The following is a 111,638-nucleotide window of genomic DNA, read 5'->3' as shown; positions in this document are numbered from 1 at the left end:
TGTGGTCGCGGGCCTGCGAATCGACCGATATCAGCGTGAGCCGGCAGACCTATCGCGCAGGTTCGGGCAGCAAGAACACCTATCTGTTGCACGCTTCGCCGCGGCTGAAGGATCTGCCGCTGGTGGAAGCCAGGCTGCGCATGCTGATGAACGAATCCAAGCTGCTGGGCACGTTGACGGCAGTCCACCATTGATGGCCGCAGCCGTGCGACCGCGAATGCACAACAGAGGCTATCCATGAGCTATGACATCGGCATCGGCCTGTGCGCCGGCATCGAAGGCGCCAACATCCTCGTCAAACTGGACAGTGCGGTGGTCAGCAAGTTGATTCCGAAGCAGCCCTGGCGCAAATCGGGTACCAGCTTGCTGCAGTTCAAGAGCGACCTGTGCAGCCCGAGGCGTCCGCCGGCCGTGGGCAGCGAGGTCTATCTCGACAGCGCCGCATTGGCGAAGAATGCGCCGGCGTCGCTGGACCTGGCGGGCAACGGCGTGCTGACGCGCGTCGACCTGCGCGCGCTGATGAGCAATCTCAATCCGATGCCCGCGCCGAGCGCTGCGGCGAAGGGCCGCTCGGCGCGTTGGTGAAGTTCGCGTGCGGCCGGCGATCAGCGACCGCCGCCGCCGCCTCCGCCGCCGCCGCCGCCGGACGAGCCGCCGCCGCCGGAACCCGATGAACTGCCGGGCGGCGTCGAAGACGAAGCGATCTGCGAACTCAGGCTGTTGCCGACCGCATTGGCCAGGCTGCCCAGGTCGGATGCGCTGCCGCCGTGGTACCAGGCGATCGCCGAAGTCGTTGCAGCCGCGGCTGCAGCGCCGACCGCCAGCGTGAACTTTTCGGTCCAGGCATCCTCGACTTCCAGCGCCACCGCGTACGGCAACAGGCTTTCGTAGCGTTTGGCGTCGAGCACGGGCGGCGCGTCCGGGCCGGGCACGCGGGCCAACTCGTCGCGCTCGGCGACGCCCAGGTAGCGCTTGAGCCCTTCTATCTCGTCGAGGAGGTCGCGTCCCGCCGGCGTCGGCGCCTTCACCAGCACCGCAAACACGGCAAGGGTCGCCAGCATCAGCACCATCGCGGCGACGATCAGCAGCACGCCCGCGCCGCCGCTGATGGCGAACGCCAATGCCGTGCTGGCGATCACGATGGCGAACGCGATAGCGATACTGCCGCCGTTGAGCTTGAAGAAACCCGGCTGGTAGCGCGCCTTCAGCGCCTTGTCGTGCGCGGACTGCGCGCCGGCGACGGTGGTCGCGTTCTTTTTCTTCAATTCCAGCGAGCCGTGTTCGGAGAACAGTTTCGACAGCAAGGCGGTTTGCGGATCGGTCAGGCTCGCGCCGTCGTTGCGACGTTGGCGCTGCAATCGCCAGTCGTCCTTGAGAAAGCCCTTGTCGCGGTGGATGCTGAGTTGTCCGTCGACCGCCATGGCCAGCAGGTCGGACGAGAAGCAACGCGCGTCGTAGCCCATGCGTTTCACGTAACGAAGACCCGCGGGGGAATGGCCTTGCGGCGGTTCGTAGCGCACGATGATGGTGCCGGGGCGCGGATCGCGGCCGATGCTGCGCCAGCGGCCGATGCAGAACACGAGCAATCCGAGCAGGCCCGCCAAAGCCGCCCACACGCCGCGATTGTCGTTCAGCAGCCACAGCAAACGCTGCATGCGCGTCGGCTGCGGCACGAGGCCTTTGGGGAACGACAGCACGATCGTGAAGCCTTCCTGCGGCGACAGCGGCCGCGCCAGGCGCCAACGCGCGACGCCCGGCGACGGCGTTTCGGCCGTGTAGTCGCTGCCCTTGGCGCCTTGCGCGCCGGTGTAGCCTTCCGCACGCAAGCGGTCGACGGGCACCGGTTGCGGCAGGCGCACTTCGACGCTGCCGCTTTCGATGGCGAACGCCCAGCCGGTACCGATCGCGTTCCAGTACAGCTCGTCGTGGTCCGCAAAGAAGCCCAGTTGGCGCGTGGTGCGGTAGCGCAGCGTGTAGGCGTATTCCGCGGGAACCGGAAGGAAGTCGTCGTTGCCGGTATTGACCCGCACGCCGTTGCTCACGTTCTCGGTGAACCAGGGTTCGGGCTTGCCGTCGCGCAGCACTTCCAGTACTTCGAAGCCGACCACGACGCGGTTGCCCTGGCGGTCCTTGTAGCGCGTGGGATAGTCGCGGTAGATGCCGCGGCGGATCTGGCTGCCTTCGGCGCGCACCACGATGCGTTCGGTGACGTCCAGGCTGCCGTCGGCGCGGATGTCGACTTCGCTGTCGTAGGACAGGATTCTTTCCTGCGCGAACAGCGGCGCCGAAACCAGCAGCAGCAAGGCGAACAGGAAGCGGCTCATCGCACCATCTCCACCCGCACCGCGGCGCGGCTTTCGTCTTCGGCCTGGAAGAACTCGGCCTCGCGGAAGCCGAAGCCTCGAGCGATCAGGACGTCGGGCACGCGCTGGATGCCGTCGCGGTAGTCGCGCACGGCGCCGTTGTAGAAGCGTCGCGCGTATTGCAGTTGTTCTTCAGTATCGACCAGGTCGCGCTGCAACTGCGCGAAATTCTCATTGGCCTTCAGGTCGGGATAGGCTTCCTTCAGCGCGAGCAGGTTGCCGAGCGCCTGTTCCAGCGAAGATTCGACTTCGCCCAGGCGTGCCCGGCCCTTTTGCGCCACGGCTTGCGCACGCAACTGCGTGACCGCCTGCAGCACTGCGCTTTCGTGGCCGGCATACGCCTTGACCGCGGCGACCAGCGCCGGCACCAGGTCGTGCCGGCGCGTGAGCTGCACGTCGATGTCGGCCCAGGCGGTGTTCACCTGGTTGCGCAACCGCACGAGCCGGTTGAAAACCCATGCGCCCCAGCCCAGCAACAGGGCGAGCAAGCCTATGCAGATCAGCGCCATCGTCATCGCGGTTTACCCCTGGTCATGCCGGCCGATGCGGCCACTAGCTAATGCGAACGCAATCGCTTCGGTATTCAGGCCGCGCCATGCACGTCGATATCGACGTCGTCCAGCGACACGCGTTGCCCCGCGCGTATCTTGCAGGTCTTGCGGAGCTCCACGGCGCCGTCCACCCGCACCGCGCCGCTAGCGACCAGCGCCTTGCCCGCGCCGCCGCTGTCGCAGAGCCCGGTCAGTTTCAATAACTGGTTCAGTTCGACGTAGTCGTGGTCGAGCGTGAAGTCGATCTGCGGCATCGGCGCCATCCTGAAGCGTGGTGCGCAGAGTCGCAGCCGAAGGTTCGCCGCGCAAGCCGGCTTGATGCCGGCCGGCCGGATCATCGCCTTTTCCGCGGGTTCCGCCGCTCGGCCGAAAGTGGGATCGGAGCCTACGCGGCACTGCCGAATTTTGTCGTAGACTGCGGCTCCTGTGCTTGGACCCCCGGAAAAGGTAGACAAAGATGAATAATCGCAAGCTCCTCCTGGCCGCATCCCTGCTGGCCTGTGTCGGCACCGCCGCAGCGCAACAGCCGCAGGCGCAGCCGGCTCGTCCGGCCGCTCCGGCAGCGCGTCCTGCGCAGCCCGCGCAACAGCAACAGGCGCAGCCGACGCTCACGCCGCAGCAGCGCGCTGCGCTGGCCAAGCAGGACGCGGACACCACGCAGGCCGCGACCCAGGTGCTCGGCCTGGTCGACGCCAATCGCATCGCCGAAGTGTGGGAAGGCGCATCGCCCACGATGAAGCGGCTGGTGACCAAGGACGAATTCATCAAGCAGGTCACGATCGACCGCAATCGCCTGGGCGCGCCGGCGTCGCGCGGCAAGGCCGTGGTCAGCCGTTCGCAGTTCAATGCAGGCGGGCAGGTGCCGGCCGGCCTGTACATCAACGTCAATTTCCCGACCAAGTTCGCCAAGGCGCCGCAGCCGGTGCGCGAGCTGGTGTCGTTCCGGCTGGATGAGGACAAGGTCTGGCGCGTGTCGGGCTACAGCCTGCGCTGAGCCGGCCGCATAGCGTCGAAAAAGAAAGAGCCGGCATTGCCGGCTCTTTCTTTTTTGTAAAGCCGAGCTCGCTCGACCCCACAGAGCTGCGGCCGCTTATTCCTTCTCGAACCGCGCGATCTCATCGAGAATCCGCTGGCTGCGCCGGATGCCGTCGGCGCCATCCGCCATGCACGCCTCGTCTTCCGAAGATGCGTTCGCGGGCTTGCGGCGTCGCCAAGACATGAAGCCTATCGTGGCCAGCAGACCCGCCACGCCGACGGCAAGGCTGATCCAGATCCATACCGGCGTGGCGACCTGCGACTGGACCTCGCCCAATCCTGAGAACGCGACGACCACCAGCACCCACATGATCCACCACGGCAGGCCGCAGACGTTGGCGTTGACGTTGTAGAAGCGCAGCAGCAGCGCCATCTGCCTCTGGATCTTAAGCACCGGTGCGGAGTAGTCGATCGTCCCCATCAGTCCCAAGGTGATGCAGGCCGCGACGACGGTGACCACGCCGAAGGCATGGACGATGATGCCGGTCGCCAGCAGGCCGGCGATGTCGGTATTGCGGGTCCAGCAGGCGACGCCGAGCAGGATCAGGCCGACGCCCAGCAGCGCTTGCAGCAGCTGGCCCCAGAACAGGCCGCGCAGGTTGCTGCGCGCCCTCTCCAGCTTGCGTTCCTTGAACAGCGCCAGGTTGATGTCGTTGTGCTGTTGCAGCCGGCGATCCAGGGTCTGCCAGGCGGCTTTGAGTTCGTCGAGTTCCATGATGTTGTCCATGTCGGGTCCGGTTAGATTTCGGTGCGGATGCGTTGCTTGAGGCGGCTGATCTTGGTAGTGGCGTTGGTCTCGGTGATGCCCAGGATGTCGGCCATTTCGCGATAGCTGCGGTCCTCCAGGTACAGCAGCATCAGCGCGCGGTTGAGGCCGTCCAGCTGCGAAATGAAGCGGTGCAGGGCGCGCACGCGCTGGTCCGCTTCGTGGTCGGCGCCGTTCTCGTCGGCGACGTCGTGCAGGGTTTCGTCCAGCGGGACCGAATGCGCCCCGCGCTGGACGCTGCTGCGGACCTGCGATATCGCCACGTTCAACGCGATCCGGTACATCCAGGTCGAGAACGCGCGCTCGGGGTCGTAACGCGGATAGGCCCGCCACAGCTGCGCTGCGATTTCCTGCGCCAGGTCGGCGCGGTCGTCGGCGTTGCGCGCATAGGTATTGGCGACCTTGAACACGATGCCGCGATGCTTTTCCAGCAGAGCGCCGAATTGTTCGCGGTTGTCGATCGCCATGGTCGCGGTCTGTTCCATCGTCTGCCGGTCGCCGAGCCGATTGTGCTCGTTTGCAGGCGTGATTCGCGCGAGCGGGGCGTTTGTCACAGCCCGGAGCGCCGCCGGTTTGCCAATGAGAATGGCTCTCGATAAAATGGCCGCAGCCCGCGGTCTTACGCCAGCCGACTCGCCACCAGCGTGGCACTGCGTCTTCTCGACCCGGGACTCCATGGCTATCCCCAGACCCTTGCCGGTTCAATCCGTGCGCGCGAAGCGGCGCGGCGTGCCCGCGTGGACGGCCGCCTCGCGCGTGCTCGCCGCATTGCTGGCCGGTTATTGGGTCGCCTGGGGCAGCACCGCCTTCCTCACGCTCGCGCTGCCGATGTCGCGCGCCAACCGGGTCACCACGGCCAGCCTGCTGTGCTTCGCGGTGTGGACGGCGGCGGCGATGTACGCCTTCGCCGCGCGCAGCAGTTGGCGCGCATGGTGGGTGCTGCTGCTCGCGGGCGGCATCCCGTATGCGATCGCGCTGCTCTGCGGCGATTGGGCGATGCGGCCATGAAGAACAGCTTCTCGCAAAGCATGGCCTGGCTGCATACCTGGGCCGGGTTGATCGTCGGTTGGATGCTGTTCGTGATCTTCGTCGGCGGCACCATCGCCTGTTTCGACACCGAGCTCGATCGTTGGATGCGCCCCGGCATGTCCGCGCAAGCGCCGGAACGGCCGGCGGTAGAACAGGTGCTGGACGCGCTGCAGATGGAACAGGCTGGCGCCCACGCCTGGTACGTCTATCTGCCGACGCAACGTTTCCCGGCATTGAAAGGCGGCGCCTACCACGACGACGGCCGTTACGAAGTGCATGCCTACGACGCCGCGACCGGCGCGAGGCTGCAGGACACGGCCGGCGGCGAGTTCTTCTTCACCCTGCATTACAACCTGCATGCCGGCGATATCGGCATGTACCTGGTCGGGTTGGCCGGAATGATGCTGCTGGTGGCCATCGTCACCGGTGTGGTCATCCACAAGCGCATCTTCAAGGATTTCTTCCTGTTCCGTTTCCGCGCGGGCGGGCAGCGCGCGTGGCTGGACGGCCACAACCTCACCGGCGTGCTCGGATTGCCGTTCCATCTGATGATCGCCTACACGGGCGTGGCGATCTTCGTCTCTTCGTACATGTTGGCCGGCCTGCAGGTGGGCTACCGCTGGGACGCGGAACAGTTCTACAAGGAAGTCGCGCCGTCGCCGCATCGCGAACAAGTGAACAAGCCGCCGCCGGCGCGCGCGCCGCTGTGGCCGATGATCGAAGACGCGCGCAAGCGCATCGGCGGCGAGCCTTGGTTGGTGAGCATCGAGCATCCGGCGGACGCATCGACCATCGTCGGCGTCGGCCTGGATCACAGCCGGCACGTGGCCTGGAACTGGCGCACGGCTTATTACGACGGCGTCACCGGGGCATCGCTGGGCCAACAAGCGTCGCCGGGCGCCGCTTATCACACCTACAACTTCCTTGGCGGCCTGCACATGGTGCAGTTCGGCGGCGCCATGTTCCGCTGGATCTACTTCGTGCTAGGGCTGTCGGGTTGCGTGATGCTGGCCTGCGGCATGCAGGTGTGGGTGCAGAAACGCGCCAAGCAAGTCGCCGCTGCAGGCGTGCGTTCGGGTTATGGCCTGGTGCGCGCGCTCAATGCCGGTGTCGTCGCTGGCATGCCGTTGGCGGCGGTGTCGATGCTATGGGCCAACCGGTTGTTGCCGCCGGATCTGGCATCGCGCGCCAGTTGGGAAATGCGGCTGTTCTGCATCGTCTGGGCGATCGCGGCATTGTGGGCGGCGCTGCGTCTGGCGCGCGGCAAACCGTGGCGCGACCTGTTCGCCGTTACCGCTGCGTTGACGATCGGTTTGCCGCTGCTGTCGCATCTGGTCGCGCCGCAGGCCGCGCTTGCGCGGACGTGGCGGGACGGCGACTGGGCGATGGCATCCGTCGATCTCGTCTTGCTGGCGCTCGGGAGCGGCTTCGCCTGGCTGGCGCGTCGTGCCGCGCATGCGCGCGCGGACGACCCTGTCGCCATCGCCGAAGGCGCCCGCGCATGACGCCCTGGCTGCTGGTCGCAGGCCTGACGATCTCCGGCTGGGCTGCGCTGTCGCATGCCTTGCCGCGCCATCACCAGGAAGCGTTCGGTTCGGCGGGCAGTCCGTTGCGGCGGAGCCTGCACCGCATTGCCGGTTCGATAGGCCTGTTGCTGGCTTTCGTCGTGAGCATCGCGAGCCTGGGTTGGGAATTCGGCCCGGTGCTCTGGAGCGTGCTGCTGTGCGCCGGCGCCATCGTCTGGGTGCTGTGCCGCAATGCCGATCCGCGAGGCGCACGCTGGCTGGGGTGGCTGGCGCCGCTGCCGGGGTTGATCCTGCTATGGGTCTGAAAACAGGGCCGGGTTAGGCGAGAGAGCGGGTCAGGGCGCACAATAACGCTTTGGTTTGCCTGGCCTTTTCGATGTCGACGCCTCCCGATGCCCCCGTTCTTGCACGTTTCGCCGACCTCGGCCTGTCCGACGCCGTAATGGCCACGGTGGCCGACGTCGGCTACGAGTCGCCGTCGCCGATCCAGGCCGCCACCATTCCGGCGCTGCTGTCCGGCCGCGACGTGCTCGGCCAGGCCCAGACCGGCACCGGCAAGACCGCCGCGTTCGCGCTGCCGATCCTGTCCAACCTCGACCTGTCCAAAGCCAAGCCGCAGGCCATCGTGCTGGCGCCGACCCGCGAGCTGGCGATCCAGGTGGCCGAGGCGTTCCAGCGCTACGCGGCGAAAATCCCCGGCTTCCATGTATTGCCGATCTACGGCGGACAGAGCTACGGCCCGCAACTGGCCGCGTTGCGCCGCGGCGTGCATGTGGTGGTCGGCACGCCGGGCCGCGTGATCGATCATCTGCAGCGCGGCTCGCTCGACCTGTCCGAGCTCACCTGGCTGGTGCTGGACGAGGCCGACGAGATGCTGCGCATGGGTTTCATCGACGACGTCGAAACCGTGCTGAAGAAAACGCCGGAGTCGCGCCAGGTGGCGCTGTTCTCGGCGACGATGCCGTCGCAGATCCGGCGCATCGCGCAGACCTATCTGCGCGATCCGGCCGAAGTCACCATCGCGGCCAAGACCACCACCGCCACCAACATCCGCCAGCGCTATTGGTTCGTCAGCGGCCTGCACAAGCTCGATGCGCTGACCCGGATCCTGGAGGCCGAGCCGTTCGACGCGATGATCGTGTTCGCGCGCACCAAATCCGGCACCGAGGAGCTCGCCGAAAAACTGCAGGCACGCGGCCTGGCCGCCGCGGCGATCAACGGCGACATCCAGCAGGCGCAGCGCGAGCGCACCATCCAGCAGCTCAAGGACGGCCAGCTCGACGTGCTGGTCGCCACCGACGTCGCCGCGCGCGGTTTGGACGTGGAACGGATCAGCCACGTGCTGAACTACGACATCCCGTACGACACCGAAAGCTACGTGCACCGCATCGGCCGCACCGGCCGCGCCGGGCGCAGCGGCGAGGCAATCCTGTTCGTGACGCCGCGCGAGAAGGGCATGCTGCGCGCGATCGAGCGCGCCACGCGCCAGCCGATCCAGGAAATGCAGTTGCCCAGCGTGGAAGCGGTCAACGACCAGCGCGTGGCCAAATTCCTCGGACGGATCACCGACACGCTGGCGGCGGGCGATCTGGATATGTTCCGCGATCTCGTGCAGCGCTACGAAACCGAACACGATGTGCCGGTGATCGAAGTCGCCGCCGCGCTGGCAAAACTGCTGCAAGGCAAGACTCCGCTGCTGTTGGCGCCGGAGCGCGCTCGCGAAACGCGCGAGCCCGCCTTCGAACGGCCGGCGCGCGCCGAACGCGTGCCGCGAGGCGGGCGGCCCGCACGCGACGATTTCGCACCGCGCGCAGCGCGTCCCCACAGCGAAAAACCCCCGCGCGGCGCGCCCGAGCCGGGCATGGAGACTTTTCGGATCGAAGTCGGCCACGCGCATGGCGTCAAGCCGGGCAATATCGTCGGCGCGATCGCCAACGAAGCGGACCTGGATGCGAAGTTCATCGGCCGCATCGACATCCACGATGAATATTCGGTGCTCGACCTGCCCGAAGGCATGCCGCGCGATCTGCTGATGATGCTGAAGAAGGTGCGCGTGGCCGGACAGCCGTTGCGCATCCACCGGCTCGGCGATGCCGACGACGGCCCGTCGCCGCCGCCGCACGGCAAGCCGCGTCCGCCGAAGCCGGGCCATCGCAAGGGGCCGGGATCGGCTGCGCCGCGCACGTTCAAGCCGAAACCGAAATCCAAACGCTGAGCGGACCTTTTCCGCCGCACTGACGGATGCGACCACGCATGAAAAAAATCCTGCCGATCCTGCTCGTACTCGCCAGCGCGCCCGCCATGGCGGCCCAGCCGCTGCGGGAGTGCGATCTTGCGCAATGGCGGCACGTCTATACCAGCGATCCGCAAGGCGCCGATGCGGGCGGAAATCGCCAGCACCTGATCGACGCGTTGCGCCGAGGCAGTCCGTTGCGCGTCGGCTGGGGCGAGGCCGACGCCGGCGGAAAGTGGGCCGTGGAAGAGTTCGCCGATGCCGAGTTCACCAATCTGATGAACGGCCGCGATGTGGTCGCGCAATTGGGCAGCGCGATGATCCAGACGAACTACACAGATGCGGCCAAGGCCGGTTTGCGCGATCCGGCCATGAGCTGGCATGCGCTGGCCTCGACCGACGGCCGCCTGGAAGCGCTGATGGTGGACACGGCCACCGGCAAGGTGACGCGCAAGCTGGTGCAGCGGACGCATTTCCATTGGTACGCGCTCGGGCCGGATCCCATGTGCGATTCGCGGCCGGCGGTCAATAGCGCGCCGCGCGGGCGGATGAACGAAGTGATTTTCGATAGCCGAGAAGCCAAAAAACCCTCGAAATAGCCGCTTTTTAAGCCGTCATTCCCGCGAAGCGGGAATCCAGTGACTTTAGCGTCTCCAGAAAGCGACGAAGCAACCTGCCGTCCTGCGCGCCCTCACCCAACCCTCTCCCGCAAGCGGGAGAGGGCTAAAGCGATAACTCACTGGATTCCCGCCTTCGCGGGAATGACGGCTTAAAGCAAGAGCTTCAAGCGAAACTCACCGCACGCTGACCGCAATAGCCTCCGGCCGGTACAACTGCGGAAACTGCTGCTTCAAAGCCACCACTTTCGGCGCATCGTTGTAGACGATGTACGGATCGTTCGGATGCAGCCGCGCGTAATCCTGGTGATACGCCTCGGCCGGATAGAACTTCTGCAGCGGCGCGAGCTGAGTGACGATCGGCGCCGGAAATGCCCTGGCCGCCCCGAGCTGCGCCATATAGGCATGCGCGATCTTCTTCTGTTCCGCATCGCCGTAAAAAATCGCCGAACGGTATTGCGTGCCGCGATCCGGGCCCTGGCGGTTCAGCTGGGTCGGATCGTGCGCCACCGAAAAGAACACTTTCAGCAATTGGCCATAGCTGATCTGCGACGGGTCGTAGATCACCTTGACCGATTCGGCATGGCCCGTGCCGCCGGCGCTGACCTCGTCGTATCGAGCGGTCGTCGCCGTGCCGCCGGCATAGCCGGACGAGACCTGCTTGACGCCCTTCACATGCTCGAACACGGCTTCCACGCCCCAGAAGCAGCCGCCGGCGAACACCGCCGTCGCGCTGCCTTTCGCCGCGGTCAGAGGCATGTCTGTTTTCGGATCGGGCAACGCGACCGGCTTGCTGCTGGCGACGCCGGCATTGCAGGCCAGCAGGCCGGCGGCGAGCGCGGCGGCCAGCGATGCGCGCATAAGGACATTCGAAGCGAGGTTCATGACGCGACTCCGTGAGGGGTACGATTGTTTCAGGCGGCCTTCGCGAACTTCAGCGCGACCGAATTCATGCAATAACGCAGGCCAGTCGGTTTGGGGCCGTCGTCGAACACATGGCCCAGATGCGCATCGCAACGCGCGCAGTTCACCGCGGTGCGCACCATGCCGAACGTGCGGTCTTCGTGTTCGCGGACGTTCTCCTTGGCGATGGGCTGCCAGAAACTGGGCCAGCCGGTGCCGGATTCGAATTTGGTCGCAGAATCGAACAGGGCCGTATCGCAACAGATGCAGCGGAACACGCCCTTGTCGTGCACGTTCAGTAGCGAACCGGTGAAGGCGCGCTCGGTGCCGTCGCGGCGGGTGACGACGAACGCATCGGGCGAAAGCCGCTTGCGCCACTCGGCCTCGGTCTTGACCACTTTGGGAGCAGTGACGCTGCGCAGGCGTTTGCCGTCGTTGGAGAATTCGACCAGCGTCACCGGCTTGGACGGATCCGCTGCCGGCGCCGCCGCTGCAGGCGACTGCCGGCCGCATCCGAATACGAAGCCGGCGGTGGCCAGCGTGGAGGCGACGACGAAACTGCGGCGCAGCGGCGAGACGGGCGAGGAGGGTTTCATGGACTGGCTCATGCAGGCTCCGAGAGGTGGCGTTCTGCGCAGGACATCCTGCGGTACCCGTCAGCTACGTCGACCGCGTCGAAAGGGATGCAGTTCCGCCAAGCGCCAGGATGCTCCATTCCATAGAGGCAGGCCATCATCAAATGGGTGCGGTTTCGGATGAAATCCAGGGCCGCCGGCGTCATCTGCGGTTCATGCCGGCGGAACGGCAAGCGCCCCGGCAGCGAGGTGCGGATGGGTTCTCCGGCCCGGATCTACGAAGGTGAATGCGGCGGGTGTAGGCTTGGGTCATGGCCCTGCAGACGCTATTCCGCAACGATTCGGTGGCCGTGCTGGATTACCGCTGCACGGCCGGGCCCCAAGATCGGCCGTACGTCGAAGTGCACGGCAGCCATTCGGTGTCGTACGTGCGCAAGGGCAGCTTCGGGCTGCGCAGCCGCGGCCGTGCGCACGAGCTGGTCGCGGGCGCGATTCTGGTGGGCCATCCGGGCGACGAATTCATGTGCACGCACGAGCATCACCTGTGCGGCGACGAGTGTTTGTCTTTCCACCTGTCGCCGGCGCTGGCCGAAAGCTTGGGCGATCGCGGCGACAGCTGGCGCCTGGGCTGCCTGCCGCCGCTGCCCGAATTGGTGGTGTGGGGCGAGCTGGCGCAGGCAGCCGTGGCCGGCGACAACGACCTCGGCCTGGACGAAGTGGCGCTGGCTTTTGCCGCACGCTTCATCGACATCGCTTCCGGACAGCGCCGCGAGCATTGGCGCGGCCGTCCCCCGCAGGCGAAGGCCCGCGACCGCGGGCGTGCGGTCGAGGCCGCCTTGTGGCTGGAAGAGAACTGCGCCGAAAACATCGACCTGGCGCAGACCGCAGCCACGGCCGAGCTCAGCCCGTTCCATTTCCTGCGTTTGTTCGCCGACGTCACCGGCGTCACGCCGCACCAATACCTGATCCGTTCGCGGCTGCGCCGCGCGGCCCGGCTGCTGGCGGCCGAAGAGCGCGCGATCACTGACGTGGCCTTCGACGCGGGTTTCGGCGACGTCTCCAACTTCGTCCGCACCTTCCACCGCGCCGCGGGTGCTTCCCCGCGCCGGTTCCGGCAGGCTGCGCGCGGGGACCGCAAGATTCTCCAAGAAAGGCTGGCCGTCGCCGCGCGACGATAGAACCTCCCGACTGGAGGCATGCCATGTACGACCATATCGGCCTGAAAGTGAAGGATGCCAAGGCCAGCCTCCGTTTCTATTCCGCAGCATTGAAGCCGCTGGGACACGCGATCGACGACTCCGGCACCGGCTTCGGCCCGCCCGGCGCGCCCGCGCTGTGGCTGTACGAAGGCGCCAAATCCCGGGCCGGCGTGCATCTCGCATTCGCCGCGCCGGATCGCGCTGCCGTGGATGCCTTCTACAAGGCGGGCTTGAAGGCGGGCGGCAGCGACAACGGCAAGCCGGGTTTGCGCACCGATTACGCGCCCAACTATTACGCCGCCTTCCTGACCGATCCCGACGGCAACAATGTGGAAGCGGTCTGCATGGAGTGAGTCCCGGCGAGGTTTCATGAAAGCAGATCCGTCGCTGCGTTCGGATGACAGGGAAAGAAGCGGATGACAGGAGGAAGCCATGTCCCATACGCCCAGCACGCGGTTGGAACACGAATACCTGATGACGCTGCACGCGCCCGTCGCCGAAGCGCCGCAGCAGGTGGACGGATCGCTGACCATTTTCCACAGCGACCGGGGTTGGGCGAAAGGCCCCAGGATCGACGCCGCCATCGTCGCGCCCACCGGCGACTGGCTGCGCACCTTGCCCGACGGCACGTTGCGCGTAGACGCTCGTATGACCTTGCGCACCGGCGACGGGGCGGTCATCCACGTCGTTTACGGCGGCGTGATCCGCATATCGCCGCAACAGTTCCAGGCGATGGGCGCTGGCGCCATGCTGACGTCCGACGACATCTATTTCGTCACCGCGCCGGTATTCCAGACCGCCCACCCAGACTATGCGTGGCTGAACCAGGTGCAGGCCGTCGGCAAGGTCGCGGCGCTGAAAGGCGGCGAGGGCGGCTATGTGGCCTACGACATCTTCGGCATCCGCTGACGCGCCAGAGGCTTGCATGCGGCGTTGACGCCGCTGCCCGTACGCTGATGGCCGATACGGCGGCAGGACGAAGGACGATGCGCCATAAATCCTTGAGGTTCGGGAAAGGCTTCCGCACGGCTTTCGCGGTGCGGAAGATGCAGGCTGCGGAGATGGTGCTGGCGCCGGGCGACAGCGAAGGCGATGCCGACAATCGACATCGCGGCGCGGACCAGTGGCTGTACGTCGTCTCGGGCCGCGGCGTGGCTATCGTCGAAGGCGAACGCGTGCCGCTGAAGGCCGGCACCCTGCTGGTCGTCGAAAAGCGCGAGCGGCACGAAATCCGCAATACCGGACGCACGCTGCTGAAGACGCTCAACTTTTACTATCCGCCGGCCTTCGGCAGCCGGGGCGATCCCATAGGGCCGGGCCGCCAACGGTAGCCGCGCATCACTTGGCTGCGCCTTTGGCCTCCGAGGTCGCCAGCACTTCCGGATGTTCCAGTTTCTTGGGCCTGCCCATCAGCGGATAGACCAGCACGGCGGCCAGGATGATGGCCACGCCCAAGTAGAACTGCGGCGTCAGTTCGCGCTGCTCGTTGAGCAGCAGGATCGCCAGGACGATGGCGTAGACCGGTTCCAGGTTCACGGCCAGTTGCGCTGCGAAAGCGCTCATATGCCGCAGCGCGACCAGCGACAGCGCGAACGGCAGCAACGTGCAAGCTAGGGCGAGCGCGAGCAGGTAGCCGGCGTCGCGCAGGCTCGGCATCACCAGCAGATCGCCGGCGAAAGCGGGGAATAGCAGCGGCATCAATGGCGCGAGTACGGTCAGCAACAGCGCGCCGGCGCCCAGTTCGAGCGCGGTCACGGTCAGCGGGTCGCCATGTTCCACCATGCGTTTGTTGAGCGACCCGAACAGCGCGACCATCAAAGCCGATATCGCGCCGATCGCGATCCCGAGCCGCATGTCCGCCGGCACGCCGCCGACCACGAGCACCACCCCGGGCAGCACCGCGATGCCGAGCAGGACGTCTCGCACCGAAAAAGGCCTGCGTGCGAGCCACGGTTCGAGCAGGGCGGTCATCGGCGTGGCCAATGCGATGCAGGTCGCGCCGACCGAGGCGTTGGACAGCTTGATCGAACCGTAGAACGTGAGCCAATGCAGGGCGACCAGCGCGCCGATACCGCAGTAGGCCAATGCCAATCGCGGCGACATCGCGCGCAGGCCCCGCCAGACCCGCGGCACCAGCGCCAGCGCCACGACCACCAGCAGCATGCGCCACCACACCAGCGGCAGTGCCGGCAGCGTGATCAGCTTGCCGAGAATAGCGGTGAAGCCCCATAGCAGCACGCAGGCATGGATCTGCAGTTGGGCTTTGGCGGCGGGCGTCATCGGCATGGGCCCATTATGATGGCGCAGACACCGGCAGGGATGGGCCAATGCGCGCAGCGGGCGAGGAAAGGGACGGACAGGCATGGCTCGCGGCGCTGGTCGCCGCAGTCGCCGTCGCAGCGTTGATGCTGCAGTACGCGATCCTGATGCGGTCGACGCTGGAAACGATCGGTCTCGCCTACGCCACGCTCAGGTTCTTCAGCTACTTCACCGTGCTCAGCAACCTGCTGGTGGCGTGCGTTGCGGTCGGCGCCTTGTCCAGCCCGGGTGCCGGCTTCGCGCGCTTTTTCAGCCGGCCTGCGGTGAAGGGCGGCGTCGCGCTCTACATCGGCGTGACCGGAACGATCTATTTCCTGATCCTGCGCCACCTATGGCAGCCGCAGGGCGCGCAATGGTGGGCCGACACGGGCCTGCACTACGCGTCGCCGGTGTTGTACCTGGCATGGTGGCTGCTCGGCGTGCGCCACGGGATGCTGCGTTGGAGCGCGATCCTGCGCTGGCTGGCGTTTCCGCTGGGTTATTTGCTGTGGGCTTTCCTGCGTGGCGCGTGGGTGCACGAATACCCGTATCCGTTCATCGATGTGGGCCAATTAGGCTGGGCGACGGTGTTCCGGAATGCCGTGGGCATACTGGCTGCGTTTGTCGGTCTGGGCGTGTTGCTGGTTGCGGTCGATCGTCTGCTGGGAAAGTTTAGAGCCTTGTAGAGCGGGGCTTGCCCCGCAGCTTCGGCTCTTCGTAGGTGCGAATTCATTCGCACGCTCCTGGCATCAAGAGCGTGCGAATGAATTCGCACCTACGAAAGGAGGGCTGGACGAAGCGCGGGGAAAAATGCGATGTTCCGCGCGGCAAGAGGCGGCGGGCCTCGCCAATGAGACGACGTGAATGAGCGCAATCGATGCCATCGCCGCCGGCCGGCAACGCCCCTTCGATCGCGGCGACGCCAAGACGCTGGCGTTGTCGGCGCTGGGCGGCGCGCTGGAGTTCTACGATTTCGTCGTCTTCGTGTTCTTCACCAAGATCCTGGGCGTGCTGTTCTTTCCGCCGGACACCGCGCCGTGGCTGGCGCAGTTGCAGGTATACGGGATCTTCGCCGCCGGTTATCTGGCGCGGCCGCTCGGCGGCATCGTGATGGCGCACTTCGGCGACCTGGTCGGCCGCAAGCGCATGTTCACGCTCAGTGTATTCCTGATGTCGGTGCCGACGCTGCTGATCGGCCTGTTGCCTACGTACGCGCAGATCGGCCTGTTGGCGCCGCTGCTGCTGCTGTTGCTGCGCGTGGTGCAGGGCATCGCCGTCGGCGGCGAAGTGCCCGGCGCATGGGTATTCGTGGCCGAGCACGTGCCGCGCGGACGGGTCGGTTTCGCGTGCGCCAGCCTCACCTCGGGGCTGACCGCGGGCATCCTGATCGGCTCGCTGCTGGCGGCGTGGATCAACACCCATTTCTCGCCCGAAGACGTCGCCGGCTATGCGTGGCGCATTCCGTTCCTGATCGGCGGCGTATTCGGCTTCGTCGCGGTCTATCTGCGCCGCTGGCTCGAGGAGACGCCGGTATTCGCCGAAATGCGCGAACGCAAGCTGTTGGCCCGCGGCTTGCCGGTGAAGCAGGTGCTGGCGCACCACGGCGGCAGCGTGGCGCTGTCGATGCTGGCGACGTGGATGCTGACCGCGGCGATCGTGGTGGTGATCCTGATGACGCCGACGCTGGTGCAGACCTCGTTCCAGTTGCCGGCGGCGTTGGCTTTCCACGGCAACAGCGTCGCTACGCTGGCGTTGGTGATCGGCTGCCTCGTCGCGGGGCTCGCCGTCGATAGGTTCGGCGCCGCGGTCGCGTTGTTGGTCGGTTCGCTCGGGCTGGCGGCCAGCACGTACGCGCTGTATTCGCATTTGTCGGCCGGTGCGTCGGCGCATTTCGTCGCTTGGTACGCGCTCGCAGGTTTCTTTACCGGCGTCGTCGCGGTGGTGCCGGCGGTGATGGTGGCGGCATTTCCGGCGCCGATCCGTTTTTCGGGCCTATCGTTCTCGTACAACGTGGCCTATGCCGTTTTCGGCGGTCTCACGCCGCCGCTGATCGGCTATCTGTCCCAATCGATCGGCGGCCTGGCCCCGGCGCATTACGTCGCGATGACCTGCGTCATCGGCATCGGTGTTGCGGTCTATCTGATCAAGCGTCCTCTGCCGCCGCTGTAGGGCGGGCCTTGGCCCAACATCGCGACCTCAAACGTTCGCGGCGGAAATGGCACTCGCGACCGTGGGCCAAGGCCTATCCTACGGGTCCGTCGGATGGGTCATGCGCCGGTGCATGCGTGCCAGCGCGGCGCCATTGAAGGCCCAAACCAAGGCGATCACGGCACCGAGCAGCGCAGCGATCGCCGGCTGCTGCGCCAGCATGTCCACGCCGGCCTTCACCCATGCGCTGACCGCGTCGGCGCCGCGATAGACTACGGTATCGACGAAGTTTTTCGCTTTGTACTTGGCCTGCGGCGCAACCGCGGTCCACAGCATTTCCCGTCCCGGCCGAACGAAGGCGTATTCGCCTGCGCGCCGCGCCACCATCACGATCGCCAGCACCGCGAACGTGGGCGCGAAGGCCAGCCACAGGAAGCCGAACATCGCCACTACCGGCACCGCCACCAGCAATACGCCGATGCCGAGCCGCTGCGCCAACCGGCCGGTGAGGAACAGCTGCGACAGGATGGCCAGGCTTTGGACGATGGTATCGATCGTGCCGAATACCTGCGTTTGATCCTTCTTGTCCGGGAAAGCGGCTTCCACCAGCCGCGCCTGTTCGAAGTAGAGGAAGGTGGTCGCGCTGGCCAACAACAATACGAAGATCGCGATGCCGATCATGAAAGGCGAGCGCAGCACTTCCGTTGCGCCGGCGAAAGGGCTTCCGCCCAGAGGGCGTTGCCGGTGCAGCGTCTCTTCGGCGGACAGCGGATGCGCATCGCGCCAGCGCTGCACCTGGCGCGCGGCGAACGCCGCTGCGAGGAGGAAAATCGCGGAGAGCAACAGCAATCCGGCGTGGCCGATCGGTTCCACCAGATACACGGCCAGGACCGGTCCGGTCAGGCCGCCGAGGCTGGCGCCGGCCGCCATCAGCCCGAACAGGCGCTTGGCCTGTGCGACCGCGAACAGGTCGACCAGCACGCTCCAGGCCACCGAAATCGCGATCAGGTTGAATACGGACAGCCATATGTAGAAAGTCCGCGCCAACCAGACGTTGTCCGGCTGCGTCAGGAAACCGAGCGCGAAGCCGGCCAGGTTGATCGCGAAAAACCCGAACACCCAGTACAGGATGCGACGGCGCTGCACGCGCGCCGCGACCCAGCCGAACAGCGGCATCGCCGCCAGCGTGGCCACGAAGGTGCCGGTGAACAGCCATTGCAGGTTGTCGACGCCGCCGGTGATGCCCATCGTCTCGCGCACCGGGCGCAGCATGAAATAGCCGGAGAACAACAGGAAGAACAGGACGAAGCCGGACGTCACCGCGCCGGTTTCGTCCTTCTCGAGGTTGAATAGGCGGGCTAACCAACGTTGCAGCATGCGGCCTCCTCGGGCACTTTCTCTCGGCTATCGTCGCGGTGGCGTGAGCGGGTTGCGGCGAGCATCATGCGTGCGCATGGGCTCAAGCACGCCGCCGAGGGCGGCCGCAGGGAGTTCATTGCTTACCCGTGTCCTTCGGCCGGTTGCTGGCGATCTTGTTCGCGATCTTCCATTCGTCGCCGATCTTCAGCAGCAGGAAATAGTCCGTGAACACGAGCTTCGGATAATCGAGCGTCACCTTGGCGATCGCGGTGTTGTTCGACACGTCCACGAAGTCGATGCTCCGCACTCGCGAGCTTTCGTCGGCAGCAGGCGTCCCCTTGAAGAGGGCGCAGTACTCGTCGAGCGTCCACGAGGTGAACTTGCCGTCGCGAATGATTTCGACGTGGGCGGTCGGGAGGAAAGCCTTGCGGAAATGGGACGGGTCGCCGGTGGCGTGGCCTTGGAAATAATGCTGGATCGTGGCGCGGATGCCGGCGCGGGCCGACTCGTCCTGCTGCGATGTTCCGTTGCTTTGGCCGGGAATCGTTTGCGCGGCCGCCGGAGCGGCGCAGGCGATGGCGGCCGCTACGCTCAGGCCCCACGCGAGCAGGATCTTCGAAAAACGTGCGTTCATGGTGTTTTTCTCCTCGTCGAGACGAGTGGATGGAGGGAGTGTTTCCCACGGCGGCTTCGCCGCGCATGTGCCGATGGTGGTGCTGCGCCACTCGGGAGGCGCGAGGCGGCGGGAGGTCTAGCCGATGGCGGCCACCAGCGCGGCGCGCTGCTCGGCGCTCATGAGCCTGCCGAAGCCCGCCTTGAGGTTGTCGGCCTGGTTCTTCGGCTTGGACGTGGCGGGGATCACCGCTGTCACGGCCGGTTCGCTGATCACGAACTTGAGGAACAACTGGGCCCAGGAATCCGCATCGACCTCCTTGGCCCAGTCCGGCAAGGGCTTGCCCTTGACCTGCCCGAAAAGTTTGCCGTCCTCGAAGGTGCGGTTGGCGATCACCGCGATGCCCAAGTCCTTCGCCAGCGGGAAGATCCGCCGCTCGGCACCGCGCGACACGGGCGAATAGTTGATCTGCACGAAATCGGGCTTGAGCTTCTGCATGGCGTCCGCCATCCGGTCCTGGGCCTCGCTGTTGGAGTGGGTCAGGCCGACGTACTTCACCAGGCCTCTTTGCTTGAGCTCGCGCGTCAGCGCGAACTGCGTGTCCAGATCGCGCATGTCGTGCACTTGCAGCAGCTCTACCTTGTCGGTCTTCAAGCGGCGCAGGGAGGCTTGGAACTGCGCCAAGCCCTCATCGCGGCCCGTGACGCGAGTCAGCTTGGTCGCCAGGAACAACTTGTCGCGGACGCCGAAATCGGCGATCAAATCGCCGAGGATGATTTCGCCGTCGCCGTAGAGCGGCGCGGTATCGACCACCGTGCAGCCGGCATCGACGAAGAGCCTGAATACCTCGCGCAGCGCGACCCTGTCGGGAGGCGGCGCGCCGGCTTCGAACACGCCGAAGGTGCCGGAGGAACCGATGCCCATCACCGGTATCCGTTCGCCGGTGGACGGAATCGCGCGCTTGATCAAGGTTCCGGAGGGCGGTCGTCCGGTGGATCCGGCCGACTGGCCGTGCGAATCGAAAGGCATCAGGGCCACGGCCGCGGCCGATGCGGCGCCGGCGATGAAATCGCGACGGGTGATCATGGAAGGGTCCTTTGTCCTTGGCTCGAAGGAGGCATCAGCTTGGCGAGCGGACCGCTCCGAGACAATGCCGTTCGCCGCGGATTTCGCACGTGTCGGCGCATCCGCAAACACCGCACCGCACTACATGCCGGGCGTCAGCTCACTTGAACAAAGCGAGGCGATCGCGATAGCTGCGGGAGAGCTTGAGTTCCTGCCCGCAGTCGAGCGTGAGGAAATATTCGCCGTTGAGGTGCGAGCGCAGCGATTTGACCCGCTCCGCATTGATCAGCGCCGAGCGGTGGATGCGCGGGAAACGCGCAGGATCCAGGCGCTTCTCGAGCTGTCCCAGCGTCGCCCGCAGCACGTAGGTTTCGGCGTCGGTATGGATGCATATGTAGTCGCCCGCGGCGTCGACCCAGCGCAGGCTGTGCGGCGGAATGCGTACAGTGCGCGCGCCGTCGCGGATCGCCAGCGGCGCGTCCGGAGCGCGCAAGCGCGACGTGTCGTCCGCCTGCAGCGCTTCGTCCAGCGTCAGCGCAGGCCGGCCGCTGAGCGCGCCGAGCAGTCCCAGCAGTTTGCCGCGATGCTCGCTGGCTTGGCGCCGGTCCAGCGCCTCGCGCACGCGGAACAAGGCCTGGTGCAGGCGGCTGTCGTCCACCGGCTTGAGCAGGTAGTCCACCGCATTCGCCTCGAAGGCGTTGATCGCGTAATGGTCGTAAGCGGTGACGAACACCACCAGCGGCATCTGCTGCGCCGGGATGGCGCGCAAGGTCGCGAAGCCGTCCAGTCCAGGCATCTGCACATCCAGGAACAACAGGTCGGGAGTGTGCTCGGACACCGCGCGGATCGCCGCAGCGCCGTCGCCGACCTGGCCGACGATGCGGATGTCGCGCTCCCCGGCCAGGCGCAGCTCCAGCCCGCGCCGCGCCAGCGGCTCGTCGTCGGCGATCAGTACGCGGATCGTTTTGTCTCGGGCTTTCGTCATTCTCGCGGCGCGCCTCCGGTCTCGAACGGCAGCGTCAAGGTCACCATGAAACCGCCTTCGTCGCGATTGCGCACCTCGAAACTCTGGTGCTCGCCGTAGAGCACACGCAGCCGGTCGCGGGCGTTGGCCAGGCCGACGCTGTTGCCGTGCGGGCCCTTGTCCGGCGGAACGCCGCCATTTTCGAGCGCCGGCCAGCCCGGGCCGTCGTCGATCACGGAAAGCCGCAGGCGATCGCCTTCGCGCGACGCATGCAGGCCCAACGTGCCGCCTTCGACGCGCTTGGCCACGGCGTACTTGATCGCGTTCTCCACCAACGGCTGCAACAGCAAGCTCGGCATCAGCGCGGACCAGCAGGACGGCTCGACATCGACGCTGACCCGCAGGCGTTCGGCGAAACGCGTCTTCTCGATCTCCAAATACAGCCAGATCGCGTCGATCTCCTGCTTCAGCGTCACCCGTTGCATCGGATCGGCGTCCAACGAATGGCGCAAGAAGGCGCTGAGCCCCTGCACCATGCGATTGGCGGTGGCGTTGTCGCGGTCGAGGATCAAGGTGGAGATCGCGTTCAGGGTATTGAACAGGAAATGCGGATTCAGCTGGTAGCGCAGCATCTTCAATTGCGCCTGATGGGCCATCGCGTTCGCCGCCAGCGCCGCTTCGGTCTGCATGCGCAGCTTGCGCCAAGTGGTGATGACCAGGTACAGGGCGGCCCAGCCCACCACCACGTTCATCTGGCTCGCCACATAGGTGTAATAACCCCACCCCGAAAACGGCTTGCACCTGCTGCACCATCCCAGCGCCGTGACGGCCGAATAGGTCAGGCCCGTCGCCGCACCGACCAGCAGGGCCGGCGCGATCATCAGCAGTGCGACGCGCAGCGGCGGCATATCGCTGCAGGCGCGGAGCAGATAGCGCAGGCCGAGCGTGCCGATGAAGCCGGTCACGGAGACGGCCAACAACACCGTCCAGTACTCGGCTGGCTTGCCGTTCGCGAGCGCGGACAGATAGTTGACCAGGAATAAGCCGCCCCAGCCGCCGATATGCAGCCACCAGAACAGGGTTCCCGCAGGCAACTCCTTCGGGCGCAATGCGCCGGAGGGCAGGTCCCCGGGCCTGCGGATGGAAATCGGATCCGATGTCATGGCGCGCGCGCGATAGCCTGGCGAACAGCATAAACGGACGCGCTTCGTCCCGCGGCCGGTACCGCTCGGCTCGGCGCGCTTTGCGCACGTTTCGGCGCGCGCCGTCCGCGGCCGGCGCGCGGGTACGGCACTAAGCCAGCGCCGAGATCAAGGCCGATCGCTGGCGTTCGCCCATCAGATTCCCGACGCCGGCCTTGAGGTTGTCGGTCTGGTTCTTCGGCTTCGACGTGGCCGGGATCACCACGGTCACCTCCGGCTGGCTGATGACGAATTTCAGGAACAACTGCGCCCACGAGTCGGCGCCGACTTCCTTGGCCCAATCCGGTACCGGCTTGCCTTTGACCTGCGCGAACAGTTTCCCGTCCTCGAAAGCGCGATTGATCATCACCGCAATGCCCAGGTCCTTCGCCAGCGGAAAAATACGCTGCTCCGCGCCGCGCGACACAGGCGAATAGTTGATCTGCACGAAGTCCGGCTTGAGTTTCCGCATCGCGTCGGCCAGTTCGGCCTGCGCGCTCTCCACGTAGTGGGTCAGGCCGACGTACTTCACCTTGCCCTGCTGCTTCAGTTCGCGCGCAAGGGCGAGCTGGGTTTCGGTGTCGCGCAGGTTGTGCACCTGCAGCAGTTCCACCTTGTCGGTTTTGAGCCGGCGAAGCGATTCGTCGAACTGCGCCAGGCCTTCGTCGCGTCCGCTGACGCCGGACAGCTTGGTGGCCAGGAAGAGTTTGCTGCGCACGCTGGCCTCGGAAACGAGCGCGCCCAGCACATCTTCGGCGGTGCCGTACGTGGGGGCGGTGTCGATCACCGTCGCGCCCGCGGCGACGAAACGCTTCAGCACTTCGCGCAGCGGATCGCGTTCTGCCGCGCTGTCGCCCACTTCGAAGCTGCCGGAAGTGCCCATGCCGATCACCGGGATCCGCTCGCCGCTGACGGGTATCGCGCGCTCGATCAGGGTGCCCGAGAACGGCGTTTCGGCCGTCGCGGCGAGCGGCGTCGAGGTGGGGTTGGCGGCGGGCGTCGTTTCCTGGCTGCAGGCGCTCAACGGCATCAGCGCGATCGCGGTGGCGGACAGGGCTGTACTGGCGAGGAAGTCGCGGCGGGAAGGCATGGCTGGCTCCTGTGCGAGGTCGGCCGATCGTGCGTCAATCTCCGATAAGGCCGCGTGAGCCGACAGTGCCGAACGGCATGCGGCTCTAGGGGCGGAATGCCTCGGCCGGGGCCAGTCCGAGCTCGCGGAGCAGCGCCATCGCCGCGGCGGGATTGCGCTCTTTGGCGGCGCTGATGAAATAGAGGAACACGTCGCGCCGCTGCGCGGGCGCCTGGGCGGGCTGCGCGATCCTGGTCAAGTCGTCCGGCTCGCCGCCGCCGGCCCAAAGCTGCGCGCGCGCGGCCCAGCGCTGCAGTTCCTTTTGCGGATAGCCGGTGGCGACGTCCGAGCGCGTGCGCATCAATCGGGCATAGACGAAATCGGCGGTGATATCGGCGAACGAAGGATAGTCGCCGGAATCGGTGAAGACCGTCGCCATGCCGTGCCGCCGCGCCAAGGCGAGGAAGCCGGCATCGACGAAGTCCGGATCGCGCACGTCCAGGACATGCCGCAGTGCGCGGCCGTTCGCGGTTTTTTTCGGGAGCAGCCCGAGGAATGCGGCGAAGTCGTCCGCGTCGATCTTGCGGCCCTGTTCGAACTGCCAGACCAGCGGGCCGAGCTTGTCGCCCAGTTCGGCGATGCCGCCGACGAAGTCGTCGATCTGCGGGCCGGTCTTGGCCAGCACACGCGTGCCCATGATGCGTTTGGGCGCCTTGGCCGAGAACAGGAAACCTGCGGGCGTTTCGTCGCGCCATTTCGCGTAAGTGGCCGGCTTCTGCGTGCCGTAGTAGGTGCCGTTTATCTCGATGGCGGTGACATGGCGGCTGGCGAATTCCAGCTCGCGCCGCTGCACCAGGCCGGCAGGATAGAAGTTGTTGCGCCACGGCACGTAAGTCCAGCCGCCGATACCGATGCGGATGCCGTGGTTTGATCTCATGGAGGCGATCCTACACCTCAATTTGTCGCCCCACACCTTACGTCGTCATCCCGAGCGGAGCGAGGGATCTGCTCGCCCGTCGGCGCGTGAGAACAGATCCCTCGCTCCGCTCGGGATGACAGCAGAACTTGGTTATTGCGGTTTGCGAATGGAGCCGAGCACACGTTTCGGCGCCTTTACGCGCCACGCCTCGGCCAGCAGTGCTTCCACCATCGCCGGTTTCGCTCTATCGAGCGTGATCCGCAGTCCGACGACCTTCTTGCCCCAATGCAGCTTTTCTATCCAGCCCGGCTCGAGCGCGAGCGCCCGTTCGCGCTGCTCCTCTTCGACGAAGACGTGGATATGCGTACCCTCGGGCGGAACGGTGGCGAAGATCTTGCCGGCGACCTGGAACGACGCGTAGTTGAAATGCGGCGCCTCCGTCGTTTCCGGCAGCGACAGCGCGGTCTTGCGGACGTCGGCGAGTTTCATGCGCGGTTACGCCTTCCAGGGGTCGTAACTGCCGAACCACCAGATATGCCCTTCCGGATCGCGGCAGGAATAACCGCGGCCGCCGTAGTCCTGGTCGGCGATGTCGATCAGGATCTCGGCGCCGGCGGCCTTGGCCCGAGCGTAGTGAGCGTCGGCATCGACGACGATGACGCAGGCACTCTGCGTTTCGCGGCCGCCGATTTCGTCGGGCTGGGCGATACGCCGGCCCCATTCGCTGGCGTTGTCGGCCGAGCCGAGCATGACCATGCCGCTGCCGAATACCAACTGCGCGTGGTGGACGGTGTCGCCATCGGCGTAGACCGCATGCTTTTCAAAACCGAATGCCTGGCCCAGCCAGTCGATCGCGGCCAGTGCGTTGCGGTAGCGCAGGCAAGGGATGACGGTGGAACGGGTGTCTGCGGCGAGATTCATGGTGCGCTCCTGCAAGGGTGGTGGCGGACAAGCGCAAGTTACGCCGCCGGCCCGGCCGGGTCTTGTAGATTTCGGCGCCTATCCGAGCGGAACGTGGTTGCGCCAGGGACCTTGCCGCGACAGGTAGGCAGTGGGCGTAAGGCCCGAAAACGCGCGGAATTCGCGGACCAAGTGGGGCTGGTCGTGAAAGCCGCAGTCGGCGGCCACGTCGGCCCAGTCGACGCTGCGTTGCCGGTGCGCGAGCCCCACCACGCGATGGAAGCGCTGCAGCCGCGCGTAGCGTTTCGGCGCCAGGCCGACTTCCTCGTTGAACAGCGCATTCAGGCGCCGCGGCGACAAGCCGCAATCGCGCGCCAGGCGGTCGATGCGCTGCACTTGCGGCGTACGGTCGAGCAGGGCGAGCGCGTGGATCAGCGTACCAGTGCGCGGCGCGGCGCCTTGCGCGCGCGCCTGCAGCCACGCGTGCAGCGTGCGCAGCCGCGAGGCGGCATCGCCGGCCTCGAGCAGGCGTTCGCGCAGCCGCCCGGCATCGGCGCCGATGAAATCTTCCATATCGGTGCAGCCGTTGCGCAGGCGATCGAACCGTTCGCGGAAGAAAGGCGCGGCCGCGCCGGGGTGGAAGACCACGCCCATCACGGCGACCTGCTCGGCGGTATCGATCACGCTGCAGCGGTCGGCAGGCCCGTCGAGCGTGAAGGCCGAATGCCGGGTGCACTGCAAGGTGTCGGGATCGTAGGTGCGGGTCTCGTTTTCGGCCAGGTTGACGATCAGCCCGGCCTTGGCCACCGGCATGATGCGTTCCAGGGCCTGCGGCTGCGAGCGCGCATCGCAATCCCAGATCGACTCGATCAGGTGCGACAAGGCAGGCGCCGGCGTGATCGCAATGAAGCCCATGGGCGAAGGGTAGCGCACCGCGCCCCAACCGATGGCATAGGTGGCCGCCGCCACGGCCCCTACAATGCGGCCTTCGCCCTCCGACCCGGGAATAACGCATGCGAGCCGCTCCGACCCTGCTGCGCCGACTCTGCCTGATGCTGCTGTCCGCGGCCGCCTGCTTCACGGCGTTCGCGCAGGCGCCCGCGCCGGAGCTGCCGGAACAACTGCGGGATTTCGACGCCTACGTCGAAAGCGTGCGCAAGCAGTTCGACGTGCCGGGCATCTCGGTGGCCATCGTCAAGGACGGCCGGATCGTGCTCGAGCGCGGCTACGGCGTGCGCAAATTGGGCGAAAGCGCGCCGGTCGATGCGCACACGCTGTTCGCCATCGCTTCCAACACGAAAGCCTTCACCGCGGCATCGCTGTCGATCCTGGCCGACGAGAAGAAGCTGAGCCTGGACGATCGCGTCATCGACCATCTGCCTTGGTTCCAGATGTCCGATCCTTACGTGACCCGAGAAATGCGCATCCGCGACCTGCTGGTGCACCGCAGCGGCCTGAGCCTGGGCGCCGGCGACCTGCTGTTCTGGCCGGCGACCACCTACACCACGCGCGAGATCGCCGAGCGCCTGCGCAACGTGCCGCTGACCGGCAATTTCCGCAGCCAGTACGCGTACGACAACATCCTGTACGGCGTGGCGCAATTGGTGATCGAGAAGGCCAGCGGGCAGAGCTACGAGGCATTCCTGCGCAAGCGCATCTTCGAGCCGCTGGGCATGGACGAGACGCGCTTCAATAGCGATTCGATCAAGCCCGGCGACAACGTCGCCACCGGCCACGCCAAGTCCGATTTCAAGGACCTCAAGCCGGTGCCGATGATGTCCTGGTCCAACGTCGCCGCGGCCGGCGGCATCTACTCGAGCGCGCACGATCTGACCAAATGGATGAACGTGCAACTCGCCGGCGGCGCGATTTCCGGCGAGGGCGACAAGGCCAAGCGCCTGTTCAGCGCCAAGCGCCAAAAGGAAATGTGGTCGATCGTCACGCCGATCCCGATCGGCGAACCTTCCGTTCCCGAACTCGCGGCCGCCATGCCGAATTTCCTCGGCTATGGCGAAGGCTGGAACCTGTCCGACTACCGCGGCCAGAAGCTGGTCTGGCACACCGGCGGCTGGCCGGGCATGGTGTCGCGGCTGACCCTGGTTCCGGGCAAGAAGGTCGGCGTGATCGTGCTGACCAGCCAGGAAGTCGGCGCAGCTTTCAACGCGGTCACCTTGCGCGCGCTGGATGCGATGCTCGACGCGCCCAAGACCGACTGGGTGGACGCCTATGCCAAGGCGGTCGCCAAAGCGCAGGGCAAGGCCGACGACGACTGGAAGAAGCATCAGGCCGCGCGCGATGCGTCCTCCAAGCCGTCGCTGCCGCTGGCCAAGTACGCCGGCACGTATCGCGACCCGTGGTACGGCGATGTCGTCCTCAGCCAAGGCGGCAAGGGCCTGCAGATCCAGTTTTCCAAGACCGCGCAGCTGCTCGGCGACCTGGAGCACTGGCAGCACGACGTGTTCCTGGTCAAGTGGCGCGACCGTTCGTTGAATGCCGACGCTTTCCTCAGCTTCGCGCTGACGCCAGACGGTGCGATCCGCGAGGTCAGGATGGAGCCGGTGTCGCCGTTGACCGATTTCAGCTTCGATTTCCAGGATCTGCGGCTGGCGCCGGCGGAAAAAGACAAACAGTGATCCGCTTTTCGTAAGAGCGGCTTAGCCGCGAGCTTGTTGCGCGTCATGCGCTACGGCAAGAGCTCGCGGCTAAAGCCGCTCTTACAAAAGCCGGCCCTGCAAAGAACATTCGTAGCTATTTGATCGGCTCGTCGAGCATCAACTCGCGCACGAAGCGCACCGGCGGCGCGCCGTACGACAGCACCTTGTCGTGGTAGGCCTTCAGGTCGAACTTGCCGTCCTGGCGCTGTTCCACCGCCTTGCGCAGATCGAAGAATTCCTGCGCACCGACGAAATACGTCGGCAGCTGCGCGGACGTCAGTTGCGCGCGCACCCATTTTCCGGAGGCTTCGCGCTCCTGCTGGAACGCCTGCTGGGTCATCAGGTCCATCGCCTGTTCGCGCGTCCAGTGGTCGACATGCACGCCCTGGTCCAGGATCGCGTTGGAAATGGTGCGCAGATAGAACTTCAGCTGCACCAGGCGGAACAGCGGATCGTTGTCCAGATAGCCTGCATCGGCCATCACGTCTTCCGCGTAGACGGCCCAACCCTCGGCGAACAGGCCCGACCGCAGCACCGCGCGCAACGTCGACGGCGAGTTCACCGAATGCGCGCCTTCCAGATAGTGGCCAGGCATCGCTTCGTGGATCGACAGCAAGTGGATCATGCGGTCGTTGTACTCGCGCAGGAACGAATCGGCCTGGGCCTGGCTCCAGTCGTCCGGAATCGGCGATATGGCGTAGTAGGTGTCCAGCCCTTTGTCCAGCGGCCCGGGCGAATCGCAGTAGGCCACCGCCACGCCGCGCTGGAATTCGGGCATCAGGATGATCTTGACCGGATCGTCCGGCACCGTGACCAGGTTCTTGGCGCGGGTGAAGGCGGTGGCGTCGGCCAGCGTCTTCTTGGCGAAATCGACCACCTGGTCGCGCGCCGGGCGTTCGGCGTAGGCCAACTCCAGCGCGGCCTCGATCGCTTTCTGACGCTGATCGTCGTCCGGAGCATCCGGCATGTCCGGCGCATCCGGCTTGTCCTTCAGCACGGTGCGCGCGATGCCGTACATCTCGTCGCGCACGCGCTTGAGCTCGGTCTCGGCGCGCTGCTTGATTTCGGCGCGGGACAGCGCGGAATTGAGCGAGAACTGCAACTTCTCGTCGTAGCGTTCCGCGCCGATGCGGAAATCCCCCTTGGCGTTGGGCACCAAGGTCTTGTCGAGCCAGGTCTGCTGCTCGGCGACGGCCTTGCGCAGGTCGGCGATGGCCTCGTCGAGCCGTTTGCGGTCGTCGCCGCTCAACTGCCCCGCATTCGGCACGATCAAAGTGTCGATCAGGCTGAGCACGCCTGCGTTCTGCTTGGCCACGGTCTCGGCGTGGATCCTGGGTACGCGCGCCGGATCCAGGTTGGCGCGCGCCTGCGCGAACACCGCCGGGATCTTCTGCATGCGCACGGTCGCCGATTTCAACCGCTGAGGCATCGGCGCGAACTCGCGCGCCATCAGGTTGTAGATGGCGCCGCCGGCCAGGCCGCTGTACACCTGCGGGTCCCAGGCCCAGCCCTGCAGCGTCTCCAGATTCCAGATATCGCCGCGCAACTGGTTGCGCAGGATCATGGCGTCGACCTGGTTCTCGCGCGACAGTTTGGAAGCGTCGATCGCATCGAGTTCGGCCAGCAGGCCCTTGCTGAAGTCGCTCGCGCGTTGACGGCCGGCGGCGCTGAGGTCGTCGATGTCCTCGTCGAAGCGATGGTCGCCGATCTGGGTGGCGGTGACAGGGTTCAGCCGCATCCAGCCGTCGAGCCAGCGCTTGGACAAGTCGGCGAACTTCGCATCCTGTTGCGAAGCCGCAGCTGCCTGCGGAGCCGCGTCGGGCGCCGCAGGCGGCGGCGACTGCCCTTGGCAGGCGGCGAGAGTGGCGGCGAGCACGGCCGCAGCGAGCAGGTTAGGGCGCATCGTCAGGTACCCGCAGGTTCGGATTGCTGCATGGAAAGATATTCGTCGGTGTTGGTCGCCGGCGTCGTCGCCGCGGCGGATGTTGCTGCCGGGGCGCCGGCGAGTTCGGAGAATCCATACAGGCGCGCGATGCGACCCCAAGCCAGCGCCACGAACACTAGCTGTGTCAGCAGCAGGCCGAGCAGGAAGCCGCCGAAGCCCGCACCGCTAGTGTTGAGCCGCCAAATGCCGAGCAGTGCAGCCAGCAAGTAAGCGACCAGGCTGGTGCCCAGATAAACGGTCAACGATGCCAGCGGACGACGCAGCACCAGCTGGAAGCCACGCCACCACGCACGGATCGCCGAGCGCAGACCGACGTCGGCGCCGAACCCGCCGCGGCCCGCCTCCACCGTCATATGCGCGAACACGAACAGCACCGCCAAAACCGCCAGGCCGATGCGGCCTGCCGTTTCGGCTTGCGAAGCCAGGATCGCCGCGTCGGCCTGCTTCCCCGCCATTTTGACCGCGACCAAGCCGACGCCCAGGGCGACGCCTAGCGGCAGGATCGACCACAACAGCGTGCGGAACATGCGTCCGTATTCGTTGAGTCCGCCATGCATCAGTTCGCCCATGCCGAGCCTGCGGCCCGCGCGTATCGACGCCACCACCATGCCTGCCAGCCACGGCGACAGCAGCAGCGTCAGCACGGTAGCGAGCAAGGCGGCGACGGTGATGCCGCCCATGGCCCGGTCGATGCCGACGAAGGCGTCGGCGAGCAACGGCAGGTCCTGGGCTGCGGCGATCGCGGCGGCCTGCGGCGAGTGTCCCCACTGCTCCTGCAGCGCGCCCCACAGCGGCGCCGTCACGAGCAAGGTCGGCAGCCACAATGCCAGCAGCCACCACAACAGCATGCGCCACTGCAGCGCGTTCTTGAGGCCCGAGGTCAGTGCGGCGAAGCCGCCGCGGCGCGAAGGATTGTTCATAGGCTCACCAACATCGCGAAGAAGTTCTGCAGCAGGGCGGTGATGTCGCCCACCCAACGCCGTGTGGCGGAACGGTCGCTGTCCAGCGTGCGGCCGTCGTCGAGTTTGTCGCTGTCCAGGTTGATGTGGCCGTCGGGATCCAATTGCGCCGATACCGCCTTGCTGCGTTTGACCCAGCTGAAACGTTGCCATGGTTGGGCGCCGTTCCAGTGCACGGTTTCGCTGCTGCCGTCGGCGAAGGTCACGCGCAGCACCTGCGGCACGTCGGCGCCGTCGCGCCGGACCAGCACCGTGGTGCGGTACGGGAACGGGCCTTCGCCGTCCTTCGCTTTCGGATTCATTTCCTTCCAGGCCTTGCGCTTGTCCTCGATCGCCTTGTCCAGCGCCTCGCTGGTCACTTCGATGCGCTTGCCGCCGCGTTCGACGTAGCCGGGCACCGGTAGCGCTTCTTCGCTGGAGAACTCGGCGATGCTGTCGTCGACCTTGCGCGTGGCATAGACCTGCTGCGCGAAGATCCGCTCGACCGTTTCGCGCTGGCCGGTGCCTTCGATCAGCGCGTCGCGGAAATCGGCGATGCTGGGGTGGCGGAACTTCCAGCGCGCGTAGTAAAGCTTGAAGGCGCGCTCCAGCGCTTCCTTGCCGACGCGCTGCTCCAGGTCGTGCATGGTCGTGGCGGTGCGCGAATAGACCGTGCCGTAGCTGCGGCTGGACATGCGGTTCCAGGAATTCTGCCCGAGCGCATCGGCAGGGTTGCCGGTCATGGCGCCGAGCCGCTCGCCGTCGAAGCCGTCGATCGCCGGCGCGAAGCCGATCCGCTTGAGCCAGGGCGTCGTCGCATGGATGCGCTGCTTGCGCTCGCGCAGCATGCGTTGGTCCCAATACTCGTTGAGGCCTTCGTCGAGCATCGGCTCTTCGAACTCGTTCGAGGCCAGGATGCCGTAGAAATAGCCGTGGCCGAATTCGTGGATGGTGACGAAATCCAAGCCGTAACGGGCGAGCGTATCGGGGTCGACGTTCTTGTAGCTGGACGCGGTGAAGAACGTCGGATATTCCATGCCGCCGGCTTCCTGCGCGTTGAACGGCGGGATCACCACGGTCACGGTCTTGTACGGATACGGTCCCAACGTGCGCGAGAAATAAGCCAGCGAATCGATCGTCGCCTGCAGCGCGGGCTTGGCGTTGGATTCGTATTCGGGCGGGTAGAGCACGCGCACCTTCACCCGCGGACTGCCCGGACCTTCGTAGAAGCCGTCCAGCGGCTTGGCGTAGCGGTTGTCCGCGGTCCAGGCGAAGTCGTGCACGTCGTTCTGCACGAAACGGTGCGTGATCTTGCCGCCGGCTTCGACCGGGGCTCCTGTCTCCTCGCCCGTGGCGCCCACGGTGTAACCCTTGGGTACGGTGATGCGCACGTCGTACTCGCCGAAGTCGGCATAGAACTCGCTGTGCATGTGGAACTCGTGCACGTTCCAGCGCGGCGCGACGGCGCCGCGCTCGCCAGGCAGTTCCAGCACGCCGATCTTGGGAAACCACTGCGCGACGAGGTGGAAAGTGCCGAAATAGCCGGTGCGGGCGGTGACGCGGGGCAACTGGTTGAAGAAGTCGATATCCAGCGTGGTGCTCGCGCCGGGTGCGACCGGCTGCGGCAAATCGAGCCGCACCACGGTGCGATCGGTGGACGGGCCGCCGTCGGGCTGCACGAAACGCCAGCGCACCGCTTGGCCGTTCTGCTGCACGCGATCGAGCTTGCTGTAGCCCCAGTCGCCGTCCTCGACCGGCACATCGCTGCGGAAAGCGAAATTGAGGTTGCGCTGTTCGGTCATGAACGTGCTGTTCGCGCTCTCGAAAGCGTTCAGGTACATGTGCAGATAGACCGCGCATACCGGTTGCGCGCTGCGGTTGCGCCAAGTCAGCTTCTGCTTGCCGTCGATGGTGTGCTTGACCGGATCCAGCGTCGCATGGATGTCGTAGCGAACCACGCGATCGGACAGCGTAGCTTCGTCGCCCTTGCGCGGTCCGCCCCAGGCATCGGCCGCGCTGGGCACCGATACGGCTGCGGCATCCGCGGCGGCGAACGGGACGTCCTTGCAGGCGGTGTCCGCAGGCGCCGCCGATGGCGCGGCGGATTGTTTCGCAACGGCGGTAGCGACCGGCAGGCAGAGCATCAAGCCCAGCGCCGTCAAGGCATGGAATCTCGGCATGGTGCGATTTCCCCGGGAGAGCGATCGGTGAGGTTGCGCCAATCGCCGCGAGCCGGCAAGCGGGACCGACGGCCGATGCGGCTGGCCGCAGATCGCGTTATCTTTGTCGTCTTCCCTCATGGAGCGCGGCATGAAACACCAGGGCAGCTGCCATTGCGGACGTATCGCATTCGAACTCGACGCCGATGTCGTGGAAGCCATCGACTGCAATTGCTCGATGTGCCGCCGCCGCGGCTCGCTGCTCGCTTTCTTCCCGCGCGAGGCGCTGACTCTCAGGACGCCCGAATCCGACTATGGGACTTATCGCTTCAACAAGGAAAAGATCGATCACCACTTTTGTCCTAACTGCGGCATCGCGCCGTTCAGCGATGCCGTGAATCCTAAGACCGGCCAGCATATGGCCGCGGTCAACGTCCGTTGCCTGCCGGACATCGATCTGTCAGCGATCAAGGTCAATAAGTTCGACGGCGCCAGTCTCTGACGCTTGAGCGGCCTTTTGTAGGAGCGGCTTCAGCCGCGAGCTTTTTCTCGGGGCGAGACGTCGTGTAGGGAAAGCTCGCGGCTGAAGCCGCTCCTACCAAAAAGCCAAAAAAAGCGAGGATGGCGCGCGCGTGGCCCTTGCGGAGCCGGAACGCGACGACCTACGCTAGCCCCTCGCGCTCCGAGGGGAAAATCATGCGCCATATCCTGTTGTGGGCTTGTTGCCTGCTGTCCGCGCCGGCATTCGCGCAGACTTGTCCGCCCGAGGGCCAGAGCAAGGCCTCGCTGCAGGCCCTGAAGGCCTTGCAATTCACTCTGCCCGATGCGGCCGAAAAGCAGAAGCTGGCCGAGGGCTTGCTCGCCTGCCTCGGCGATCCCGATTCCGAGTTGCGCGACGGCATCGCCTACGAAGCCTTGACGCAATGGATGCGGGCGGGCGATTTCGGCGCCGATACGCTGCGCGGCATGCGCGACAAGCTTTACGCGATGCTGGATGGGGAAGACAAGCCGGGGTTCGCGCATCCGTTCGCGGCGCTGGTGCTCTCCGAAGTGGCCCGCACCGATCGGGTCAAACCCTGGATGTCCCCGGAAGAACGCGCAGCGATGGTCGACCGCGCCGCGGCTTACGTCGAATCGGTACGCGACTATCGCGGCTACATCGACGGCGAAGGCTGGCGCCATGGCGTGGCGCACGGCGCCGATTGGCTGATGCAGTTGTCGCTGAACCCGGCCCTGGAACGCGCGCAGCTCGACCGCATCCTGGCGGGCGTGGCCTCGCAGGCTTTGCCGGAAACCGGTCATGCGTACGTGTTCGGCGAGCCGGGACGCCTGGCGCGGCCGGTGTTGTACGTGGCCCAACGGGGTGAGTTGTCCGAAGCCGATTGGCAGGCCTGGTTCGCGGCGTTGCCGCCCAGGCTTGGCAAGCTCAATCGCGAGGACTACACGAACTGGATGGCGCGTCGGCACGATCTGCTAGCCTTCCTGACCAACCTCTATCTGGAGGCCGACCAGACCGACGACGCGAAGATTAAGGCCTTGAAGCCGGCGATCGTGGCGGCGTTGAAGCAGGTGCAATAACGCCGTATTGCCGTCATCCCCGCGCAAGCCAAGATCAGCGCTTTCGGCTTTGTAGAGAGGGGCTTGTTCCGCTGCCTTGGCTTGGGGTTCTCGCGACCTGCCGGCCCTTTGGGCCGGGGTTTCGTCCGCTCAAACCGCGGCCGAGTTACTTTCTTTTTGTGGGGCCCAAAAAGAGAAGTAACCAAAGAAAGGGCCTTTGGAAGGGATCCCGGCGATGGGGTTACCTCGTGTTCTTGGCCACCGTTCGCCGGCCCTCGGGATTCCTCCGTCGCTTCGACATTCAGATTCGGGGCGATCGACCAGAACGCCTCCTTAGCGCAAACCCGCAAAAGCCACGTCACCCATACGCTGCGAATCAAAATCTAGTACCTGCGTAAGAAGGTCACCTGCGACGAAAGCAGGTCCGCTGGCGGACTTACAGGTGCGACCCATCGCACCGCAGTTCAGGCCCTTTCTTGGGTTACTTTCTTTGGGCCAGCAAAGAAAGTGACCCGGCGCAGCCGGAAGCCTTTATCCATGGCGCGAGTCGCAGCGCAGCCCACAAGAACGCGGGCCTGGATCCCGGCCTTCGCCGGGATGACGGCTGAGGGGCAAGAGCAACATGGGTCCCAGCGTTCGCTGGGATGACGGCATGAGAGCAACGGCTTAAGAGCGAACGGCATAAGAGCGAACGGCATAAGAGCGAACGACTCAAGGGCAAACGGCTCAAGGGCAAACGGCTCAAGGGCAAACGGCTCAAGAGCGAACGGCATAAGGGCAAGAGCAGCGGAGCAAGCTCCGCTCTACAGAGCTGGAGCAAGAGCCGCGGGGCATGCCCCGCTCCACAAAGGCGGAGCACGCTCGGAGCGAGACAAGGGCAGCGGGGCGAACTCCGCTCCACAGAGCCAAAGCAGTCTCTCACGCTCCTCTTTTCAAAGAGGCAGACAAGCTAAGTCGCTATACCCAGGCGTGCGTCGGAATGGAAAACCTCAGATGCCGATCGCCGGCGGCAACGGTGTGTTCTCGTCCTGCGCCTCATGCTTGAGCCAATCGATGAAGATCGCCGCATTCTTTGTGAGCGGACGATGCGCGGGATGCACCGCGTAGTAAGCGAAACGGGTCTTCAACGCCGGGCCAGGTAGGCGCACGAGCTCGTAGCGTTGCAGATAAGGCATGGCGATGTACTTGCGCGCCAGTGCTGCGCCGATGCCGTACACCGCGGCGCGCATCACATCGGTGCTGTCGCTCATCAGATGCATGTCGGGCAGGCGCAGCCCGCGCAGGCCGGCGGCACGGAACCAGTCGCGCCAGCCCTGCAGCGCATGATCGGATAGCAGCGGCAGCGCGGCGATCTGTTTGGGTTCGGCGATGCGGTCGATGCCGGGCAGCGCCGGCGAGGCCACCGGAAAGAGTTCGTCGTCCATCAGGTGGTGCGCGCTGAGCCCGGGCCAGTGTCCGGGTCCGTGACGGATGGCGAGATCGGCGCCGCCCTCGTCGAAACGCGTCAACGCCACTTCGGTTTCGATGCTGATCCTGATCTTGGGATGCAGCGCCAGGAACCTCGACAGCCGCGGCAGCAGCCAGCAATAGGTCAGCGAATGCAGCGTATTGATGCGCAGCCGTTCTTCGGCGCGGGCCTTGCCTAGGGATTCGGCCACCGCTTCCAGATCCGACACCGCGATCGAGGCCGCGTCGGCCAGCTGCCGTCCTTCGCCGGTCAGGGTCACACCGCGCGCATGGCGCTGGAACAGGGCGATGCCGAGCATGCTTTCGAGCTTGCGCACGTGGTGGCTCACCGCGCTCGCGGTCAGGTGCAGCTCCTCTGCGGCATGAGCGAAATTCTGGTGGCGGGCAGCCGCGGCGAACACGCCGAGCGCGGGCAACAGGCTGGGGCGCATATTCATCTTGAGACCCAAATAGGATTTGTGGCTCGGGCGAAAAGTATGCGCTTGTAGGGGTTCCAGGGAAACGGAGAATGGCCGGTAGACCCCCGTTGGATGCCTGGACATATGGCTACGATCGACTGCAGTGCCGCCTCCGCGCCCGCCCTGGTGCGGCCCGCGGTGCGCGACTGGATGACGCCGCTGGAGTTGGTCGTGCTGGGCGCGATCTGGGGCGCATCCTTCCTTTTCATGCGCGTCGCCGCCAACGACTTCGGCGCGGTGCCGCTGGTCGAAGTACGGCTGGCGCTCGGCTCGCTGGTGCTGCTGCCGTTCCTGTGGCGCGCGCGAGCGCAGTTTCCGGCGCGCTTGTGGCCGAAATTGGCGTTGATAGGCGCGATCAATTCGGCGATACCCTTCATCCTGTTCGCTTGGGCGGCGCAACGCGCGCCTGCCGGCGTCGGCGCGATCGCCAACGCGATGACGGTACTGTTCACTGCGCTGGTCGGCTTCCTGTTCTTCGGCGAGAAGATCGGCACACGCCGCGCGACGGCATTGGTCGCCGGTTTTGCCGGCGTGGTGGTGCTGGCCAGCGGCAAAGTCGCCGGTGCCAGCGTCGGCTGGGCGGTGGTGGCGGGCGCTGCAGCGGCCTTCCTGTACGGCATCGGCATCAACCTGGTGCGCCGCCATCTGACCGGCTTGCCGCCTGCAGCGGTGGCGGCCGCGACGCTGGGCGTGTCCGCCTTGTTGACGCTGCCGTTCGCGGCTTACGCGTGGCCGCAAGCGGCGATCGGCCTGCAGTCGTGGCTGTCCGCCGCGATGCTGGGCGTGTTGTGCACCGGCATCGCCTTCGTCATGTATTACCGCCTGATCGCCCGCATCGGCGCCAGCCGCGCGTCGACCGTGACGTATCTGGTCCCGCTGTTCGGCGTCGCCTGGGCCTGGATGCTGCTCGACGAACCGCTGACTTTGACGATGGGCATCGCCGGCGCGCTGATCCTGGGCAGCGTGGCGATGAGCCAGCGCGCTCAGAAATAAGCCGGCGCGCGGTCGCGCCGCCGTATCCCGAAAACTTCTCCATAACGGATGGCCCGCACCATGCGTGAGCGCCTGTCGCGTCGCGATTTCCTCGGTGGTTTGGCCGCGGCGGCCGCCCTATCGGCAATGCCGCTTGCGCCCGCAGCCGCGTCGCCCACGCTGCGCGCGCAACGGCTCGCCTGGGCCGGCGTGCGCCTGCAACTGGACACGGCGACGCTGTTCCTGGATCCGTTGCTGAACCCCGATGTCTGGGGCGCCGCGTTGGAGGATCCGCTGATCCCGGTGTCCGTCGACAAGGGCGATCGCTACGTGCTGGCCACGCATCGGCACCCGGACCATTGCGATCCTGTCGCGATCCGCCAGGCGCTGGGCGCGAACGGCACGCTGCTGATGGCCGCGAGCGCCGGCAGCCCGTTCGGCGGCGATTTCCGCACGCGGCTCGCGCCGCTCTACGAACCGCAGGTGCTGGGCGACTTCACCGCGACCGCCGTGCCGGCGGCCGATGGCTACGGCGATGTGCAAGTGTCGTGGATCGTTTCCGGCGGCGGCCGCCGCATCATCCATTGCGGCGATACCTTGTGGCACGGCGCATGGTGGCAGATCGGCCGCCAGTACGGGCCTTTCGATGCCGCATTCCTGCCGATCAACGGCGCGAAATTCGCGTGGCGCAAACCGGTCAGCGATATACATGCGGTTTTGACGCCCGAGGAGGCCGTGGCGGCTGCGGTGGTGATGGGCGCTCGGCAAATCGTGCCGATCCACTACGGAGTCGATGGCGCAGAAGGCTACCAGGAGCTGCCCGATGTAGAAGCTTCGTTGACGCGGATCGCGGCGAAACGGGGCGTCGGCGTGGAGATACGCCGCCCCGGCGAATGGCTCGAATGGACACCCAACCGATGAGGCATGCATGAGCGCAATCGCGGGACAAGTCGAAGCGCTGCAAACGGCAGACGTACCACGGATCGAGGTCGGCGACGGCTGCTATCGCCGCGATCTGCCCAGCGTGCCCGGCGTGCGCGCATGGATCGTCGAAATGGCGCCAGGCAGCCAATGGCCGCATGTGGACGAGCATCCGGATGGCGAGGACGTCTACGTGATCGCAGGCGAGATGATCGAAGGCGACCGCCGTTTTCCGGCCGGCAGCTACCTGCATTTCGCGGCCGGCTCATCGCACCGGCCGCGCACCGAGACCGGCGTGCGCCTGATCGGCTGGAATCCGCGTTAGCAGGGTTTCCGGTTTGACGCAGGCATCCAAAAGAGCGAAGTTTCCCCCGTCGGCCCGCAAGAGCGCAGCGCCATGAACGAGCAGCGGCAGAAACGCGTCGTTTTCGACTTCGAATTCGCGTTCACCAATGGCGGCGGCATCCAGGGGCAGGATTTCCGGCTCGATATCGATGGCGACGACATCGCCGACGAAGCGCTGGTCGACTATGTCGTGCGCGACCTGCGCCTGCTGATGGTCGGCCCGGCCCGCATCCTCAACAAGCGCATCATCGTCGAGCCGCACAAGCGCAAGGCGGCCGCGGCGGACGCGCAGCGCATCTACGTCGACCTGAGCCATACGATCGAAGACGGGCTGGTGACCTATCCCGGCCTGCCGGCCGCGCGCGTTTGCGATTACCTGAGCCGCGAGCAGTCGCGCGAGCGCTATGCGCCCGGCACCGAGTTCCAGATCGGCAGGATCGACATGGTGGCCAATACCGGCACCTACATCGATTGCCCTTCGCATCGATACGAACACGGCAAGGACCTGTCGCAGGTCGGGCCGGAGGCGTTCGCCGACCTGGACGGCATCGTGGTCCGCGCGGACCATCGCGAAGTGCAGGCGATCGATGCCGAGTTTTTCCGCGACAAGGAACTGCGCGGCCGCGCAGTGCTGGTGCATACCGGCTGGGACGCGCACTGGGCCGTGCCGGAATACGCCGTCGGCCATCCTTATCTGACCGAAGATGCCGCGATCCACCTGCGCGACTGCGGCGTGCGCCTCGTCGGCATCGATTCGATGAACATCGACGACACCCGCGGCGATACCCGTCCGGTGCATACGACGTTGCTCGGCGCCGACATCCTGATCGTCGAGCACCTGTGCAATCTGGGGGCGCTGCCCGACGAAGGCTTCGCGTTCAGCGCCATCCCGCCGAAAGTGCGCGGCATGGGGACGTTCCCGGTGCGGGCGCTGGCGCGATTGGGTTGAGTTCACTCGTCCGGTTCTTCGAACTCGACCAGCGCGTCCAGGTCGAAAGCCAGCGCTTCGGCCGCTTCGCGCACCTTGCGCGCGGTGGCCTCGTTGGGCGCTTCGATCTCCAGGGCATGGAAGCCAGGCCCCTGGTCGTCCACCAATCCGGCGGAGCTGGAATCGTCGTCGTCCATGTGCGGCATCAGGTCTTCGACTTCCTCGACATGCTCGATGCCTTCCAGGCTCTGCATCAGGTTGATCATGGCGCGGGCGTCGTCGTCGCTGCCGGTCAATCGCAAACGCAGGGTGGGCATATCGGTACCGGGGGTGCGGGGACGGCTACAGGCTAGGTGGAAAAAAGGTAAGCGCACGTGATGACCGGCGATGCCAATCGCCGTCGCTGCCGATAGAATCGGTGCTTGCCATCGCCCGGGACACCGCTTGTCGAGCGCATCCTCACCGCAGATCACGCCGCTGCAGCGCCTCAGATCGATCTTCAGCGGCTCGGTCGGCAACCTGGTCGAATGGTACGACTGGTACGCGTATGCGGCGTTCTCGCTGTATTTTGCCAAAGCGTTCTTTCCGGAAGGGGACGACACCGCGCGCTTGCTGAATACGGCGGCGATCTTCGCCGTGGGCTTCCTGATGCGTCCGCTGGGCGGATGGCTGCTCGGCCGCTACGCCGACCGCCGCGGGCGCAAGGCCGCGCTGATGCTGTCGGTGCTGATGATGTGCACCGGCTCGCTGATGATCGCGCTGACGCCCGGCTACGCCAGCATCGGCATCGCGGCGCCGGCGTTGCTGTTGCTGGCGCGCCTATTGCAGGGGCTGAGCGTGGGCGGCGAATACGGCGCCTCGGCCACCTATCTCAGCGAGATGGCCACGCGCGAGCACCGCGGCTTCTGGTCCAGCTTCCAGTACGTGACGCTGGTGATGGGGCACCTGCTGGCGCTGGCGGTGCTGATCGCCCTGCAGCAGGTCTTCCTGACGCCGGAACAGCTGGAAGACTGGGGCTGGCGGATCCCGTTCCTGATCGGCGCGGCCGCGGCGGCCACGGCGCTCTATCTGCGCCGCAACATGGACGAGACCGAAGCTTATTCGCGCCAACGCGCCGGCGGCCCGCAGCGGGCGCGGGGGGAGGGCACGCTGCGCGAACTGATGCGCCACCCGCGCGCGGTGCTGACCGTGATCGGGTTGACCATGGGCGGCACGCTGGCGTTCTATACCTACACGACTTACGTGCACAAATTCATGGTCAACAGCGCCGGCATCGAAAAATCCATGGCCTCACTGATCAACGCAGGCACGTTGTTCGTATACATGCTGCTGCAGCCTTTGTTCGGCGCGCTGTCCGACCGGATCGGCCGGCGGCCGTTGCTGATCGGCTTCGGCGTGCTCGGCACCTTGCTGACGGTGCCGATCCTGAGCCGCCTGCAACAGGTCGGTTCGCCGATGGCCGCGTTCGGGCTGATCATGCTGGCGCTGGTCGTCGTATCCGGCTACACCTCGATCAACGCGGTGGTGAAGGCGGAACTCTTCCCGGTGGAGGTGCGCGCGTTGGGCGTCGGGCTGCCGTATGCGCTGACGGTGGCCGTGTTCGGCGGCAGCGCCGATTACGTCGCTTTGTGGTTCAAGGACATCGGCCACGAAAGCGGCTTCTACTGGTACGTGACCGCCTGCATCGGCTGTTCGCTGCTGGTGTACGTGTTCATGCGCGATACGCGTACCTATTCCCGGATCGAGGATTGATGGACATGCAGTCGCAATTGCCGGGCCTTTCGTTGCCGCACGGCCGTTTCTTCGGCCAGGGGACGGTGCGCCGCGAAGCCGCGGGTTTCCTGCTGGATTGCCTGCAGCCGACCGTGCCAGAACGCGAACTGCATCGGCATACGCACGACGAAGCGCATTTCGTGATGCTGCTGGCCGGGCGCTACATCACCTCCGCGCGCGGTGGTGCGGCCGAGTGCGCGGTGGGCACCTTGATCTACAACCCGCCGGGCACGACCCATCGCGATCGTTTCCGCGGTCTGGACGGGCGTTTCTTCACTCTGTCCGTTCCGCAGGCAGCGATCGCGCTCTGCGACGGCCTTGCGGCCGACGGCGGCGCGCGCCAGCTAGGTCACCGCGCGCGCCGTTTCGCCTACGCGCTTGTACAGGAGTGCGGGCGCTGGGAGCACGACTCGGATCATGTGGCCGGAGCGGTGGCGACCGAGCTGCTGGCCGATGCGATCTCGTCGGAGGAAACGCATACCTCCCCGCCGGCATGGCTGCGCCTGGCGCTGGAATGGCTGGAAGATGTCGGCGGATCGCCGGACATCGCCACGCTGGCTGCCGTCTGCGGCGTGCATCCCGTGCATCTGGCGCGGGTGTTCCGCCGCCATCTGGGTTGCGCACCGGCCGAATACGCGCGCCGCGCGCGCCTGCGGCGCGCCATGGCGCTGCTGCGCGATACGCGCGCGACCGTGGCGGAAATCGCGCTGCGCTGCGGCTATGCGGACCAGAGCCATTTCAACCGGCAGTTCGTGAGCGCATACCGCGTCACTCCGGCCGCCTATCGGCGCCGCTCTTTGTAGGTGCGGCTTTTGTGGAAGCGGCTTTAGCCGCGAGCTCTTTCCTACGAACTCGTGGGAGCGGCTTTAGCCGCGAGCTCTTTCCTACGAACTCGCCGCGTGCGAGGTAAGAAGCTCGCGGCTAAAGCCGCTCCCACAAAAGCCGCTTCCACAAAAGCCGCTCCAACGAAAAATCGCCGGCCCTGAACGGGCAGGTTGCGCGCGTCCAAGACGCGGCAGCGCCGAACGCATAAGCTGCGGTCCTTCGAACAGGGGACGGCGATGCGCACAGGTTTCTGGTTACTGGTTTTATGGGGTTGTTCGGCCGCGGCGGTTGCCGACGACGGCTGGAAAGCGGCGTCGCCCGCACAGGCCGGCCTCGATCCGGCCCGGCTGCAGGCAATGGAAAAATCCATCGCCGCGGGCGATTTCAAGGAGATCACCAGCGTTCTGATCGCCCGTGACGGCAAGCTGGTCTACGAACGCTATTTCGACGAGGACGGCGCGGAAGGCCGGCGCAACACGCGCTCGGCCACCAAGACCGTCGCCGGCATGCTGGCCGGCATCGCCATCGCCGAAGGCAAGCTGCCGGGCACGCAGGCGCCGATCAAGCCTTACCTGAAGGGGCGGCCGGCGCCGGCCAACCCGGATCCGCGCAAGGATGCGATCACCGTCGAAGACCTGATGACGATGTCCTCGTTGCTGGAATGCAACGACTGGAGCGAATACTCGCGAGGCAACGAGGAGCGCATGTATCTGGTCGAGGATTGGGTCGGCTTCTATCTCGACCTGCCGATCCAGGGATTTCCGGCATGGATGCCCAAGCCGAAGGACGCGCCGTACGGACGCAGCTTCCGCTATTGCACCGCCGGCGTGACCACGCTCGGCGCCGTGATCCAGGGCGCCGTCGGGCAGCCGTTGCAGGACTATGCGCAGGCCAAGCTGTTCGCCCCGCTGGGCATCGAACAGCCGGAATGGCAGTTCTCGCCGTTGGGCCTGGCCCAGGCCGGCGGCGGGCTGGGCCTGCGCAGCCGCGACCTGCTCAAACTGGGCGAGCTGTACCTGGATGGCGGCACCTGGAACGGCAAGCGCGTCGTTCCGGCCGAATGGGTGCGCGCATCGACGACGCCGCACGCGCAAATCGAAGAGGACATCGACTACGGCTATCTGTGGTGGCTGCACACGCACAAAGTCGGTGAACGCCAATTCCATGCGTTCGCCATGAACGGCACCGGCGGCAACACGGTGCAGGTATTCCCCGAGCAGAAGATGGTGCTGGTGATCACCACCACCAACTACAATGCGCAGAACGCGCCGCGGATCACGTTCAAGCTGATCAGCGAGCAGGTGCTGCCCGCGTTGTCGCGGTAGGCTCGGCTTCGTCGTCCTGCGCGCTGGCCGTACTTCCGCGATGCTGGGTTGATGGAGCCAACCCAGCCTACGTTCATCGCTCGCCGGGCATGGCGGCTCGGGGGAGCGCGCCTTGGGATCTGCCCTGAGCACCGGACTGCGATGCCGCAGACATGCCGGCGACATTGCCCTGGAGTAGGGTAGCGGGCATGAACGCCCCCATGCCCGCGTCCGCCGCCATCACCCTGCGCCCGCTCGAACGCAGCGACCTGCATTTCGTCCACCTGCTCAACAACAACCGCAGCGTGATGGGCTACTGGTTCGAAGAACCTTACGAATCCTTCGTCGAACTCGAACAGCTGTACAGCAAGCACATCCACGACCAGAGCGAACGCCGCTTCATCGTCGAGGACGGCGACCGCGCGCCGGTCGGCCTGGTCGAGCTGGTCGAGATCGACCACCTGCATCGCCGCGCCGAATTCCTGATCATGATCGCGCCCGAGCAGCAGGGCCGCGGCTACGCGCGGGCGGCGACGCGGCTGGCGATCAACTACGCGTTCCGCGTGCTCAACCTGTACAAACTCTACCTGCTGGTCGACGTGGACAACACGCGTGCGATCCGCATTTACGAAGGCAGCGGCTTCCGCCGCGAAGGCGTGCTGGTCGACGAATTCTTCAGCGACGGCCGCTACCGCAGCGTGATCCGGATGTGCCTGTTCCAGCATCAGGCGCTGGGCGAAGAGCAGGAACGGCGCGAGGGCTGAATGCGCCCGGCGGGCTAAAGATGACGCCCCGCCTCTGGACGTTGCAAATCCGATCAGCGTAGATTGGCGGTGCCGGGCTGCGTCAGGGGTGCATCCGGCGCCAGCGGATCGGGCGGTGTACCCGGCGACCATACTGAATGCAGTGGATTGCGTACGGCGATGGGTCGGGCAGCCAGGGAAAGATCGCGGGCGTTCGCCGGAATCAGCGATCCATCAACGCCACGGGGTCCGAATGAGTGTGTCCGAGCCAACCGCATCCCTGGAGATCGCGCTCGCCCACGCTTCCCGCCTCCTCGCCACCGATCCGGCCCTGGCCGGCGAACAGGCGACCGAAATCCTCAAAGTCGTCGAGAACCACCCGCAGGCGCTGCTCGTCCTCGGCGCTTCCCATAACGCTCGCGGCGATGCGGCCCGCGCTGCCGGCATCCTCGCTCCGCTCGCTGTCGAGCAACCGCGTTCGGCCTTCGTCCAGTACGAGCTGGGCGTCGCGCTGAGCCGTCTGCGGCGCCGCGAAGAGGCCGTCGATGCGCTGCGCCGCGCCGTGGCCCTGAAACCGGAACTCGCGCAAGCGTGGCTGGCGTTGGCCGATCAACTGACCGCCGGCGCCGATGCCGCCGGCGCCGATGCGGCCTATGCCGCGTACGTCCGCTATTCGACCCGCGATCCGGAATTGATGGCCGCGGCCAAAGCGCTGTGCGAGAACAGCATCCCCGAAGCCGAAGCATTGCTGCGCCGGCACCTGAAGAAAGCGCCGACCGATGTCGCCGCCATTCGCATGCTGGCCGAAGTCGCCGCCCGGCTGGGGCGCGACGAGGACGCCGAACGCTTGCTCGCGCGCTGCCTCGAACTGGCGCCCAGTTTCCACGGCGCGCGCCAGAACTACGCGCTGGTGCTCAACCGCGGCAACAAGGGCGCCGAGGCCTTGGCGGAAGTGGAAACGCTGCTGGCGATCGAGCCGGACAATCCGGGCTACCGCAATCTGAAGGCCGTGATCCTGTGCCGCATCGGCGACTACGCGCCAGCGATTGATATCTACGACGATCTGCTGCGCCAGTTCCCGCAGCACGCCAAGATCTGGATGAGCTACGGACACGCGCTGAAGACCGCCGGCCACCAGGATCGCGCGATCCGTGCCTACCGCCGCAGCATCGAACTCAATCCCGCCTTCGGCGAGGCGTACTGGAGCTTGGCCAACCTCAAGACCTTCCGTTTCGACGGCGACGACGTGGACGCGATGCGCCGCCAGCTGCAGCGCGTCGACCTGGATGTCGAGCATCGCCTGCACTTCGAATTCGCGCTCGGCAAGGCGCTGGAAGACGCCGGCGGATACGAAGCATCGTTCGGCCACTACCAGCGCGGCAACGCGCTGCGTCTGTCGCTGGCGCCGTACAGCGCCGACGAGAACGCGGCGCGTACCCGGCGTTCGAAAAACACCTACACCCGCGAGTTCTTCGAACAGCGCCGCGGCTCCGGCGCGGAGGCCGCCGACCCGATCTTCATCGTCGGCCTGCCGCGCGCCGGTTCCACCCTGATCGAGCAGATCCTGTCCAGCCATTCGGCTGTCGAAGGCACGATGGAGCTGCCCGAGATCATCGCCATGACGCGCGAACTGCGCCAACGCACCGATGCGCCGCAGACAACGCCTTACCACGACGTGCTGGCGGACCTGGGCGCGGACGAACTGCGCGCGCTGGGCGAATCGTATCTGCAACGCACCCGCATCCACCGCAAGCGCGGCGCGCCGTTCTTCATCGACAAGATGCCGAACAATTTCGCGCATGTCGGCCTGATCCAGCTGGCCTTGCCCAACGCGCGGATCATCGATGCGCGCCGGCACCCGCTGGCGTGTTGCTTCTCGGCTTTCAAGCAGCATTTCGCGCGCGGCCAGAAATTCAGCTACGGCCTGGACGACATCGGCCGCTACTACCGCGATTACGTCGAGCTGATGGCGCATTTCGACGAAGTCTTGCCCGGCCGCGTGCACCGGGTGATCTACGAGAACATGGTCGACGACACCGAAGCCGAAGTGCGCCGGCTGCTGGATTATTGCGGGCTGCCCTTCGAAGCGCAGTGCTTGCGCTTCTTCGAGAACGACCGGCCGGTCCGCACTGCCAGCTCCGAGCAGGTGCGCAAGCCGATCTATCGCGAAGGCATCGACCATTGGCGCCATTACGAAGCCTGGCTGGGGCCGCTCAAGCGCGCGCTCGGGCCGGTGCTGGACGCATATCCGGCGGTGCCGGAGTTTCCGAAGGGTTAGCGGTTTTCCATCCACCAGCGAGGGGCGGAGCATGCAGTCGAATAAAAGCTATAACAGACGAAGCAGTGCGGTGGCGTTGAGGCGTTTGCCGCTGGCGGCGGCGATCGGCCTGGCGTTCAGCCCGTTGGCCTGGGCGCAGAACACCGATCAGGCGCCGGCCGGCCAGGCGCAGACCGATGCGGCGCAAACGCCGCAGGCCCGGGCCAAGACCCTCGACACGGTGCTGGTGACGGCGCAGAAGCGAGTGGAAAACCTGCAGAAGGTGCCGATCAGCATCCAGGCGATCGGCAACGCGCAGTTGGAACAGCAGCAGGTGTCGGACTTCGACGACTACGCCAAGCTGATCCCCAGCCTGTCGTACGGCACCGCGGGCGGCGGCGTGTTCTCCGGGCCCGGTTTCGTGCAGGTCTATATGCGCGGCGTGTCCAGCGGCGGCGACGGCAACCATTCCGGCTCGCAACCCAGCGTGGGCATGTATCTGGACGAGCAGCCGATCACCACGATCCAGGGCTCGCTGGACATCCACATGTACGACATCGAGCGCGTCGAGGCGCTCGCCGGTCCGCAGGGCACGCTGTACGGCGCCAGCTCGCAGGCCGGCACGGTCCGCATCATCACCAACAAGCCCGATCCGTCGGCGTTCGCGGCCGGCTTCGGCGTCGAGGCCAATGCGATCGACGGCGGCGGCATCGGCCACGTGTTCGAAGGCTTCGCCAACCTGCCGATCCGCGACAACATGGCCATACGCGTCGTGGGCTGGCAGAAATACGATGCCGGCTATGTCGACAACGTATTCGGCACGCGCACGTTCCCGACCTCCGGCATCACCATCGACAACGCTAACCGCGCCGACGACGACTACAACGACGCCGAGACCATGGGCGCCCGCGCCGCGCTGCGGATCGACTTGAACGAAAACTGGTCGATCACGCCGTCGATCGTCGGCCAGAAGATGGTGGCCAGCGGCAGCACCGGCTACGACCCGAGCGTGGGCGATCTGAAGGTGACCCACTTCTACAACGAGTCGTCCAAGGACCGCTGGGATCAGGCCGCGCTGACCGTCGAAGGCAAGATCGGCAACTTCGATCTCGTCTACGCGTTCTCGCATCTCACCCGCAACGTCGATTCCGAATCTGATTACAACGATTACGGTTTCTGGTACGACACGCTGGCCGGCTACGGCGCTTATTTCTACGACGATGCCGGCAATCTGATCAATCCGTCGCAGTACATCGAAGCGACCGACGGCTACCGCAAGACCAGCCACGAACTGCGTATCGCCTCGCCGAAGGAGAACCGGCTGCGCTTCGTCGGCGGCGTGTTCTGGCAGGAACAGAAGCACGACATCCACCAGCGTTACCGGGTCGACGGCCTGGCGTCGCTGTTGTCGGTGAGCGGTTACGAAGACACGATCTGGCTGACCGAGCAGGACCGCAAGGACCGCGACGAAGCGGTGTTCGGCGAGTTGAGTTTCGACATCACCGACAAGTGGACGGTCACCGCGGGCGGGCGCTGGTTCCGCGCCAACAACAACCTGCGCGGCTATTACGGCTTCGGCGAAGGCTATTCCTCGCAGAGCGGCGACGATCCGATTTTCCGCTACGGCGAAGCGGGCTGCCGTGCGCTTTACGGCGATCCCGCGAACTGGGTCAAGTACGAAGGCGCGCCTTGCCTGAACTTCGACAAAAAGGTGAAGGAAGACGGCTCGCTCGGCCGTTTCAACATCACTTACGAGATCGACGACAACAAACTGCTCTATGCCACGTGGTCGGAAGGCTATCGTCCGGGCGGCATCAACCGCAAAGGCACGTTGCCGCCGTACCTATCGGACTTCCTCACCAATTACGAAATCGGCTGGAAAACCACTTGGGCCGGCAATCGGCTGTCGTTCAACGGCGCGATCTTCCGCGAGGACTGGGACGATTTCCAATTCTCGTATCTGGGCCAGAACGGTCTGACCGAAATCCGCAACGCGGGCCAGGCGCGGATCGAAGGCATCGAGATCGACCTCAATTGGGCGGTCACCTACAACCTGACGATCACCGGCGGCTTCGCCTGGTACGACGCCAAGCTGACCGAGGACTATTGCGCGGCGACCAATCCGGACGGATCGCTCGATCCGACCTGCTTCGGCCCGCGCACGGACGACACGCCGGACCGCGCGCCCAAAGGCAGCCGCCTGCCGATCACGCCGGAGTTCAAGGGCAGCCTGGTCGGCCGCTACACCTGGGAAATGGGCGAGTACGAGCCCTATTTCCAGGCCTCGGTCTTCCATCAGGGCGACCGCGTCAGCGATCTGCGCGAAGAGCAGCGCGCATTGCTCGGCGATCTGGACGCGTACACCACGCTCGATCTTTCGGCGGGCGTAAGGCGCGGCAGCTGGGCGTTGGACTTCTTCCTCAAGAACGCCACGGACGAGCGCACAGAACTGACCCGCTTCGCGCAATGCGCGACGCTGACGTGCGGCTTCCAGCCGTACACCGTCTCCACCCAGCCGCGTACGTTCGGGGTGCGGTTTTCGCGGGAGTTCTAGTTGCAGATGGCCGAAGGCAATAAAAAGAGCCGCCTCAGGGCGGCTCTTTTTAAGGGTCTAGGGCCTACGGCTTCACCGGCGCTGCCCGCACCGGCAACGGGACATTGCACAGATCGATATGCCCGGCCGGATGCTTGTACCACTCGTCGCGGCGGTTGCGGCGCGCTTCGGTCGCCTCGGCGAAAGCGGCGCTGTCGGTCTTGAGCAATTGCAGGGGCACGCGTTCGGCTTCAGGCACTTCCGAAGCCAGTTTGATCGACACGATCGGTACGCGCTGCTCTTCCTTCTCGTAAAAACCCATCGGCTCGGGCCCGCGCGGGATCACGCTGAGCATTTCCATACCTTGCACGACGCGGCCGACCACGGTGATGTTGCGGTCCAGCGCGCGCGGCGACTGGCCGGTGGCGACATAAAGCTCGGTGCCGTTGCTGCTGTCCGCGGCGACATCGCGGCCGGCGCCGAGCGTGCCGTAGCAGTGGGCCAGCCAGGTCTTGCCGGATTTGGGATCGCGTCCGGCCGGAAACCCCCCGGAGAAGCCGACCTGCGGCGCCCAACCGTCGCTGTCGGGCAGCGCATCGAAAGCCAGCCCGGCGCTGGCGCGTTCGAATTCGGCGGGCAGCTTCGCCTTGGCGCCTGTCGACAACGGCTTGCGTTGCTTCTCGTCTTCGGTCGGGTCGCCGAACTGGACGACGAAATTGTCCTGCGAGCGGTAGATGCTCAGCCCGTTCCAATAGCCGCCTCGCGCCAGCGCCTTGATGTTGGCGACATGCCCGGGCGCGAAATCCGGGGCCAATTCGATGACGACGCGGCCGCCTTTCAGGTCCATATACAAGGTGTTGGCCGGGTCCAGCGTCCGCCAGGCCGAAGCCGGCGCTGCATCGACGATCTCCTTGGCCGATTTGACCTTCGGCTTGTCCGCGCTTTGCTGCGCTTGCAGCATGGGTGCGAAGGCCAGCAGCAGCGCGGCGCACAGCAGGTTTTTACGCATGAGCTCTCTCCCGTGAGTCGGGCGAGTGTACTGGCCGGGGCTGCCCATCGGAAATGTTGGCCACAGAATCCCAACTTTCAGGGGTTGGCAGCGCTTTCCAGGCTGCGACAATAGGTCGTCCGCCGAGTCCTTTGTAGAGTCGAGCTTGCTCGACTGCTTTTTTCCGCCGGAAGAACCAAAAGCAGTCGAGCAAGCTCGACTCTACGGTTCGCAAGGCCGGAGAGGACAAGCAAGTGCCGATACGCCAGGAGGCGCCGTGCAACCCGTCATATCGATCAAGAACCTCAGCAAGACCTATAAATCCGGTTTCCAAGCGTTGAAGAACGTGAGCCTGGACATCCGCCGCGGCGAGATCTTCGCGCTGCTGGGTCCCAACGGCGCCGGCAAGACCACGTTGATCAGCGTCGTCTGCGGCATCGTCAACGCCAGCGAAGGCAGCGTGACCGCGGACGGGCACGACATCGCGGCCGAATACCGCGCGGCGCGCTCCAAGATCGGGCTGGTGCCGCAGGAATTGTCGACCGATGCTTTCGAAACCGTCTGGGCCACGGTCACGTTCAGCCGCGGCCTGTTCGGCAAGCCGCCGAATCCGGCGCATTTGGAAAAAGTGCTGCGCGATCTGTCGCTATGGGACAAGAAGGACAGCAAGATCATGGCCTTGTCGGGCGGCATGAAGCGCCGCGTGCTGATCGCCAAGGCGCTGTCGCACGAGCCGCAGATCCTGTTTTTGGACGAGCCCACCGCCGGCGTCGACGTCGAGCTGCGCCACGACATGTGGCAGATGGTGCGCAAGCTGCGCGAGAGCGGCGTGACCATCATCCTGACCACGCACTACATCGAGGAGGCCGAGGAAATGGCCGACCGCATCGGCGTGATCAACAAGGGCGAGCTGGTGCTGGTCGAGGACAAGCGCACGCTGATGCGCAAGCTGGGCAAGAAGCAGCTGACGCTGACCCTGCAGAACCCGTTGGCGCAAGTGCCGGACGCGATGTCCGACCTGCCGCTGGAGCTGATCGAGGAAGGCCACGCGCTGGTCTACACCTTCGACACGCAAACAGAGGAGACCGGCATCGCTTCGCTGCTCAAGCGCCTGGGCGAGCATGGCATCGACTTCAAGGACCTGCATTCCAGCGAGAGTTCGCTGGAGGATATCTTCGTCAGCCTGGTGCGCAACAACCGCGAGGGGGCCACGGCATGAACCTGCACGCGATCCGCGCGATCTACAAGTTCGAAATGGCGCGCACTTTCCGCACCATCACCCAGAGCATCGCTTCGCCGGTGCTGTCTACATCCCTGTATTTCGTGGTGTTCGGCGCGGCGATCGGTTCGCGGATGGGCGATATCGACGGGGTCAGCTACGGCGCCTTCATCATCCCAGGCCTGATCATGCTCACTCTGCTCAACGAGAGCATCTCCAACGCTTCTTTCGGCATCTACATGCCCAAGTGGGCGGGCACGATCTTCGAGCTGCTGTCGGCGCCGGTGTCGTACATCGAGGCGGTGATCGGCTACGTCGGCGCTGCGGCCACCAAGTCGGTGATGCTGGGCCTGCTGATCCTGGTCACGGCGCGGTTCTTCGTCGATTACGAGATCGCGCATCCGTTCTGGATGATCTGCTTCCTTTTCCTCACCGCTATCACGTTCAGCCTGTTCGGCTTCATCATCGGGCTGTGGGCGGACGACTTCCAGAAGCTGCAGGTGATTCCGCTGATGATCGTCACGCCGTTGACCTTCCTGGGCGGCGCGTTCTATTCGATCAAGATGCTGCCGCCGGTGTGGCAGAAGATCACCCTGTTCAATCCGGTGGTGTACCTGATCAGCGGGTTCCGCTGGAGCTTCTACGGCAATGCGGACGTGGACGTGCGGATCAGCGCTGTCGCCATCCTCGGGTTCCTGGCGCTGTGCCTGTTCGTAGTGTGGTGGATATTCAAGACCGGGTACAAGCTGCGCAATTGACGTTCGCCGGTGCTGTTGCCGACGAATCACGATCAGCGCTTTTTTGCTTTGTAGAGCGGGACTTGCCCCGCTGCTCTTGCTTTTTTGCAGGTGCGAATTCATTCGCACGCTTTTTGACGTATTAAGTGCGAATGAATTCGCACCTGCAATTGTAGAGCGGAGCTTGCTCCGCTGCCTTTGCTTGAGATTCTCGCGATCTGCCGGCCCTTTGGGCCGGGGTTTCGTCCGCTAAAACCGCGGCCGAGTGACTTTCTTTTTGTGGGGCTCAAAAAGAACAGTAACCAAAGAAAAAGGGCCTTTGGAAGGGATCCCGGCGATGGGGCTCCCCCGTGTTCTTGGCCCTTCTCACCGGCTCTCGGGATTCCTCCGTCGCTTCGACATTCAGATGCGAGGCGATCGACCCGAACGACTCCTTAGCGCAACTCCGCAAAAGCCACGTCACCCATAGGCTGCGAATCAAAATCTAGTACCTGCGTAAGAAGGTCACCTGCGACGAAAGCCAAGTCGCTGACGGACTTTCAGATGCGACGCATCGCACCGCAGTTCAGGCCCTTTCTTGGGTTACTTTCTTTGGGCCAGCAAAGAAAGTGACCCGCGCGCAGCGCGGAAGCCTTTATCCATGGCGCGAGTCGCAGCGCAAGCGGCGAGGACGCGGGCCTGGATCCCGGCCTTCGCCGGGATGACGGCTGAAGGGCAAGGGCAAGAGCAAGAGCAAGATGGGTCCCAGCGTTCGCTGGGATGACGGCTTTAAGAGCGAACAGCTTAAGAGCGAACGGCTTAAGAGCGAACGGCTTAAGAACAAGAGCAGCGGGGCAAGCCCGCTCTACAAAGGGCAAGACGAAAACAGCGAAGCAAGCTCCGCTCTACAGAGCTAATGAGCGCACGGCATCAGGCGTATTTGGCGATGAAATCGCGCACCCGCGGATACACCTGCTCGCGCCAGCGGCGGCCGCTGAAGATGCCGTAATGGCCTGCCGCGCGGACGGTGTAGTGCTGGTGGTCCTGTTCCGGGATGCCGCTGCACATCTTGTGCGCAGCGCGGGTCTGGCCGCGGCCGGAGATATCGTCCAACTGGCCTTCGATCGTCATCAGCGCGCAGTCGCGGATCTTGGAAGGATCGACCCGCTCGCCGCGCACGTCCCACAAACCGCGCGGCAGCAGGAACTCCTGGAACACGATCCGGATCGTGTCGAGGTAGTACTCCGCGGGCATGTCCAGCACCGCGTTGTACTCGTCGTAGAAGCGGCGGTGCGCTTCGGCGTCCTGCAGGTCGCCGCGGACCAGGTCCTGGTAGAAGTCCCAGTGCGATTGCAGATGCCGGCGCGGATTCATCGCCAGGAAGCCCGCGTGCTGCAGGAAGCCCGGATACACCTGCCGGCCGCGGCCCGGATAAGGGTAGGGCACGCTTTGGATCACGTTGGTCTGGAACCAGCTCAACGGATGCTCGGTGGCCAGGTCGTTGACCTCGGTGGGATTCTCGCGCGGATCGTTCGGCCCGCCCATCATGATCATCGAGCGCGGCACCTTCTCGCCGCGCGCGGCCATCAGCGAGATCGCGGCCAGCACCGGCACGGTCGGTTGGCAGACGCTGATCACATGGAGCTTGTCGGCGCCGATGTGGCGGATGAACTCTTCGATATAGGCGACGTAATCGTCCAGCCCGAACGCACCCTGGTCGGCCGGCACCATGCGCGCATCGATCCAGTCGGTGATGTAGACCTTGTGGTCCTGCAGCATCGTGCGAACGGTATCGCGCAGCAAAGTCGCGTGGTGGCCCGACAGCGGGGCGACGATCAATACGGCCGGGTCGTCTTTCAGGTCGGCGATATTGCCGACGTCGTCGGTGTAGCGCTTGAATCGCAACAACCGGCAGAACGGCTTGACCAGCGATTCGATTTCCACCACCGGCACCTTGTGTCCCTCGATGTCGATCGAGTGGATGCCGAATTCCGGCTTTTCGTAGTCCTTGCCGATCCGGTAGAACAGTTCCTGGTTCGCGGCCAGGCGTTGCGCGCCGGGCAGGGCGGCGAAGGGGCTGCTCGGGGCGGTGAGGATCTTGGCGTTGGCCTCGGCCCAATAGACGAAGGGGCTCATCCAGGCGCGGGTCAACTCGTGAAGTTGGTAGAGCATGGGCGGTGGGCGCTCTTTGCTGCAATGCACAAGAGTAGCCGATCCGGGTGAACCGTGTCTGCGTAGGGCCTCGGCCCGCCAAGCTTCGGCTCGCGCCAACTGGGCCAGGGCAACGGTGGCCGAGGCCCTACTAATGGCATATGCGGTATAGCTAAGTTAGCAATAGTATTGCGTGCAACCTAGCGGGGCCGAAGTGACCGAATCCGATCTCCAGCTCAAGAAATTCCAGAAAGAGCTCAGCGCCGGCACGGTATCGCTGGCCCTGCTGGCCGTGCTGGGGCGGGCGAACGAGCCGATGTATGGGTACCAGATCGCCAAACAGCTGGAGCGCTTCGGCGACGGCGTGCTCAGCGGCAAGCAGAGCGCGCTGTATCCGGTGCTGCGCAACCTGGGCGCGGCGGGGTTGCTCGACAGCCATGTGGAGCCCTCCGTCAGCGGGCCGCCGCGCCGGTACTACCGCCTCACCGAGCAGGGTCGGGAAACCCTGCGCGAATGGGCCGCCGCCTGGCGCGCGACCCGCGATTCCGTCGATTCCGTCCTCGAGGGACTGCTGCCATGAACACCGCGCTGCCGACTTCCATCCCCGAATACCTGGAGCAGCTGCGCGCGGCGTTGGCCGGCGCCGATCCGGCGCTGGTGCAGGACGCGCTGTACGACGCCGAGGAATACCTGCGCTCGGAGATGGCCGAAAACCCGGACAAGAGCGAGGCCGAAGTGATCGCCTCGGTCGCCGGCAGCTACGGCGCGCCGGACGAGGTCGCCGACATCTATCGCGACACCGAGGTGAAGGTGACTCGCGCCTTGCGCCCGCCGCCGCCGCCGCAGCGCAAATCGGCATTGGGCCAGTTCTTCGGCGTGCTCGCCGATCCGCGCGCTTACACGTCGCTGTTCTACATGCTGCTGTCGCTGGCGACCGGTGTCTTCTACTTCACCTGGATCGTGACTGGCGCATCGCTGTCGGCCGGCCTGGGCGTGCTGATCATCGGCATTCCGTTCGTGATCCTGTTCTTCGGTTCGGTGCGGTTGCTGTCGCTGGTAGAGGGACGGCTGGTGGAAGTCATGCTCGGCGAGCGCATGCCGCGGCGTCCGTTGTACGCCGAGCGCGGCAAGCCGCTGCTGCAGCGCATCGTGGACATGTTCATCGACCCGCGCACTTGGTCGACGATGCTGTACTTCCTGGCGATGCTGCCGCTGGGCATCTTCTATTTCACGCTGATCGTAACCATGACCGCATGCTCGCTGGCGTTCATCGCCACGCCGATCGCGGTGTGGATCTTCGGCGCGGACGCGGGCGTCAGCGTCGGCGGCTGGCAGCTGCTGAACATCGGCGACGATGTGATCAGCACGTCGCTGCAGGCCTGGGCCCTGCCGTTCCTGTTCGTCACCGGGTTCCTGATGCTGTTCCTGACGCTGCACATCGCGCGCGGACTGGGCATGCTGCATGGCTTGTTCGCCAAGCATCTGCTGGTGAAGAGCGCGGCGTATTGACCGCCGTCTTGTAGGAGCGGCGTTGTAGGAGCGGCTTTAGCCGCGAGCTCTTTCCCCATGTCGCGTGGGCTTGAGGGAAAGAGTTCGCGGCTAAAGCCGCTCCTACAAAAAGGGGCAGGGTATAGTCGGCGCATGGCCGCACAGGACCCTTTCGTCGCGTATCTGCTGGAGCTGGTATCGCCGCTCGGCGGCGTCGCCGCGCGCAGGATGTTCGGCGGCTGGGGCATCTACGTGGATGGCGCGATGATCGGCCTGGTGGCCGAAGAGGCTTTCTATCTGAAGACGGACGGCGAAAGCCGCGCGGCTTTCGAGGCGGCGGGATCTTCGCCCTTCGTTTTCGAAGGTCGTGGCCGCATCGTGGAGACCAGTTACTGGTCCGTGCCGGAACAGGCGCTGGACGCGCCCGATGCGATGCGGCCGTGGGCGCAACGGGCCCTCGACGCCGCGCGCCGCAAGGCCGCGGCGAAAAAACCTAGGCGCAAGCGGGCTAGCTGATCTCCAGCGCAGTCGCATCGTCGGCGAGTTGCGGCGACAGCCAGCAATGCGAGCCGAGCTGGCGCAGGCCCAGCGCTTCGAAGCGCTGGCGGTAGAAGCGGGCCGGGCGGTTCTGGAATTCGTCTTCGTCGCCTTCGGCCGCATCCTCGCGCGCGAAGGTCTCCAGGAAAGCGACGCCGGCGCACAACTCGACGAGTCCAGGCAGGCCGCGGTCGAGTTCGCGTACGGTCAGGTAGTGCAGCACGTCGCTGCACACCACCAGGTCGGCCGGTGCGCAGGGCCGCAGTTCGGCGAAATCCCCGAAACGCGCGTAGCGTAGGCGACGGCTGCGGCCGTAGCGGCGGATCGCATACTCGCTGCTGTCGAAGCCCAGGTAGTCCAGCTTGGGACGCAGTTTCAGCAACGGCGCGCGCCACACACCTTCGCCGCAACCGATGTCGAGCACGTTGCGGATCGGCCGCTGCAGATGGTATTCGGCGGTGGCGACGGCCAGCGCGACCTTGCGGCCCAGGCGCGCCCTGTCGCCCAGCCCGTGGCCGCGGTACCAACGGTCGAAATAGCGCGCGTCGTATTGTTTGCTCATGCGAAGGGGAGTGGCGGACGTCGTATCATCCTACGCGAACGCCAGGGAGCCGAACCATGCAAGCCTATCTGTGGACCAAGACCGCGCATCTGGTATTCGTGATGGCGTGGATGGGCGGCGTGTTCTATCTGCCGCGGATCCTGGTCAACATCGCCGAAGCCGGCGGCGAACCGGCCGTGCGAAAGCGCCTGGTGCTGATGGGGCGACGGCTGTACCGTTTCGGCCACATCATGTTCGGCCTGGCGGTCGTGTTGGGCCTGACGCTGTGGCTGCATTTCGGCATGACCGGGCCCTGGCTGCATGCGAAGCTGGCGCTGGTGCTGCTGATGCTGACGCACTACATCGTCGCCGGCCGTTGGCTCAAGGGCGTCGAGGCGGGAAAGCCGCTGCCGTCCTCGAAAGCGTTGCGCTGGTTCAACGAGGCGCCGGTGCTGTTGCTGGTGGGGATCGTCTATCTGGTGCTGGCCAAGCCGTTCTAGTGCCTGGCTTTTCGTGGGAGCGGCTTTAGCCGCGAGCTCTTGCGATAACGATTCCGCTCTCAAAAGCTCGCGGCTAAAGCCGCTCCCACAAGAGCCGCTTCCACAAAATCGCACATCAACGCGGCAGGAAATCCTTCGGATCCGGCAATTCCACCGGCACGCCGTCGTTATTGCACAGCTTGGCCGCGCACAGACGTGCGCGCAGTTTCGGCGTCGCCTGCACCATAAGGTGGAAAATGGCGTTCTGCTCCACGCTGCCGCGCACCGCCGCGCTGCCCGGGCCGCGGGCCCAGATGCCGACGTCTTCGCCGCCGTGGGTTTCGCTGGCCAACGGCAGGACCGATTCCTGCAGATAATCCGGGTCTTCCGTATCCACGTCGGTCAGGTTGGGGCGGCCTTCGGAAGCTTCGTACTCCTTGCCGGTGTGCAGGAATTTCTTCGGGCCGGCCGGCTGCGAAGAACTCGCGCCGGTGTATCCCGGGCCGTTCGCATAACCGAGCGTGGTGTAGGGCAGGCCGGTACCGTCGGTGGCCAGGGAACCGGCGCTGTCGTCTTCGCCGCTGCTGCCGCGCACCTTGCCCAGGATCGGGTTGCCGCGGCGCGGATAGCCGGCGAAAGTCATCGTATGGGAATGATCGGCGGTCACCAGGATCAGCGTGTCGCTGTCGGAAGTGAGTTCCGTCGCGGCTTGGACCGCGTCGGACATCGCGATCGTGTCGGTCAGTGCGCGGTAGGCGTTGCCGTAATGGTTGGCGTGATCGATCCGGCCGCCTTCCACCATCAGGAAGAAGCCGTTCGGAGACGACTGCAAACGTTCGATCGCGGCCTTGGTCAACTCGGCCAGGCTGGGTTCGCCCGGATCGTCCTTGCGGTCGTACTCGAAATGCAGATGGTCGTATTCGAACAGGCCGAACACCGGCGATTTGCCGCTGGCCGCCGCCAACTGCTCGCGGTTCCAGACGTACGCGCCGTCGGGATGCTTGGCCTGCCACTCGCCGATCAGATTGCGGCCGTCGAGGCGGCTGCCGACCTTGTCGTCTTCCTCCGGGTCGCGCTGTTCGACCGTCATGAAATACTCGCGGCCACCGCCGAACGCGACTTCGGGTCCGTCGCCGTACGGCGTTTCGATCAGCTGCCGCGCGATGTCGGCGCAGCCTTCCTTGCGCGCGGCCTCGCTCAACTCGGTGTCGCCTTCCCAATTTCTTTCCGGCGTGTGCGCGTACATGGCGCCGGGGGTGGCGTGCGTGATGCGCGCGGTGGTGACGATGCCTGTGGCCATGCCGGCGCTTTCGGCCAATTCCAGCGCGCTCAGCAGCGGTGCGTTCAGCGCGCCGGCGCAACCCTTGCGTGCGGCGCTCTGGTCCACGCTGAGCACGCCGGCGCGGGTTTTGACGCCGGTGATCATCGCGGTCATCGTCCCTGCCGAATCGGGCGTCTGCTGATCGGTGTTGTAGGTCTTGCTGAGCGCGGTATCGGGAAAGCGTTCCCAACTCAGCCGGTTGTTCTCGCCGGGGCCGCCGCTGCGCTGGCCCTGCAGGATGCGCGCCGCGGCGACCGTGGTCAGGCTCATGCCGTCGCCGATGAACAGGATCACGTTCTTGGCGCGGCCGCGCATCGCGCCGCGTTCGGCGGCCTGCGCGGCGCCGTCGCGGAACCACCAGGCTGCGTTTTCGCCGTCCGGGCGCCGGATGTCGGGTACGTCCACGCGTACCGAGGCGGGCCCGGGCCCGGCTTCGCGCACGTTGGACGCGCAGCCCGCGAGCAGCGCGGCGAGACAGGCGGCGGCCATGGCATGGCCACGGCCGGGCACGGGATTGCGGGGTCGTTGCATCAGGATCTTCCGCTGGGAGGGAGCGATGGCACGGCATCGGCCGCGCCGCATTATGCCAAGGTCGCAGGGCTATTCGTGTTGCACCCAGGCGGTGTTGATCATGCGCCAGCGGCCGTTTTCGCAGATAAAAAGGGCGTAATCGGTAATACGGTTGCCACTGGACCAATCTACGGTCCAGCGCGCATAGCCGACATCGCCGACCGCGGCTACGTCGCCGATCTCCTGCTTGAGCGGCTTCAGCGACGAACCTTCGCGCCGCCTCTGCTCGAAACGTGCGGCCCATTCCTGCGCGGAGACCGCCACCAGCTGACCGAGATCCAGGTTGAAGAACATGCTGCGCGGGTGTTGCGTGGCGAGCAGTTCGTCGCCGCGGAAGCTGATATCGCTGCGCAGCTTCGCGGCGACCACGTCGCGCAAGGCCTGCACGGTGCCCGGGTCGGTGTGCGCCGGCCGCGCCGCGCGCGCGAACGTTTTGCCGACGATGCGCCATTGCGCCCCGAGCTTCATCACGAGCATGAAATCGGTGATCGGCTTGCCGTCGAGGCTGCCTTCCACGGTCACCACCGCTGCGTCGCCGCTGCGATCGACGGCGACGATGGCCTGGCGGAAGGCCGGCTTGTCGCCGGGCGCCGCCATGCGCTTGCGCCAATCGGCTTGGGTGCGGCTGAGCACGTGGCCGTCGGCGTCCACCCAGTACATCAGTGCGGCGGGGTGAAAGGCTTCGGCTAGCCCGGTGGCGTCGCTGCGCGCATTGGCCTGGATGTAGTGCCGAACGGGCTCGACCACATCGGCGGGAACATCGCTGGCAGAAGCGGCGGCGGGGGCGGTCGCGAAGGCGACAGCAAGAGAGATCGGAATGAACATGGGGCGGTTCCTCGATGCGGCTAAGGCAGGCTAAGGGCAGCGACGCGGCGCAAACATCGAAAATAACCGAGGCACCGTTCTACACAACAGAAGTATCCGTTGGCGCACGTCGCCGAAGCAGGCGCCGGAGAGCGTTCGGAACCATCGTTTCCATGCCGCAGTCGCAGTGTTGCGCGTCCCTCACTGCCGCCTTGCCGGCGGTTGCGGTATGGTCGGGGTCCGATCCCGAAGGCCGATCCCGATGCTCAAGTGGTGGTTCCGCATTCCGTTCTGGCAGCGCGTGCTGGCCGGTTTCGTATTGGGCGCGCTGGCCGGCTGGCTGTTCGGCGCCGACGCCAAGACTTGGTTCGAGCCGCTGGGCGACGTGTACGTCAACCTGATCAAGATGATCGCGATCCCGCTGGTGTTCTTCGCGGTGATCAGCGCGGTCGGTTCGCTGCATGGGCAGAAGTCGATCGCCGCGCTCGGCGGGCGCACCTTCGCCTGGTTCGCGATCACCGCGGTGCTGGCGGTCTGCGTCGGCTTGGCGTTCGGCTGGGCGATGAAGCCGGGCAGCGGCGTCAGCGGCCTGCAGATCGCGGCGGACTACAAGCCCAAGCAGGTGCCGACGCCGACCGAGATGCTGTTCAACATCGTGCCGCAGAATCCCTTCCGCGCGCTATCGGCGATCGATGCCGGCAGGACCGCCGACGGGCAATCGGTGCTGGTGCCGGACAACGGCACGGTGCTGCAGGTGATCTTCTTCGCCGGCCTGATCGGTTTCGCCTTCGTCAAGCTGGGCGAGAAGACCGCCAACTTGCGCCGGCTGATGGGCGAAGCCAGCGAGACCATGATCCAGGTGACGCGGTTCGTGCTCGAGTTCACGCCGATCGGCACCTTCGGCCTGATCGCCGGGCTGGTCGGCGCCTACGGCTTCGAGAAACTGCTGCCGCTGGGCAGTTTCGTGGTCGCGTTATACGCGGCTTGCGCGTTCCACATCGTGGTCGTGTATACCGGGCTGCTGCTGGCGCACGGCCTGAATCCGCTGAAATTCTTCCGCGGCGCGGCGCCGGCGATGCAGGTCGGGTTCGTCGCTTCGTCCAGTTTCGCGGCGCTGCCGGTGTCGTTGCGCAGCGTCACCCACAACCACGGCGTCGACCGCGACTACGCCGCGTTCGCGGTGCCGCTGGGCGCCAGCATCAAGATGGACGGCTGCGGCGCGATCTATCCGGCGCTGGCGGCGGTGTTCATCGCCCAGTACGCCGGCATCGAGTTGTCGATGACGCAGTATCTGATTATCGTGCTGGCCTCGGTGTTGGGCAGTTTCGGCACGGCCGGCGTGCCCGGCACGGCGGTGATCATGGCTACGGTAGTGCTGAGCGCGGCGGGATTACCGTTGGAGGCCATCGGCTATTTGTATGCGATCGACCGCATACTCGACATGATGCGAACGATGACCAATGTGACGGGGCAGATGCTGGTGCCGGTGTTGGTGGCCAAGGAAACCGGCCTGCTGGACCGGGAGGTGTACGAGGCGGCGTCGAGCAACGTCGGCATCGCCGAGGGCGAGAAGGCGGAAGTGAAGGAGCCTGCGCGATGAGCGAAGAGATCGAACTGGTCGAGCGTTTTCCCGGCGTGGACGACTATCTGCGTTTGCGCAGCGCTGCCGGCATGCACCCGAAGACGCTGCAAGCCGCGACGCGCGCTTTGCCGAACACGTTGTACGGGATAAGCCTGGTGCGCGGCGGCGAGCCTGTGGCGATGGGCCGCATCATCGGCGACAACGGCTGTTTTTTCACCATCGTGGACATCGCGGTGATCCCGGAGCTGCAGGGGCGCGGCTTGGGCAAGCGCATCATGGCCGCGCTGGACGCATGGTTGCAGCGCAACGTGCCCGAATCGGCCTATGTCACGCTGATCGCGGATGGCGACGCCAAATATCTGTACAGCAAGTTCGGCTTCGTCGAGAGCGCCCCGGTAGCCGTCAATATGGAATATGTGATGGGGCCGAACGGCGAGCGCAATACGGATCATTTGAAGTAAAGCCGGGATCTGTTCGGTTTTGTAGAGCGGGGTTTGCCCCGCTGCTGTTGCTTTCAGGCCGTCATCCCCGCGAAAGCGGGGATCCAGTGACTTTGCCGTTGGCTCTGTGTAGAGCGGAGCTTGCTCCGCTGCCTTTGCTGGTGGGTTCTTGCGACCTGCCGGCCCTTCGGACCGGGGTTTCGTCCGCTAAAACCGCGGCCGAGTGACTTTCTTTTTGATGGGCCCAAAAAGAGAAGTCACCAAAGAAAAAGGGCCTTTGGAAGGGATCCCGGCGAGGGGCTACTCCATGTTCTTGGCCACCGTTCGCTAGCGCTCGGGACCCTCCGTCGCTTCGATATTTGGATTCGAAGCGATCGACCGAACGCCTCCTTAGCGCAACTCCGCAAAAGCCACGTCACCACAATCGCTGCGAATCAAAATCTAGTACCTGCGTAAGAAGGTCACCCACGACGAAAGCTTAGGCCGCTGGCGGACTTTCAGGTGAGACGCATCGCACCGCAGTTCAGGCCCTTTCTTGGGTTACTTTCTTTGGGCCAGCAAAGAAAGTGACCCGGCGCAGCCGGAAGCTTTTGTCCATGGCGCGAGTGGCAGCGCAACCCGCGAGGACGCGGGCCTGGATCCCGGCCTTCGCCGGGATGACGGCTTAGGGGCAACAGCAAAAGCAACATGGGTCCCAGCGTTCGCTGGGATGACGGCTTTAAGAGCGAATGGCTTAAGAGCGAACGGCTTAAGAGCGAATGGCTTAAGAGCGAACGGCTTAAGAGCGAAGAGCAACGGAGCAAGCTCAGCTCTACAGAGCCGGAGCAAGAGCAGTGCGGGCGAGCCCGCTTTTGCGAAGCGGAAGCAAAAGCAGCGAGCGAACTCCGCTCTACAGAGCGGGCCAGGCGCGCACGCCTCGGCTCTACGCGCGCGAGTAGCGCCAGGAGACCATCTTGCCGTCGCGGTAGGGCATCACCCCGTGGAATGGGCGCGGATCGGCATCGAAAACCAAAGGCAGGAATTCGCGGTCGCCCTCCCACATCGGCAACTCGTGCAGACGGTCTATGTCGACCCACTCCAGCGTGCCCTCCGGATTGCGCTCCAACGGCGTGCCGGTGAAGCGCGTCACCGCGAACACGAAGCCCAGCCAGTCCTCGCCATGCTTGCCGAAGCCCGGCCAGCTGATCGTGCCGCGCAACTGCAGTTCGTCGCAGACGATGCCGGCCTCTTCGTGGATCTCGCGGCGCATGCCGGCCAGCACATCCTCGTCGGGCTCGATCTTGCCGCCCAGGCCGTTGTACTTGCCGATGTGGTGATCGTCCGGGCGCGAATTGCGGTGCAGCATCAGCACCCGGCGGCCGTCGGGCGACAACACGTAGCCAAGGGTCGCGACGATCGGCGTGTACGGCATCAGCGCGCCGCGTCCCGCTGCTTCTTCAGTTCCCCCTCGAGCTTGCGCTCGGCGCCGTCCGCATAGGCGCGGCAGGTCGTCGGCTGCGGATGCGGTGTGGCGGTCGCGGCGGGCGTCCAGCCGCTGGCGTCGGGATGCGGCGTCAACAGCAAGTCGCAGGGCAACGCGCGCACCGTTGCGAAACTGCGGCGATAGTCTTCGACGATGCGCGGGTAGCGCGGATTATCGATCAACCGGTAGCCGGGAGCGCTGAGGCTGTCGACATAGGCGATATGCACAGGCTTGTCGTCGCGCCGGTCGTCCCAAGTCCAGCTCACGCTGCCCGGCGTGTGGCCGGGCGTGAAGTGGACCTTGAAGCGCAGGCCGCCGAGTTCGACCGTTTCGCCATCCATCACGAAACGGTCCACGCGCACCGGCGGAAACAGCAGATCGTCGCCGAAATGGATGTCGTCGCTGCCGCCCCTGGCCAGCAGCGCCGCCGATTCGGCGTTGCCGATCACGCGTGCGCCGGTGGCGCGCTTGATCGCGGCCAAGGGGCCGATGTGATCGGTGTGCGCGTGGCTGTAAAGGATGTACTTCAAATCGCCCGGCGCCACGCCCAGCGTCTTCATGCGCGCCAGCAGCATCTCCGCCGCCTGCGGCATGCCGCCGTCGATCAGCACCGCGCCCTGCGGCGTTTTCACCAGTACCGCGCTCAAGCCTTGAGTGCCGATGTACCAGGTGCTGTCCGCGATGCGGAACGGCGCCACCGGCTGCCGCCAGCTGTCGTCCGTTTCGTAGGCCTTCGACTGCGGCAGCACCGGATCGGCGGCGAACGCGGACGTCAGCAACGACAGGCAACAGACGGCGAAACACAGGCGGAGCGAGGTCATTGGCGGATCTCGAAGCAGGGAACGACAGTATCGGCGATGCGCAGATCGCTGCGCCATACCGTGTCGCACGGAAAACGCAGGCATGACTTTCGGCCTGTGGCATCGCGCCGGGCGAGGCGTAGGCTGCCCCGACTTTTCGTCGTGGCTGCGAAACCGTCCGCGGACATCGCATCCGATCGCTTTTTCGATCGATTGGTCGAGGCCGGCGTCATGAGGCGCCGGCTTTTTTTTGCCGCGCTTTTTGTAGGAGCGGCTTCAGCCGCGAGCTCTTACCAGCAGATCGCGGCGCGCCCGGCGGAAAGAGCTCGCGGCTGAAGCCGCTCCTACAAAAGAAAGAAGAGTCAGAGCGTTGCGCGCGGCGTCGCCAGCCGCGCCGCGTACCAGGCCAGCGGAATCGGCAGCGCCACGCCCAGCACGGTCATCCACAACGGGTGCGGCAGCATCGTCGCGTTGAGGATGACGCCCGCAACGACGCCGATGCCGACCACGATGGCCGCCGCGACGCGATGCGATCGGCTGATCTTGGCGGCGACCCAGCCGCCGACGAAGCTGGCCAGCAGCCAGCCGAACACGACCATCGCTTTCATGGCGGGCGTCGCCAGCTCCACCATTCGCGCCAGATCGGCTTCGTTGGTGAGATCCAGCCCGGGCGGCGGCGGCGAAATCGCCGTGGCCAGGGCCTCTACCAGGAAAATGGCCGCCATCGCCACGGCCAATCCCACCACCGCGCCTGCAATCGTGCGTCCCATCGCCGTCTCCGGTTTGCCTGGACGCGGCCAGCATCGCGCGCCGGTACGCTCGCCGCAAGCGGTGCGGCCTTGCGCGGCGTTAACGCCGGGCGCGGTATCAAGGGCGGCATCCCCCCAGGAGATCCGCCATGCGCCGCATCATCGCCGTCCTCTGGCTCGTCGCCGCGCTGTTCGCAGCGCCGGTCTTGGCCCATCACGGCTGGGGTTCGTACGACGCGAGCAAAGTCATGCGCTTCGACGCCGCGCCGGTCGAGGTGCGCTACCGCAATCCGCATGCGGAGATCACGGTCGATTACCGCGGCCAACGTTGGGTGGCGGTGCTGGCGCCGACTTCGCGCATGGAATCGCGCGGCCTCGCCGAGGACGCGCTGAAAGTCGGCAAGGCCATCACCGTCGAAGGCTATCCGCGCAAGGACGGCACCCGCGAACTGCGGGCCGAGCGCATCGTCGTGGACGGCAAGACCATCGAATTGCGCTGACGGCGCAAGCGTGGAACCCGCAGGCTGGTTGGCGGCGCTCGAAGCGTCCGCGTTCGCGGCATGGATGCGCGGCGCGGGCAGCGCTTATGCGGTGGCCAATCTGGTGCATCTGCTCGGGCTGACCTTGCTGCTCGGTTCTATGCTGATGCTGGACCTGCGCCTGCTCGGACTCGGTCGCCGACTGCCGTTGCCGGAAGTCTCGCGCCTGCTGACGCCGTTCGCAGGGGTCGGATTGGCGCTGCAGGCGGGCAGCGGCTTCGCGCTGTTCGCGGCCGATGCGGTGCCGCTTTCCGGCAACGGCGCTTTCAGGATCAAGTTGGCCGCGATCGCGCTGGCGCTGGCCAATGCCGTGCTGTTCCGCATCCGGTGGTCGGACTCGTTGGTTTCGTGGGACGTTTCGCCGCCGCTGGCCGGCCGCATCCAGGCGGCGTTGTCGTTGGCGCTTTGGCTGTCCGTCGCCGCGGCCGGCAGATTGATCGCCTACACTTGAACCGCGCCGCATCGCGGCAGGACGCCTGGCGGCGGAGGCACTATGAGCGGACACCAGCGCGAACTCAATTTCCGTTTCCTGGCCGAACCCACCGACGTCAACTACGGCGGCAAGGTGCACGGCGGCGTGGTGATGAAGTGGATCGACCAGGTGGGCTACGCCGCGGCGGTCGGCTGGAGCGGCAAGTACAGCGTCACGGTCGCGGTGGGCGGCATCCGCTTCGTTGCGCCGATCCGGATCAGCGATCTGGTGACCGTTTCTGCCAAGCTGGTCTACACCGGCACCAGCAGCATGCATTTTTCGGTCGACGTACGCGCGCGCGATCCGATGGACGACGAAGGCGACCGGCTGTGCACGCATTGCGTGATCGTATTCGTGGCGCTGGACGGCGTGGAGGGCAAGCCCACGCCGGTGCCGGACTGGGTGCCGCAGACCGACGACGACCGCCGCCTGGCCGAGTACGCGACCAAGGTCATGGAGTTGAGCAAGGGGATCGAGCAGACGATCGCGAGTTATCGCGCTTGAACCGGCCGCTTTTTCCTCCCCTTGCGGGGGAGGATGCCCGAAGGGCAGGAGAGGGGGCGCGAGCGTAGCGAAGCGTGCTTTTCGCTCTTCTGTCAGATGGCGCGAAAAGCCGGCCCTCTCCCTGGCCTTCGGCCTGTCCCTCTCCCGCAAAGGGGAGAGGGGAAAAGCACGGTCTGCCGGAAACGAAAAAAGCCGCTCGAAAGCGGCTTTTTTTGCGAATAGGAAGCTCGCTTCCGATCAGATCTCGGCGACGCGCCTGGCCTGCATGAACTTGCGGCTCCAGTAACCCTCGGTGAGGCTGGATACGGTGACGTCGCGGCCGGTGCGCGGCGCGTGCACGAAGCGGCCGTCGCCGACATAGATGCCGACGTGGTCGACGCGCTTGCCGCGGCGGCTGAAGAACACCAGGTCGCCGACCGCCAAAGCGGAGCGATCGACCTTCATGCCGTCTTTCGCCATCTCGCGCGACACGCGCGGCAGTTCGATGCCCAGCGCGCTGCGGAATACGTAGCCGACCATGCCGCTGCAGTCGAAGCCGCCGTCGGGCGAGGTGCCGCCCCAACGATAGGGCGTACCGAGCAGGGCCAGGGCCTTCTGCAGCAGCGCCTGCATGCGTCCGGAGGCGGGCACGGCGCTGGTGTTCGGCGCCATGGCCGCGCCCTCGTACGCGACCGCGCGCAGGTCGACGGTGGCTTCCAGCAGGGCGCGGTCGGACAGGGCCATCGCATCGGCCATGGCCGGGCTGGCGGTATTGGCGTTGGTCAGACTGCCGTTGTTGTCCAGCGTGGCCTGGTTGGCCAGCACCGGCAGCGAAGCGGCGCACAGCAGACTGAAGAGGAGGGGGCGGAGGCGACCCGGGCGGGGGAGACGGGTGGCGGCTTGGCGGCCGGAGTCGTTTGTCGTCACGCGTCTTTCACTATTCCAAAAGCAGCCCGAATAGTGCCGGATAAAAACGAGGATATTGTTCAGAAAAAGTTAAATATTCGTAAAGATGGAACGATATCCGTCACTATTCCATCACTGCAACACACGCCGGGCGCCGCTGTAGTGGTCGCGCCAGTAGGCGCCGTCCAGGTGATCCAGTCGCACCGTGCCGCCTGTGCTGGGGGCATGGACGAAGCGGCCCTCGCCGACATAAATGCCGACGTGGCTGACCGCGCCGCCGCTGCCGAAGAAAACCAGATCTGCCGCGGCGAGCCGCTCGGGGGCGATCTTGGGCCCCTGTACCCGGGCCAGTTCGCGCGAGGTGCGCGGCAGCTTCAGGTCCAGCATGTCGCGATAGACGTAGTTGACCAGGCCGCTGCAGTCGAAGCCGCCCTGCGGCGTATTGCCGCCGTAACGGTAGGGCGTGCCGACCAGGCTGAGCGCGCGCATCAGCACGGCATTGGCGGCGGCGGGGTCCGCAGGCGTGACGACCGGCCACTGGCGCTGCGGCGCCACCGCGCGTCCGCCGCGCGAGGGGCGCACGTCCTCGCGCCCGCAGGCGCCCAGCGCTAGCAGCGCGATCAGCGCCACGCACGCGGCCGCTACGCGCGCTGGCGCGGGCGGGCGAGTGTCCGGATAATGTGCGGCCTTACTCATCTGCGCATCTTGGCCGCAATCCGACGCGGCCCACAAGCTCGCGCGCTCGCCAGGGTTCCGAATGAAAATCGAGAAAGACCGCGTCGTCAGTTTCCACTACACCGTTTCCGAGCAGGGTCAGGAAGCGCTGGAGAGCTCCAAGGAGCGCGAGCCGCTGCAGATCCTGATCGGCCACGGCAACATCATCCCGGGCCTGGAAAAGGCGCTGGACGGGCACGAGGCCGGCGACAGCTTCGGCGTGGACGTGGCCGCGGCCGACGCTTACGGCGAGCGCCGCGACGGCCTGACCCAGCGCGTGCCGAAGAAGCACTTCGGCGCCCAACGCCTGGAGCCGGGGATGCAGGTCGTGCTGAACACCAACTTCGGTCCGCGTGCGGTGACCATCGAGAAGGTCGGGATGAGCGTGGTCGATGTCGACCTCAACCATCCGATGGCGGGCAAGGCGCTGCATTTCGATATCGAGATCGTGGCAGTGCGCGAGGCCAGTGCGGAAGAGATCGAGCATGGGCATGTGCATGGCGAGGGCGGGCACGCGCATTAGTGCTTTTCTCTCCCCTTTGCGGGGGAGGATGCGCGAAGAGCCTGCCCCGGCCTTGATCTGGGGGTAGGAGAGGGGCGCGAGCATAGCGAAGCGTGCTTTTGCGCTTGCTTCCTGATGGTGCGAAAAGCCGGACCCTCTCCCTGGCCCTTCGGGCCTGTCCCTCTCCCATAAAGGGAGAGGGGAAAGCTAACGGCCCTGCGCGAGCGGGCCGTTTTTCGTTTCTGGCCGCGCTTGCGGCCACGGCCGGCACGGTGAATGATTCGGACTCCGGGGGTCGGCAAAGGGAGAGGGAATCCGCATGAATCAGGACGCGCACTTGATGCCGGTCGCCGGCAACGAACGTATCCAGACCATGGATGTGCTGCGCGGTTTCGCGCTGCTCGGCATCCTGCTGATGAACATCGAAGGCTTCGTCGGCCCGCTGATGGAATCGCTGACCGGGGTCAATACGCGCTTCACCGGCGCCGACCGGACGATGGACGCGATCATCTACGTCCTGGTGCAGGGCAAGTTCATCACCCTGTTCTCGCTGTTGTTCGGCATGGGCTTCGCGGTCATGCTCGAGCGCGCGCAGGCGCGCGGCGCCAACGGCACAGGCTTGTACGCGCGGCGGCTGCTGGCGCTGCTCGGCATCGGCCTGGTGCACGTGCTGCTGATCTGGTCCGGGGACATCCTGGTGTCCTACGCGCTGCTCGGCTTCTTGCTGCTGCTTTTCTTTCGCCGCACGCCGGTCTCGCGGCTGCCGAAATGGGGCGTCGCGGCCGTGCTCCTGCCGCTGCTGCTGATGTGGTTGTGGGCGGGCAGCCTGCACCTGGCGCAATCGGATCCGCAGGCGGCCGCCGAAGTGCAGAAGGGCATGGCCGAACAGGGCCGGCAGGTCGCCGCGATGATCGATGCGCAGCGCCAGGCGTACGGATCGGGCACCTACGCGCAGGCCGTCGCGCAGCGCGCGCAGGATTTCGGCTTCATGATGTTCGGGCTGATGTTCTTCGGGCCGCTGGTGCTGGGCATGTTCCTGTTCGGCGCCTGGTTCGTGCGCAGCGGCGCGATACGCGACCCGGCTTCGCGCCTGCCGTTGTACCGGCGCCTGCTGATCGTCGGGCTGGGACTCGGGCTGCCGCTGATGCTGTGGTCGTTCTGGACGCATCCCACCCACAGCATGTCCGAGATGAGCCTGGGCTCGGCGGCATCGCAGACCGCCGGCCAAGTCGCCAACGTGCTGATGTGCTTCGGCTATTTTTCGGCCATCGTGCTGCTGATGCAGCGTCCCGCCTGGCGCGCAAGGCTGGGTTGGTTCGCGCCCGCCGGACGCATGGCGCTGACCAACTACCTGATGCAATCGGTGATCTGCACGGTGATCTTCTACGGCTACGGGCTGGGCTACTTCGAACAATTGCCGCGCGCCTGGCAACCGTTGTTCGTGCTGGCCGTATTCGCATTGCAGGTGTTGTGGAGCCGCTGGTGGCTATCGCGCTACCGCTACGGGCCGATGGAGTGGCTGTGGCGCTGGCTGACTTACCTGGAACGTCCAGCGATGCGCCTGGCTCCCGCGTGACGTCCGACGGATCCGCGCCGCGACGCGCGGAAGAGGCCTCCGCCGGCCCGGTGGAATCCGGCCAGCGCGTAAAGGCGCTCGATCTCGCGCGCGGATCCGCACTGCTGGGCATCCTGCTGGTCAACGTGCAGGCGTTCAACTTGTCCAAACTGACCCCACCGGATGGCGGGCATCGTCTGGAATCGGTCGACGGCATCGTGCAGTGGCTGCTCGCAACGTTCGTCGAGAACAAGTTCTGGACGCTGTTCTCGATCCTGTTCGGCATGGGTTTCGCGGTGATGCTCGAGCGCGCCGGCGCCGATCGCGACGGGTTCGTCGCGCGCTATCTGCGCCGTGCGCTGGCGCTCGCGCTGTTCGGCGCGCTGCATATCGTGCTGATCTGGTCCGGCGACATCCTGCTGAACTACGCGGTCACCGCGGCGCTGTTGCTGGCGATATTGTTCTGCGGGCCCTGGTTCGGCCTGGCGCTCGGCATCGCAACCATCGCGCTCATGCGGCTTTGGGGCGGCCCGGCGCCGGTCGACATGTTCCTGCTGTGGATGTACAGCGCGACCGCAGCGCTGTACCTGCGTCTTGCCGGACCGCACCGGCGCAAGTTGCTCGCGATGGGGACCGTCGCCGCCGCGATCGCCATCGCGCTGCTGGGCGCCTATGGATCGGCGGTGCCGGCCGAAGCGCGCAAGTGCGCCGGGTATGCGATCGCGTTGCTGATCGCAGGCGGCATCGCCTGGTTCGATCGCAGCGATGCCGCGCAACGTTTGCTGCGGGCCGGCGTTTGGTTTTTCCTGGCGCCGGTGTTGGCTGCGGCGGTCGCCGCCGCACTCGCACAGTGGACGCCGGCTACGTTCTGGCCCGCAACGACGCCCGCTTCGGAGGCGCAGCCGGCGAAGCGGCGCGCCGAATTGCGCGCGCGGGGCATGGCCGAGAACAAAGCCATGGCCGAAGGCAGCTACATCGAGGGCGTGCGTTTCCGCGCACAGAACGGCTTCAAGCGGCCCATCGACACGATGTTCATGCTGGGTCTGGCGGCCGGCGGCCTGTTCCTGGTCGGCATGTGGCTGGTGCGTTCGGGCGCCGCGCGCGCGCCTGAGCGCCATCGCAAACTTTGGCGTGGGCTGGCCTGGGTGGGGTTTCCGCTCGGGACGCTGGCCGTGATCGGCGGCGAACGCTGGGTCGAGGCGGCTTCCGCTTCGAAACCCGCCGCGGCTTTGCTGTCGCTGCTGCCGGAAGCCGGCGCTTTGTCGATGGCGTTGGGCTATCTGGCATTCGCGTTCTTGCTGGCGGGCCGTGGTGCGGCCGACGGCCGGCTTTCGTGGGTAGCGGCGAGCGGACGCATGGCGCTGACCAACTATCTGATGCAGTCGGTATTGGCGACGTGGTTCTTCTACGGTTACGGATTCGGCTTCTGGGGCTTGGGCCGGACGTGGCAGGCCGTATTCGTGCTGGCCGTGTTCGCGGTGCAGGCCGCCGCCAGTCGCTGGTGGCTGGCGGGGCATCGTTACGGTCCGATGGAGTGGTTGTGGCGCTGGATCACCTACGCGCGCAAACCGGCGATGCGCATCCGGGCCTGATGCCCCATCGGTCCGAGTGACTTCCGGCCCGCGAATCGCGCGCCGCTACATGCGGAAATCGTCGCCACGACCGTAAGGACATGGCATGAGCGACGTGACTGCAATCCCGGAATTGAAACCGGTCGCGGCGGGCGAACGCATCCAGGCATTGGACGTGATCCGCGGCTTCGCGCTGCTCGGCATCTTCCTGATGAACATCGAGTGGTTCAACCGGCCGCTGTCCGATCTGGGCGCGGGCATGGCCGCGCACACCGGCATCGACTACGCGGCCAGCTGGTTCGTCGACGTATTCGTGCGCGGCAAGTTCTGGACCATGTTCTCGATGCTGTTCGGCATGGGGTTTGCGGTCATGCTGACGCGGGCGACAGCCGCGCAACGCGGTTTCGTCGTGCCCTACCTGCGGCGCACCGCGGCCTTGGCTTTGATCGGCCTCGCGCACGGCGTGCTCATTTGGGGCGGCGACATCCTGCTCAGTTACGCGGCGGCGGCGGCATTGCTGCTGCTGACGTTGTTCGGGCGCTTCTGGCATGGCTTGCTGGCGGCCGCCGCGCTTGCGGCGCTGGGGTTCGCCTTCGAATCGCAAGGCGTCGGCAGTTTCGTATTCGCGTTGGCGCTCGCCGGCCTGGTGGCGATGTATCTGCGCAGCGAACGCAAAGTCCGGATCGGCGGCGCGCAATGGCCGCTGCCGAGCCTGGTCCTGGCGATCGCCGCCGTGGCGGTCGCGATCGGGGTGACGGTCATGATCGCCATGAAAGGCAGCGGCTATGCGGCGCTGGGCGGGAGCCTGTTGCTGGGTCTGCTGGCATGGCTGTCGGCGCGTTATCGCAATCCTCTTGAGAAACGCACGTTGCGCGCCGGTGCGACGCTCTACCTCGGGCCTTTCGCCGCGATGATGATCGGCGCGGCCATCGCGCTGGCGATGCCGGCCGCGTCGGAGACGGCGAACCAACAGCAGACGGCCGAACCGACGAAGGAGTCCGCCGCGCAGAAGAAAGAAGCCGCCGAGCAGGAGCGCAAGAAGCAGGAGCGCCGTGCCGAACACCGCAAGCAAGTGGCGACCGAGGCGCGGGTGATGAGCGGCGGCAGCTATCGCGAAGCGGTCGAGTTCCGCGCCGGATCCTATCTGGGCGATTTCGTGCAGCAGGGCGGTTTCACGGTCATGGTGATGGGATTGTTCCTGGTCGGCGCGTGGTTCGTGCATTCCGGCGTGATCCAGCATCCGCAGCAGCACCTCGGCTTGTTCCGCAAGCTGGCGTGGATCGGGTTGCCGTTGGGTACCGCGCTCGCCATCGCGGCCAGCTTCATCGCCGTCAGCCATGTGCCGGGCCAGAACGACAAGCAATGGCAGTTGGCGGTCGGCTTGCAGAGCCTGGGCAACCTGCCGATGTCGCTGGGCTACATCGCAGCGATCGTGCTTCTGTTGCAGAAGCGCGCCTGGGCGAAGCTGCTGTCCTGGCTCGCGCCGGCCGGGCGCATGGCCCTCACCAACTACCTGAGCCAGTCGGTGATCGCCAGCCTGTTCTTCTACGGTTACGGTCTGGGGCATTGGGGCGTCGGACGGGCACGGCAGGTGCTGTTCGTGCTGGCCGTGTTCGGCCTGCAGCTGCTGCTCAGCCGTTGGTGGCTGTCCAAGTTCCGCTACGGGCCGATGGAATGGTTGTGGCGCTGGGCGACGTATGCGCGCCGGCCGGCGATGCGGATCGCCCAAGAACGGGCGAGCGGGGCGGCCGCCGCTCTGTAAGTAGGGCGGCCGTTGTCGCTACACTGATCGCATGAGCGATCGTAGCGATGTAGTGATCATCGGCGGCGGCGTGGTCGGCCTGGCCAGCGCGTTGGCGCTGGTGGAGGCCGGGCGCAGCGTGCGCGTGCTGGAAGCCCGCACCGTGGGCAGCGGCAGTTCGCACGGCAACTGCGGCACCATCACCCCCAGCCATTCCTTGCCGCTGGCCGCGCCCGGCACGATCGGTCGCGCCATGCGCTGGCTGCTGACGCCCGATGCGCCCTTGTACCTGAGGCCGCGCATGGACCCGTCGCTGTGGGCCTGGCTGGCGCGTTTCGCCGCACGCTGCAATATGCGCGATTTGCGCCAGGCGACGGCGGCCAAGGCGGCGATCCTGTCGCATTCGCGCCAGGCGTTGCCGTCCTGGCTGGCGCGCTACGGCATCGAATGCGAATTCGCCGAATCGGGTACCGACCACATATTCCGCAATGCGGCCGCGTTCGACGAATTCGGCGAGGAAGTGCGCTTGCTCGCCGAGTACGGCGTGCCGTCGGAAAAGATCGAAGGCGCTGCTTACGAACGCGAAGAACCGGCGGTGCTGCCCGGCGTGCACGGCGTGATCCGCTTCACCGGCGACGCCAGCCTGCGGCCAGACCGCTACGTCGCAGGGTTGGCGCATGCGCTGCTGCAACGCGGCGGCAAGATCGTGGAGCAGTGCGAAGTGCGCGGCCTGGCGCAGGACGGCGACGACTACCGCATCGCCAGCGCGCAAGGCGCATTCCGAGGACGCGATGTGCTGATCGCGACCGGCGCCTGGTCGCCGCGGCTGGGGAAATCGCTGGATCTGGCCGCAGCGCCGTTGGCCAAGGCCATGCAACCGGGCAAAGGCTATTCGATCACCTACGACGCGCCGGCCCTGATGCCGCGCCGTCCGGTGGTGCTGCACGAGCGCAGCGTCTGCGTAACGGCGTGGGGCAGCGGTTTCCGGCTCGGCAGCACGATGGAATTCTCCGGTTACGACGATGCCCTCAACCGCCGCCGCCTGGACGCGCTTGAGCGCGGATCGCGCGAGTACCTGCGCCAGCCGGTCGGTCCCGCCAAGCGCGAAGAGTGGTTCGGCTGGCGGCCCATGACCTACGACGACCTGCCGATCATCGGCCGCGTCCCGGGCCGCGAACGCCTATGGCTGGCGACCGGCCATGGCATGCTCGGCGTCAGCATGAGCACCGGCACGGCGCAATTGGCCGCCGATCTGATTTGCGGCCGCGAACCTGCGATAGACCCGAAGCCCTACCGCGTCGAGCGTTTCGCGTGAGCGGTACCGATTTCGACCTGATCGTGATCGGCGGCGGTTCCGGCGGCCTCGCCGGCGCTTTCCGCGCGGCCGCGCACGGGGCGCGCGTGGCGGTGCTGGAGCCGGGCGAGCTCGGCGGCACCTGCGTCAACGTCGGCTGCGTGCCCAAGAAGGCGATGTGGCTGGCGGCCGACCTGTCGCAGAAGCTGGCCCTGGCCGCGCAGCTAGGCTTCGCGGTGCCGCCGCCGCAGTTCGACTGGATCGAATTCGTCACGCATCGCCAGCGCTACATCGCCAACATCCACAACAGCTACCAGCAGCGGCTCGACGCGAACGGCATCGCGCTGCTGCGTACGCGCGGCTGCCTGCTGTCGCGCGACACGGTCGAGACCAGCGAGGGCGTGCGGCTGCGGGCGCCGCACATCCTGGTCGCGACCGGCGGCCGTGCGCAGCGGCCTGACGTGGCCGGCGCCGAGCACGGCATGGTGTCGGACGATTTCTTCAACCTCTGCGCCGCACCGGAGCGCGTGGCGGTCGTCGGCGGCGGCTATATCGCGGTCGAGCTGGCCGGCGTATTGCAATCGCTCGGCAGCAGGGTCGACATGTTCGTGCGCGGCCGGCGCCTGCTCAACGGCTTCGACGAAGAACTGTCGTTGCAACTGGCCGAAGACTATCGCCAGTACGGCGTTAAGCTGCACCTTGATTACGCGCTGCGCTCGGTGCGAGGGGCAGCGTCGAAGTTCGTGTTGCGGGACGCTTCGAACGACGACAGTGCGCCGTTCGATGCGCTGATCTTCGCGACCGGCCGGTGCCCGAACAGCGATGTCTGCGGCGCGGCCGGGATCGGCATCGAGCTCGATCCCAGCGGCCACGTGCACGTCGACGAATTCCAGAACACCAGCGTGGAAGGCGTTTACGCGGTGGGCGACGTCACCGACCGCGTCGCGCTGACGCCGGTGGCGATCGCCGCCGCCCGGCGCCTGATGGACCGCGTGTTCGGCGGCGATGCCGAGTCGCGGCTGGATTACTCGGACATCGCCACCGTCATCTTCAGCCATCCGCCGATCGGCCGGGTCGGCCTGACCGAGGACGAAGCCCGCGCAAGATTCGGCGATGCGGTGCGCGTGTACCGCAGCGGCTTCCGCCCGATGCTGCATGCGCTGGCCGATTCCCCGCAGCGCAGCCTGTTCAAGCTGGTCTGCGTCGGCGAAGAGGAGCGGGTGGTCGGGATCCACCTGCTGGGCGAAGGCGCCGACGAGATCCTGCAGGGCTTCGCGGTCGCGCTGAAGCGCGGCATCGCCAAGCGCGATCTGGACGAGACGGTGGCGATCCATCCCACCAGCGCCGAAGAAGTCGTCCTGATGCGGTAGCGCTTACAATGGATCCATGGACATTTTCGAGCTGCATCGCGGCACCGCACCGCTGCTGATCAGCGTTCCGCACGACGGCACGGCGGTGCCGGACGATATCGCCGAACGCCTGACCGACACCGCCCGCCGCGTGCCCGATACCGATTGGCACGTGGCCCGGCTGTACGGATTCGCGCGCGAGCTGGGCGCGTCGATGATCGTGCCCAAGCATTCGCGCTACGTGGTGGACCTGAATCGTCCCGAGGACGACGTCTCGCTTTATCCGGGCCAGAACACCACCGGCCTGTGCCCGATCGTGCAGTTCACCGGCGAACCGGTGTACCGCGAAGGCCAGGCGCCGGATGAAGAAGAAGTCGGCGCACGAGTCGAGCGTTACTGGCGCCCGTACCATCAAGCGCTGCGCGGTGAAATCGAACGCATGAAGGCCGCGCACGGCCGCATCGTGTTGTGGGAAGGCCATTCGATCCGGGGCGAAGTGCCGTTCCTGTTCGAAGGCCGCCTGCCGGATCTGAATCTCGGCACGGCGGGCGGCACTAGTTGCTCGTCGGAATTGCAGCGGCGTTTGGAGTCGGTGTTGGCGGAGCAAGGCGGTTACGATTTCGTCGTCAACGGCCGTTTCAAAGGCGGCTACATCACTCGACATTACGGCGATCGCGACGACGGTGTGGATGCGGTGCAGCTCGAAATCAGCCAGCGCACGTATATGGATGAAGCGAGTTTCGGCTGGGACGAGGCAAAATCGGCCAAATTGCAGCCGCTGCTGCGCCGACTGCTGCTAACGACTCTACCTTGAAACCGTAAAAAAGGCGGCCGGGCCGCCTTTTTTACTTTGCGTATCGGCTCTGCTTACTTGGGGCCGGCATTCTGCTCGAGGAATTTCTCCACGCGCTGGTACAGCTCGGCGCGCGTTTCCGGTTTGTAGAAGCCATGGCCTTCGGCCGGCGCGACCATCGTTTCCACTTTGGTGCCGTTGGCCGCGAATGCGTTTTTCAAGGCGTTGAACTGGGCCATCGGCACGCGCCGGTCGATGGCGCCTTGGGCCAGGAACACGGGAACCTTGATCTTGTCTGCATTGCGCGCGGGCGAGTTCTCGATCAGCGCGGCTTCGTCGGTGCCCAGTACCCGGTCCAGATAGCGGCGTCCGAAGCGGGTATCGTCGATATCGCCTTCCTTCTTCATCACGGTCAGGTCGTAGACGCCTACGTAACCGATCGCGCACCTGTACAGTTCGGGGAAGCGGATCGGCTGCTGCAGCGCGGCGTAGCCGCCATAGCTGGCGCCGTAGGTGCAGATCCGCGCGGGGTCGGCGAGCTTATTGTCTATCGCCCATTTCACGCCGGCGGCGATGTCGTCCTGCATCTTGCCGCCCCATTCGCGGTAGCCCTTGCGCTCGAAGTCCATGCCGCGACCGCCGGAACCGCGATAGTTGACCTGGAGCACGCCGTAGCCGCGGCTGGCGAAGAACTGAGCGTCGCTGTCGTAGCCCCAAGCGTCGTAGACGCCGTGCGGGCCGCCGTGCGGGATCACGATCAGTGGTTTGGCGCCGTCGCCCTTCGCGGTGTACAAAGCATGGATCTTCAGCCCGTCGATGCTTTCGAACTCCACAGGTCGGCTCTTGGCCATCTTCGAGGCGTCGATCCATGGCATCGCTTGGGCCACCATCTGCGCTTTTTTCGTGGCGCGATCGTAGATGTAGTACTCGCCCGGATTGCGGTCCGACCACACCGTGAACAGCACGATGTTGTTGTCGCGGCTGAAGCCCGTGAACGACACCAATTGCCCGGGGAAAGACTTCATCAGGCCGGCATGCAGCTTGGCGAAATCCGACGACGGGTCGAGGTACTGCAACTGCGGCTTGGCCTCGTTGTAGACCACCGCGAACGGCGTGCCGTTGCGTCCGGCCGACTGGAAGTACGCGGGAGCCACGTCGGCGATCGACGGCAGCGCGGTGCGCGTCCCTGCGGCCAGGTCCAGCTTGTACATGCGCGCGGCTTCGCCGGCATCGGATACCGCGGCGTAGAGGGTATTGTTGTCTTCGGCGAAGCCGCCGAAATCGATCTCGTAGCCCGCCATCGCCTTGGGCATTGGTTGCCACTCGGCTCCGGAGCCGGCGCGGTAGGCCAGTATCGGTTCGTCGTTCTTGTCGCGCGTGGTCCTGATGCGGGCCCTGCCGGTATTGTCGAAGATCAGTCTGGCGGGCTCGTCGATGCGTTCCATTTCGTTGCGGCTGCCGGTGGCGGTATCTACCTTGTAGATCACCGTATCGGGATCTTCGCCACAGGTGTAGCAGTAGAACGACACGAGCACTTTGCCGGGTTCCTGATCGAGCACTTTCACTACGTTGGCGAAGCCTTCGTCCTTGCGTTTAGCGGTGGCCAAGCGCTGGTCGCGGAAGTAGCCGAATAGCACTTCCTGGTTGGTGCCGCTCAGGTCGGTCGAGAACAGCTGTCCGCGGCTGTACGGCCGCGGCCGCAGCGGCATGTTGGTGGCGCGCGCCAGCACGATGCGGTCATCCGCCGACCAATAGATGTCGGAGACGTGCTCGAGCTTGCCAAAGCGCAGGACCTGAGTCTTACCGCCGGCGAGTTCGATAATCTGCAGTTGGGTTTCCAAGCCATCCGGGGTCGGCGCGGCGATGGCGATGTGCTTGCCGTCCGGCGCCAGCTCCACCTCGTAGACCTCGGAATGCTTGGCGAAGTCGATCGCCGGAATCGTTTGCGCGTTGGCCTGCGCGCACAGGATGGTGCCGAGCGCGAGCGCCCATGCGATGTTCGTTTTCATGCCCCTGTTCCTTTGATTAGATAAAGCCCTTCCCCAAGGGCCGGCACAGACTAGCCGGCCGCGCGGGGAAAATCCAAGCCCGGAAGGGCGTTTTTGCGATTGCGGCGGAGAAGAACATTTCAGGGTCGGCCGGCTAGCGGCCTTGGGAGGCTCAGACCTCCAGCGTCGCCAAGTCGCCCTTGGTCTCCAGCCAGTTTTTGCGATCGCCCGCACGTTTCTTGGCCAGCAGCATGTCCATCAGCGAGCGCGTTTCGGCATCGTCGTCGTTGGTCAGCTGCACCAGGCGCCGGGTATCGGGGTGGATGGTGGATTCGCGCAGCTGTTGCGGATTCATCTCGCCCAGGCCCTTGAAGCGGGTGACGTTGACGGCACCTTTGAGCTTTTCGCGCTCGATGCGCTCGAGCAGCAGGCGTTTTTCCTCTTCATCCAGCGCGTAGAACACCTGTTTGCCTACGTCGACGCGGAACAGCGGCGGCATCGCTACGAAAACGTGGCCAGCGGCGACCAGGGCCGGGAAGTGCTTGAGAAACAGCGCGGTGAGCAGCGTGGCGATGTGCAGTCCGTCCGAATCGGCGTCGGCCAGGATCACGACCTTGCCGTAGCGCAGGCCGGTGATGTCGTCCTTGCCCGGATCGCAGCCGATCGCCACCGCCAGGTCGTGCACTTCGGTCGAAGCCAGCACGCCGCCGGAGGCCACTTCCCAGGTGTTGAGGATCTTGCCGCGCAGCGGCAGGATCGCCTGGAAATCCTTGTCGCGCGCTTGCTTGGCGCTGCCGCCGGCCGAGTCGCCTTCCACCAGGAACAGCTCGGTGCGCGAAAGATCCTGCGAGATGCAGTCGGCGAGCTTGCCGGGCAGCGCCGGGCCTTGCGTGACCTTCTTGCGCACGATCTGCTTTTCGGTCTTCAGCCGCGCGCTGGCGCGCTCGATCGCCAGCTGCGCGATCTTCTCGCCGAATTCGGTGTGCTGGTTCAGCCACAGCGAGAACGCATCGTGCGCGGCGCCTTCGACGAAGCCCGCCGCCTGGCGCGAAGACAGACGTTCTTTGGTCTGGCCGCTGAACTGCGGGTCGGTCATCTTCACCGACAGCACGAACGCGACGCGATCCCACACGTCTTCCGGCGCCAGCTTGATGCCGCGCGGCAGCAGGCTGCGGAAATCGCAGAACTCGCGCAGCGCGTCGGTGAAGCCGGTGCGCAGGCCGTTGACGTGGGTGCCGTGCTGGGCGGTCGGGATCAGGTTGACGTAGCTTTCCTGCACAAGATCGCCTTCCGGCACCCAGGCCACGGCCCAGTCGACGATTTCGGTGTCTTTTTTCTGCTGGCCGACGAAGAGGTCCGGCGGCAGCAGATCGCGGTCGACCAGTTCACCCTTCAGGTAATCGCGCAGGCCGTCCTCGTAATGCCATTCGTCGCGCTCGCCGCTGGCGGCGTCGTGCAGCTTGACGGTCAGGCCGGGGCAGAGCACGGCCTTGGCGCGCAATAGATGCCTGAGCGCGCGCAGGTTGAACTTGGGCGTATCGAAATATTTCGGATCGGGCCAGAAGCGCAGCCGGGTGCCGGTGTTTTTCCTGCCGACGCTGCCGACCACTTCGAGTTTCGACGCGCGATCGCCGTCCTTGAACCCCATGTGGTATTCGTTGCCGTCGCGCTTGATGAACACGTCGACCTTCTTCGACAGCGCGTTCACCACGCTGACGCCGACGCCGTGCAGGCCGCCGCTGAAGGTGTAGTTCTTGTTGCTGAACTTGCCGCCGGCGTGCAGGCGGGTCAGGATCAGTTCCACGCCGGGGATCTTTTCCTCGGGGTGGATGTCCACAGGCATGCCGCGGCCGTCGTCGGAAACCTCGCAGCTGCCGTCCGCGTGCAGGGTCACTTCGATTTCGCCGGCATGGCCGGCCAGGGCTTCGTCGACGGCGTTGTCGACCACTTCCTGCGCCAGGTGGTTGGGGCGGGTGGTGTCGGTGTACATGCCCGGGCGGCGTTTGACCGGATCCAGGCCGGAGAGGACTTCGATATCGGCGGCGTTGTAGCGGGTGCTCATCGTGACTTCGGCGAATGCGATGCCGAGTAGTTTAACGATTGCCTCGCCTCCACCGTTGCTTTTGTAGCCCGGGTGGAGCGAAGCGATACTCGGGAAGCGCGCCGCGACCCATTCCCCGGGTGTCGCTTCGCTCCACCCGGGCTACGCGAGGAGGCCGTGCGTTATTCAGTCGCGGGCCAACATTCAGGGCATATCGTGCGCGGAAGCGATACCGCGTGACTGGCCTTCGGGCCCGGAGGTTCCGATGAAGTCCATTAAGTTGCTGATCCCGGCTTTGGTCACCGCCGCCCTGATCGCGCCGCTGGCCATGGCCCAATCCGCCAAGCAGGCCGACAAGAAGGCGCAGGAAGCCGAGCAGCAAGCCGAGGCGGCCAAGAAGCAGGCAGCCGAAGCCGAGAAGAAGGCCGCGCAGGCGCGCAAGAAAGCCAATGCCGCCGCGGCCGAGCCGGAGGAAGAAGAAGAGGAAGAAGAGCGCCGCAGAAAGCCGTAACGCGCCTGCCAGCAAGCTTTCAAGACGCCCCGGCCCGGCTGGGGCGTTCCTTTTTGTGGCGCCGCCGGCGCCGGCGCGGGCCAATTTCATCGCTTGCCTGTAGAATGGGGCTTTCCAGCTACCCGCTGATCCCATGACCACCCCTGGCTCCGTCACCCCGCTCATCTTCGTCACCGGGGGCGTGGTGTCCTCCCTCGGCAAGGGCATCGCCGCGGCCTCCCTGGCGGCCATCCTCGAAGCGCGCGGCCTGCGCGTGACGATGATGAAGCTCGACCCCTACATCAACGTCGACCCGGGCACCATGAGCCCGTTCCAGCACGGCGAGGTCTACGTCACCGACGACGGCGCCGAAACCGACCTGGACCTGGGCCACTACGAGCGCTTCGTCAACACCCGGTTGACCGGCAAGAACTCGATCACCACCGGCAAGATCTACGAAAACGTGATCCGCAAGGAGCGCCGCGGCGACTATCTGGGCGCCACGGTGCAGGTGATCCCGCACATCACCGATGAGATCAAGCGCTGCATCGACGCGGCCACGGCCGGCTACGACGTGGCCCTGGTCGAGATCGGCGGCACCGTCGGCGACATCGAATCGCTGCCGTTCCTGGAAGCGATCCGCCAGATCCGCACCGAACGCGGCGCCGAGAAGGCGCTGTTCATGCACCTGACCCTGGTGCCGTACATCGCCGCCGCCGGCGAACTCAAGACCAAGCCCACCCAGCACTCGGTGAAGGAACTGCGCTCGATCGGCATCCAGCCCGACGTGCTGCTGTGCCGCAGCGAGCAGCCGCTGCCCGACGGCGAGCGCCGTAAGATCGCGCTGTTCACCAACGTGCCGGAGCAGGCGGTGATCTCGGCCGTGGACCTGGACAACATCTACAAGATCCCGATGTGGCTGCACTCGCAGGGCCTGGACCAGATCGTGGTGCAGCGCCTGCACCTGGAAGACAAGGTCGCCGAATCGGCCGATCTGTCCGAATGGCTGTCGGTGGTCGAGGCCAACGAATACCCGATCGACGAAGTCAACATCGCCGTCGTCGGCAAGTACGTCGACCACAAGGACGCCTACAAGTCGGTGTCCGAAGCGCTCAAGCACGGTGGCATCCGCCAGCGCACCCGCGTCAATCTGAAATGGCTCGAGTCGCAGGACGTCGAACGCGAAGGCGCGGACAAGGCGCTGGCCGGCGTCGACGGCATCCTGGTGCCGGGCGGCTTCGGCGACCGCGGTTTCGAAGGCAAGGTGCTGACAGCGAAATTCGCGCGCGAAAACAAGATTCCGTATTTCGGCATCTGCTATGGCATGCAGGCCGCCGTGGTCGACGTGGCGCGCAACCTGGCCGGCCTGGAAGGCGCCAACAGCACCGAGAACGACAAGATGTCGCCGCATCCGGTGATCGGCCTGATCACCGAATGGCGCACGCAGACCGGCGAAGTCGAGCGCCGCAGCGAAGACAGCGACCTCGGCGGCACCATGCGCCTGGGCCTGCAGGAGCAGCGCATGAAGCCGGGCAGCAAGTCGCGCGAGATCTACGGCAAGGACGTGGTCGGCGAGCGCCACCGCCACCGTTACGAATTCAACAACCGCTACCGCACCCAGCTCGAAGACGCCGGCTTGGTGATCAGCGCCAAGTCGATGGACGATTTGCTGGTGGAAATGATCGAGCTGCCGAACCATCCCTGGTTCATCGCCTGCCAGGCGCACCCGGAATTCCTGTCGACGCCGCGCGGCGGGCATCCGCTGTTCGTCGGCTTCATCCGCGCCGCGCGCGAGCGCAAGGCGGGCGGACGGTTGCTGAAGGAAGCCTCGGCATGACGGCTTCGGCTCTTTGTAGGAGCGGCTTTAGCCGCGAGCTCTTCGAGCGTCCTGCGATCAACCAAAAGCTCGCGGCTAAAGCCGCTCCTACAAAAAGCGCGGGAGATCCGGCATGAAGCTCTGCGGTTTCGATATCGGCCTCGATAAGCCGTTCTTCCTGATCGCCGGCCCCTGCGTGGTCGAATCCGAACAACTGCAGATCGACGTCGCCGGCAAGCTGAAGGAAATCACCGGCGAACTCGGCATCAACTTCATCTTCAAATCCAGCTTCGACAAAGCCAACCGCACCTCCGGCACCAGCTTCCGCGGCCCCGGCATGGAAGAAGGCCTGCGTGTGCTGGCCGAAGTGAAGCGCCAGCTCGGCGTGCCGGTGCTGACCGACGTCCACGAATACACGCCGATGGACGAGGTCGCCTCCGTAGTAGACGTGCTGCAGACGCCGGCCTTCCTGGTGCGGCAGACCGACTTCATCACCAAGGTCTGCAACGCCGGCAAGCCGGTCAACATCAAGAAAGGCCAGTTCCTGTCGCCGTGGGAAATGAAGCCGGTAGTGGAGAAGGCCAAGGCCACCGGCAACCAGGACATCATGGTCTGCGAGCGCGGCGCCAGCTTCGGCTACAACAACCTGGTCAGCGACATGCGCTCGCTATCGGTGATGCGGAATACCGGATGTCCGGTGGTGTTCGACGCGACCCATTCGGTGCAGTTGCCTGGCGGGCAGGGCACGTCCAGCGGCGGCCAACGCGAGTTCGTGCCGGTGCTGTCGCGCGCGGCGGTCGCGGTCGGCGTGTCGGGCGTGTTCATGGAAACGCATCCCAAGCCGGAAGAGGCGTTGAGCGATGGGCCGAATGCCTGGCCGTTGCCTAAAATGCGGACGTTGTTGGAGACGTTGTTGGAGCTGGATCGAGTTGCCAAGAAAAACGGGTTTTTGGAGGCTTCTGTTTGAAGCCGCTGTTACTCGTCATGGCGATGTCGATCGGGAGTTGGGCCCTGCCCGCAGCGGCGTGCTCCATCGTCATTCCCGATGATGAGCTCGATCAACACACGACGGCGGCATACTTCAAGAAAGCGAACGATGTCGTGCTGGCTCGATTGGAGCGCATGAGTCCAGGCGCAAAAGAGGGCTGGCGAAAAGCCAGTTTCTCCTCGCTCCGGCGCTTCAAAGGCCAGCCAATGACCGACTTCGATCTGGACTTGGGTGCTGACATCGGGTGCGGACCGGATTTCACCGAAGGCGGGCAGTACGTCCTATTCTTGGAAGCCGCCTCGAACGGCACGCAACGAATTAGCATGGGAACCCGTGGCCCGATGGAACCCGGCTCCGATTCCATCGAAAGTTATCTGCGCGAACTTAATGCGCTCAGCAAAAAACGTTAAGCACCCGGAACCAGATAGATGACCAAGATCGCCAAGATCCACGCCCGCGAAATCCTCGACAGCCGCGGCAATCCCACGCTCGAAGCGGAAGTCACGCTCGCCGACGGCAGTTTCGGCCGCGCGATGGTGCCGTCCGGCGCATCGACCGGCTCGAAAGAAGCCGTAGAGCTTCGCGACGGCGACAAGACGCGCTATCTCGGCAAGGGCGTGCTGAAAGCCGTGGCCAACGTCAACGGCGCGATCGCGCAGGCGCTGCACGGTTTCGATGCCGGCGACCAGGAAGGGCTCGACCGCCGCCTCATCGACCTCGACGGTACCGAGAACAAGGGCCGCTTGGGCGCCAACGCGTTGCTCGGCGTTTCGCTGGCCAATGCGCATGCGTTGGCTGCGTCGAAGAAGCAGCCGCTGTGGCAGTACCTAGCCACCGGCAAGGACGTCACGCTGCCGGTGCCGATGATGAACATCATCAACGGCGGCGCGCACGCCGACAACAACGTCGACCTGCAGGAATTCATGGTGCTGCCGGTCGGTTTCGACTCGTTCTCCGAAGCGCTGCGCGCCGGCACAGAAATCTTCCACGCGCTGAAGTCGGTGCTGAAGGGCCGCGGCCTGAGCACGGCGGTGGGCGACGAGGGCGGTTTCGCGCCGGATCTGCGCAGCAACGCCGAAGCGCTGGACACCATCCTGGAAGCGATCGGCAAGGCCGGCTACCACGCCGGCGAAGACGTGCTGTTGGGCCTGGACGTGGCCAGCACCGAGTTCTACGAGAACGGCAAATACCACCTGGTCGGCGAGGGCAAGCGGCTGACCGGCGAGCAGTTCGTCGACTTCCTCGCCGACTGGTGCAACGAGTACCCGATCGTCACCATCGAAGACGGCATGGCCGAGGACGACTGGAGCGGCTGGAAATTGCTCACCCAACGCCTGGGCAACAAGGTGCAGCTGGTCGGCGACGACCTGTTCGTGACCAATCCCAAAATTTTCAAGGAAGGCATCGAACAGAGCGTGGCCAACGCGATCCTGATCAAGGTCAACCAGATCGGTACGCTCACCGAGACGCTGGAAGCGATCGCGATGGCGCATCACGCTCACTACGCCGCGATCGTCTCGCATCGCTCCGGCGAGACCGAGGACACCACCATCGCCGACATCGCCGTCGCGACCACCGCCACCCAGATCAAGACCGGCTCGCTGTGCCGCAGCGACCGCGTCGCCAAGTACAACCAGCTGCTGCGCATCGAACAGCAACTGGGCGCGGCGGCCAAATACGCGGGCCGTAACGCCTTCGTCTCGCTGAAACGCTGAGCATCGATGCGGGCGCTGCGCATCGTCCTGCTGCTGTTGGTCGCGTTGCTGGCGTGGCTGCAGTACCGCCTGTGGCTGGGCGGCGGCGGGCAGGGCGAGGTGCAGGCGCTGCAGCAACAGGTAAGCAAGCAGGCCCGCGACAACAGCGGCCTGCAGCAGCGCAACGATGCGCTCGCCGCGGAAGTGAAGGACCTCAAGAACGAAGGCGGCGGCGAAGCCATCGAAGAACGGGCGCGCAGCGAGCTCGGCATGATCAAGCCGGGCGAAAAATTCTACCGCGTGGTCGAACAAGCCAATGCGGCGCCCGCGGAAGAAGCCGGCAAGCCGGAGGAAAAGCCGCAGTGACCTGGGCAGTCGTGCCGGCGGCCGGTCGCGGCACCCGCTTCGGCGGCGAGGTGCCCAAGCAATATTCGCAGGTCGCCGGCGAGCCATTGATCGCGCATACCTTGCGCGCACTGTGTTCGCATCCCGGGGTCGACGGCGTGGTCGTGGTGCTGGCCCAGGACGATGCGCATTGGCCGGGCTCGACGAAGATCGCAGGCAAGCCGATCGCGACCTGCGCCGGCGGCAGCGAGCGCGCCGATTCGGTGCTGGCCGGGCTCGCTGCGTTGCCGGACAGCGTGCGCGCGGACGACTTCGTGCTGGTGCACGACGCCGCGCGTCCCAACGTGGCGCGCGAAGACCTGGATCGGCTGCTCGAATACGGCCGCAACGATCCGGTGGGCGCGATCCTAGCCGCGCCGGTGCGCGATACGCTCAAGCGCGCAGGCGACGACGGCGGCATCGACGGCACCGAGCCGCGCGAGCGCTTGTGGCGCGCGTTCACGCCGCAATTGTTCCGGCGCCTGCAGCTCAGCCGCGCCCTGGAGTCCGCACGCGACGCCGGGGTCACGGTCACCGACGAGGCGATGGCGATGGAACGGCAGGGGCTGCGGCCGTTGCTGATCGAGGGGCGCGAGGATAATTTGAAAGTTACGACGGCGGCGGATCTCGTCCTGTTCGAGTTTCTGCTCACACGCTCTTGATTTAAGCCGTCATTCCCGCGAAGGCGGGACTGCGGAGGCAGGATGCCGGAGCGAACATCTGCGGAGCAGATGGCCCGGAGGGCACGCCGCAGGAGCGGCGTGTAATCCAACGGCTTTGCTGTAGATTCTTCGTTTCGATGCCCGAAAGGCTTAAAGTCACTGGATTCCCGCCTTCGTGGGAATGACGGCTAAAGGCAAAGAAGCATCCCGCTCGTTTCTGGCATGGCATGAATCCTTCGAATCCATCGCTCCCCAATATCCGCATCGGCCAAGGCTTCGACGTCCACGCCTTCGGCGACGGCGATCACCTGATGGTCGGCGGCGTGCGTGTGCCGCACGAGCGCGGCGTGCTGGCGCACAGCGACGGCGACGTCGCATTGCACGCGCTCTGCGATGCGATGCTCGGCGCGTTGGCGCTGGGTGACATCGGCCGGCATTTCCCGCCGTCCGATCCGCAATGGGAAGGCGCCGACAGCCGCGCCTTCGTGCGCCACTGCAGCCGATTGCTGGCCGGGCAGGGCTGGCGTGTCGGCAATGCCGACATCACGGTGATCTGCGAGAAGCCCAAGATCGGCCCGCATGCGCCGGCGATGCGCGCCGCGATCGCCGAAGATCTGGACATCGCGCTCGACGCCGTCAGCGTCAAGGCCACCACCACCGAAAGACTCGGCTTCGCCGGCCGCGGCGAAGGCATCGCTGCGCAGGCCGTTTGTCTGCTGGTCCGAGCGTGAGCGAAGCGGAAATGCCGCGCGCCCATGGCGCGCCCGCGGTGTCGGCGCGGTTCCGCGCCTCGCCCGAGGATTTCCGCGTCGAGGAGATCGACGGCTTCGAAGCCAGCGGCAGCGGCGAGCATCTGCTGCTCACCATCGAAAAGCGCAGCATGAACACCGCGTTCGCCGCCAAACGGATCGCGCAATGGGCGGGCGTGCCGGAACTGGCGGTCGGCTATGCCGGCCTCAAGGATCGCCACGCCGTTACCCGGCAACGTTTCAGCGTGCATCTGCCCAAGCGCGTCGCGCCGGACCTTTCGTCGCTGCAATCGGACGATTTTCGCGTGCTCGCTTCGGAATGGCACGCCAAGAAACTGCCGCGCGGCGCGCTCGCGGGGAATCGTTTCGTGCTGACGCTGCGCGACGCGGAAGGCAACCGCGATGCGATCGAACAGCGCCTGGAAGCTATCGCAGCGCGGGGCGTGCCTAACTATTTCGGCGAGCAGCGGTTTGGCCGCGACGGCGACAACGTCGCCAGCGCCCTGGCGATGTTCGGCGGCCGCCGCGTGCGCCGCGAGCAGCGCACGATGCTGCTGTCGGCGGCGCGCTCGGAACTGTTTAATCGTGTGCTGGCGAAGCGGGTAGGCGAAGATCGTTGGGACGCCGGTCTCGAAGGCGAAGTGTGGATGCTCGATGGCAGCCGCAGCGTCTTCGGCCCGGAACCGTGGAGCGATGCACTGGCGGCTCGCCTTGCCGCTTTCGACATACATCCCAGTGGCCCGTTGTGGGGTGCTGGCGAATTGCGCAGCGTATCGGCGTCGCGGGAGCTGGAGATGTCGGCACTAGCAGACGGCAACGCCCTAGGCTTGCGCGCAGGTCTGGAAGCCGCTGGTTTGAAACAGGAACGCCGTGCGTTGCGGTTGAAGCCGCAGCAGTTGCAATGGCGCTGGCTACAGGGTGAAACGCTCGAATTGCAGTTCGCATTGTCGCCCGGGACTTACGCGACCGCGGTTTTGCGCGAGCTGGGCGATATCGGCAATGCCTCCGTGGCTTCTCCTTAACCGCGGCTTTTCGTAGGAGCGGCTCTTGTGGGAGCGGCTTTAGCCGCGAGCTCTTTCTCCAAGTTCACGCAATTGTAAAAAAGCTCGCGGCTAAAGCCGCTCCCACAAAGCCTAGCGCTTTGCCAGCAACACCAGTACTGCACCGGTGCCGCCCTGTGCGGCCGGCGCGGAATGGAAGGCCAGCACGTCGGCGCGATGGCGCAACACGCGATCGACCAGGTTCTTCAACACCGGGATCGCGCTGTCGGAATTCAAGCCCTTGCCGTGGATGATCCGCACGCAGCCCAGCCCGGATTGCCGCGCATGCTGAAGGAAAGCCCGCAACAGGGTTTCGGCGGCCTGCGCGTCGCTGTGGTGCAGGTCGAGTTCGTCCTGCGCGGCATACAGGCCGCGGCGCAGGCGCTGCAGCACGCGCGGCGGAACTTCGTCGCGGCGGTAGGACAGCGCGTCGCCGGCCTCCAGGTCGTCCTGCGCCATCGCGCGGCGGAATTCGCCGAGCGCTTCGGATTCGTCGCGCTCGGCCATCGCCGCCCGCGCCCTGGGCTTGGGTTTCGCTGGCGGCGGCGCGGCCGCGGGCAGTTCCCGGACCGGGCCGATCGCCTGGCGGAACAGCTCGGAATCGTCCGGATTGCGGTCGTCTTTAGCCATCGCATGAACAATGTAGCGCCCGAATCGGCGGAAACAAGCATGCGCAACGCTCTTGTGGAGGGCGTAGCCCGGGTAAGCGCAGCGCACCCGGGGCCACGACGCGACTTGATCCCGGGTGCGCTGCGCTTACCCGGGCTACGTAGCCTCGCGCGCACCGGAACCGCATTCTCGGATACCTGCAATCCGCATTCGGTATCATGGGCGCAGAACAAGAGGAGTCCCATGCGCGTTCTGGTCAGTAACGACGACGGCGTCGACGCCCCCGGCATCCGCATCCTGGCCGAGGGCCTGCGCGCCGCCGGGCACGAAGTGAAGGTGGTTGCCCCCGATCGCGACCGCTCCGGCGCCAGCAATTCGCTCACCCTGGACATGCCGGTGCGTGTGGTGCGGCTAGATGAACATACCTGGCGCGTGGCCGGTACGCCGACGGATTGCGTCCATCTGGCGTTGACCGGGATGTTCGGCGACGAGAACGAGCCCGATATCGTCGTTTCCGGGATCAACAACTCGGCCAATCTGGGCGACGACGTCATCTATTCGGGCACGGTCTCGGCAGCGATGGAAGGACGCTTCCTCGGCTTGCCCGCGGTGGCCGTGTCGCTGGCGACGGCCGAACACAAGGCGATGCACTACGAAACCGCGGCACGCGCCGCTGTCGAAATCGTGGCGCGCCTGAAAGCCGATCCTTTGCCCGCCGACACCATCCTCAACGTCAACGTGCCCGACCGGGCCTGGGACGACATCGCCGGCTTCGAAGTCACCCGGCTCGGCAACCGGCACCGTTCCGAACCGTGCGTGCCGGCGCAGGATCCGCGCGGCCGCAGCCTGTTCTGGATCGGTCCGGCCGGCCGCGAGCAGGACGCGGGTCCCGGCACCGATTTCCATGCCGTGCGCACCGGCCATATCTCGATCACGCCGATCCACGTCGACCTGACCCGCTACCAGGCGTTGGAGCAGGTCGCCAGCTGGGTCGGCAGCCTGGCCGAAGAACTCAAGCAGGGCAGCGCGGCATGACTGCGCGCCTGCGCCTGCAACCCGAGGCGATCGGCGTGGGCATGACATCGCAACGCGTGCGCGACCGCCTGATCGAGCGCCTGCGCGGCAACGGCATCCGCGACGAGCGCGTGCTCAATGCGATCCGCACCGTGCCGCGCCATCTTTACGTCGACGAAGCGCTCGCCACGCGCGCTTACGAAGACACCGCGCTGCCGATCGGCCACGGCCAGACCATCTCGCAACCGTGGGTGGTGGCCAAGATGACCGAGGCCATTCTCGACGGCGCTGCGCCCAAGAAAGTATTGGAAATCGGTACCGGTTCGGGCTATCAGGCCACGATCCTGGCCGTGCTGGGCATGGAGGTCTATACCGTAGAGCGCATCGGCGAGCTGCTGCGCACCGCGCGCAAGCGCTTCCGCAGCCTGGGCTTGAACGTGCGCAGCAAGCACGACGACGGCCGCATCGGCTGGCCGGAGGAAGGGCCGTTCGACGCGATCGTCGTCACGGCCGGCGCACCGGCGCTGGTCGATGCGCTCACCGACCAGCTCGCTCCCGGCGGTACGCTGGTGGCGCCGGTCGGCGGCGCTTCTTCGCAATCGTTGCTCAAATTGCGCAAGCGCGAGGACGGCAGCATCGAGCAGACCGATTTGGCGCCGGTGGTTTTCGTTCCACTGTTGTCGGGCATGATCGATTGAGCGCGGCGCACGATTCTTTTCAGCCGTCATCCCGGCGCAGGCCGGGATCCAGGCATGGCGGATGCGCCGGGTTGCGTCGGACCTCCTGGATCCCGGCCTGCGCCGGGATGACAGGTGAAGGGGATCGTAAGTGAAACTTTTCGGCCCGCTTTATCAGCGTGCATTGACCTGGGCCCGCCATCCGCGCGCGCCCGCATTGCTCACCGGCCTGAGCTTCGTCGAAGCGATCATCTTCCCGGTGATGCCGGAAGTGATGTTGGCGCCGATGTGCCTGTCGCAGCCCAGGCGCGGTTTCTGGTTCGCCACCTTGAGCTTGGCCGGTTCCATGGCCGGTGCGGTCGTGGGCTATCTGCTGGGGCATTACGCCTTCGAACTGGCCAAGCCGCTGTTCGCAACGCTCGGCTGGCTGGATTCGATCGAAGCCGGCATCCAGACGGTGCGCGAGAAAATGGCGGTATCGCCATGGGCGGTGTTCTGGTTCCTGGTGCTCGGCGGCTTCGCGCCGATTCCGATGAAGGTGTTCACCTGGGCTTCCGGCGTCGTCGGCGTTCCGTGGTTACCCTATCTGGCCAGCATGGCGATCGGTCGCGGCAAGCGCGTGTACCTGATCGCGCTGGCGATCCGGCTCGGCGGCGAGCGCGCCGAAAAGGCGCTGCATCGCTACATCGAACCGATCGGCTGGGCGGCGCTGGCATTGCTGCTGCTCGGCATCGGCTATTTGCTGTACAGGACGAACGCAGGATGACGACGATGGTCCGTGCATTGATCTGTCTGCTGATCGTGGCGGTGTTGGCCTCTTGCGGGCGCAGCCATGTGGTGCGCGAGGGCGGCGCACGCGGTCCGGTGCGGGTGTCCACGCCCAAATACGGCTCGACCGTGGTCGTGCAGCGCGGGCAGACGCTGTACCGCATCGCCACCAACAACGGCATCAGCCCGCTGGATCTTGCGGTGTGGAACAGCGTGCCGCCGCCGTACACGATCTATCCGGGGCAGCGCCTTCGGCTGTATCCCAGCACCAGCCGCGCGCCGTTGCCCAATCCGAGCCGGCCGATCTCGCGGCCCCCGACCAGCACGACGCCGCGTCCGCCGCCGGAAGCGCCGGTGGTCGCGCCGGTCTCCAGCCCGGTGCCGTGGCGCTGGCCGACCGAAGGCCAACTGATCGGTCGCTACGTGAGCGGCGAGCCCACCAAGCAGGGCATCGATATCGCCGGAACGGGCGGCCAGGCGGTGCGCGCCGCGGGCGACGGCGTCGTCGTCTATTCGGGTTCGGGCCTGGTCGGCTATGGCGAGTTGATCATCGTGAAGCACAACGAACAGTGGTTGTCCGCTTACGGCCATAACCGTTCGCGGCTGGTCAACGAGGGCCAGATCGTCAAGTCCGGCCAGCAGATCGCGGAGATGGGCCGCAGCGGCGCGGCGCGCGACATGCTGCATTTCGAGATCCGCTACAACGGCAAGCCGGTGGATCCGCTGGCGTATCTGCCCAAGAAATAGCCGTTGCTTTTGCGGGAACCGCTTTTTGTAGGAGCGGCTTCAGCCGCTCCTACAAGGGCGCAGGCCGTGGCAACCTTCCCGTACCATTGCGCATCCATATTCGACGCCGCCGCGACGAGCGGCTTTTGCCTTCCACATCGAAGGAGACATTCGGATGAAACGCAGCCTGCCCGCATTCCTTGCTCCGGCCCTCTGCTTGGCGGGGCTGCACGCGACCGCATCCGAACCCATTTCTGCCGATGCCGCACGCGAAGTCTTCGCGCAGGCACAATCGATATGCGAGCGCGACGGCGGCAAGTTGTGGGGCGTATCGCTGTGCGGGCCGATCATGCTGGTCGATCCGCAAAGCCGGGAGCTGATCGCCAACCAGGCCGACGCCAAGGGCGAATTGAAGGCGCACGACGGCGTCTTCGTCGGCCTGCTGCCCGCCGACCAGAACGTGGCCAACACCGCGGTGGAATGGTCCGGAACGCGCTGGACGCAGATGCTCTGGCCGCTGCACGCGGAACCGGAGACGCGCGGTACCCTGATCGCGCACGAATTGTTCCACCGCATCCAGCCGCAATTGAAGCTGCCCAAGCTGGAATCGGGCGAAAACGCGCAACTGGACACTTTGGACGGCCGCTACTACCTGCAACTGGAATGGCGCGCGCTGACGCGCGCGCTGCAGGCGGGCGACGAGACTGCGCGCAGGCAGGCCGCGGCCGATGCCGTCCTGTTCCGCGCCGAACGCTACCGGTTGTTCCCGACCGCCGCAGTGCAGGAACAGGAACTGGAGCAGAACGAGGGCCTGGCCGAATACACCGGCGTGATGGCCGGCAATGCGACGGAGCGAGAACGCCTGCGCGCAGCGCTGCACGATCTTTCCGCGCATGTCGGCGATCCCAGTTTCGTGCGTTCATTCGCATACGCGACCGGGCCCGCTTACGGCCTGCTGCTCGACCGGTACGCAGCGGGCTGGCGGCGGCAACTGGCAAGCGGCCTGCGCTTCGATAGCCAACTCCGGCAAGCGCTGGACATGGAAGCGCCGACCGACTTGCGACGACTCGCCGACCAGCGCGCTCAGTTGTACGGCGGCGCGGCGCTGCGCGTTTCGGAAACCGAGCGCGAGAAAAAGCGCCAGCAGGCGATCGCCGCGAACCGCAAGAAGTTCATCGACGGCCCGGTGCTGCTGCTGCCGTTCCAGCACATGAAAGTGCAATTCAACCCCAGCAACCTGCAGCCGCTCGGCGAGCACGGCACGGTGTATCCGACCATGCGCATCAGCGACGACTGGGGCGTGCTGGAAGCCAGCGAAGGCGCGCTGATGAAGCCGGACTGGAGCGCGGTGACCGTAGTCGCGCCCGCGGCACCGGCCGGCAGCGACTTGAAAGGCCAGGGATGGACGCTGCAGCTAAAACCGGGCTGGCGCCTGGTTCCGGGTGCGCGCAAAGGCGATCTGGTGCTGGAAAAACCGGCGCAGTAGCCGGATTCAGCCGATCAGGAACCCAGCGACCACGCGCCGGCCTTCCGCTGCGAGTACGTTGAACGTGCGCGCCGCGGCGCTGTTGGTCATCGCCTCCAGACCGATGCCGCGGCTCAGGCAGGCCGCCGCGGTCTGCGCGGGCGGAAAGGCCTGGGTCGCGCCCGTACCGAGCAGGACCACTTCCGGCTGCAGCGCCAGCAAGGGTTCGAGGTCGCCGGGCGCCAGCGCGGCCACATCGCGGGCCGGCCAATCCTCGACCAGCTGGTCAGGCGCGACGATGAAGCTGCGGGTGAGCGTGCGGTCGTTGACCAGCGCGTGGCTGCCGTCGGCGCCGCGCAGCGAGAATTCGTAATCGGGGCGTTCGAAGTTCAGTTGCATGATGGATTCGCTAGCGGCGCCTCATCGATGTCATGCCGGCCTTACGGAAGCTGTCATCCCGAACGCAGTGAGGGATCTGGCAGCACGTTCAAGCAGATCCCTCACTGCGTTCGGGGTGACAATGGAAGAGGACGCAGAACAAGATGACGGGGGACCTCAGGCCCGCGGCAGTACGATCTGGCGATGGTCCTTCGAAGGCCTGTACAGGATCGCCACATGCCCGATCCGCTGCACCAGCGCGGCCTCTGTGCGTTTGGCCAGGTCGCCGATCATCGCATCGCGCGCCTCGCGATCCTCGCTGGCCACCTTCACCTTGATCAGCTCGTGGTGCTCCAGCGCGGCGTCCACTTCGGCCACCACGGCATCGGTCAAACCCTTGCCGCCCACCTGCAGCATGGCTTTCAGCCCATGGGCCTGGCCACGCAGGAAACGGTTCTGGGAAGCGGTCAGGGCGATCGTCATGCGTGCGTAAACAGGGTACGGGCGGGCGCACAGGGTATCATGTAGGTCCTAACTCGTTGATTTGCCATGGCCCGCAGCAAGAGCAGCCAACGCTGGCTCAAGGAACACTTCGCCGACCCCTACGTCAAAAAGGCGCAGGCGGAAGGGCTGCGCTCGCGTGCGGCCTACAAGCTCGAGGAATTGGTCGAACGCGACCAATTGCTCAAGCCCGGCATGGTGGTGGTGGATCTGGGCGCCGCGCCAGGGGGCTGGTCGCAATGGGTGCGGCAAGCGTTGGGCGATCAGGGCCGCGTGGTGGCGCTGGACATCCTGGAGATGCCGCCGCTGGCCGGCGTCGAGTTTCTTCATGGCGATTTCAGGGAGGATGCGGTCTTATCGGCCCTCGAGACGAGCTTGGGCGGCCAGCCGGTCGACCTTGTCCTGTCCGATATGGCCCCCAATAAGAGTGGTGTCGACTCGGTGGACCTGCCGCGGGCGATGCACTTGGCTGAACTGGCGATGGATTTCGCCGACCGCCAGCTGCGTCCGGGCGGCAACTTCCTGATCAAGCTGTTCCAGGGCGTGGGATTCGACGAATACGTGCGGCAACTGCGGCGGCGTTATGCCAAAGTGTCGATTCGCAAGCCGGCGGCGTCGCGCAAGCGTTCGCCGGAGGTTTACGCCCTAGCGCAGGGCAAGCATGCGCATATGAAGTAAGGCGCCAGGCGCCGGAGAACCGATGAACGATTTGGTCAAGAATCTGCTGCTTTGGGTCGTCGTCGCCGTCGTGCTGATGGTGGTGTTCCAGAGCTTCAACCCGAAGGCGGCCGGCGCGGGCGGCGAGGTCGTGTACTCGCAATTCATCGCCGACGTGCAGAACGACCGCATCAAGCAGGTCGACATCTCCAGCGACGAGCGCACCGTCAAGTTCGCGCGCAAGGACGGCACCACCGGCACCACCAATGCGCCGCGCCGCGACGAGAAGCTGATCGACGATCTGATCAAGCATCAAGTCGAGATCAAGCAGGCGCCGCCGGAAAGCGGCGTGTCGCTGTGGAGCATCCTGATCAACTTCCTGCCGATCCTGCTGATCATCGGCTTCTGGATCTTCGTGATGCGGCAGATGCAGCAGGGCGGCAGCAAGGGCGCGATGTCCTTCGGCCGCTCGCGCGCCAAGCTGCAGGGCGAGGACCAGGTGAAGGTGACCTTCGCCGACGTCGCCGGCTGCGACGAAGCGAAAGAGGAAGTGGCCGAGCTGGTCGAATTCCTGCGCGATCCCACCAAGTTCCAGAAGCTCGGCGGCCGCATCCCGCGCGGCGTGCTGATGGTCGGCTCGCCCGGCACCGGCAAGACCCTGCTGGCCAAGGCCATCGCCGGCGAGGCCAAGGTGCCGTTCTTCTCGATTTCCGGCTCCGACTTCGTCGAAATGTTCGTCGGCGTCGGCGCCAGCCGCGTGCGCGACATGTTCGAGCAGGCGAAGAAGCACGCGCCCTGCATCATCTTCATCGACGAGATCGACGCGGTCGGCCGCCATCGCGGCGCCGGCCTGGGCGGCGGCCACGACGAGCGCGAGCAGACCCTCAACCAGTTGCTGGTCGAGATGGACGGCTTCGAAGGCGGCGAAGGCGTGATCGTGATCGCCGCGACCAACCGCCCCGACGTGCTCGACCCGGCCCTGCTGCGCCCGGGCCGCTTCGACCGCCAGGTCGTGGTCGGCCTGCCCGACGTGAAGGGCCGCGAGCAGATCCTGAAAGTGCATATGCGCAAGGTGCCGCTGGCCGACGACGTCGACGCGATGGTCGTCGCGCGCGGCACGCCGGGCTTCAGCGGCGCCGACCTGGCCAACCTGGTCAACGAAGCGGCGCTGTTCGCCGCGCGCGAAAGCGCCAAGGACGTGCGCATGGAGCACTTCGACAAGGCGCGCGACAAGATCCTGATGGGCGCCGAGCGCCGCTCGATGGCGATGAGCGAGCAGGAAAAGACGCTCACGGCCTATCACGAAGCCGGCCACGCCATCGTCGGCCGCCTGGTGCCCGAGCACGACCCGGTCTACAAGGTCACCATCATCCCGCGCGGCCGCGCGCTGGGCGTGACCATGTATTTGCCCGAAGGCGACAAGTACAGCTACAACCGCACCGCGATCGAATCGCAGCTGTGCTCGCTATACGGCGGGCGCGTCGCCGAAGAATTGATCTTCGGCACCGACAAGGTCACCACCGGCGCCTCCAACGACATCGAGCGCGCGACCAAGATGGCGCGCAACATGGCCACCAAGTGGGGCCTGTCCGACGAGCTGGGCCCGATCGCCTACAGCGAGGACGAGGACGAGGTGTTCCTGGGCCGCTCGGTGACGCAGCACAAGAACGTGTCGGACGACACCGCGCGCAAGATCGACGAAGTGGTGCGCAGCATCCTCGACAAGGCCTACAGCCGCACCAAGGCCATCCTCACCGAGAACCTGGACAAGCTGCATGTGATGGCCAAGCTGCTGCTGGAGTACGAGACCATCGACGTGCCGCAGATCGACGCGATCATGGAAGGCCGCGATCCGCCGCCGCCGATGGGTTGGAACAAGACCAACGGCAGGGACAAGGACGACGTGCGCCCGCCGCTGCCTCCGATCGGCGGTCCCGCCGCGCAGACCTGAGCGCGGCTTGCCAGCGATGACCGGAAAGGCCAGAGTTCGCTCTGGCCTTTTTCGTTTTGCGGAGCGAAGGCATGAATCAGACCGAAAAACCGAAACGCGGACTTGCCGTGGGCGTCGCGCTGGGCGTCGCCGTGGGCACCGCGATGGGCGTGGCGATGGGCAACCTGACGATGGGCATCGGCGTGGGCATCGCCATCGGATTGGCGCTCGGGTTGGCGATCGATAAGCGCAAGGGATAGGTCGGCGCGACAGCATTCTCGAAATCGTCATCCCAACTTTCGCTGGGATGACGGCCAAGGTTCCCGCACTTCATGGAAGCGAACATGTTCGACACCACCCCCCAACTCGACTGCGCCGGCCGCGCCATCAAGCTCGACCGCCCGCGCGTGCTCGGCATCGTCAACGTCACGCCGGATTCGTTCTCCGACGGCGGCGAACACGCCACGCTCGAGGCCGCCGTCGCGCATGGCCTGAAGCTGGCGGAGGAGGGCGCCGACGCGCTCGACATCGGCGGCGAGTCGACGCGGCCCGGCGCGCGGGACGTCTCCGTCGAAGAAGAAATCGGGCGCGTGGTGCCGGTGATCGAACGCCTGGCGAAGGAAACCGCGCTGCCGATCGGCATCGACACCTCCAAGCCGGAAGTGATGCGCGCAGCGGTGGCCGCCGGCGCCGGCCTGATCAACGATGTCTACGCGCTGCGTCGCGAAGGCGCGCTCGACGCGGCCGCAGAGCTCGGCGTGCCGGTGGTGTTGATGCACATGCTGGGCGAACCGCGTTCGATGCAGGACGATCCGCGCTACGACGACGTGGTCGCCGACGTGCACCGGTTCCTGGCCGAACGCATCTTCGCGGCCGAGATGGCGGGCATCGCCAAGAAGAACATCGTCGTCGACCCGGGCTTCGGCTTCGGCAAGACCCGCGGACACAATCTGGCGCTGCTGGCGCAGTTGGAACGCTTCGTCGAGCTTGGCGTACCGGTGCTGGCCGGCCTGTCGCGCAAGCGCACGATCGGCGACCTGACCGGCCGCGACGATCCGCACGATCGCATCCACGGTTCCGTGGCCGCCGCGCTGATCGCCGCGCAGCGTGGCGCCAAGCTGCTGCGGGTGCACGATGTCGCGGCGACCGTGGATGCGCTGAAAGTTTGGAATGCGGTGGCGGCGGTGCCGATGCCGCGTGTGGGATCGGCCGCCACGCTTTCGAGCCGCTGGCCCGACGACGACTGACCTCTCATCCGTCATCCCGGCGAAAGCCGGGATCCAGACCCGTAAGCCGACGGTCAACGCGGCAACGAAGGAAGTGAAAAGCGCCTGGATCCCGGCTTTCGCCGGGATGACGGCTGTGAGAGGCTTCAGCGCATCCACGCCACCGGTTTCTTGCGCCACGTGCCCGCCGACTCCCGTCCTTTAGCCATCGCCCTGATGGGCCCCACCGCGTCGGGCAAAACCGCGCTCGCGCTGGCGTGGGCCGAGAGATACGACGGCGAAATCGTCAGCGTCGATTCCGCGCTCGTTTACCGCGGTCTGGACATCGGCGCGGCCAAGCCGAGCGCGGAAGAACTCGCCCGCGTGCCGCATCACCTGATCGACGTGCGCGACCCCTGGCAACCGTATTCGGCCGCCGAATTCGCCGCCGATGCGCGCGCCGCCATCGACGGCATCATCGGGCGCGGCAGGCTGCCGATCCTCGCCGGCGGCACCGGCTTGTATTTCCAGGCATTGCTGCAGGGCTTGTCGCCGATGCCCGAAGCCGACGCCGAAACGCGCGCCGGCATCGAAGCCGAAGCCGCCGAACGTGGCTGGCCCGCGATGCATGCGCAACTCGCCAGCATCGATCCGCAAGCGGCCGCACGCATCCACGCCACCGATCCGCAACGCATCCAGCGCGCGCTGGAGGTCTACCGGCTCAGCGGCAAGCCGATCAGCGAATGGCAGCGCGACGGCCGCGCCGCCGATCCGCTGCCTCTGCGCGTGCTGCGGCTGGCCGTGGCGCCGGCTGACCGCGCCGTGCTGCATGGACGCATCGAAGCCCGGTTCGGCGCCATGCTGCAAGCCGGCTTCCTGGACGAAGTGCGTCGCCTGCGAGCGATCCCGGAACTGCGCGATCATCCCCGTCCGCTGGATCTGCCGGCGCTGCGCGCCGTCGGCTACCGCCAGGCTTGGGAGCACCTGGACGGCGCCACCGCCGCCGAAGCCTTCCGCGACCAGGCCATCTTCGCCACCCGCCAGCTCGCCAAGCGCCAGCTGACCTGGCTGCGCGGGCGTCCCGAACTGCGCTGGTTCGACCCGGGAAGCGAACAGGAGCGGCTGCAGGCGGCCCTGAAGACGTTCATGGGCCGATGAGGCCGATTGCGACCCAGGCCGCTGTCACGGACGCCGGTCTGCGCTAACATCGGGCTATCGCCGCCGCGGGGAGCGGGTCGGGCGACGCGGTTCCGTCATGGGAGCCGGATCGATAAAACAAAAACCAAGTTGGGGATACACATCATGTCCAAGGGACAATCTCTGCAGGATCCTTTCCTGAATGCGTTGCGTCGCGAGCGTGTGCCGGTGTCCATCTATCTGGTCAACGGCATCAAGCTGCAGGGCACCATCGAATCGTTCGACCAGTTCGTCGTGCTGCTGCGCAATACCGTCAGCCAGATGGTCTACAAGCACGCGATTTCCACCGTGGTGCCGGCGCGCAACGTGCGCGTGGGCCCGGGCGGCGGCTATGTGCAGTCCTCGGGCGAGGGCGGCGATGGCGATTCCGGTGGCGACGAGACCGAATAGCCGCACGTTCACCGGGCGGATGCGACAATACCGCCGATGAAAGACATGTTCGACCGCGGCCGCAAAGGCGAGCACGCGCTACTGATCCAACCCCACGCCGGCGGCCCGCCGGCGGACGGGGCCCTGGAAGAATTCACCGATCTGGCGCGCTCGGCGGGCGCCAGCATCGCGACCGTGCTCACGGCGCGTATCGAGAAGCCCAATCCCGCCACCCTGATCGGCAGCGGCAAGCTGGAAGAGGTCAAGGCCGCGGCCGACGCCACCGGCGCCGATCTGATCCTGGTCAACCATGCGTTGAGCCCGGTGCAGGAGCGAAACCTGGAGAAGGCGCTGGAGCGGCGCGTGGTCGACCGCACCGGGCTGATCCTGGACATTTTCGCCCAGCGCGCGCGCAGCCACGAAGGCAAGCTGCAGGTCGAACTGGCCCAGCTCAAGCACATGGCCACGCGCCTGGTCCGCGGCTGGACCCACTTGGAACGCCAGCGCAGCGCGATCGGCATGCGCGGTCCCGGCGAAACCCAGCTCGAGACCGACCGGCGCCTGCTGCAGAAGCGCGTCGACCAACTGCAGAAGCGCCTGGAAAAAGTCGAAGTGCAGCACACCCAGATGCGCCGCGCCCGCGTGCGCAGCGAAGTGCCGCGGGTGGCGCTGGTGGGCTACACCAACGCCGGCAAGTCGACGCTGTTCAATGCGCTGACCGGCGCCGAGGCCTACGCCGCCGATCAGTTGTTCGCCACGCTGGATCCCACCGTGCGCCGGCTTGTCCTGCCCGGCGGCACGCTGCTGCTGGCCGATACGGTCGGCTTCGTCCGCGACCTGCCGCACGAACTCGTCGCCGCATTCCGTTCCACCTTGTCCGAAGCGCGCGAGGCCGACCTGCTGCTGCACGTGATCGATGCCGCCGACCCGCTGCGCAATGAGCGTGTGGCGCAAGTGGATGCCGTCCTCGCCGAAATCGGCGCCGGCGATCTGCCGCAGTTGCTCGTCTACAACAAGATCGATCGAGTGGAAGGCGCGGCGCCCCGTTACGAAAAGCCCAATGAAGGCCGCGCCCGCGTCTGGCTGTCGGCGCAGGAAAGCGCCGGCCTGGACCTGCTGCGGCAGGCGCTGGCCGACGCGCTGGACCTGCGCCGGGTCGTCGGCGAGGTCGTGCTGCCCAACGGCGCCGCGCGCCTGCGCTCGCGCCTGCACGACCTGAACGCCATCCGCGCCGAAAGCCACGACGAGCAGGGCTGGCACCTGAGCGTGGACCTGGCGGTCACCGATGCCGCGCGCCTGGCCGCCGCCGAGGACGGCGAAGCGCTGCGCGGCCTCTTGCCCGCCGGCACGGGCAACCCCACCTTGTAGAATGAATCGGTCGCCTGGGTTCGGTCGCCTCAAGACCGGGCCCCGGCGATTTCGCGCCATGGCCGGGACGGGCTGGCGCTCCCTTTGGATGTGGAGCAGGCATGGCCTGGAATATTCCCGGTAGCGGTTCTGGCAAAAACGGTAGAGGCGGGCAGGGTAGTTCCGGCCGTGGCGGCGGGGGCGGCAATCCCGTCGACGCCATCCTCGGTACGTTGCGCAACATGTTCGGCGGCGGCGGCGGTGGCGGCGGCGCGTTGCGCTGGATCGGCATCGTGGCGGTGCTGTGGCTGGCCTTCAGTTCGTTCGTGCTGATCACCGAACAGCAGCGTGGCGTGGTGTTGCGCTTCGGCCACTTCGCGCGCGTCATGCAGCCAGGCCCCAACTTCAAACTGCCGTGGCCGATCGAGAGCGTGGCCAAGGTCAACGCCACCCAGATCAACAACTTCAACCAGACACTGCCGGTGCTGACCCGCGACGAGAACATCGTCAACGTCGAGGTCAACGTGCAGTACCGCATCACCGATCCTGTGCTGTACCTGTTCGGCACGCGCCAGGCCGTGGATGTGCTGGAACAGGCCTCGCTCAGCGCCGTGCGCGAACAGGTCGGCCGCAGCGACCTGGACACCGTGCTCAGCGCACGCCCGGCCCTGGCCACCGCCGCGCGCACGCGCCTGCAGGGCATGCTGGACGCTTACCAGACCGGCTTGGCCGTGACCGGCATGAGCCTGCCCAACGCGCGTCCGCCGGAAGAAGTGAAGCCGGCCTTCGACGACGTCAACAGCGCCCAGCAGGACAAGGACCGCCGCGTCAGCGAGGCGCGCGCCTACGCCGCCAAGGTCGTGCCCGAAGCGCGCGGCGAAGCGCAGCGCGTGCTGACCACCGCCGAAGGCTACAAGACAGCCGCTGTGGCCCGCGCCCGAGGCGATGCGGACCGCTTCACGCTGCTGGTCGACCAGTACAAGGCCGCGCCGGAAGTCACCCGCAAGCGCTTGTGGCTGGACACCGTGCAGCAGGTCCTGGCCGACAACCGCAAGGTGATCGGCGGCGACGGCCGCCAGCTGATCTACGTGCCCATGGGCGCGCAGCCGCAGAACAACGCCAGCTCGCTGCCGTTGATGGCGCCGGACATCGTCGCGCCCTCGGTGGACGCCGCCCTCAACGAACCCAGGCCCGAGCGCAGTGGGCGCCCCGGCCGTGAGGAGCCGACCCGATGAGACCTTCAGGATGGATCGCATTGGCCGTCGCCGCGCTGCTGGCGCTGCTCGGCTCGGTGTACGTGGTGCGCGAGGGCCAGACCGCCATCGTGCTGAACCTGGGCCGCGTCGCCCGCTGGGACATCGGCCCGGGCCTGCATTTCAAGGTGCCGCTGCTGGAAAGCGCGCGCGTCTACGACCGCAGGCTCAAGGTGATCAACGCCCCACCCGAGCGCTATCTCACCTCCGAAAACAAGGACGTGAGCGTGGACTTCTTCGTGGTCGGCCGCATCGACGACGTGCGCGCGTTCTACCGCGCCACCGGCGGCAACGAAGAAACCGCCGAAAGCCGCCTGGCGCCGATCATCCGCGACTCGCTGCGCAACGAGATCAACTCGCGCACGCTGCAGCAGGTGGTGTCGGGCAACCGTTCCGAAGTGGTCGGCAAGCAGCTGGCGACGATCAACCGCGGCGCGGCGACGCTCGGCATCAAGGTGCTCGACATCGGCATCAAGCAGATCGACCTGCCTACCGACAGCAAGGTGATCGGCGACGTCTACAACCGCATGCGCGCCCAGCGCCAGCAGGTGGCCAGCAAGCTGCGCGCCGAAGGCGAGGAGCAGGCGCTGGCGGTACGCGCGCAAGCCGACCGCGAGAAGACCGTGATCGTGGCCGAAGCCGAACGCGACGCGCAGAAGCTGCGCGGCGAAGGCGACGCCGACGCCGCCCGCATCTACAGCGAAGCCGCCAACCGCGACCCGTCGTTCTTCGCCTTCCAGCGCAGCCTGGAGGCGTACCGCAAGGCCTTCGCCGACGGCAACAGCGTGATCGTGCTGGAGCGCAACGACCCGTTCCTGCAATACATGCGCGACGACCGGTAACGCACTCATGAGCGATCTGTGGTCGGCACTGTGCCTGGTCGCAGTGCTGGAAGGCTTGTGGCTGTTCGCCGCCCCCGGCGCATGGAAGCGGGCGATGGAGCAGATGCAGTCGCTGCCGGAGCGACAGCTGCGCGCTGTCGGCGGCTTCGTCCTGATCGCCGGCTTGATATCGCTTTACTTGATACGAGGCTAGTCCGCTGTTTCCTCCCCCTTGCGGAAGAGGATGCCCGAAGGGCAGGAGAGGGGGCGCGAGCGTAGCGAAGCGTGCTTTCTTTGCTCTCCGTATGAGATGGCGCGAAAAGCCGGCCCCTCTCCTGGCCTTCGGCCTGTCCCTCTCCCGCAAAGGGGAGAGGGAAAAGCGGCTTCGGGGTGGCCCCGGGCATGCAAAACCCGGATAATGCACAAAAGCCGGATGGGGCCCTCCCTCCGGCTTTTTCCGTGTCTGAGGAGTAATGCCGTGGGTCAGTCAGTCGTAGTGTTGGGCGCCCAGTGGGGCGACGAAGGCAAAGGCAAGATCGTCGACCTGCTGACCAAGGAAATCGGCGCCGTCGTGCGCTTCCAGGGCGGCCATAACGCCGGCCACACGCTGGTCATCGGCGGCAAGAAGACCGTCCTGCACCTGATCCCATCCGGCATCCTGCGCGACGACGCGCTGTGCCTGATCGGCAACGGCGTAGTCCTCAGCCCCGCAGCGCTGAAAAAAGAAATCGCCGAGCTCGAAGCCAACGGCATCGAAGTCCGCAGCCGCCTCAAGATTAGCCCGGCCACGCCGCTGATCATGCCGTACCACATCGCCCTGGATCAGGCCCGCGAACGCGCCGCCGGCGGCAAGGCCATCGGCACCACCGGCCGCGGCATCGGCCCGGCTTACGAAGACAAAGTCGCGCGCCGCGGCATCCGCATCGCCGACCTGCATTACCCCGAGCAGCTCGCCGAGCTGCTGCGCACGGCGCTGGATTACCACAACTTCGTGCTCACCCAATACCTCAACACCGACGCCGTCGATTACCAGCAGACGCTCGACGAAGCGCTGGCCTTCGGCGAATACGTCGAGCCCATGAAATCCGACGTGGCCGGCATCCTCCACGACCTGCGCAAGCAGGGCAAGCGCGTGCTGTTCGAAGGCGCGCAGGGTTCGCTGCTCGACATCGACCACGGCACGTATCCGTACGTCACCTCCAGCAACACCACCGTCGGCGGCGCGCTCGCCGGCACCGGCGTGGGCGCGGACGCGATCGATTACGTGCTGGGCATCGCCAAGGCCTACGCCACGCGCGTCGGCGGCGGCCCGTTCCCGACCGAGCTCGACGACGAAGTCGGGCAGGGCATCCGCGACCGCGGCCAGGAATACGGCGCCACCACCGGCCGCCCGCGCCGCTGCGGCTGGATCGACCTGGTCGCGTTGAAGCGCGCGGTGGCCATCAACGGCATCAGCGGCCTGTGCATCACCAAGCTCGACATCCTAGACGGCATGGAAAAGCTGAAGATGTGCATCGCCTACCGCTACCGCGGCAAGGAAACCGAATACGCCCCGCTGGACGCCCAGGGCTGGGAAGAGTGCGAACCCGTCTACCTGGAATTCCCTGGCTGGACCGAGAACACGCACGGCATCACGAATTGGGACGAGCTCCCGCCCGCTGCCCGCGCCTATCTGCGCGCGCTGGAAGAACTGTCCGGCTGTCCGCTGGCCATCGTCAGTACGGGACCGGATCGGGACGCCAACATCGTGCTGCAGGATCCGTTCGCCTAAGCGTCCCGCCAGCCGCAGTCGAAAGGCTCCGCATCGCGGGGCCTTTCGTTTATGCGGCACGCGGCCGTTGCGCGATCGCCTTGCCGTATCCCGCTCGATCGCTGCGGCGGAAAGCCGAGCCGACCGCAGCGGCGCAAATGCCGCATCTGCGCGAAGAGACCGTTTCGACGGCGCGGAGTTGATCCTTCCATCACACTCTCGCGCCTAGAAGTTGCCCAGCCGCGTCCGCCGTGGCTATCTTCACCCTATGGCAGAAGGATTCTGACCGGAATGCGCGAGGAAGGCCGCACGTCAGTGGGTTCGGTGCGCACGGCGATCACCGTGGGGCTGTTCCTGGGCCTGGCGATCACGGTCGGGCTCGCCATTGCCGTGCTGCACGATCGGACGGCGCGGCTCGATGCGGCGCGACGGCAGAGCATGACGTTGGCCACAGGCACCGACCGCCTGCTGATGTACGAATTGCGCAACCTGGAGCGGGCGATGACCGGCATCGCCGCCGACGGCGATGCGTTCTTCCGCACCGCTGCCGCGCAGGCGCCGGCATTGCTGTCCGAAGCGATCGCCGGCGTGGTGCTGCGCCATCCGGAACTCGAGTCGATCGTGCTGTACGACCCGGCTGGCCGTGCGCTCAGCGTGGGCGATGCCGACCCTGCGCTGCCGCAGTGGACCGCCGCTGCGCCGACGGCGTCGCGCCCGCTGCTGCTCGGCCCGCTGCACAAGGGCCTCGGCGGGGGCTGGGTCGTGCCCGTGGCGCTTCGCACGCGCGAGGGCGGCTGGCTGGTGACGCGGCTGCGCACCTCCGAATTCGGACGCATGATCGCGCGCCTGGACCTTGGCCGCGAAGGCAGCATGACGATCGTCGACAGGCGCGGCACCATGCTGGCGCGCAACGGCGGCGGCGGCGACTACATCGGCCGCCGCGTCGCGCTGCCGGACCTGGACCTGATGCGCGCCGGCGTCCTGTCGCTCGATATGGCCAGCGAGTTCGACGGCATCTCACGGGCGGCCACCTTCAGTTCGTCCAGCGGCTACCCCGTGATCGTGGTCGCCGGAATAGGCCTGCGCGAAGCCTTGGCCCCATGGCGGCTGTTCGCCGGCACCGCTGCCGCGCTGGTGGTGTTGTATTGGCTGGGGTTGCTGTTCCTGGTGCGGCGCATGCGGGCTGCCGAAACCGCACGCGAGGCTATGCTCGCCGAATTGCAGGCCAACGCCGACTGGCTGCGGCAGGCGCAACTGGCGTCGCGCACCGGCGTGTGGCGGCTGGAATCCGACCAGAGCCGGGTACGGGCATCCGAGCAAGCCGCTGCGCTGTTCGGTTTTCCGCCGACCGCCGAAACCATTCCGCTCGAACATTTCTTCGAGCGCATGCACGACGAAGACCGTGCCCGCGTCAAGGCGGAATTCGCCGCGTCGCGCCAGCACGGTGCGCCGTTCAGGTCGGAATACCGCATCGTGCTTCCGGACGGCCAGATCCGCTGGATCAAGGCGCGCGGCGCGCTGGCCGTCGACGGCCGCGGCGAGCAGAGCATGACCGGCACCATCGTCGACATCACCGAACGCCGCGAGGCAACGGCGCGGATCGAACGCGCCGAAGCGCAGTTCCGAGAGCTGTTCGAGCGCAATCCGCTGCCGTTCTGGGTGTTCGATGTGGAAACGTTGCGTTTCCTGGCCGTGAACGAGACCGCCATCCGCAACTACGGCTACACGCGCGAGGAGTTCCTCGCGATGACGATCCTGCAGATACGCCCCGAGGAGGATGCGGCCGCGGTGCGGGAATCCCTGTTCGCGCATCCGGGCCGCGGCTACGACGACCGGGTATGGGTGCACCTGACGCGCGACGGCCGCCGCATCGAAGTCCGCGTGCACAGCAGCGGCATCGAGTTCGCCGGTCGCGCTGCCAGGCTTGTGCTGGCCGAGGACGTGAGCGAGCGCGCCGCTTACGAACGCGACCTGTCCTGGCGCGCCACGCACGACACGACGACCGGCATGCTCACGGTGGAAGCGCTGGTGCACCAGGTCGACGGGCTGCCTTGCGCCGAAACGGGCTATGCGATCGCCTACGTGCAACTGCGCGACCTGGAACTGGTGGCGCCGACGCTAGGCCGCCGCGCAGGCGAAGCCATCTTGCGCGCGGCCGCCGACCGCTTCGGGGAAGTGGGGCAGAAGTACGGGTTGATCGCCTATTTGCCGGCCGAATCGTTCGTGGTCGTTGCGGTGGATCCGGCGCAACGCGACGACATGCTGGCCAGCCTCGTGCGCGCCACGGCGACGCCGGTGCGGGGCGAAAGCGGCACGCATCCGCTTGAGGCCTGGATAGGATTGGCGGACGGCCCCGGCGACTGCGGCAGTGCGGAGCAGGTGATCGGAAACGCGGCGCTTGCAGCACTGCAGGCGCGGCGCGACGGCATGCCTATCGTCCGCTTCGATGCGACGATGGCGGCCAAGGCGAGCGGACGCCTGGCGCTGGCCGGACGGTTGCGGCAAGCGCTCGAGAGGCAGGAGTTCGAACTATTCTTCCAGCCGATCCGACGTTTGCGTGACGGCCATGCGATGTCGTTGGAGGCGCTGCTGCGCTGGCGCCAACCCGATGGAAGCTTCGTGCCGACCGCGCAGTTCATCCCGCTGTGCGAGGAATCCGGCCTGATCGTGCCGCTTGGCGAATGGGTGCTGGAAGAAGCCGCGCGCTGCCACGGCCGGCTGGTGGCGCAAGACCACGCCGGCATGGCGATCGCAGTCAATGTATCCGCGGTGCAATTCCTGTCCGAAACCCTGCCGCAATCGCTGCGGAAGCTGCGCGAGGCGCACGGGCTGCCGCGCGGCGCGCTGCAGTTGGAACTGACCGAAAGCGTGGTGCTGCGCAGGCCCGATGCCGCGCGCGAGGCGATGGGCGAATTGCGCAACGAGGGCGTATGCATTTCGATCGACGATTTCGGCACCGGTTTCTCGAGCATGGCCTATCTCAAGGACCTGCCGCTGGACTTCCTCAAGATCGACCGCGCATTCGTCGCCGATGTGCATCTGGACAAACGCAATGCGGCGATCTGCAGCGCCTTGATCGCGCTCGGCCATGGCCTGGGCCTGAAAATCATAGCCGAAGGCGTCGAAAGCGACGCGCAACGGCAATGGCTCCTCGCGCAAGGCTGCGACCAGGCGCAGGGCTTCCTTTTCGGCCGGCCCGCGCCGTTGGAGGAGGTAATGGCTTCAATGCGGCAAAACGGCGGGGCGAACTGAAGGATTCAGGTTTGCCGGCGAACCGAAACGCGATGACGGCCATCCTGTCTCGCGACGCGAGACGCCATCGGCAGACAATGCGCCAATGTCCTGCGATAGCCGCCGATGACGCGCCGCTCCGGAAGCGCCGATCTCCCGCTGCACGGCGGCCGCGTGCCGCGTTGGCTGGCCGATCGCATGACGCGGCTGGGCGCGGTGATGAGCGAGGCGATCGTGCGCGAGTACGGACGCGACGAACTGCTGCGGCGGCTGGCGCACCCGTTCTGGTTCCAGTCCTTCGGAGCGGTGATGGGCATGGACTGGCATTCGTCCGGCATCACCACCAGCGTGATCGGCGCCCTCAAGCGCGGGCTGGCACCGATGTCGGCCGAGCTGGGATTGCACGTCTGCGGCGGTCGCGGCAAGCATTCGCGCGCGACGCCATCGGAATTGGTCGCCATCGGGCAGCGCGTCGGCTTCGACGGCGATGCGCTGGCGCGGGCCAGCAGGCTGGTGGCCAAGGTCGACAGTGCGGCGGTGCAGGACGGTTTCGAGCTATACCTGCACGGCTTCGTCGTCGCCGACGATGGACGTTGGGTCGTCGTACAGCAGGGCATGAACGGCGACAGCAGGCAAGCGCGCCGCTATCACTGGCTGTCGGAAGGGTTGACCAGTTTCGTCGATGCGCCTCACGCGGCGATCGAAGGAGCCGGGACGGGGACGATCGTGAATCTCGCGGATCGTCGCGCGGAACGGTCGCGGCTTGCGCAAGTGGAATTGCTGGACGCGCTGGGGCCGGACGGCATCGCGTCGGAGTGGGGCAAGCTCGATAGGGAAGCTTCGAACGAACCTTGGCAGCCGGGGCTGCTGCCGCATCTCGTCATGCCGGACCACCACGACGTGCGCGGCGGCGATGCGGTGACGCGCCGCCTGCGAGGCAATCTAGCCGCGGCGGCCGAAGCCGGCCCGCGCGATTTCGCCGAACTGTTGCAAGTGCCTGGCGTAGGCGCGCGTACCGTGCGGGCCCTGGCGATGGTGGCCGAAGTGCTGCACGGGACGCCGTGCCGTTTCACCGATCCTGCGCGCTTTTCGCTGGCGCACGGCGGCAAGGACGGGCATCCGTTTCCGGTGCCGACCCGCGTATACGACCAGACCATCGCCGTGCTGAAGGAGGCGATGCGGAATGCCAAACTCGGGCGCGAAGAGCGGTTGCAGGCCCTGAAGCGGCTCGATGACCAGGCGCGCCGGCTCGAAAGACGCGCCGGCGGCCCCGCTGTCGAAGCGTTGATCGCCGAAGAGCGCCGGAGTTCGCATGCCTACGGCGGCCGCACGGTGTTCGGATGGGCGCCGCGCCGGACTGCGCGCCCGGCCGGGCCGTTGCCCGAGGACGCCGAGCGGCGAGTTGAGCTTTCGCGGCGGGGATGCGCACCGGATGGCGGGATGCGATGATGCGGATCGCGCACGGGAGAAGGCGATGCGAACGAATCCGGTCGTAATGGCGCTGCTGATCGTCTGCGCAAGCGCAACGGCGCAGGACGCGGGCGACGCGCCGCCGGTGCGGTATCCGACGCTGCAGGACCGGGCGACGCCCGAACAAGGTTTCGTGCCCAAGGGCTGGCGCCTGGAATACGCCAAACGCGGCGATCTCGATGCCGACGGCCGCGACGACCTGCTGATGGTGCTGCGCATGCAGGACCCGAAGAACGTGCTGCGCAACGAAGGCCTCGGGCAAGACCCTTTCGACACGAACCCGCGCATCCTCGCGGCCGCTTTCGCAGCCGATGGAGGCTATCGGCTTGCGTTCCAGAACCATACGCTGATCCCGCGGCCCGATTCGTCGGTGATGGACGACTATCTGGGCGGGGCCGATGCGCTGAAGATCGCGCGCGGCGCATTCCAGGTGACCTTGCATGCGTTCGCCAGTGCGGGATCGTGGGGCATGGGCAGCACCACGTTCACCTTCCGCTACCAGGCCGGCTGCTTCCGGCTGATCGGCTACGACGACGACAATATCCAGCGCAACACCGGCGAAACCACCGATACCAGCGTGAACTTCATCACCGGCAAAGCCATCGTCAGGACCGGCAATATCGAGCACGACAAGACCAAGGCCAAGACGCATGCGCTAGGCAAGCGGCCGTTGCTTTGCATCGACGAAGTAGGCGACGGTTTCGGATTCGATCCGAATGTGCCGGATGGCTGACCGGCGGGATCGGTCAAACGCATGAGCGTCGACATCACCTGCCGCACCGATCGCTTCAATCTGTCCGTGCCCGGTGCGGATTTCATCAACGATTGCTGCTACGGCGAGGATTTCTCGCGATGGCTGGTCGAGGCGCTCGCGGAAGCGGGTGTCGAGGCCGACTTGGTATGCATGGAGGATTTCGGCTGGGCCAACCAGGCGGCCTTCCAAGGCGTGGATTATCTGATGTGCGTGGCCGGCCATTCCGAAGACGATCCCGCCCGGCCGGACTACGGCACTTGGCATGTGATGCTGGAGCGCGCGCGCACCTGGAAGGAAAAACTCCTGGGCAAGAACAAGACGAGCCCCGACGATCCCCTCTGCGGAACGGTCGTGCAAGTGCTGGAGCAGGCGGGTTTCGAACAGGTCGCGATCGAGCCCTGAGCGCAGGCGGTATCGATTTTCCGTAGAACGGCCATGACTTCCGGCGGTGTCTCCCACCGTCCCCGGGCGTCACCATCGGCGCTGGCCAAAGGCCCGCCGGGCCGCCGTTCTTCAAGGAAGTCCCATGCGTCGTACTCTGGTTTCCGCTATCGCGCTGGCGCTGGCAGGCTTGTCCGTCCCGGTCCTGGCGCAAACGCCGGCAGCGTCTTCGTCCATCGCCCGCCAGGCCACTACCCAATTGCCGCGCGACGTGCGGCCGGTGCGTTACGACGTGGCCGTAGTGCCGCATGCGGAAAAACTGGCCTTCGACGGCAAGGTGACGATCACGCTCGAGGTGCTCGAGCCGACCGACAAGATCGTGCTCAATGCCGTCGACATGACCTTCTCGTCGGTGAAGCTGGCGC

113 protein-coding genes and 1 pseudogene (2 of these 114 only partly in view) are annotated in these 111,638 nt (G+C 66.0%); 76 read left to right on the top strand and 38 right to left on the bottom strand.

Annotated elements, in window-relative coordinates:
- Both M2650_RS06360 and M2650_RS06355 read left to right on the top strand, forming a co-directional pair.
- Window positions 1–194: the 3' portion of a hypothetical protein gene (locus tag M2650_RS06360; RefSeq protein WP_249472576.1), read on the top strand. Its footprint begins 76 nt before the window's first position; 194 of the gene's 270 nt are visible here — the last part of the coding sequence; its start codon lies beyond the left edge, outside the window; it ends in the stop codon at window positions 192–194.
- Between the two features lie 43 nt (window positions 195–237).
- Window positions 238–585, top strand: a complete 348-nt coding sequence (locus M2650_RS06355; protein WP_249472575.1) for a hypothetical protein — start codon at window positions 238–240, stop codon at window positions 583–585.
- 20 nt (window positions 586–605) lie between these two features.
- On the opposite strand, the gene M2650_RS06350 is transcribed toward M2650_RS06355, so the two are convergent.
- The 3 genes from M2650_RS06350 to M2650_RS06340 form a co-directional block, all read right to left on the bottom strand.
- Window positions 606–2,324, bottom strand: coding sequence for a DUF2207 domain-containing protein (locus M2650_RS06350; RefSeq protein ID WP_249472574.1), 1,719 nt, complete (start codon window positions 2,322–2,324; stop codon window positions 606–608).
- On the bottom strand, window positions 2,321–2,878 hold the full coding sequence (locus M2650_RS06345; protein WP_249472573.1) for a LemA family protein: 558 nt from the start codon (window positions 2,876–2,878) through the stop codon (window positions 2,321–2,323). Before M2650_RS06345 ends, M2650_RS06350 begins: the two co-directional genes overlap by 4 nt.
- 68 nt (window positions 2,879–2,946) lie before the next feature.
- Window positions 2,947–3,168: an RNA-binding S4 domain-containing protein gene (locus tag M2650_RS06340; protein WP_249472572.1), complete on the bottom strand. Its 222-nt coding sequence runs from the start codon at window positions 3,166–3,168 to the stop codon at window positions 2,947–2,949.
- Between the two features lie 203 nt (window positions 3,169–3,371).
- Here M2650_RS06340 and M2650_RS06335 point away from each other — a divergent pair, with 203 nt between their 5' ends.
- Complete coding sequence (locus tag M2650_RS06335) at window positions 3,372–3,908, top strand: DUF4019 domain-containing protein (protein WP_249472571.1); 537 nt, start codon at window positions 3,372–3,374, stop codon at window positions 3,906–3,908.
- Between the two features lie 96 nt (window positions 3,909–4,004).
- Here the strand turns inward: M2650_RS06335 and M2650_RS06330 are convergent, their stop codons facing one another.
- Both M2650_RS06330 and M2650_RS06325 read right to left on the bottom strand, forming a co-directional pair.
- On the bottom strand, window positions 4,005–4,676 hold the full coding sequence (locus M2650_RS06330; protein ID WP_249472570.1) for a serine/threonine protein kinase: 672 nt from the start codon (window positions 4,674–4,676) through the stop codon (window positions 4,005–4,007).
- An 11-nt stretch (window positions 4,677–4,687) separates the two neighbouring features.
- Entirely contained in the window at window positions 4,688–5,200 is a 513-nt protein-coding gene (locus tag M2650_RS06325) for an RNA polymerase sigma factor (RefSeq protein WP_249472569.1), read from the bottom strand.
- A gap of 223 nt (window positions 5,201–5,423) precedes the next feature.
- Between M2650_RS06325 and M2650_RS16535 the strand changes: the two genes are divergently transcribed.
- The 5 genes from M2650_RS16535 (at window position 5,424) to M2650_RS06300 (ending at window position 10,102) form a co-directional block, all read left to right on the top strand.
- Window positions 5,424–5,723 carry a DUF3649 domain-containing protein gene (locus M2650_RS16535; protein ID WP_249472568.1) on the top strand — a complete coding sequence of 100 codons (300 nt, stop codon included), beginning with the start codon at window positions 5,424–5,426 and terminating at the stop codon, window positions 5,721–5,723.
- On the top strand, window positions 5,720–7,249 hold the full coding sequence (locus tag M2650_RS06315) for a PepSY-associated TM helix domain-containing protein (protein ID WP_249472566.1): 1,530 nt from the start codon (window positions 5,720–5,722) through the stop codon (window positions 7,247–7,249). The genes M2650_RS16535 and M2650_RS06315 overlap by 4 nt, the downstream gene beginning before the upstream one ends.
- Window positions 7,246–7,575, top strand: a complete 330-nt coding sequence (locus M2650_RS06310) for a DUF3325 domain-containing protein (protein WP_249472565.1) — start codon at window positions 7,246–7,248, stop codon at window positions 7,573–7,575. Before M2650_RS06315 ends, M2650_RS06310 begins: the two co-directional genes overlap by 4 nt.
- A gap of 71 nt (window positions 7,576–7,646) precedes the next feature.
- Window positions 7,647–9,485, top strand: a complete 1,839-nt coding sequence (locus M2650_RS06305) for a DEAD/DEAH box helicase (RefSeq protein ID WP_345779841.1) — start codon at window positions 7,647–7,649, stop codon at window positions 9,483–9,485.
- 38 nt (window positions 9,486–9,523) lie between these two features.
- A complete protein-coding gene (locus tag M2650_RS06300) occupies window positions 9,524–10,102 on the top strand; it encodes a hypothetical protein (protein WP_249472564.1) in 579 nt (192 codons plus the stop codon).
- A 195-nt stretch (window positions 10,103–10,297) separates the two neighbouring features.
- On the opposite strand, the gene msrA is transcribed toward M2650_RS06300, so the two are convergent.
- Window positions 10,298–11,005, bottom strand: a complete 708-nt coding sequence (gene msrA, locus M2650_RS06295; RefSeq protein ID WP_249472562.1) for a peptide-methionine (S)-S-oxide reductase MsrA — start codon at window positions 11,003–11,005, stop codon at window positions 10,298–10,300.
- Between the two features lie 29 nt (window positions 11,006–11,034).
- Complete coding sequence (gene msrB, locus M2650_RS06290) at window positions 11,035–11,631, bottom strand: peptide-methionine (R)-S-oxide reductase MsrB (protein ID WP_249472561.1); 597 nt, start codon at window positions 11,629–11,631, stop codon at window positions 11,035–11,037.
- A gap of 278 nt (window positions 11,632–11,909) precedes the next feature.
- Between msrB and M2650_RS06285 the strand changes: the two genes are divergently transcribed.
- The 4 genes from M2650_RS06285 (at window position 11,910) to M2650_RS06270 (ending at window position 14,128) form a co-directional block, all read left to right on the top strand.
- Window positions 11,910–12,776 (top strand): helix-turn-helix domain-containing protein, encoded by an 867-nt coding sequence (locus M2650_RS06285; RefSeq protein WP_249472559.1) that lies wholly within the window; start codon window positions 11,910–11,912, stop codon window positions 12,774–12,776.
- A 23-nt stretch (window positions 12,777–12,799) separates the two neighbouring features.
- On the top strand, window positions 12,800–13,150 hold the full coding sequence (locus M2650_RS06280) for a VOC family protein (RefSeq protein ID WP_249472557.1): 351 nt from the start codon (window positions 12,800–12,802) through the stop codon (window positions 13,148–13,150).
- 79 nt (window positions 13,151–13,229) lie between these two features.
- Window positions 13,230–13,706: a DUF3237 domain-containing protein gene (locus tag M2650_RS06275; protein WP_249472555.1), complete on the top strand. Its 477-nt coding sequence runs from the start codon at window positions 13,230–13,232 to the stop codon at window positions 13,704–13,706.
- Between the two features lie 77 nt (window positions 13,707–13,783).
- On the top strand, window positions 13,784–14,128 hold the full coding sequence (locus M2650_RS06270; RefSeq protein ID WP_249472553.1) for a cupin domain-containing protein: 345 nt from the start codon (window positions 13,784–13,786) through the stop codon (window positions 14,126–14,128).
- Window positions 14,129–14,135: 7 nt separating this feature from the next.
- Here the strand turns inward: M2650_RS06270 and M2650_RS06265 are convergent, their stop codons facing one another.
- Complete coding sequence (locus M2650_RS06265; RefSeq protein ID WP_249472551.1) at window positions 14,136–15,083, bottom strand: DMT family transporter; 948 nt, start codon at window positions 15,081–15,083, stop codon at window positions 14,136–14,138.
- A gap of 41 nt (window positions 15,084–15,124) precedes the next feature.
- Between M2650_RS06265 and M2650_RS06260 the strand changes: the two genes are divergently transcribed.
- Both M2650_RS06260 and M2650_RS06255 read left to right on the top strand, forming a co-directional pair.
- Entirely contained in the window at window positions 15,125–15,781 is a 657-nt protein-coding gene (locus M2650_RS06260) for a Pr6Pr family membrane protein (RefSeq protein ID WP_249472549.1), read from the top strand.
- Window positions 15,782–15,959: 178 nt separating this feature from the next.
- Complete coding sequence (locus tag M2650_RS06255) at window positions 15,960–17,264, top strand: MFS transporter (RefSeq protein WP_249472547.1); 1,305 nt, start codon at window positions 15,960–15,962, stop codon at window positions 17,262–17,264.
- A 78-nt stretch (window positions 17,265–17,342) separates the two neighbouring features.
- On the opposite strand, the gene M2650_RS06250 is transcribed toward M2650_RS06255, so the two are convergent.
- The 10 genes from M2650_RS06250 to M2650_RS16530 all read right to left on the bottom strand — a co-directional run bounded on the left by M2650_RS06250 (window position 17,343) and on the right by M2650_RS16530 (window position 26,282).
- Entirely contained in the window at window positions 17,343–18,620 is a 1,278-nt protein-coding gene (locus M2650_RS06250; protein WP_249472545.1) for an NTP/NDP exchange transporter, read from the bottom strand.
- Between the two features lie 115 nt (window positions 18,621–18,735).
- A complete protein-coding gene (locus tag M2650_RS06245; RefSeq protein ID WP_249472544.1) occupies window positions 18,736–19,236 on the bottom strand; it encodes a nuclear transport factor 2 family protein in 501 nt (166 codons plus the stop codon).
- Between the two features lie 117 nt (window positions 19,237–19,353).
- Entirely contained in the window at window positions 19,354–20,301 is a 948-nt protein-coding gene (locus M2650_RS06240; protein WP_249472542.1) for an aldo/keto reductase, read from the bottom strand.
- Window positions 20,302–20,440: 139 nt separating this feature from the next.
- Window positions 20,441–21,265 (bottom strand): LytR/AlgR family response regulator transcription factor, encoded by an 825-nt coding sequence (locus M2650_RS06235; protein ID WP_249472541.1) that lies wholly within the window; start codon window positions 21,263–21,265, stop codon window positions 20,441–20,443.
- Complete coding sequence (locus M2650_RS06230) at window positions 21,262–22,407, bottom strand: sensor histidine kinase (protein ID WP_249472539.1); 1,146 nt, start codon at window positions 22,405–22,407, stop codon at window positions 21,262–21,264. The genes M2650_RS06235 and M2650_RS06230 overlap by 4 nt, the downstream gene beginning before the upstream one ends.
- A 130-nt stretch (window positions 22,408–22,537) precedes the next feature.
- A complete protein-coding gene (locus tag M2650_RS06225) occupies window positions 22,538–23,515 on the bottom strand; it encodes an aldo/keto reductase (protein WP_249472537.1) in 978 nt (325 codons plus the stop codon).
- Between the two features lie 85 nt (window positions 23,516–23,600).
- Window positions 23,601–24,431, bottom strand: coding sequence for a DUF72 domain-containing protein (locus M2650_RS06220; RefSeq protein ID WP_249472536.1), 831 nt, complete (start codon window positions 24,429–24,431; stop codon window positions 23,601–23,603).
- Between the two features lie 132 nt (window positions 24,432–24,563).
- A complete protein-coding gene (locus tag M2650_RS06215; protein WP_249472534.1) occupies window positions 24,564–24,902 on the bottom strand; it encodes an MmcQ/YjbR family DNA-binding protein in 339 nt (112 codons plus the stop codon).
- Between the two features lie 6 nt (window positions 24,903–24,908).
- On the bottom strand, window positions 24,909–25,334 hold the full coding sequence (locus M2650_RS06210; protein ID WP_249472532.1) for a VOC family protein: 426 nt from the start codon (window positions 25,332–25,334) through the stop codon (window positions 24,909–24,911).
- Window positions 25,335–25,412: 78 nt separating this feature from the next.
- On the bottom strand, window positions 25,413–26,282 hold the full coding sequence (locus tag M2650_RS16530; RefSeq protein WP_249472530.1) for a helix-turn-helix domain-containing protein: 870 nt from the start codon (window positions 26,280–26,282) through the stop codon (window positions 25,413–25,415).
- 83 nt (window positions 26,283–26,365) lie between these two features.
- On the opposite strand from M2650_RS16530, the gene M2650_RS06200 reads away from it, so the two are divergent.
- Window positions 26,366–27,946, top strand: coding sequence for a serine hydrolase (locus M2650_RS06200; RefSeq protein WP_249474245.1), 1,581 nt, complete (start codon window positions 26,366–26,368; stop codon window positions 27,944–27,946).
- A 115-nt stretch (window positions 27,947–28,061) separates the two neighbouring features.
- Here M2650_RS06200 and M2650_RS06195 read toward each other — a convergent pair whose 3' ends face one another.
- From M2650_RS06195 to M2650_RS06185, 3 genes are read right to left on the bottom strand one after another with little or no spacing between them, the layout of a single operon-like run.
- The gene (locus M2650_RS06195) at window positions 28,062–29,870 is read right to left on the bottom strand and encodes a DUF885 domain-containing protein (protein ID WP_249472529.1); all 1,809 of its coding nucleotides are present in this window, start codon (window positions 29,868–29,870) and stop codon (window positions 28,062–28,064) included.
- Between the two features lie 2 nt (window positions 29,871–29,872).
- Complete coding sequence (locus M2650_RS06190) at window positions 29,873–30,832, bottom strand: hypothetical protein (RefSeq protein WP_249472528.1); 960 nt, start codon at window positions 30,830–30,832, stop codon at window positions 29,873–29,875.
- Complete coding sequence (locus M2650_RS06185; protein ID WP_249472527.1) at window positions 30,829–33,030, bottom strand: M1 family metallopeptidase; 2,202 nt, start codon at window positions 33,028–33,030, stop codon at window positions 30,829–30,831. The genes M2650_RS06190 and M2650_RS06185 overlap by 4 nt, the downstream gene beginning before the upstream one ends.
- A 130-nt stretch (window positions 33,031–33,160) precedes the next feature.
- Here M2650_RS06185 and M2650_RS06180 point away from each other — a divergent pair, with 130 nt between their 5' ends.
- Together M2650_RS06180 and M2650_RS06175 are read left to right on the top strand one after the other, a co-directional pair.
- A complete protein-coding gene (locus M2650_RS06180) occupies window positions 33,161–33,511 on the top strand; it encodes a GFA family protein (RefSeq protein ID WP_249472526.1) in 351 nt (116 codons plus the stop codon).
- A gap of 194 nt (window positions 33,512–33,705) precedes the next feature.
- Window positions 33,706–34,587, top strand: a complete 882-nt coding sequence (locus tag M2650_RS06175; RefSeq protein ID WP_249472525.1) for a DUF2785 domain-containing protein — start codon at window positions 33,706–33,708, stop codon at window positions 34,585–34,587.
- A 968-nt stretch (window positions 34,588–35,555) separates the two neighbouring features.
- On the opposite strand, the gene M2650_RS06170 is transcribed toward M2650_RS06175, so the two are convergent.
- Window positions 35,556–36,470: a LysR substrate-binding domain-containing protein gene (locus M2650_RS06170; protein ID WP_249472523.1), complete on the bottom strand. Its 915-nt coding sequence runs from the start codon at window positions 36,468–36,470 to the stop codon at window positions 35,556–35,558.
- Window positions 36,471–36,575: 105 nt separating this feature from the next.
- On the opposite strand from M2650_RS06170, the gene M2650_RS06165 reads away from it, so the two are divergent.
- The 4 genes from M2650_RS06165 to M2650_RS06150 all read left to right on the top strand — a co-directional run bounded on the left by M2650_RS06165 (window position 36,576) and on the right by M2650_RS06150 (window position 39,678).
- Window positions 36,576–37,484: a DMT family transporter gene (locus M2650_RS06165; protein ID WP_249472521.1), complete on the top strand. Its 909-nt coding sequence runs from the start codon at window positions 36,576–36,578 to the stop codon at window positions 37,482–37,484.
- Between the two features lie 60 nt (window positions 37,485–37,544).
- Window positions 37,545–38,384, top strand: coding sequence for an MBL fold metallo-hydrolase (locus M2650_RS06160; RefSeq protein WP_249472519.1), 840 nt, complete (start codon window positions 37,545–37,547; stop codon window positions 38,382–38,384).
- Between the two features lie 7 nt (window positions 38,385–38,391).
- On the top strand, window positions 38,392–38,709 hold the full coding sequence (locus M2650_RS06155) for a cupin domain-containing protein (protein WP_249472517.1): 318 nt from the start codon (window positions 38,392–38,394) through the stop codon (window positions 38,707–38,709).
- A gap of 72 nt (window positions 38,710–38,781) precedes the next feature.
- Window positions 38,782–39,678 carry a cyclase family protein gene (locus tag M2650_RS06150; protein WP_249472516.1) on the top strand — a complete coding sequence of 299 codons (897 nt, stop codon included), beginning with the start codon at window positions 38,782–38,784 and terminating at the stop codon, window positions 39,676–39,678.
- Window positions 39,679–39,680: 2 nt separating this feature from the next.
- Here the strand turns inward: M2650_RS06150 and M2650_RS06145 are convergent, their stop codons facing one another.
- Window positions 39,681–39,974: a hypothetical protein gene (locus M2650_RS06145; protein ID WP_249472514.1), complete on the bottom strand. Its 294-nt coding sequence runs from the start codon at window positions 39,972–39,974 to the stop codon at window positions 39,681–39,683.
- Window positions 39,975–40,101: 127 nt separating this feature from the next.
- On the opposite strand from M2650_RS06145, the gene M2650_RS06140 reads away from it, so the two are divergent.
- The 6 genes from M2650_RS06140 to M2650_RS06115 all read left to right on the top strand — a co-directional run bounded on the left by M2650_RS06140 (window position 40,102) and on the right by M2650_RS06115 (window position 49,113).
- Window positions 40,102–41,409: an MFS transporter gene (locus M2650_RS06140; RefSeq protein WP_249472512.1), complete on the top strand. Its 1,308-nt coding sequence runs from the start codon at window positions 40,102–40,104 to the stop codon at window positions 41,407–41,409.
- 5 nt (window positions 41,410–41,414) lie between these two features.
- Entirely contained in the window at window positions 41,415–42,233 is an 819-nt protein-coding gene (locus M2650_RS06135) for a helix-turn-helix domain-containing protein (protein WP_249472510.1), read from the top strand.
- Between the two features lie 258 nt (window positions 42,234–42,491).
- Complete coding sequence (locus tag M2650_RS06130; RefSeq protein ID WP_249472508.1) at window positions 42,492–43,580, top strand: serine hydrolase domain-containing protein; 1,089 nt, start codon at window positions 42,492–42,494, stop codon at window positions 43,578–43,580.
- 188 nt (window positions 43,581–43,768) lie between these two features.
- Window positions 43,769–44,323 carry a spermidine N1-acetyltransferase gene (gene speG / locus M2650_RS06125; RefSeq protein WP_249472506.1) on the top strand — a complete coding sequence of 185 codons (555 nt, stop codon included), beginning with the start codon at window positions 43,769–43,771 and terminating at the stop codon, window positions 44,321–44,323.
- Window positions 44,324–44,555: 232 nt separating this feature from the next.
- Window positions 44,556–46,580, top strand: a complete 2,025-nt coding sequence (locus tag M2650_RS06120; RefSeq protein WP_249472504.1) for a tetratricopeptide repeat-containing sulfotransferase family protein — start codon at window positions 44,556–44,558, stop codon at window positions 46,578–46,580.
- 31 nt (window positions 46,581–46,611) lie between these two features.
- Entirely contained in the window at window positions 46,612–49,113 is a 2,502-nt protein-coding gene (locus M2650_RS06115; protein WP_249472502.1) for a TonB-dependent receptor, read from the top strand.
- A gap of 64 nt (window positions 49,114–49,177) precedes the next feature.
- On the opposite strand, the gene M2650_RS06110 is transcribed toward M2650_RS06115, so the two are convergent.
- Window positions 49,178–50,053 (bottom strand): peptidylprolyl isomerase, encoded by an 876-nt coding sequence (locus M2650_RS06110; protein ID WP_249474242.1) that lies wholly within the window; start codon window positions 50,051–50,053, stop codon window positions 49,178–49,180.
- A gap of 304 nt (window positions 50,054–50,357) precedes the next feature.
- Between M2650_RS06110 and M2650_RS06105 the strand changes: the two genes are divergently transcribed.
- The gene (locus tag M2650_RS06105) at window positions 50,358–51,299 is read left to right on the top strand and encodes an ABC transporter ATP-binding protein (RefSeq protein ID WP_249472500.1); all 942 of its coding nucleotides are present in this window, start codon (window positions 50,358–50,360) and stop codon (window positions 51,297–51,299) included.
- Entirely contained in the window at window positions 51,296–52,057 is a 762-nt protein-coding gene (locus M2650_RS06100) for an ABC transporter permease (protein ID WP_249472499.1), read from the top strand. Before M2650_RS06105 ends, M2650_RS06100 begins: the two co-directional genes overlap by 4 nt.
- 888 nt (window positions 52,058–52,945) lie before the next feature.
- Here M2650_RS06100 and M2650_RS06095 read toward each other — a convergent pair.
- Window positions 52,946–54,187 carry a polyhydroxyalkanoate depolymerase gene (locus M2650_RS06095; RefSeq protein WP_249472497.1) on the bottom strand — a complete coding sequence of 414 codons (1,242 nt, stop codon included), beginning with the start codon at window positions 54,185–54,187 and terminating at the stop codon, window positions 52,946–52,948.
- A 193-nt stretch (window positions 54,188–54,380) separates the two neighbouring features.
- On the opposite strand from M2650_RS06095, the gene M2650_RS06090 reads away from it, so the two are divergent.
- The 3 genes from M2650_RS06090 (at window position 54,381) to M2650_RS06080 (ending at window position 56,170) form a co-directional block, all read left to right on the top strand.
- Window positions 54,381–54,746 carry a PadR family transcriptional regulator gene (locus M2650_RS06090; protein ID WP_249472496.1) on the top strand — a complete coding sequence of 122 codons (366 nt, stop codon included), beginning with the start codon at window positions 54,381–54,383 and terminating at the stop codon, window positions 54,744–54,746.
- Window positions 54,743–55,675, top strand: a complete 933-nt coding sequence (locus tag M2650_RS06085) for a sensor domain-containing protein (protein WP_249472494.1) — start codon at window positions 54,743–54,745, stop codon at window positions 55,673–55,675. Before M2650_RS06090 ends, M2650_RS06085 begins: the two co-directional genes overlap by 4 nt.
- A gap of 132 nt (window positions 55,676–55,807) precedes the next feature.
- Entirely contained in the window at window positions 55,808–56,170 is a 363-nt protein-coding gene (locus M2650_RS06080; protein ID WP_249472492.1) for a TfoX/Sxy family protein, read from the top strand.
- Here the strand turns inward: M2650_RS06080 and M2650_RS06075 are convergent.
- A complete protein-coding gene (locus M2650_RS06075) occupies window positions 56,163–56,753 on the bottom strand; it encodes a methyltransferase (RefSeq protein WP_249472490.1) in 591 nt (196 codons plus the stop codon). The two genes, M2650_RS06080 and M2650_RS06075, sit on opposite strands and share 8 nt — an antisense overlap.
- Before the next feature lie 56 nt (window positions 56,754–56,809).
- On the opposite strand from M2650_RS06075, the gene M2650_RS06070 reads away from it, so the two are divergent.
- A complete protein-coding gene (locus M2650_RS06070) occupies window positions 56,810–57,232 on the top strand; it encodes a CopD family protein (protein ID WP_249472489.1) in 423 nt (140 codons plus the stop codon).
- A 115-nt stretch (window positions 57,233–57,347) separates the two neighbouring features.
- Here the strand turns inward: M2650_RS06070 and M2650_RS06065 are convergent, their stop codons facing one another.
- Window positions 57,348–59,063, bottom strand: a complete 1,716-nt coding sequence (locus tag M2650_RS06065; RefSeq protein ID WP_249472487.1) for an alkaline phosphatase — start codon at window positions 59,061–59,063, stop codon at window positions 57,348–57,350.
- Between the two features lie 69 nt (window positions 59,064–59,132).
- The gene (locus M2650_RS06060) at window positions 59,133–59,927 is read right to left on the bottom strand and encodes a nuclear transport factor 2 family protein (RefSeq protein WP_249472485.1); all 795 of its coding nucleotides are present in this window, start codon (window positions 59,925–59,927) and stop codon (window positions 59,133–59,135) included.
- Window positions 59,928–60,162: 235 nt separating this feature from the next.
- Here M2650_RS06060 and M2650_RS06055 point away from each other — a divergent pair, with 235 nt between their 5' ends.
- Both M2650_RS06055 and M2650_RS06050 read left to right on the top strand, forming a co-directional pair.
- Window positions 60,163–61,506, top strand: a complete 1,344-nt coding sequence (locus M2650_RS06055; protein ID WP_249474239.1) for a dicarboxylate/amino acid:cation symporter — start codon at window positions 60,163–60,165, stop codon at window positions 61,504–61,506.
- Window positions 61,503–61,949 carry a GNAT family N-acetyltransferase gene (locus M2650_RS06050; protein ID WP_249472483.1) on the top strand — a complete coding sequence of 149 codons (447 nt, stop codon included), beginning with the start codon at window positions 61,503–61,505 and terminating at the stop codon, window positions 61,947–61,949. Before M2650_RS06055 ends, M2650_RS06050 begins: the two co-directional genes overlap by 4 nt.
- A 901-nt stretch (window positions 61,950–62,850) precedes the next feature.
- On the opposite strand, the gene M2650_RS06045 is transcribed toward M2650_RS06050, so the two are convergent.
- From M2650_RS06045 to M2650_RS06035, 3 genes are all read right to left on the bottom strand, one after another.
- Window positions 62,851–63,339: an NUDIX hydrolase gene (locus M2650_RS06045; RefSeq protein ID WP_249472481.1), complete on the bottom strand. Its 489-nt coding sequence runs from the start codon at window positions 63,337–63,339 to the stop codon at window positions 62,851–62,853.
- Window positions 63,339–64,211, bottom strand: a complete 873-nt coding sequence (bla, locus tag M2650_RS06040) for a subclass B3 metallo-beta-lactamase (RefSeq protein WP_249472479.1) — start codon at window positions 64,209–64,211, stop codon at window positions 63,339–63,341. Before bla ends, M2650_RS06045 begins: the two co-directional genes overlap by 1 nt.
- A 341-nt stretch (window positions 64,212–64,552) precedes the next feature.
- Window positions 64,553–64,960, bottom strand: a complete 408-nt coding sequence (locus M2650_RS06035) for a hypothetical protein (protein ID WP_249472478.1) — start codon at window positions 64,958–64,960, stop codon at window positions 64,553–64,555.
- 128 nt (window positions 64,961–65,088) lie between these two features.
- Between M2650_RS06035 and M2650_RS06030 the strand changes: the two genes are divergently transcribed.
- Genes M2650_RS06030 through M2650_RS06020 form a run of 3 tightly spaced genes read left to right on the top strand, consistent with a single transcriptional unit; the run spans window position 65,089 to window position 66,454 of the window.
- Window positions 65,089–65,439, top strand: a complete 351-nt coding sequence (locus tag M2650_RS06030) for a DUF6152 family protein (RefSeq protein WP_249472476.1) — start codon at window positions 65,089–65,091, stop codon at window positions 65,437–65,439.
- Window positions 65,440–65,449: 10 nt separating this feature from the next.
- Complete coding sequence (locus M2650_RS06025; protein WP_249472474.1) at window positions 65,450–65,929, top strand: DUF6644 family protein; 480 nt, start codon at window positions 65,450–65,452, stop codon at window positions 65,927–65,929.
- Between the two features lie 42 nt (window positions 65,930–65,971).
- Window positions 65,972–66,454, top strand: coding sequence for an acyl-CoA thioesterase (locus tag M2650_RS06020; protein ID WP_249472473.1), 483 nt, complete (start codon window positions 65,972–65,974; stop codon window positions 66,452–66,454).
- A 237-nt stretch (window positions 66,455–66,691) separates the two neighbouring features.
- Here the strand turns inward: M2650_RS06020 and M2650_RS06015 are convergent, their stop codons facing one another.
- Both M2650_RS06015 and M2650_RS06010 read right to left on the bottom strand, forming a co-directional pair.
- The gene (locus M2650_RS06015) at window positions 66,692–67,360 is read right to left on the bottom strand and encodes a C40 family peptidase (protein WP_249472471.1); all 669 of its coding nucleotides are present in this window, start codon (window positions 67,358–67,360) and stop codon (window positions 66,692–66,694) included.
- Between the two features lie 111 nt (window positions 67,361–67,471).
- Entirely contained in the window at window positions 67,472–68,035 is a 564-nt protein-coding gene (locus M2650_RS06010; RefSeq protein WP_249472469.1) for a C40 family peptidase, read from the bottom strand.
- A 61-nt stretch (window positions 68,036–68,096) separates the two neighbouring features.
- On the opposite strand from M2650_RS06010, the gene M2650_RS06005 reads away from it, so the two are divergent.
- The 8 genes and pseudogenes from M2650_RS06005 (at window position 68,097) to hutG (ending at window position 76,879) form a co-directional block, all read left to right on the top strand.
- Window positions 68,097–68,576: an FKBP-type peptidyl-prolyl cis-trans isomerase gene (locus M2650_RS06005; RefSeq protein WP_249472467.1), complete on the top strand. Its 480-nt coding sequence runs from the start codon at window positions 68,097–68,099 to the stop codon at window positions 68,574–68,576.
- A 298-nt stretch (window positions 68,577–68,874) separates the two neighbouring features.
- Entirely contained in the window at window positions 68,875–70,131 is a 1,257-nt protein-coding gene (locus M2650_RS06000; protein ID WP_249472466.1) for a DUF418 domain-containing protein, read from the top strand.
- Window positions 70,128–71,702 (top strand): DUF418 domain-containing protein, encoded by a 1,575-nt coding sequence (locus tag M2650_RS16525; protein WP_249472464.1) that lies wholly within the window; start codon window positions 70,128–70,130, stop codon window positions 71,700–71,702. Before M2650_RS06000 ends, M2650_RS16525 begins: the two co-directional genes overlap by 4 nt.
- A gap of 85 nt (window positions 71,703–71,787) precedes the next feature.
- A pseudogene (locus M2650_RS16590) lies at window positions 71,788–72,204 on the top strand (DUF418 domain-containing protein); the annotation flags it as partial.
- 129 nt (window positions 72,205–72,333) lie between these two features.
- On the top strand, window positions 72,334–73,443 hold the full coding sequence (locus M2650_RS16520) for a DUF418 domain-containing protein (RefSeq protein ID WP_425602531.1): 1,110 nt from the start codon (window positions 72,334–72,336) through the stop codon (window positions 73,441–73,443).
- Between the two features lie 31 nt (window positions 73,444–73,474).
- Complete coding sequence (locus tag M2650_RS05980) at window positions 73,475–74,737, top strand: NAD(P)/FAD-dependent oxidoreductase (RefSeq protein ID WP_249472463.1); 1,263 nt, start codon at window positions 73,475–73,477, stop codon at window positions 74,735–74,737.
- Window positions 74,734–76,086: a glutathione-disulfide reductase gene (gene gorA, locus M2650_RS05975; RefSeq protein WP_249472461.1), complete on the top strand. Its 1,353-nt coding sequence runs from the start codon at window positions 74,734–74,736 to the stop codon at window positions 76,084–76,086. Before M2650_RS05980 ends, gorA begins: the two co-directional genes overlap by 4 nt.
- Window positions 76,087–76,102: 16 nt before the next feature.
- Window positions 76,103–76,879: an N-formylglutamate deformylase gene (gene hutG, locus M2650_RS05970; protein WP_249472459.1), complete on the top strand. Its 777-nt coding sequence runs from the start codon at window positions 76,103–76,105 to the stop codon at window positions 76,877–76,879.
- 53 nt (window positions 76,880–76,932) lie between these two features.
- Here hutG and M2650_RS05965 read toward each other — a convergent pair whose 3' ends face one another.
- Both M2650_RS05965 and parE read right to left on the bottom strand, forming a co-directional pair.
- A complete protein-coding gene (locus M2650_RS05965; protein WP_249472458.1) occupies window positions 76,933–78,867 on the bottom strand; it encodes a S9 family peptidase in 1,935 nt (644 codons plus the stop codon).
- 151 nt (window positions 78,868–79,018) lie between these two features.
- On the bottom strand, window positions 79,019–80,908 hold the full coding sequence (gene parE / locus M2650_RS05960) for a DNA topoisomerase IV subunit B (RefSeq protein ID WP_249472456.1): 1,890 nt from the start codon (window positions 80,906–80,908) through the stop codon (window positions 79,019–79,021).
- 244 nt (window positions 80,909–81,152) lie between these two features.
- Here parE and M2650_RS05955 point away from each other — a divergent pair, with 244 nt between their 5' ends.
- From M2650_RS05955 to truD, 9 genes are all read left to right on the top strand, one after another.
- A complete protein-coding gene (locus tag M2650_RS05955) occupies window positions 81,153–81,398 on the top strand; it encodes a hypothetical protein (RefSeq protein ID WP_249472454.1) in 246 nt (81 codons plus the stop codon).
- Window positions 81,399–81,531: 133 nt separating this feature from the next.
- Complete coding sequence (gene pyrG / locus M2650_RS05950; RefSeq protein WP_249472452.1) at window positions 81,532–83,214, top strand: CTP synthase; 1,683 nt, start codon at window positions 81,532–81,534, stop codon at window positions 83,212–83,214.
- Window positions 83,215–83,326: 112 nt separating this feature from the next.
- Complete coding sequence (gene kdsA / locus M2650_RS05945; RefSeq protein WP_249472450.1) at window positions 83,327–84,160, top strand: 3-deoxy-8-phosphooctulonate synthase; 834 nt, start codon at window positions 83,327–83,329, stop codon at window positions 84,158–84,160.
- Window positions 84,157–84,591, top strand: a complete 435-nt coding sequence (locus M2650_RS05940; RefSeq protein ID WP_249472448.1) for a hypothetical protein — start codon at window positions 84,157–84,159, stop codon at window positions 84,589–84,591. The genes kdsA and M2650_RS05940 overlap by 4 nt, the downstream gene beginning before the upstream one ends.
- Before the next feature lie 18 nt (window positions 84,592–84,609).
- A complete protein-coding gene (gene eno / locus M2650_RS05935) occupies window positions 84,610–85,896 on the top strand; it encodes a phosphopyruvate hydratase (protein ID WP_249472446.1) in 1,287 nt (428 codons plus the stop codon).
- A 6-nt stretch (window positions 85,897–85,902) separates the two neighbouring features.
- The gene (ftsB, locus tag M2650_RS05930) at window positions 85,903–86,241 is read left to right on the top strand and encodes a cell division protein FtsB (RefSeq protein WP_283254626.1); all 339 of its coding nucleotides are present in this window, start codon (window positions 85,903–85,905) and stop codon (window positions 86,239–86,241) included.
- Window positions 86,238–86,921 carry a 2-C-methyl-D-erythritol 4-phosphate cytidylyltransferase gene (gene ispD, locus M2650_RS05925; RefSeq protein ID WP_249472444.1) on the top strand — a complete coding sequence of 228 codons (684 nt, stop codon included), beginning with the start codon at window positions 86,238–86,240 and terminating at the stop codon, window positions 86,919–86,921. Before ftsB ends, ispD begins: the two co-directional genes overlap by 4 nt.
- 227 nt (window positions 86,922–87,148) lie before the next feature.
- Window positions 87,149–87,652 carry a 2-C-methyl-D-erythritol 2,4-cyclodiphosphate synthase gene (gene ispF / locus M2650_RS05920; protein ID WP_249472442.1) on the top strand — a complete coding sequence of 168 codons (504 nt, stop codon included), beginning with the start codon at window positions 87,149–87,151 and terminating at the stop codon, window positions 87,650–87,652.
- The gene (gene truD, locus M2650_RS05915) at window positions 87,649–88,692 is read left to right on the top strand and encodes a tRNA pseudouridine(13) synthase TruD (RefSeq protein WP_249472440.1); all 1,044 of its coding nucleotides are present in this window, start codon (window positions 87,649–87,651) and stop codon (window positions 88,690–88,692) included. Before ispF ends, truD begins: the two co-directional genes overlap by 4 nt.
- Window positions 88,693–88,803: 111 nt before the next feature.
- Here truD and M2650_RS05910 read toward each other — a convergent pair whose 3' ends face one another.
- Window positions 88,804–89,340 carry a Smr/MutS family protein gene (locus M2650_RS05910; RefSeq protein WP_249472439.1) on the bottom strand — a complete coding sequence of 179 codons (537 nt, stop codon included), beginning with the start codon at window positions 89,338–89,340 and terminating at the stop codon, window positions 88,804–88,806.
- 222 nt (window positions 89,341–89,562) lie between these two features.
- Between M2650_RS05910 and surE the strand changes: the two genes are divergently transcribed.
- The 5 genes from surE to M2650_RS05885 all read left to right on the top strand — a co-directional run bounded on the left by surE (window position 89,563) and on the right by M2650_RS05885 (window position 93,990).
- Window positions 89,563–90,354, top strand: a complete 792-nt coding sequence (gene surE / locus M2650_RS05905) for a 5'/3'-nucleotidase SurE (RefSeq protein WP_249472438.1) — start codon at window positions 89,563–89,565, stop codon at window positions 90,352–90,354.
- Window positions 90,351–91,031, top strand: a complete 681-nt coding sequence (locus M2650_RS05900; RefSeq protein WP_249472436.1) for a protein-L-isoaspartate(D-aspartate) O-methyltransferase — start codon at window positions 90,351–90,353, stop codon at window positions 91,029–91,031. The genes surE and M2650_RS05900 overlap by 4 nt, the downstream gene beginning before the upstream one ends.
- A gap of 130 nt (window positions 91,032–91,161) precedes the next feature.
- Window positions 91,162–91,776 (top strand): YqaA family protein, encoded by a 615-nt coding sequence (locus tag M2650_RS05895; RefSeq protein ID WP_249472434.1) that lies wholly within the window; start codon window positions 91,162–91,164, stop codon window positions 91,774–91,776.
- Complete coding sequence (locus M2650_RS05890) at window positions 91,773–92,525, top strand: peptidoglycan DD-metalloendopeptidase family protein (protein ID WP_249472432.1); 753 nt, start codon at window positions 91,773–91,775, stop codon at window positions 92,523–92,525. The genes M2650_RS05895 and M2650_RS05890 overlap by 4 nt, the downstream gene beginning before the upstream one ends.
- A gap of 154 nt (window positions 92,526–92,679) precedes the next feature.
- Window positions 92,680–93,990, top strand: a complete 1,311-nt coding sequence (locus tag M2650_RS05885) for a hypothetical protein (protein ID WP_249472431.1) — start codon at window positions 92,680–92,682, stop codon at window positions 93,988–93,990.
- A 6-nt stretch (window positions 93,991–93,996) separates the two neighbouring features.
- Here the strand turns inward: M2650_RS05885 and M2650_RS05880 are convergent, their stop codons facing one another.
- Together M2650_RS05880 and yhbY are read right to left on the bottom strand one after the other, a co-directional pair.
- Entirely contained in the window at window positions 93,997–94,368 is a 372-nt protein-coding gene (locus M2650_RS05880) for an Mth938-like domain-containing protein (protein ID WP_249472429.1), read from the bottom strand.
- 156 nt (window positions 94,369–94,524) lie between these two features.
- Window positions 94,525–94,830, bottom strand: coding sequence for a ribosome assembly RNA-binding protein YhbY (gene yhbY, locus M2650_RS05875; protein ID WP_249472427.1), 306 nt, complete (start codon window positions 94,828–94,830; stop codon window positions 94,525–94,527).
- Window positions 94,831–94,896: 66 nt separating this feature from the next.
- Here yhbY and rlmE point away from each other — a divergent pair, with 66 nt between their 5' ends.
- The 16 genes from rlmE to M2650_RS05795 form a co-directional block, all read left to right on the top strand.
- Entirely contained in the window at window positions 94,897–95,526 is a 630-nt protein-coding gene (gene rlmE / locus M2650_RS05870) for a 23S rRNA (uridine(2552)-2'-O)-methyltransferase RlmE (protein WP_249472426.1), read from the top strand.
- Window positions 95,527–95,548: 22 nt separating this feature from the next.
- Window positions 95,549–97,456 carry an ATP-dependent zinc metalloprotease FtsH gene (gene ftsH, locus M2650_RS05865; RefSeq protein WP_249472424.1) on the top strand — a complete coding sequence of 636 codons (1,908 nt, stop codon included), beginning with the start codon at window positions 95,549–95,551 and terminating at the stop codon, window positions 97,454–97,456.
- A 71-nt stretch (window positions 97,457–97,527) separates the two neighbouring features.
- A complete protein-coding gene (locus M2650_RS05860; RefSeq protein WP_249472421.1) occupies window positions 97,528–97,695 on the top strand; it encodes a glycine zipper domain-containing protein in 168 nt (55 codons plus the stop codon).
- Window positions 97,696–97,779: 84 nt separating this feature from the next.
- A complete protein-coding gene (folP, locus tag M2650_RS05855; RefSeq protein ID WP_249472420.1) occupies window positions 97,780–98,682 on the top strand; it encodes a dihydropteroate synthase in 903 nt (300 codons plus the stop codon).
- Between the two features lie 159 nt (window positions 98,683–98,841).
- Window positions 98,842–99,798: a tRNA (adenosine(37)-N6)-dimethylallyltransferase MiaA gene (gene miaA / locus M2650_RS05850; protein ID WP_249472418.1), complete on the top strand. Its 957-nt coding sequence runs from the start codon at window positions 98,842–98,844 to the stop codon at window positions 99,796–99,798.
- A 144-nt stretch (window positions 99,799–99,942) separates the two neighbouring features.
- Window positions 99,943–100,227, top strand: a complete 285-nt coding sequence (hfq, locus tag M2650_RS05845; protein ID WP_249472414.1) for an RNA chaperone Hfq — start codon at window positions 99,943–99,945, stop codon at window positions 100,225–100,227.
- Window positions 100,228–100,272: 45 nt separating this feature from the next.
- Entirely contained in the window at window positions 100,273–101,574 is a 1,302-nt protein-coding gene (gene hflX / locus M2650_RS05840; RefSeq protein ID WP_249474233.1) for a ribosome rescue GTPase HflX, read from the top strand.
- 101 nt (window positions 101,575–101,675) lie between these two features.
- The gene (gene hflK / locus M2650_RS05835) at window positions 101,676–102,788 is read left to right on the top strand and encodes an FtsH protease activity modulator HflK (RefSeq protein ID WP_249472412.1); all 1,113 of its coding nucleotides are present in this window, start codon (window positions 101,676–101,678) and stop codon (window positions 102,786–102,788) included.
- Window positions 102,785–103,648, top strand: a complete 864-nt coding sequence (gene hflC / locus M2650_RS05830) for a protease modulator HflC (protein ID WP_249472408.1) — start codon at window positions 102,785–102,787, stop codon at window positions 103,646–103,648. The genes hflK and hflC overlap by 4 nt, the downstream gene beginning before the upstream one ends.
- A gap of 7 nt (window positions 103,649–103,655) precedes the next feature.
- On the top strand, window positions 103,656–103,841 hold the full coding sequence (locus M2650_RS05825) for a DUF2065 domain-containing protein (protein WP_249472406.1): 186 nt from the start codon (window positions 103,656–103,658) through the stop codon (window positions 103,839–103,841).
- 264 nt (window positions 103,842–104,105) lie between these two features.
- Window positions 104,106–105,398 carry an adenylosuccinate synthase gene (locus M2650_RS05820; protein ID WP_249472404.1) on the top strand — a complete coding sequence of 431 codons (1,293 nt, stop codon included), beginning with the start codon at window positions 104,106–104,108 and terminating at the stop codon, window positions 105,396–105,398.
- Between the two features lie 270 nt (window positions 105,399–105,668).
- Entirely contained in the window at window positions 105,669–108,629 is a 2,961-nt protein-coding gene (locus M2650_RS05815; RefSeq protein ID WP_249472402.1) for a bifunctional diguanylate cyclase/phosphodiesterase, read from the top strand.
- Between the two features lie 105 nt (window positions 108,630–108,734).
- Window positions 108,735–110,057, top strand: coding sequence for a DUF763 domain-containing protein (locus M2650_RS05810; RefSeq protein ID WP_249472400.1), 1,323 nt, complete (start codon window positions 108,735–108,737; stop codon window positions 110,055–110,057).
- Between the two features lie 25 nt (window positions 110,058–110,082).
- Entirely contained in the window at window positions 110,083–110,811 is a 729-nt protein-coding gene (locus M2650_RS05805; protein ID WP_249472398.1) for a hypothetical protein, read from the top strand.
- A 21-nt stretch (window positions 110,812–110,832) separates the two neighbouring features.
- Entirely contained in the window at window positions 110,833–111,234 is a 402-nt protein-coding gene (locus M2650_RS05800) for a hypothetical protein (RefSeq protein ID WP_249472396.1), read from the top strand.
- A 124-nt stretch (window positions 111,235–111,358) separates the two neighbouring features.
- Window positions 111,359–111,638: the 5' end (the start) of a M1 family metallopeptidase gene (locus M2650_RS05795; RefSeq protein WP_249472394.1), read on the top strand. The gene runs 2,378 nt beyond the window's last position; only the first 280 of its 2,658 coding nucleotides appear in the window; the start codon lies at window positions 111,359–111,361; its stop codon lies off the right edge, out of view.

It is taken from the genome of Luteimonas galliterrae (assembly GCF_023374055.1).
Classification (GTDB): Bacteria; Pseudomonadota; Gammaproteobacteria; order Xanthomonadales; family Xanthomonadaceae; genus Luteimonas_C; species Luteimonas_C galliterrae.
The sequence above is the reverse complement of the archived record's forward strand: the minus strand, read 5'-3'. Positions and strand labels throughout refer to the sequence as shown.

Coding starts and splice junctions, on each gene's coding strand:
- M2650_RS06355 (WP_249472575.1), top strand. CDS start 238: ATGAGCTATGACATCGGCATCGGCCTGTGCGCCGGCATCGAAGGCGCC.
- M2650_RS06350 (WP_249472574.1), bottom strand. CDS start 2,324: ATGAGCCGCTTCCTGTTCGCCTTGCTGCTGCTGGTTTCGGCGCCGCTG.
- M2650_RS06345 (WP_249472573.1), bottom strand. CDS start 2,878: ATGACGATGGCGCTGATCTGCATAGGCTTGCTCGCCCTGTTGCTGGGC.
- M2650_RS06340 (WP_249472572.1), bottom strand. CDS start 3,168: ATGCCGCAGATCGACTTCACGCTCGACCACGACTACGTCGAACTGAAC.
- M2650_RS06335 (WP_249472571.1), top strand. CDS start 3,372: ATGAATAATCGCAAGCTCCTCCTGGCCGCATCCCTGCTGGCCTGTGTC.
- M2650_RS06330 (WP_249472570.1), bottom strand. CDS start 4,676: ATGGACAACATCATGGAACTCGACGAACTCAAAGCCGCCTGGCAGACC.
- M2650_RS06325 (WP_249472569.1), bottom strand. CDS start 5,200: ATGGAACAGACCGCGACCATGGCGATCGACAACCGCGAACAATTCGGC.
- M2650_RS06315 (WP_249472566.1), top strand. CDS start 5,720: ATGAAGAACAGCTTCTCGCAAAGCATGGCCTGGCTGCATACCTGGGCC.
- M2650_RS06310 (WP_249472565.1), top strand. CDS start 7,246: ATGACGCCCTGGCTGCTGGTCGCAGGCCTGACGATCTCCGGCTGGGCT.
- M2650_RS06305 (WP_345779841.1), top strand. CDS start 7,647: ATGTCGACGCCTCCCGATGCCCCCGTTCTTGCACGTTTCGCCGACCTC.
- M2650_RS06300 (WP_249472564.1), top strand. CDS start 9,524: ATGAAAAAAATCCTGCCGATCCTGCTCGTACTCGCCAGCGCGCCCGCC.
- msrA (WP_249472562.1), bottom strand. CDS start 11,005: ATGAACCTCGCTTCGAATGTCCTTATGCGCGCATCGCTGGCCGCCGCG.
- msrB (WP_249472561.1), bottom strand. CDS start 11,631: ATGAGCCAGTCCATGAAACCCTCCTCGCCCGTCTCGCCGCTGCGCCGC.
- M2650_RS06285 (WP_249472559.1), top strand. CDS start 11,910: ATGGCCCTGCAGACGCTATTCCGCAACGATTCGGTGGCCGTGCTGGAT.
- M2650_RS06280 (WP_249472557.1), top strand. CDS start 12,800: ATGTACGACCATATCGGCCTGAAAGTGAAGGATGCCAAGGCCAGCCTC.
- M2650_RS06275 (WP_249472555.1), top strand. CDS start 13,230: ATGTCCCATACGCCCAGCACGCGGTTGGAACACGAATACCTGATGACG.
- M2650_RS06270 (WP_249472553.1), top strand. CDS start 13,784: ATGCGCCATAAATCCTTGAGGTTCGGGAAAGGCTTCCGCACGGCTTTC.
- M2650_RS06265 (WP_249472551.1), bottom strand. CDS start 15,083: ATGCCGATGACGCCCGCCGCCAAAGCCCAACTGCAGATCCATGCCTGC.
- M2650_RS06260 (WP_249472549.1), top strand. CDS start 15,125: ATGCGCGCAGCGGGCGAGGAAAGGGACGGACAGGCATGGCTCGCGGCG.
- M2650_RS06255 (WP_249472547.1), top strand. CDS start 15,960: ATGAGCGCAATCGATGCCATCGCCGCCGGCCGGCAACGCCCCTTCGAT.
- M2650_RS06250 (WP_249472545.1), bottom strand. CDS start 18,620: ATGCTGCAACGTTGGTTAGCCCGCCTATTCAACCTCGAGAAGGACGAA.
- M2650_RS06245 (WP_249472544.1), bottom strand. CDS start 19,236: ATGAACGCACGTTTTTCGAAGATCCTGCTCGCGTGGGGCCTGAGCGTA.
- M2650_RS06240 (WP_249472542.1), bottom strand. CDS start 20,301: ATGATCACCCGTCGCGATTTCATCGCCGGCGCCGCATCGGCCGCGGCC.
- M2650_RS06235 (WP_249472541.1), bottom strand. CDS start 21,265: ATGACGAAAGCCCGAGACAAAACGATCCGCGTACTGATCGCCGACGAC.
- M2650_RS06230 (WP_249472539.1), bottom strand. CDS start 22,407: ATGACATCGGATCCGATTTCCATCCGCAGGCCCGGGGACCTGCCCTCC.
- M2650_RS06225 (WP_249472537.1), bottom strand. CDS start 23,515: ATGCCTTCCCGCCGCGACTTCCTCGCCAGTACAGCCCTGTCCGCCACC.
- M2650_RS06220 (WP_249472536.1), bottom strand. CDS start 24,431: ATGAGATCAAACCACGGCATCCGCATCGGTATCGGCGGCTGGACTTAC.
- M2650_RS06215 (WP_249472534.1), bottom strand. CDS start 24,902: ATGAAACTCGCCGACGTCCGCAAGACCGCGCTGTCGCTGCCGGAAACG.
- M2650_RS06210 (WP_249472532.1), bottom strand. CDS start 25,334: ATGAATCTCGCCGCAGACACCCGTTCCACCGTCATCCCTTGCCTGCGC.
- M2650_RS06200 (WP_249474245.1), top strand. CDS start 26,366: ATGCTGCTGTCCGCGGCCGCCTGCTTCACGGCGTTCGCGCAGGCGCCC.
- M2650_RS06195 (WP_249472529.1), bottom strand. CDS start 29,870: ATGCGCCCTAACCTGCTCGCTGCGGCCGTGCTCGCCGCCACTCTCGCC.
- M2650_RS06190 (WP_249472528.1), bottom strand. CDS start 30,832: ATGAACAATCCTTCGCGCCGCGGCGGCTTCGCCGCACTGACCTCGGGC.
- M2650_RS06185 (WP_249472527.1), bottom strand. CDS start 33,030: ATGCCGAGATTCCATGCCTTGACGGCGCTGGGCTTGATGCTCTGCCTG.
- M2650_RS06180 (WP_249472526.1), top strand. CDS start 33,161: ATGAAACACCAGGGCAGCTGCCATTGCGGACGTATCGCATTCGAACTC.
- M2650_RS06175 (WP_249472525.1), top strand. CDS start 33,706: ATGCGCCATATCCTGTTGTGGGCTTGTTGCCTGCTGTCCGCGCCGGCA.
- M2650_RS06170 (WP_249472523.1), bottom strand. CDS start 36,470: ATGAATATGCGCCCCAGCCTGTTGCCCGCGCTCGGCGTGTTCGCCGCG.
- M2650_RS06165 (WP_249472521.1), top strand. CDS start 36,576: ATGGCTACGATCGACTGCAGTGCCGCCTCCGCGCCCGCCCTGGTGCGG.
- M2650_RS06160 (WP_249472519.1), top strand. CDS start 37,545: ATGCGTGAGCGCCTGTCGCGTCGCGATTTCCTCGGTGGTTTGGCCGCG.
- M2650_RS06155 (WP_249472517.1), top strand. CDS start 38,392: ATGAGCGCAATCGCGGGACAAGTCGAAGCGCTGCAAACGGCAGACGTA.
- M2650_RS06150 (WP_249472516.1), top strand. CDS start 38,782: ATGAACGAGCAGCGGCAGAAACGCGTCGTTTTCGACTTCGAATTCGCG.
- M2650_RS06145 (WP_249472514.1), bottom strand. CDS start 39,974: ATGCCCACCCTGCGTTTGCGATTGACCGGCAGCGACGACGACGCCCGC.
- M2650_RS06135 (WP_249472510.1), top strand. CDS start 41,415: ATGCAGTCGCAATTGCCGGGCCTTTCGTTGCCGCACGGCCGTTTCTTC.
- M2650_RS06130 (WP_249472508.1), top strand. CDS start 42,492: ATGCGCACAGGTTTCTGGTTACTGGTTTTATGGGGTTGTTCGGCCGCG.
- speG (WP_249472506.1), top strand. CDS start 43,769: ATGAACGCCCCCATGCCCGCGTCCGCCGCCATCACCCTGCGCCCGCTC.
- M2650_RS06120 (WP_249472504.1), top strand. CDS start 44,556: ATGAGTGTGTCCGAGCCAACCGCATCCCTGGAGATCGCGCTCGCCCAC.
- M2650_RS06115 (WP_249472502.1), top strand. CDS start 46,612: ATGCAGTCGAATAAAAGCTATAACAGACGAAGCAGTGCGGTGGCGTTG.
- M2650_RS06110 (WP_249474242.1), bottom strand. CDS start 50,053: ATGCTGCAAGCGCAGCAAAGCGCGGACAAGCCGAAGGTCAAATCGGCC.
- M2650_RS06100 (WP_249472499.1), top strand. CDS start 51,296: ATGAACCTGCACGCGATCCGCGCGATCTACAAGTTCGAAATGGCGCGC.
- M2650_RS06095 (WP_249472497.1), bottom strand. CDS start 54,187: ATGCTCTACCAACTTCACGAGTTGACCCGCGCCTGGATGAGCCCCTTC.
- M2650_RS06085 (WP_249472494.1), top strand. CDS start 54,743: ATGAACACCGCGCTGCCGACTTCCATCCCCGAATACCTGGAGCAGCTG.
- M2650_RS06080 (WP_249472492.1), top strand. CDS start 55,808: ATGGCCGCACAGGACCCTTTCGTCGCGTATCTGCTGGAGCTGGTATCG.
- M2650_RS06075 (WP_249472490.1), bottom strand. CDS start 56,753: ATGAGCAAACAATACGACGCGCGCTATTTCGACCGTTGGTACCGCGGC.
- M2650_RS06070 (WP_249472489.1), top strand. CDS start 56,810: ATGCAAGCCTATCTGTGGACCAAGACCGCGCATCTGGTATTCGTGATG.
- M2650_RS06065 (WP_249472487.1), bottom strand. CDS start 59,063: ATGCAACGACCCCGCAATCCCGTGCCCGGCCGTGGCCATGCCATGGCC.
- M2650_RS06060 (WP_249472485.1), bottom strand. CDS start 59,927: ATGTTCATTCCGATCTCTCTTGCTGTCGCCTTCGCGACCGCCCCCGCC.
- M2650_RS06050 (WP_249472483.1), top strand. CDS start 61,503: ATGAGCGAAGAGATCGAACTGGTCGAGCGTTTTCCCGGCGTGGACGAC.
- M2650_RS06045 (WP_249472481.1), bottom strand. CDS start 63,339: ATGCCGTACACGCCGATCGTCGCGACCCTTGGCTACGTGTTGTCGCCC.
- bla (WP_249472479.1), bottom strand. CDS start 64,211: ATGACCTCGCTCCGCCTGTGTTTCGCCGTCTGTTGCCTGTCGTTGCTG.
- M2650_RS06035 (WP_249472478.1), bottom strand. CDS start 64,960: ATGGGACGCACGATTGCAGGCGCGGTGGTGGGATTGGCCGTGGCGATG.
- M2650_RS06030 (WP_249472476.1), top strand. CDS start 65,089: ATGCGCCGCATCATCGCCGTCCTCTGGCTCGTCGCCGCGCTGTTCGCA.
- M2650_RS06020 (WP_249472473.1), top strand. CDS start 65,972: ATGAGCGGACACCAGCGCGAACTCAATTTCCGTTTCCTGGCCGAACCC.
- M2650_RS06010 (WP_249472469.1), bottom strand. CDS start 68,035: ATGAGTAAGGCCGCACATTATCCGGACACTCGCCCGCCCGCGCCAGCG.
- M2650_RS06005 (WP_249472467.1), top strand. CDS start 68,097: ATGAAAATCGAGAAAGACCGCGTCGTCAGTTTCCACTACACCGTTTCC.
- M2650_RS06000 (WP_249472466.1), top strand. CDS start 68,875: ATGAATCAGGACGCGCACTTGATGCCGGTCGCCGGCAACGAACGTATC.
- M2650_RS16520 (WP_425602531.1), top strand. CDS start 72,334: ATGTATCTGCGCAGCGAACGCAAAGTCCGGATCGGCGGCGCGCAATGG.
- M2650_RS05980 (WP_249472463.1), top strand. CDS start 73,475: ATGAGCGATCGTAGCGATGTAGTGATCATCGGCGGCGGCGTGGTCGGC.
- hutG (WP_249472459.1), top strand. CDS start 76,103: ATGGACATTTTCGAGCTGCATCGCGGCACCGCACCGCTGCTGATCAGC.
- M2650_RS05965 (WP_249472458.1), bottom strand. CDS start 78,867: ATGAAAACGAACATCGCATGGGCGCTCGCGCTCGGCACCATCCTGTGC.
- parE (WP_249472456.1), bottom strand. CDS start 80,908: ATGAGCACCCGCTACAACGCCGCCGATATCGAAGTCCTCTCCGGCCTG.
- M2650_RS05955 (WP_249472454.1), top strand. CDS start 81,153: ATGAAGTCCATTAAGTTGCTGATCCCGGCTTTGGTCACCGCCGCCCTG.
- pyrG (WP_249472452.1), top strand. CDS start 81,532: ATGACCACCCCTGGCTCCGTCACCCCGCTCATCTTCGTCACCGGGGGC.
- kdsA (WP_249472450.1), top strand. CDS start 83,327: ATGAAGCTCTGCGGTTTCGATATCGGCCTCGATAAGCCGTTCTTCCTG.
- eno (WP_249472446.1), top strand. CDS start 84,610: ATGACCAAGATCGCCAAGATCCACGCCCGCGAAATCCTCGACAGCCGC.
- ftsB (WP_283254626.1), top strand. CDS start 85,903: ATGCGGGCGCTGCGCATCGTCCTGCTGCTGTTGGTCGCGTTGCTGGCG.
- ispF (WP_249472442.1), top strand. CDS start 87,149: ATGAATCCTTCGAATCCATCGCTCCCCAATATCCGCATCGGCCAAGGC.
- M2650_RS05910 (WP_249472439.1), bottom strand. CDS start 89,340: ATGGCTAAAGACGACCGCAATCCGGACGATTCCGAGCTGTTCCGCCAG.
- surE (WP_249472438.1), top strand. CDS start 89,563: ATGCGCGTTCTGGTCAGTAACGACGACGGCGTCGACGCCCCCGGCATC.
- M2650_RS05900 (WP_249472436.1), top strand. CDS start 90,351: ATGACTGCGCGCCTGCGCCTGCAACCCGAGGCGATCGGCGTGGGCATG.
- M2650_RS05890 (WP_249472432.1), top strand. CDS start 91,773: ATGACGACGATGGTCCGTGCATTGATCTGTCTGCTGATCGTGGCGGTG.
- M2650_RS05885 (WP_249472431.1), top strand. CDS start 92,680: ATGAAACGCAGCCTGCCCGCATTCCTTGCTCCGGCCCTCTGCTTGGCG.
- M2650_RS05880 (WP_249472429.1), bottom strand. CDS start 94,368: ATGCAACTGAACTTCGAACGCCCCGATTACGAATTCTCGCTGCGCGGC.
- yhbY (WP_249472427.1), bottom strand. CDS start 94,830: ATGACGATCGCCCTGACCGCTTCCCAGAACCGTTTCCTGCGTGGCCAG.
- rlmE (WP_249472426.1), top strand. CDS start 94,897: ATGGCCCGCAGCAAGAGCAGCCAACGCTGGCTCAAGGAACACTTCGCC.
- ftsH (WP_249472424.1), top strand. CDS start 95,549: ATGAACGATTTGGTCAAGAATCTGCTGCTTTGGGTCGTCGTCGCCGTC.
- M2650_RS05860 (WP_249472421.1), top strand. CDS start 97,528: ATGAATCAGACCGAAAAACCGAAACGCGGACTTGCCGTGGGCGTCGCG.
- folP (WP_249472420.1), top strand. CDS start 97,780: ATGTTCGACACCACCCCCCAACTCGACTGCGCCGGCCGCGCCATCAAG.
- hfq (WP_249472414.1), top strand. CDS start 99,943: ATGTCCAAGGGACAATCTCTGCAGGATCCTTTCCTGAATGCGTTGCGT.
- hflX (WP_249474233.1), top strand. CDS start 100,273: ATGTTCGACCGCGGCCGCAAAGGCGAGCACGCGCTACTGATCCAACCC.
- hflK (WP_249472412.1), top strand. CDS start 101,676: ATGGCCTGGAATATTCCCGGTAGCGGTTCTGGCAAAAACGGTAGAGGC.
- hflC (WP_249472408.1), top strand. CDS start 102,785: ATGAGACCTTCAGGATGGATCGCATTGGCCGTCGCCGCGCTGCTGGCG.
- M2650_RS05825 (WP_249472406.1), top strand. CDS start 103,656: ATGAGCGATCTGTGGTCGGCACTGTGCCTGGTCGCAGTGCTGGAAGGC.
- M2650_RS05815 (WP_249472402.1), top strand. CDS start 105,669: ATGCGCGAGGAAGGCCGCACGTCAGTGGGTTCGGTGCGCACGGCGATC.
- M2650_RS05810 (WP_249472400.1), top strand. CDS start 108,735: ATGACGCGCCGCTCCGGAAGCGCCGATCTCCCGCTGCACGGCGGCCGC.
- M2650_RS05805 (WP_249472398.1), top strand. CDS start 110,083: ATGCGAACGAATCCGGTCGTAATGGCGCTGCTGATCGTCTGCGCAAGC.
- M2650_RS05800 (WP_249472396.1), top strand. CDS start 110,833: ATGAGCGTCGACATCACCTGCCGCACCGATCGCTTCAATCTGTCCGTG.